This is a genomic window from Stenotrophomonas sp. Steno-C17 (genome assembly GCF_056393165.1).
Window position 1 is genome coordinate 57103 of record NZ_JBWJPD010000003.1, and the last position, 111154, is coordinate 168256.

The following is a 111154-nucleotide window of genomic DNA, read 5'->3' on the forward strand; positions in this document are numbered from 1 at the left end:
CCGTAATTTCCACGAGCTACTATCGAGATCAATCCAGACCACTGATTATTTTGATAAAAGCTGCCACATCAGAACACTTATCATCCAATGTGACACCAAATTCTTCTACTGAGAGTCGCGTCAGCTCCTCCCCACCACAGTTACCCGCAATCGCACTGATGAATTCTGCTCGACCGCCCACCAGAATTGTCTCGGGATCAAACCACAGCAGCATCGATCGATCAGCTGGTACCAAGTAGTACTCCGGAAAGAAACCCAAGCAGCCAAGAAGATCAACATATCGACCCCACCCATCGATATCGGCCTACGGAAACACATCCTCTCCCGACCTCATTGTTACCGCAGGTACAAACCACAGCGGCATCGCGCCTCCCGCTTCGAGCTGGGTTATCAAGGCATCAAAGATGCTTTTTGCCGCCCCCCCAAGCCCATGAAGATCACGATTGAATAACAACCCTCACCATGTTTAGCCTTTGAAAGGGAGAACTGGGAACTGCTGATCACTCAGCAGTTTCTCCACCTCATTGAGATCAACGCAATTCGATTCCTGATTCATTGACCTTTCTTATAGCGCGTGGCTTGAATAAATTCACTTTCTTCATCACGAATTCTAATGGTGGGCGCACCTTTGTGATCACTACCGAGCTCAATCAGTCCAGACGCTGGAAGTCGAATGTGACCTTCCTGGTGCAGCGGGATGGGACCGGCGGGAAACGCCACTTCGCCACTGCAACCAGAGCTGCGCGCTCATAAGCAGCATTGTCGACCCTCCCCCGGTCCAGCCCTTCAAACTGTGAGCGAGTGATGACGGGATTTGTCACCCGCCCATTCTCTTCAACGACGACGGTCGCCACGACAGAGCCTCGCACCTGCATCTCAGTCGCGGCGGGAACGACCGGCGCAATGGTCTCCACCGGACTGCTTGCCGCTTGGCAAGGCCCAAGGAACTCCTCACCGGCGCGACATGAAGCACTGGACAAGGCCAACGCAAGCATCAGAACGCGGTCCATTCAACACTCCCGATTGCTGGTGGGGGAGCAGACATTAACAGTGCCGTTCGTGTCGCTGTAGCTCTTCCGGGCAGGTTCCCCCAGCTCACGGGCGGCCCGGGCCTCCACCCCCGTTGCCCGCGCATCTTCCGAAGATACACCGACTCGGATCTGCATCACGCCGTTGCTCTCCGAGTTGGATTGTGGCGCAACAAGCGAAGCGTGGAAAGCGGACAACCCGACCCGATCATGCTGGGCAGCATGGCTCACCTCGTGACCGCCCCCCAGAGCAGGAGGCTGGATCTCCCCGGAGGATTTGATGCGAAGTCCAGAGGTCACGTCAATGCTGATCATTCTTTTGTTCTCGTCATATCCAAAATCACCATTGCGATTGAACTGTATGGTGCGGGGCTCATCGGATAGGAGAATCTGCTTCAGTTCAGAGCTGATGGTTTCTGACTTCATCCAATGGTTGAGCGAGGTAGCACCATCACGCAGCGTCGCATCGCCTTCAAATGCGTACTTGGCGATTCGTCCATCTGGATCAGTGAACTTGTACGGATTCCCGTTGGCATACCTGTTCCGATTGAACTGCCCCACTGGCTGCTCATACGCCGTCACCGGATCGACTGACAGGAACACCCCCAACTGCGGATCCATGTACCGCTGCTGCATGTAACTCAGCCCAGTGGCCGAGTCGCTTACATGCCCTGTGTATCCGGGCCCATCCGTGACCTGACCTCCCACCACGGCACCATAGGGCTCGTAGTCATAGCGCTTGATGCGTTGCCATTAGCATCGCTCTCGGCCACTACGGAACCAAGTGCGTCCGTGTGGATGTAGGTGACGGTCATCTGGGCAATTGCGGCTGGCGACACGCCAGCGCCGATCATCAGAACGCTGCACAGCTAGGCGCCTAACGCTCCCGACTTTCGAATTGGACGTTGAAATCCCCTGAAGGGGGAAAACACACCGCTTGCAGTTCCCGCAAACCTGTACATCCTTCCAATCCCTGAAAGAGCCTTGAAGCAAGGCAGCGCATTCATAGCACAGGAGTGCGAGGTCAGGAAAGTTGGTCGGAGCCGGTGACCCTGACACGACAGTCGGTGTCGCAAATTGCGCGATATGCAGAGCACTTGGGGGGGGGGACGGAGTTGCTGGCGAATGGCTCGGCCGGAGTTTCCCGAATTGCCAGCCGTGGGCTTGCACTACTGGAGAACCAGCATTCCGCTGGGCATGGCCCGGCGCTGGCGATTCCTGCGCAAACAAAAAGCCCCGACCTGAGCCGGGGCTTTTTTACAACTGGTGCCGGAAACAGGAGTCGAACCTACATTTCATCTCAGTCCCGGGTCTGTCGGTCCAGCGATATCTCCGGTTCCGACCATCCTGTCCAGACTCTCCTCATATACCTCACCATCTTCAATGTAGAGCTGGACTTCGTGGTCGGATGATAGCCGGATGTCCAGTACCCATACTTGCGGCGCGCCAGCAAGCGCATCGCACAGATCACCCGTCGACACCTCTAACGGCCTGTTCACCATCCGCTCTCGAAGATGACCCAAGGTCGCTTTTGACTCCGCTTCCGAAGGGACATCCAAATTCGATAGCAGCCAAATATCATTCGCGCTGAAGTTCTCTCTTAATGCCTCAACCACCCTGTCTCCCGTAATTGGGAAGCCCCAAGCGTTTACGGTCATGACTATCCGCCTCCGTTAAGCGGCCGCGCGGGTCCGCGTGAAGGAGTGCCCCCGGTAGCACTCGGCTCGTAAGGATGTTCGTGCGGGTTCGTATGACTGCCTGGCCAGCCGTGGTCAGTAAAATCAATAGTCTTTACCGGCCTCCCGTGACCGTCGAATTCTCTCGCCTGGTCGTACTTTCCATTTCTACCATCTCGCTGCCCCAGTTGCGTATGCGGGCCAGCCGCGTCCGGTTCTGGTGCAGGCTTACCATTAGGCTTCGCGGGCAGTGGTCAGTCGGGAAAACCATTAGGTATTGGCTGCCCGTCTCGCCACCGCCGAACTGTATCCCGACCTGCGGGACGTTCAGTGGGTCTCGAAGTTGGCCTTCAACTTGGCCCGCTCTCGCGATTCCCATCGGATATATCCTCACTGCGCTGGATGTTTCCACCGGGGTTGGGAACCGGGATGGGAAGGATGTAAGGGGCCGGCGTCGGGATCGCCTGCCGTCCATCCAGATCAGTGAACTTGTACGGATCCCGTTGGCATACCGGTACCGAGTGAACTACTCAACCGGTTTCTGATACGCCGTCACCGGATCAACAGACAGGGAATCCCCCAACTGCGGGTCAATGTGCCGCTGCCTTAGTTAACCAGCGGAGCGGAAATTACCCGTAACGATGCCGCTATCCGATTCAGGCCGCCAGCACGTCGACGACTGGAAACGCGAAGAATTTAAGATAGGGGGCTGGCTCAATACTGAAATCAGCCGACTTCACCCTCCAGTCGTTTGGACACCCCAAGAAAATCGCACCTCGGCGACCGTACAATTCATCGCGCAGCAGACGATCAAGGCCATCCATGTCTGCATCAGCGAGAAAGCGTTCGATCCTATGCTTTTCCTGCGCAATAATATTGATCACAAAGTAGACTCTATCCTGCAAGGGTTTGCTGAAGTCCGCCTCCACACAGATCGCGTAGAAGTATTGACCATCATCTTCCATGACTTGCTGCAACTCACCGTCGTACCATTCCACAATCAAGTCGATCTTCATTTGTAAACCTCATTGAACTTCTGAGCCACTTTCTCCGTTACTGGCTTAGGGAGTTCCACAGTATGGTGGTTCGGATTGTTCCCGGTTTGAGTTGTATTGAACGCGCTCTTTGCCTCCGCCTGATCGGCAACCCGGTGTTTGATTCTATCTGCCGCACTCACCCTCTCCTGCGCTTTGACCGAAACCCCATACGGGAACCCGGCCTTCTCCGCTTTGACGGCTTGAGCTGCAAGCGACTCAGCGCTTTCCGCGCCCTTTCCAAATCGGACAAAGAACCCTGCCGCCTTGACCCCGCTCTTTCCACCCGGGGCACGGGACATCACCGCGCCCACAATCATGCCCTTGAAATCGCCATTCAAGGCGTCTGCAATAGTCCCCAACGGGCTTCCGATCGTGTTCAGGACCCGACTTGGCTCGCCTTTCCAAGCCTGTTCAAACTCAGCCTCCGTCATGCACGCCCCCGTGCTTGTATAGCAGCGGCCGTCAGGGTCCTTGAACCTGTAAGGGTTGCTCGCAGCGTAACGATAGCGATTGAACATTCCGACAGGATTCTCGTGAACCGTCACCGGATCCACCGACAGGAACACACCCAACTGCGGATCCATGTACCGCTGCTGCATGTAGCTCAGGCCAGTGGCCGAGTCGCTCACATGCCCTGTGTACCCGGGCCCATCCGAGAGCTGACCACCCACCACGGCACCATAGGGCTCGTAGCCATATCGCTTGATCACGTTGCCATTGGCATCGCTCTCGGCGACAACCGAGCCCAAGGCGTCCGTGTGGATGTAGGTGACCGTCGTCTGTGCCATTGCGGCTGGCGACACACCAAGGCCAATGAGCAGCACGCAGCAAAGCCAAGTGCCAAATACCCCCGACTTGCGAATTCGATCTTCAAACCTCCTGAAGCGGGTCGACACACCGCCTGCAGTTTCCCCGAACGTGCGCATCCTTCCAATCCTTGAAAGTGCCTTGAAGCAAGGCTGTGTATTCATAGCACGGGAATGGCCGGCTGCGGTTTCCGGGTTACGTGCAGGGCGCGGCGCCAAGCGCCCGGGAAGCCGGAAGGGCTGGCGGGCTGCGAGATTCCGAAAATGGGGGCTGCCAGCCATGGGCTGGCACTACTGGTGGGCAAGCATTCCGCAGGGCATGGCCTGGCGCTACCAGGGCACAAAAAAAGCCCCGACCAAGGCCGGGGCTTTTAATCAAACATGGTGCCGGAAACAGGAGTCGAACCTGCGACCTACGCATTACGAATGCGAACGATTCTCATCTTAGTCATTTAAAAACAATGACTTATTGCACTCCAGGGAAAATATTGGGAAACTCCTTTCCTCTATCCAGGGAGTGAGCGAGTGGCCCGTCCCAAAAAAACCGCCCGCACAAAGGGCGTCTACGACCGCGGTTCGGCGTTCCAAGTGAAGATCAAGCGCAAGGATGCAGCGGGCAACCTGCACGCCATCAACCGCACTTTCCCTTACAGCGAAGCGACCCGAGCCAAGGCCCTCGCCCAGGCCGAGGCGTTCGCTTCTGCAGAGCGCGCCGCGCTCCACGAAGAGAAGCAACCCGCCTCCAACCTGATGAGCAGCCAGAGCTTGGGGGTCTGGATCGAGCGCTACATCGCCGAGGTGCTCTCACTCAAAGCCAAGGATGGCAAGAAGAAGTCGGGGGACAACGATGCGCGCCTCTTGCGCCTGCTCGCCAAGCGCTTCCCCGCCACCTTCAGCAAGCCGGTGGACAAGCTCACGCCCCAGGACTTCGCCCTCGCCAACGGCGGCATGGCCCGGTCGTTGGAAGATGACTACTACCTCGCCCCGGCCACCATCACTCGCCAACTCGCCGTTCTCTCCAGCGTCTTCACGGCAGCGATCAAGCGCTGGGGCTTCAAGATGGACAACCCCATCCACGCCACGCTCAAGCCCAAGGTGAGGAACGAGCGCGAGCGGGTGGTCACTGATAAGGAGTGGGCGGACATCCTGACTGCCCTTGCCCCCATGTCCGCGGCCACCCGAGGCGCCATTGCCTTCCTGCGCTGGACCGCGGCCCGCCGCAGCGAAGCCATCAAGCTGCGCTGGGAAGATTTGGACTACAGCAAGCAGCGCCCCGAGGCCACGTTCCGGGACACCAAGAACCCCAAGGGTGGCAAGCCCATCCATCGGACCATCTTCCTCACTCCTGAAGCGGTTGCGGTGCTGGACACCCTGACCAAGGAGCTCCACGCCGCCAAGCTGCGCAAGGATCGCATCCCGCCCTCTCCCCAGAACCCGCCCGCCGTGCGCCCCAGCTCCGGTTTTGTCTTCAGCTTGGACGAGGGCAAGACCTCGATTGCCTCGGACACGCTCACCCAGGCCTGGGGACGCGCCCGCGAACAAGCGGGGGTGACCGACGCCACCCTGCACGACCTGCGCCACACCCGCATCACCGAGCTGGCCAACTTGCTGCCCATGCACCAAGTCATGCAACTCTCGGGGCACAAGACCACTCAGATGCTGACCCGTTACTACAACCCCGACATGCAAGATTTGGGCGAGCTTTTTGAGGTCACGAAAGCAGCGGCTGCAAAAGCCCAGCGGGACTACTTGAAAAAGACGAGGAAGAAAAACGGCAGTTGACTTCACCCTTGTGTGTGCTATGGCTTGCAACGGGGCAGGGTTTCTTACTCCTTTTCCCTGCCCCACTAAGCCCCCGAGCTGCAGGTCTCCTCCCCCGGTCGTTCGGGGGCTTTTTGTTTTAGCCCGCTTGCGCTTTCCCGAAAATCTACTACCCCTGAAAGCATCTATTGATCTTTCTGGGAGGAAAGCATGCAGCCCCGCTTTACCATCGCCGCCGTTCTGGCCTGTCTGGCTTTGGCCGGTTGTTCGACCGTTCAACCCAAACCCAAGCCCAGCAGCCCCTGGGTTTTCCAAACCCCGAAGCCGCACGGCGCCATTTACCGATTCTTCCACCCGAAAAGCGAAAGGGCGTGGAAAGGGGTTTCCCCAGCGCTGCGGGAAAAGGTCGAAGCCGTCCAAGCCCAACTGGCCGCGGAAGGGTTTGATGTGCGGCCCGTGGAAGGCTACCGCTCCCCCGAGCGCCAAGCGGCCCTGCTTGCCTCCGGATCTGGCGTGACCAGCGTTGGGGCGTTCTCCAGCTGCCACAACTTCGGCCTGGCCTTGGATGCCGCCGTGTTCGTCAACGGGGAGCCCAGCTGGAACCTGGACGATGCCCATGTAATGGCCGGCTATCAACGCTTTGGAGAGCTAGCGGAGATCGTGGGGCTGAACTGGGGCGGCCGGTGGACCAGCCCGAGAGACTATCCCCACGTGGAGCTCAAGCAAGAGTGTGGCCAGGCCAAATGGGCCTACCGCCAGGGGCGCAAACCGGGCGCGTTTCCTTCGGTGACCGGGGAGCCCTCTTCGGAAGTGCTGGCCCGGGCGCTGGCGCCGGCTTGGTGCCCTGCGGGAATGGAAACGGCGTGCTTGGCTTGGGGCAATGAAAACCGGATGGCCTGGAACTGGACGCTCCCGGCGCGGGTTTGTTTTGCAACTTTCCCTAACACCTTGAAAAAGATCACCTGATCGACTTGCGGAAATGAAATCGCCTGCTATGGATGAAGTATCAATCCATACTCGGGAGGGTTTCCATGTCTTCGCTTCGCATTTCGATCTTAACGGCTTTGATGGGGGCCTCGTTGTTTGCCTCCCCATCGTTTGCTCAAACCGCCACGGGAACCGGGGCCACGGCTTCGGAACCCAACTCGACGGCGACCGGGGAATACGCCCAAGCCTCAGCCCCGAATGCCACTGCAACGGGGGCCTATGCCAATGCCTCCGGGAACGGGGCCATCGCCACGGGCGTTCAAGCCAACGCCTCCGCAGACAACGCCGTTGCGGTAGGCACGCTGAGCTACGCCGGGGGCGAAGCGGCCATGGCCTTGGGAGCGCAATCTGCGGCTACCGGTGTTAAATCGTTGGCTCAAGGGGTGCAGGCGCAAGCCAGTGGGGATCTTTCCATGTCCTTTGGCTATTTCAGCCGTTCGCGGGGCAATGCATCGATTGCTCAAGGCACCTTGGCAGAGGCAAACGCTGACCATGCCATCGCCATAGGCACCTCTGCCGTTGCCGATGCATTTCAGTCACTTGCGTTAGGCGTTGGGGCTGAAGCACGCGGGCAAGACTGCGTTGCCCTGGGCTCACATAGCCGCTGCTGGGCCAGTGACGAAGTCAGCGTGGGATCCACGTATGAGGACGGGGGCCAGAGCACCCGCCGAATCACGAACGTTCGAGCCGGCACCTCAGACACCGACGTCGCAAACCTCGGACAGGTCCGTCAGGCGGCCCAAGCGCTGGGCGGCGGTGCCACGTTCGTCAACGGCAACTTTGTCGCGCCCATCTATCAGTTCCGCAGCGGTGCCACGCATCAAACCGTGGGAGCCGCATTGGACGATCTGGACGGACGCGTGACTTCGCTTGAGCAAAACCCAGGCAGCGGCTCGGGCACGCCAGGCCCGCGCGGCGCGGATGGGTTGAGCGCTTACGAGGTGGCCTTGGCCAACGGCTTCCAAGGGAATGAACAAGATTGGCTGGCAAGCCTGAAAGGGGAGCCAGGGGTCCAAGGGCCTGCCGGCACCGATGGGGTGGATGGAACCGCCGGGACCGGCGCGGGCTCGACTGTAAAGGCGGGCAAGAACATCGAAGTCACCGAGAGCGCGGATGGCACCCAAACCGTGGCGGTCAGCGACAACGTTCAACTGTCTGACGCGGGCTCGGTCCAGGTCGGCCAGACCACGGTCAACGCCCACGGCGTGACGGTTCAGGGCGGCGCTTCGGTGACGACTGCGGGCGTCAACGCGGGCAACCAGCGCGTAACCAGCGTGGCTCCGGGGCGCATCGAGCGCGGCTCCACGGATGCCGTGAACGGTGGGCAGGTCTACGAAATGCAGCAGGTGTGGGATGACCGTTGGATAGATACGGACCGCCGCCTGCGGCATCAGGATCGCCGCATCAACGGCTTGGGCGCACAACTCGGCGCGATGAGCCAGATGGCCACCGCTGCGGCCCAGAACGGGGGCACGGCCGTTGGCCAAGTGAACCTGAATGTGGGCGTGGGATTCTCGGGGGGCAGTGCCGCAATGGCCGTGGGCTGGGGTGCTCGGGTGTCTGAAAAGGTCAGCGTCTCGGCGGGCCTGTCCTTCGGCTCTGGCAACAAGCCAGTGGCCGGGTTCGGGCTGAGCATCAACTTGGGGCGCTAAACGATTGCGTGGCGGGAAAAGGAGGTGGTCGTATCTCGGCAAGGGCCCTTTGGGGCCCTTGTTCGTGCCATGGCTTGACGAATCGGTTCTTTCTTTTATGAGTATGTAGGTATACCCATCGATGGAGGACCCTTGAACTGGAAACGCAATCAGAAATACCTGCCCCGCCCACGCCATCTCTACGGGTTGTTCTTTGACAACGGGTGCTGCTACGTGGGGCAGACCGTCGATTTAAAGCAACGCGAGCAGCAGCACCGCAGTGCTCGTGGGGGCTGGCAGGGGCGCCGATTTTCGTTCGTCCCGCTGCCGAGCATGACGGGCACCCAGGCCGATGCCGAGGCTCACGAATACGCGTGGCGCTACAAGGCCTTTCAGCATGGCTGGCGGATCTACAGCAAGCCACCGGGCATTCTTATCCGCGCCCCGCGTCGCCGCACCACGGGTTACATGGAGTCCTTGGCTGCGGGGTATGCGTGGCCCGAGGCGGTTCCGCGCCGCTCGGCGGGGGCTCCGTCGTCCCTGGCTTGGGGGTTCTTCAAATGGCTATTCCTCTACCCCTTCCTTTTCGGCGTGGCGGTGATAGTGCTGCAGGCCGTGGTCATGGCCACCCTGTAAAGCAAAGGCCCCGGCGGGAGCCGCGGGCCGCCCTGCCTGCTGCTCACAACGAGAAGCCCTGCCTGTGTGTCGGGGACTGCGCCGGCAGCTTGGGAGAGGCTTGGCGCGCCCGCCGCAACGGCTCCAGCACTTCCAGCAGCCAACGGGCCTTGCGTTCGCCCTCGCTCATGTGCGGTTTTGGGCGTTCCGCGTGCTCCTTCAGCAGCGCGTCGAGCTTGCCTTGGATGCGCGTTCGCTGAGCGGCTGGGCGTTGAGTGGTGGGGCGTGCAGCTGCCCCAGGGGGCTGGACAACCGGCCGTTGCGGATCGTCTTTCAGTCCCGCGTCGAGCACGGTCGCTTTCAGTCGCTCCAAGCCCAAGCGGGTGTTGAGCTGCTCGACGTCATCGTAAGTGCCGTAAAGCCTGTAGTGACCTTTCGTGAGGCGAGTAAAGGCCACCAGCGAACTGGCGTTGTCCATCATCCCCAGGTTCATAAGGTGGAACACTTCGCGCTTGCCCTGCCCTTGGCTCTTGTGGACGGTCACCGCGTAGTCGTGGACCACCGCCTTGTGCTCGTGCGTGTTCCACACCACCTTGCGCCCATTCTCCTTTGGGTTCTCCGAACGCAAGGTGCCGACGATATCGTAGCCGCCCGAGCGCGACGCTTTGATGGATTGGATGGTGGCCTGGGTGCCATTGACCACACCCAAGTCCTTGCTCTTGGCCGTGAACATCACCCGATCTCCCTCCACCAAGGCCAGATCGAACTTTCGTCCATTGACGCGCCCCTCCACCACCACCTCATCCGTGCCGATCTCGCCGCGTTCTTTTAGGCCTTTTCGAATCCCTGCGTTGAGAGCGCCGACCTCGGCCCGGCTGTGGGCCAGCACGAGCTTGTCGTCCAGCGCCGCTGGATTCTTGAAGTAGTCGTTCACCAGGCGCTCGATGCATTTTTCCTGCGAGTGGGCTTCCACGATGGAATCCATCAGGCGCTCCTTCTGCTCGTCGCCCAGCTCCAAGGTTTCGCGCCGGCTGCGGGTGCCCTTTTTCAGATCGACCACTTCACCGTTCTCGTTTTTGGCGTAGAACCCCATCGCCGTCTCGCGGTCCTCCTGCCGCGCCTGTCGGCGAATCTCGGTCAACTTCACATCGCCCACCGCTTGCTTGGTGAGCTGAAAACCTGACCCCGCACCGATGGGCTGCAGTTGCTCGGCGTCGCCTTGAAGGATGACCTTGGATTTCGCTTTCTCTGCGTAGGCCAACAAGGCTCGGGTGTCGCGGGTGTCCACCATGCCGGCTTCGTCAATGACCAGCACGTCGTTGGGCTGGAGTTCGCGCTTGCCTTCGGCCAGGTCGTGAAGCATCTGTGCCATGGAGGTTGAGGGCATCCCTGACTCGGCCTCCAGCTTCTGGGCGGCTTTGTTTGAAACGCACACCCCCAGCAGCACCATCCCCTCAGATTCCAGCGCTTCCTTGTAGAGCTCGGAAATCGTGGTCTTGCCCGTGCCGGCCAATCCGCTCAAGTTTGCCACCCCGCCACTGCCCCGGCAGATGTGGTTCACGGCCACCAACTGCTCTTGCGAGAGCTGGAAGCCCTTGGCTTTCTGGTAGTCCTCAATGACGCGATCCACCGTGGCCTGCGAAGCGTGGTGCTGGGTCTCATTGGATCGACGGTTGGCGATGTCCACCACCGCTTGCTCCGCTTGCAACATCCATGGCGCGCAGAACCGGTCTTCCGTGTGCTTGCGGGCCAGTGTCTGCCCCCGGTCTTCGTCTGCCAAGCGCTCGGCATTGACCAACACCAGCCTGTTGTCTTGCTTGAACTGTTCAATGCGGGCATGGAGTCCGGCAGCGTCCAGCTTGCCGGCGTATTCCATTCCCAGCACCCGCACCAGATCAATGTCGTTGAACACGGCTTCGTTCTCGTGGAGCAGCTCCAGCAGCTCGGCGTCGCTCTTGTGCTCCACCTTGTCCAGGTTCCCCCGCGCTGCTTTCAACGTCTCTGGCGTCAGCTCGAAGCCCTTCAATGCCTCCTGCCAGTGCTCGACAAGCTCCGTGTAAGTGGGTTCATCCTTGCGCTTCCGCGTGGCCTTGTTCGCCTGCTGATTCGTGACCCCATGCTGTTCTGCGTATTCGAGCAGGGCCTGCCGGCGCTTGCTGAAGTGGTCGATGACGTCCTGGTCGATGCCCGCAAGGCGTGCGTAGGATCGGTTGGTCTCTTTTCCGTCGTCGTCCAGTTCCCGGACGTGCTCGACCTGATAGCCCAAGCCCTGAAGGTTCTTGTAAAGCTCCAACTTGTAGATTTCATCCATGGCCCGGGCATGGCGATAGATTTCGACGGCATCGAACGTCGATTCCTTGCCATCGGCACCCAGCGCCACCCCATAAACCAAATGATGGGTGTGCAGATCCATATCGAGGTCACGCCCGGCGAAGTGCTGGTGGCTGGACCACACCAAGCCATCAACGCCGATCACGTCCTTGCCGCCCTTTCCCCGTCGAGTCTCAACCATCTGTTCCAGCCGGTTCATCGCTTCTGCAGAGGCGGCTTGGTGCGCCTTGAGCACGGCATCGCGCCGCTCCGGCGTTTCCATCGCAAAGAGAATCCCAACGTCTTTTGGCGCTGACACCGTAACGTCGTAGCCGACCCGGTGGCCACCGACCACCACAACCTCGGGCTTGCCCTGGCCATCCAAGACCGGATCCCCGTTCTTGTCCACCTTTGGCCGCACCTTGCCTTTCTGGCCTGCGTTCTGGCAAAGCGCCCTCCCTGTCTGGGGGTCGAATCCTTCGGCCAGCTTGCTCATGCTCTCCCGTGTTACCGCCGTGGACAAGAGATTGAGGTGCGCGGCCATCTTGCCGCCCCAGGCCATGGTGTCCTGCGCGTTCCCGTCTTTGTCGAGGTAATACTCGGTGAGCATCAGATACTCGACCACGGCCGCGCCGGACTTGCTGTCCGTGCCTTGAGCGGTCAATGCGGTGACGTTGAACATGGAGTCCTCCAGGAATGGGTATCCCTTCAGATCTACCAAAACCCAGCGACTCCACAACCCCACTACTTGCGGAAGATGGCTTCCAGCTCGTCGTCTGAAACGGCGCGGAGCTTCGGCGGCGTGGCACCGCGTTTTTGCAGCTCCGCGGCGGCCTGGTCTGCGGTCATTTTCAATACCCGCTGGACCTCTGCTGCGCTGTGCGCGTCGCTCGGGGGCATGGGTTTCCGCTCCACCGGGCGAGCGCCCTCCTCTGTCCAACTCGCCCGCTCCTGCCCATCTCGAACCTTGGGATAGCTCACGCCTGGCCAGTTGAGCAGAAGCGGATCCCCGGTGGTCTGGACGATGGCTCGGATGCCCCAGCCCTCGGAGCCATAGGCGCTGCCATTGCGTGGGCCCAAGTCGTCAGTGAGCCGCCCCGGCGGAACAACGGCTTTCGACTCCTCGTGGACGATCGCCTTGTCATCATGCGTGCGCCACGCCACGGTGCGCTTGCCCAGGTTCCGGGAGACTTTTTCCCGGGTCTCGCCGATTTGGAGATGGCAAATAATGTGTGTGCCGACCAACCCTGAAAAGGCTTGCGCGGTCTTGTCCCCATAGACCCTCTCGACCTGTGACCAATCCTGCACGGCCATGCAGGCCACCACGCCTTTTGAGCGTCCCAAGGCCAGCAACGGCTCGATGTTGAGCTTGCCGGCGGAGGTAAGCTCATCGAAGAAGAACCCCAGGAATCGCCCGGTTTCGTCATCTGGCAGCGAGGGGCCGATGATTTCCGGCACCGCGCAGTTGATCATGGCGGAGATGTAGGCCTTGGTTAGCACCTCATCAGGACCTGATTGAACAATGACCTGCTTGCATCCCGTGTAGTCGTCCTTGATCCAGTCCAGCATGGAGAACATCTGCCCAGGCGTGCGCTCGGGCCATGCCAAGGCTAGGCGCTCGATAACCGCGGTGCCGTTGGCGAGCACGGCGATACAGCTGCTGGTGGTGTTCGAATCGGGATTGGAAATGAGAGCGGCGGCTCGGGGGTAGTAGAGCGACAGTGCTTTAGCCATCGGTTCAGCGGGGCGGGCAACCAACGCGGCCAACTCTGCCCACCCCCAGTTCTTGCCCTTCGTGGCCTGGAGTTCGCGCACGCACCCTTCCAGCAAGGCTTGCGCCGCAGACGCCCAGAATGCGCCGCTGCCCTCCTCCGGGGGGATGATGGATTGAGAGAACGCGGCGGCTTGGGTTTGCGTCGCCACGTCACGGCCCACGTCCCAGATCCAGCTTCGCTTGTCGAACGGGCAGACGATGACAGGGGACTTAAAAATGGCCGTCATGTCCCCCTTAATGTCATAAACGAATGCCTTCTTTTCGAGCCGAATCACCTGTTCCAGCAGGTGCTTCAAGATGACTGACTTGCCCATTCCCACGGCTCCATAGATGAACATGTGACGGGCCAGCAGCTTCTTGCTGACGGTCCAGTCGGTGTGCAATGACAAGGCATGCAGCTCGCCCCGCTGCTCCTTCTTCGTCAGCGAGCGTCGGCGGGCCTCGGCCAGGGCTCGTTCCCCCTGCAGCAGTTCAGCGCCGGACACATGCCAGGTATTTGAGCGCGGGATTAACCCCCGACGCGTCACCCAAGCCGACGCCCACCCGGCCAAGCCCGCCGCGACGCCGACCCGTGCCAACGTGCCAAACGTGGCTTGCTCCTTGGCCACCTCCCAGAACGCCGCGGCAGGCTCTCGGAAGGAGATGGTGCCGGTGGCAAGGTTCCCCAGCGCTGCCAGGCTGCCAGTCAGTGCCTGGCTGTAGTTCATGAGGGTGTGACTGCTGGGCACCTGCCAGCCCAACCAGAGCGCGGCTGAATACGTTAGGGCAGCGATGACCGAACCGGAGAGCAACGCCTGGGGCCAATATCGAACTGGGCGGCTCGGCTCGATGCTCGACGGGACCGTCCAGCTCCAGCAGTCATAGACCGTGGACTTGCTCAAGTGCCTTCTCCCGGTGAGCGTCGCCCGGCTTGCGCCCCTCACGATCCAACTGCCCAGGATCCGCGCCTGCAGCCATGAGCTCCAGGCAGCACTGCGCGCGTTTGTGCTGGGCCGCCACATGTAGGGGAGTTTCCCCGCGGGGGTTCCCCAAGGCGGGGTCCGCGCCGGCCTCAATCAACCGACGAACGATGCCGGGGTGGCCGTGGCGCGCGGCGAGGTGTAGCGGCGTCTCGCCGTTGGCGTCGGGCACATTGGGCTCGGCCTGCATGCGCAAACAGGCCTCCACCCCCTTCAGGTTCCCGATCGTGGCGTTCTCGCAAAGCCACGTCTGCCAAGGGGCTCCGTATAGCCCCAAGTGCGGGGCATGCGCATGGGCTGCTGCCAGCACCTGGCTACCATGCATCGTGGTCAGCGCTCCTCCATAGGTTGCCTTGACGTGGTCCGCCGCCAACCGGGCTTGGGCATCGGGGACCTCAAACCGCCGGAGCAGTTGGGCGATGTCCAGAGGCGGCTGAGACGGCACCGGCAGTTCAGGCAGGGCTCGGAGGGCCTGGAGCTGCTTCGCTGCGGAACGGTTCGACTGGACCTGGTCGATGGATTCCCTCAGTTCTCTCAACAGCCCATCCCGCTGCTCGGCCTGGAGCAAGGCGTAAGCGGCGGCCAGGGGCTTGTGGCCCAGCACGCCTGCATGGATGGCTGCGTCGAGCGGGTGAGCGGACAGGTCCGGATCGACCTGAAGAAATGCGGCGTGGCCGCGCTGCCCCAGCTCCACGGAAATGCGGTTGGAGAAACGGCTGGGGGTCATCACCCAGTCAAAGCCCGCGTCGGTCTGGGTGTCCAACCCGAAAACCTGGGCCTCTCGGCAAAACCGCGTGGCCAGGTCCAACACTTCCCGCGCATCGGCGCCCGCGGCGGCCTCGTGATGCTTCCCGTAGAACTGGGCCAGCGTCAGGGGGTGGAGAATGGGATGAAGCAACGGCTCGTGGGGACGATTCAAGAAATCGCCCCCACCTGGGTTGCCTGCTGGGTTGTCATGTTGGGGTTCCATCCCCTTTGCATACCGTCTTTTTCGGTTTTGGCAATCAGCAAGCGATCTTGATGATGAAAGCCGCGCCAACCAAAACCCCGGTTTGTAAGAAAAGCGAGACGGTGTGCAGATCCATCTGCTCCAAATCCTCCCTCAACCAGGCCATCATGCCAGCAACCCTGCCACGTTGGCGGCCACGTAGCTCACCACCGAAAACGAAAGCAAGGTGATCAGCAGGTTCCCCACGTTGTCCACGGCGAACTCGTAAGCATCGGCAAAAATATACATAGGGGCCTCCCCCGGTTGTGTTTGACTGATTACAGTCAACCACATCCCATAAAACTGGCAACCCTAAAAATCTCGATTGATCGACACTTTTAATGTTTAGTCAAACATTTTTTCTCTCTTCCCCAGATGATCAACCCCCACTCCGCTTTTGACGTTTGCTTTTATGGGTAGATCGATCCACTCACAAACAAGGGAACGTGCCTAACAAAAAGGGCCCCGAAGGGCCTTGTGTGGTGTGTTTACTGGCGGAACACATTGGGTTGGCGCTCGCGATCTTGCTTCTGCCAATCGAACTCTTCCTCATAGAGGCGCATCTTCTTCTGCTCGGCCAAGGCCGTTGCGGCAAAGGTGGCTCCACCCCACTTGCCCGCGCCGTATTTCGGAAAGTCCACCTGCACGTCTTCGCTACGCTGGCGCTGCTTGCGCCACTCGTCCAGGCGCATCATGGGAATCTCCACCTGTCCCGCGCGTTGCTGCTCTTCCTTGGCGCGCTCAGAGGGCATCTGGCTCACTCCCTGGCGCTGCTCGATGGTCTTCACCAGCTCCTCTTGCTTGCTCGCCATCCGCTCTTGATGCTTCGCAATCTCCGCCGGATCCGACTTCCGAAGCCACGTTCGAATGTCTTTGCGGGTCTCTTTGAGACCAGCCTCCAGCTCCGCCATTTGCTTGTCATACGCCGCCCGCTGCTTGATCAGGAAGAGATTGGGTCGCCCTCTCACCTCCATTTCATGGCGCTGATTGGCCAAGTCCGCTGCTCGCTCCTCCAGCGCCACCAGCCGCTCCGGGTCCAAACGTCGCTCCATGGAGCGCTGCATGCGCTCCACTTCGGATTTTTGCTCTTGGGCCTTCCGGTCCAACTCCGTCCATTTTTCTGCGACGGGCTCCTTGCTCGATGCCATATGAGCGCGAAACTGTTGATCTTTCTCGTGATGATTGTTCATTGGATTGTTCATTGCTTGGTCTCCTGCTGTGGGGATTGAAGGTCTTTGGAGCGCGCCTCGCGCTCCTTCTTGATGGCCGCAACCACCTCCTCGACTTGGCTAAGTGGAAGGAAGGGGGTGTTGCACACGTCGGCGCGACGAACGCCAGCCCGGTTGAACCAAAGAATGGCTCGCCCCTGCTGGTTCAGCAGGCCGGTGAACTCGGCTTGCGAAAACAACGGTTGGGCCTCGCGGTGACCGGACGCCGGCACCTCAATGTCCTTCACGGCGTTAACCCCCGTGAGCTTCTGGCCGGTCCAACGCATCTTGGTGACGGGGTCGATATGGGTCGCCACCAAGCGCCCAGCACCCGCCCTGCGCAGTTGCTTCATGCCAGCCGCCATGGGGTGATTCGGGTCGAACAACGAGTTGTCCAGCGCCATCTCGATCCCACCGGAGTAGTCCAAGCCAACGGCCTTCTGCTTGAAGGAAGTCATTTCTTCAACGCCATAGCGGCTGGCCGCATAGTCGTAGCTCTTCGGGGTGGTGCGCTGAAGAACGAGGTTCTGGAAGCTGCCCAAGAACTGATCAGCCGCATCGCCAGGCAGCTTCACCCGAATGCCGTCCACGTTCTGAGTGGCATAGATGCAGCCCATCTTCGTTGAGCGGCAGATCGGCAGGATGATCTGGTCCTCGCGCCCAATGAGGTTCTGGCACTCGTCTTTGATCAAGATCACCGGCAGCTCGCCGCGCCCGCGCCATTCTTCTTCACTGACTTCGTTCCGCAGCTTGATGCCGTTGTTCAGACGCTGGCAGATGAGGTTCTGAACCAACACGCCGGCAGTGCCGTGGCGCGTGTCGGGCAGGTTCACGCCCATGGAGGTGCCCTTGAGCATCTGGCCCACGTCCACTTCGCCTCGCTCAATGCTGTGCCAGGGCACGCCGTTCTCGTCCACCAAATACTTGCCGCGCATCAGAGGATTGATCCGACGGTCCACGTTGGCCATGAAACTGCCGCGGGTTTCTGCCGGGTAGGTCGGCCACTTCTTGAGCACGAACTCAAACGACATCTGAAGCAATGAGCCGCCGACGAGAAGGTCCGGGTGAATGGTCTTTTGAGCCGTTTCCAGCCGAAGGTCCCAGTCCTTCTTGCGGGCCGCAAAGTCCTCATCGCTTCCCAGATGCATGGGTTGCACGCCGAGGAAGTTGGCCGCCGCCAACAAGCTTTCACCGGGCAAGCTGCTGGTCTGCGTGGTGCGAATGTCGTTGATGGCGATGAGAACCTTGTTCAGGCGCTCCAGCGTCCACTGTCACTCGCGCTCCTTGGAAAGCTCTTGCTGGCGAATGGCCATTTTTGCTTCCAGGTCGGCGATCACCAGATCGATATCAGCACCATCCCCGCCATTGGCCACCTCAGCATCTTGCTTCTGAAGCAATCCTTCGATCTCAAGCTCCAGGCCAAGTTTCTCTGCGGCATCCAACGCCCGCATCTTGTTCTCATGGTTGTGGAGCGCTTCCAGGATGACGGTCGCGTGGTCGATGATGTCCGCGGACATCCCCTTCCAAATATCCGTCTCGTCGTCTTCCATGCGAGTGTTGGTCAGCGCAGCCTTCACGCCTTGGGCATCCAGGCCTTCAATCATGCCCAAGTGAACGCCGGTCTCCACCACGTAATCCAACATGCCGCGAACCTCGCCAGCGAGCGCGCCCTTGCCGCAGAACACCGCGAATGCGCAGGGGTAGCCCGACTTCATGATTTCGGCCATCAGCCACCGAATGTAGGACGATTTCCCCATGCCGCTTTCGGCCAAAATCATGGCGTGCATGAACAGGTCATCGACGCTGATGCCTGCCGGGGAACCGGCGTCGTAGCAGAACTTCGCCCCTTTCTTCTTCAGGTGGCCCGTCGCCGTGCCCCAGGCAATGAATGGGGTTTTGTCAGCCAAGGCTTTCCGAACTTGGTTTTCCAAGGCTTCGGCCGTCGCCCGCTCCATCAACCCTTGCTTGCCAAGGTTGAACCGGGAGCTTTGGGACTGAAGCGCCAACGTGCGCTCTTTGTAGTCCCGCGAGTAGTAGACAAACCCGTATGCACCGGCCATCACGAACCAGGCGAAGCCGCCGATCACCGGAGGGAAGAGCGTCGAGATCAGCAGCGCAACCATGCCAACACTGCTCCAAACGACAAAGGCCTTCAGACGTGCCAGCCTTCCGCCCCACGCTTCCTGATCTTGCTCCACCGGAGCAATCAGGCAGTAGAGGAACCCGGCCACGAGATAAAGGGTCAGTGCCGTCATGGCACCGTTCAACACGGTGTCGCTGGTCCAAGCTGCCGTCCCCAGGCCTTTGATGAGCACCAACGGCAATGCAAAGGTCAGGAAGAACGCCCGCAGCGCATCCGCGGTCCCCTCGCTTCTCTGAATGGCCCTCACGTAGGGGACGACGACCGGAAGCAGCAACCACCCCAAGATACCGACGTAAGGGATGGCGGTGAGAGCTGAGATCAGCGCACCGAGGATGGGAAGCGCCGCATACATCAAGAAGAGCGCCGTGCTATCTCCCCCTTGGAACTTGTCCCTGGGCAGCACTCGGCTCTCGATCAGTCGACCGTCTTTTGTCAGCTCCGCGCGGCCCTCCTGATTCTGCAGATCCAATGGAGCCGAAGGCCAGAAGACAGAGAACTTCTCGTCCTTCTCGTCCATCGACTCCGGAACCACGTAGCAGCCGCTTACGGCGTCGTATTCTGCTCCCAAATCCGTGGCGTTTTTCTCACGACCTTTTGGAACCACCAGCCGGCGGCTAGAGACACGATTGTGCGCGTTGACCAGGCCTTGGACGTTCTTGTAGTTGGCCGAGGATTTTTGACGCATGGCATCAACGATCCCTTGAGGCGCTCCGCGCAGCAGGATCCGATGCTTGAGCTGGTTGGCAAGATCCAACAGGCTGTAAAGATTCAATCTCATTTCAGTTCCTCCTGGCCCAACTCATTCCAAATCGTGCGGCACCGCACAATCGCATTGTTGGAATAGTCGTTCCTTTTCCATTTGTCCTCGCACTCAGCGCGAAGCGCGGCAAGTTCCTCCGCAGTGGCCTCCTTCTTAGAAGGTAACGCAGCCTTTTGAGCAGGTGCCGTGCTCGCTTTTGGCTCGGCGGACGCCGCCGCCCTTTTGGGGCGGGTTTCTTGTCCACTCAAGCGATCCAGAGCGCCGGCAACCAACTGAACTGCCATCCCCACCGGCGATTCAGCCCAGTTGGAGAACGGCACCGCGATCAGGGCGCAACCAAAGCTGACGGCCACTACGGCCAAAAAGGTTGCCTTCGGGATTTCGGCCTTACTGGCCTGCCGGGCTTCCTCTGCGTGCTGCTGCCCAAGGGACCACGCTTTCAGATTGTGCTGCTGCAACTCAATCGGACGATCCTCGGCCAGATCGTAGTAACTGTCTTTGACGGCCTGCGGGACATTTTTTAAACCCAGATCATCAGGACGCCCCAAGAACGTCTCGCCATGCCACCGCATGAAGCGAGAGGTGAATGAAACCCCGGCGCCGCGATACGGCAAGAAGAACCAACCCAACATAAAACCTCCCTTGAATGTAACTACCATTTACTTGTAACCGACCATCTTGTTTGCGCAAGGGGGTTAGTTGATTCCAGCCTTCTTTGCCCAGGCGTCCATGTCGCTTTCTGCCTTTTCCTGCCACTTCGTTTCTTCCCGGGGCTTTTCAGCCGCTGGTTTATTAGCTGCGGGCGTTGCTCCTACGCCTGCCGAAGACGTCGTTTTGACAACCACTGCCCTCGGCCTCTTCACTTCCTCAGGAGCGCGTTTGTCGCCTTTCTTCACCGGTTGAGCCTCGGCCCGTGCTGCCGCCCTGGGCGCTTCTGCGAGAGCAGGCACGGCGCCCTTCTCAACCGGCAACGCGGGTGGCGCTTCGACTGCAACCGGCGCTTGCTCGGGTTCAGGAGCCGAAACAGGGGGCGCTTGCTTAACCTCAGGGACCGGCACTGCCGGCCTTGAAACAGGCGCAGCCACCGCAGACGCAGGAGCCGCAGTGGGAGCGGGTTCGTTTTTCCCGGTGTCGCGAGTGACCCACCAAGCAATCCCCCCACCCAGCACCAGGCAGGCGACGCCGGCCACAACGACGATTGACCAACCCTTCTTGCGGCTGATCGTTGTTGAGGTCGAGCCAGCAGGGGCGGCATGCGCTGGCGAGGGCTCCGGTTGAACCGCTGCCGCGTCCGCGACATGAGGCGCGGGCGTGGACGGGGGCAACGCCTCATCGTCTTCTGTTGCCTCCGAAGCAACGGAAAGGTCCGCCGGCTTCACTGCCTCCTCTTCCGCAAGCACGTCCGGCGTTTTCGGTTCTACGGCTTCTGGTTCGACAACGACCACCGGAACCAGCGGCTCGTAGGCCCGGCTGGGCCCGTCCGGTGCAACCGTTGTGGATTCCGAAACCGGCTCGGGGGCGAACACGTCCATCGGCTGCGCACGGGCGGATGGCTCCGCAGCTTCCTCCCGCTCGGCTTGTTCTTGCTCTTGCTGTTGCTGCGCCTGCTTGGCTGCCGCGGCTTCCTTGCGTGCCTTGGCTTCTTCTGCTCTACGTGCCAAGGCCTCTTGGGTTTCCTTGGTCTTCTCGACAGCCTTCTCCGTCAGCTTCTTGGTCTTGCGCCCGAGGGCACGGCCCCAATGCTTGGCAGCGTTCAACACCTCGCTACCGCCGCTTGGCGTTGTGGGCGGAGTGGTGGTGGCGGGCGAGGGCGCGGTGTCGTCATCAAAAAGCTCGGCCAACTCCTGGAGACGGCGAAGCTCTTCGGGGCTTTGTGGGGTGTTGCTCATCGGGTCCTCCAGGCGTTTAAAGAAAAGATTTGAGCCAGGGGGCTTTCGCCCCCCAGCTCTCGGTTGGCTTAGCGAACGTCAGGGATTGGCGTCACACGAATGAGGAAGGGCTCGTTATCCTCCCCGCATGCCACAACCGAGCGATGAGCAGTCAGCGCCCCACGGCGATACAGCTCCTCCACCGGGGTCGGGCACACCGCGAGGTCCCCGCCCTCAAAGCGGATCGTCAACTGGTTCTTCGAGGCCTTTAGCAACCCGGCGAGCTTGTCCAGAGTGGCAGCGGTCTTTTGGCTCACCGGTTGCATGTCCCGGGGGTTGTAGCGAATCGTCAAAGCGTCCAATGCCTCGACCTGGCCGTCCGCGCTCTGCACTTCCTTAGTGCTGATTTGCGCGTCCAAGCCTGCGGCTTTCGCAGCGTCAGCAACTTCTTTCGCTTCGTTGAGTTGGGCCCGAAATGACGCAACGCCTCCGACCACGCCCCCAGCCAGGCAAGCGGCAGCTGCCTGCTTCTTGTTACCGGTGATGAGGGCCAGGCCACCGCCGGCCAGGCAGCCAATGCCGCCGGCCTTGAAGATGCGCAGCTTGTCGGTCTTCTTCTGGGGTTCGGGCTGGGTGGCGTCCTGGGCAAACGAAAGCCCGGGGGCCAGCAATGCGGCAATGGAGAGAGTGAGGATGAAACGCTTCATGGGTATGCCTCCTTATGAGGTAGTGGGAAAAGGGTTAGGAGCGGTTGGCGTGACGCCGCCAATCCGCACTGGTGTCTGAAGGGGTGGGTTGGGTCGTGGAGCGGGCTGGTGCCTTCTTCGGCGCTGCCTTTCCCGGAACCTCGGCGTCGGGGTCTTGCTGGGCCAGGAACTGGGAAAACGCTTGAAGGGTTTTCACCACCAGCTCCTCGGTTGCCTGGAGCGCCGCGCTCTGCTCGGCTCGCAGGTCCGCCATCAGGCTTTCTAGGGCCATGGCATTCCGGGTTTCGGATTCGCGGACCGTGGCTCGGATGTCGCCCAACGCATCGGACGCCTCCAGCCCCTGAACCACGCCCCGGTTCTTTTCCAAGACCGCCAGGCGCAAATACTTGTTCAAGGAAACGCCTTGCTCTTTCGCGCAATACCGCGCGCTCTCCAACTCATCGGGAGCGATGCTGAAAGATTTGGTTAGAAGCGACGGACGACCCACTTAACCCCCTGCAAAGAAAAATCCATACCCATGGATTAGCAGGAGTTTTTGGAAGCGCAAGTGGGCTAAGCCGATTTTCTTCTGTTTTGCTGGGGTGCCGGCCATTTTTCAGCCGAACGGTTGGCCAAGTTGTTAGCCAAGACTGAAAACAAGGCGCAGCAAGGCCTGGGCGGGTGGAAACGCGCAGCGTTTCTAGCCAAGCCGGAACCCATCGGAGGTGCGACTTGTGTATGGCCTACTCCCTTCACCCTTCGGAAAACCTTGAACGGTGAATGGGCAGCCAACCTCTTTCCCCGCAGTCCCCCCCCAGTTTTCGCTCCACCGATCTTGCGCTTCCGCTTTTCCCCGGTAGAAGTTTAGGAAAGCCCCAATCCTCAACGAACCCGGAGACCCCTATGCCCCTCGCCCCCGCCACGCCCAGCCGCTCAAAAAAGTTTTTGCCAGCCCCCGCAGCCTCCCTCCCCACCCAGCCAGCTCCCCACGTCCCCACCGACTCCGCCCCCCCTGCCTCAAAAATCCGGGACCTCCGTTTTCCCCACTTCCGCACCCTGCCCCAGTTCGTTTTAGTCAAGCGGAGGCCAGCATGGGATCCCGTGAGTGGCTGGGTTCAGTCACGCTGCCGGGGTATTCGGAAAGCCCTGTCTCCATCCGTTTTAGTCAACTCTGCTTGGGGGTTTGGATGGCCGAGTGCGGGGGTTCTCGCGCTCGGTTCGCATACCCTGGAAACACTGACCCCATCCGTTTTAGTCAAGCGGTCTGACCTTGCTCTCGTTCGCTGTCCCCCGGCCTTCGATCAGCGGCTGGGGGTCCAGTGCTGGGCTGGGAATAGATCGGGCAAGCAGGTTATGGGTTTTGGATCGGCGGTAGCTGGGGAGGTTCGACAGGCTCGGCATAGCGTTTTAGTCAAATCTTTTTCAGGCTCCTGCAACGCCCCACTGCCCCCGTTCCGCGATCCGGTTGCTGGGCCTGCGTTGAACGACTGGGGGGTGTTCCGTGCTTGAGCTGACCCCCTTCTTGGATGCCATTGCCCGAGCCGATGCCCCGCTGGAAGGCAAGGCCAACGGCTGGCAACGCAAAGCTGTTTTGGCCGAGTTCGGCAACGCCTGCGCCTTCTGCTCCACTCCGCTGGACCTGGCCTCTCCCAAGTCCTGGACGGCTACGCCACTGGTGCCCGCTCAACTGGGCGGCCCCGCTGGCGTGGTGGAAAACTGGGTGCCTGCCTGCCGTCCCTGCGCTGCTGCCAAGGGCCTGCGCGATGTCGTGAGCTGGTCGGACTGGCAAGCGTCGGCGGACCCTGACCGGGTGGCCTTGCTGCTGGAGCGTCGGCGCTCTGCGTTGCTGTATGCAGAGAACCACTTCACCCCGTTGAGCCCTCACTCCAAGCGTGAGCGCGTGATGGCCCACCTAGGCTCTCGTTTCGACAAGCCCCGCTTCCGGGTCTATGCCTGGTCGGGTGAGGTGGATAGGGAACGGGTGTGCCTGGTGGGCTGGAGCACCCGACACGGGGATCCGTTCGCCGTTGGTGAGGCCCTGCTGGCGTTACGACTAAGGGACGGGGGCGAGGTGCTGTCAGAGGGCCAGACGACCCTTCTGCGGCTTCCGGTGGACGCGTTCCTGGGGGCCGTGTGGGCGCTCATTGAGGCCCATGGGATCGTCGTGCCGCTTGAGGTGCCGGGCGATGGCCAGGTGGACGATGACGACTGGCGGGAGTGCTGGCGCCACCGTGTGATGGACCCGGTGAGCAACCACAAGCGCGTCCCGATGACCGGCGGTCCGGCCCTGCCTCATGCCCCCCGCGTGCTGTCCACGAACCCGGATTCGGTTCGCCGGCTGGCCCAGCTGCAGGCCGCCAAGCGTGCTGACCGGGTGGAGGAAGCCGAGCTGATGTATCGGGAAGCGATGGCTAGGAAGAGCAAATACCTGGAGCGGGTGAAGCGCGGGTTGGAGGCTCCGATGCCGCTGGACGAATACCGGGCGTGGGGGGATGAGGTGAGGCAGTTAGGAGTGGACTGGGCGCGCCTGGAGAACGAGAGCTTGACGCGGGGCGCGTAACGCGCCACAAATAACTACCACCACAAGGCAAGGGATTGCAGATGCAGTTAGAAAAACTTATTCACCTCAGCAAGTTTGAGCTTTCTTTGATGTATGTCAGAGAGATGAGCGAGCACGTCGATGTCGCTCCACTGCTGGCGAAGCCAAACTGGGCTCGCGCCGTATCAGATCCCGCTTCCGTTGCTACGATGGAGTGGAAAGATTTCAACCGCCTACGCAACGGTGCCTACCGAGTCATCTCGAAGCATCTGAAAGAGGCTTCTGAAATCGGCGACAAGATCCGAGACCTAGTCTGCAATCGACTAAAAATCTGCAACAAACTGGGCTTACCTGTCATCGTCTTGGCCAGAGAGGTCGCAGATGCGCTCAAAGATGCCTTTGGAGAAGCAACCGCAAACATCATCACTGCCTTGCTTATTTCCCACGTATCCCTAAGCCTTTTCTGCAAATGTCATTCGAAAGGACACTCCTAGACTGTTATTTGCGCATGATCGTCAAGAACCACCCTGCATAGGGCGTGTTCTTCACCAAGCACCTGTTCCAATCCCCCTCCCCATCGGTCCACCACACCGGGCCACGTTCGCCCAAGCCCGTTTTCGCGCTGTCCACGGCGCGCCGGGCGGCGGCGAGTGCTTCCCCATCCTGATTGGCTTTTGCTGACTTCACGGCACGCCGGGCGTCCATCAGCTCGTGGACCAGTCGCTCCCTCTGCGGCTCGCTTAGGCCCGGGTTGGTGGTTCGCCAGAGGCGCCCGCGGACGATGAGGTAACGGCCGTCTGGTGTGATGAGGGGAGGCATGCTGGGAGGGTATGGGGTGAGCGGTGACGGGGGAGCAGACAAAAGAAAGGCGGCACCCTGGCCGCTCTTGCTTCTATGCCTCCCTAGCCCCCGCCCAACAAAAAGCCCCGGCTTACCGGGGCTCTTCTTAAGCTTCGTGGGCTTGGCTTCGTAGTGTGCCGTCAAAAGCGCACCGGCTGGCGGGCTGCGGAGCTGGCGGCAGGCAAAGCGATATCGAGGCCAATAGCGCGAGTCATTGGCTTGAACGATTCCACCGGATCTTCTTCTTCGTCCTCTGTCGCGAAGAGCACGTTGCCCTTCAGATTGTCACCGACCTCTTCACGCAGAGCAGCCAAGGTTTGGCCGAAGCGGGAGCGAGGTCCCTGATTCCTGGCGTCCACCCTCCAGCGCTCGATCACTTCGAAGCTCTTTTCGTGGCGATGGCCGTTCTTATTCAACTCTTCCATCACTTGATCGAATGAAGTCAAGTCAAAACGAATCGCAGAAAGCATAACAGGATGCCCATACTTCCCACCGCTGGAAGCAGCTTGGGTGATAGCGATAACTTGGCTTCCGTCGGTCGCAAGAGTGTGAATCTTCATAAATATCCTTGTTTGTTTTCAGGTTAGCGGTATTGCCTCCCTACAAATCCAGGTTACGACAGAGCATAAAAATGTAAACCCGAAAGCAACACATTTATTTGACTAAAGTGCAGAACTGACGGGCAACCGCAGAAAACACAAAAACCCTGAAACACCTCACATTTCCCGCCCAGCGCTGGGGCCGGCAGAAACCCCGCCCCCCGCCCTTCCCCCAATGCGCTTTTGCTTTGAGCCACTTTTGCCGTTGCCTTCTCTCTCCTAGATCTCAAAAGAACGCGGCCCGGGGCCGCGCCTGAAAAGCCCCCTCCGGGGAGGTTAGGACATGGGCCGGGGCTTCCGCCCCAGCCACCGCTCAACTCTCCCACATCCCAAAAACCCAGCCACCACCCAAAGGGGCGCCCCCCCCTTTTCTCCCAGCATCGCCAGACTGCAGGCATAAAAAAGGCGACCCTCAGGCCGCCGCTTCCCCTCCCCCGTTTGTTCCCCGCCTCACCTGCTCTGCTCCAGGCACCGGTCAACCAACTGCCGCATCGCCTCGCCCAGCGAGATCCTAGCAGCTCGTGCGTCTTGGATCAGGCTCTTGGCCACCTCTTCAGAAACTTTGGGATCGGGCAGCACCGCGCCGTAGCGCATCCCATCAGGCCCATGCTGGGCACGGACCCGGGGCCCGAACGGCTGGCGGATGTCGGCATGGGCGGCCGCCAGGGCAGCCAATGCACTGCTGGCCGTGAGCCCCTGCTGGCGAGCGAGAGCCCGGAATGCGGCCGCCTTGTCCGGGGCAATGCGAACCGTGGGCAGCCGGCGGGGAACCGGCTGCTTGGGGGCGATGGCGTATCCCTTAGCCATTGATGAGCTCATCCCGGACGTGGGAGCGATACCAGCGGCGGCAGACCTTCTCAAACCCTTCTTGATCTTCGCCCTCGTAGGAATGGGTGTAGCCATTGCTATCGCAGATCTGCTCACCGAGGGTGCCTGGTTGACCATTCAAATCAGCGTAGATGTAGGAACGGCCAGGGCGAGAGAAAGTGATGGTGCGGTTGAGTTTACGGCTATTGATGATGAGTTCCATGATGATTACCTTTTTGGCTTTTTCGGTCAGCGGTATTACCTTCCTATGAATCCAGGTTACGATAGACCCCAAAAATGTAAACCCTAAAACAACACATTTATTTGACTAAAGTATAGAACTGACGGGCAACCGCAAAAGAAACAAAAACCCTGAAACACCTCACATTCCCAGCCCAGCACTGGGCCCGGCGGAAGCCGAGGCCCCACCCGCCTTTCCTCCACAACGCTTTTCCCCATGCCGCTTTTGCCGTTGCTCTTTCCACCCGCCGCCAGCCATAAAAAAGGCGGCCGATGGCCGCCTGTCTTTCACTACCACCCCAGGGATGGCGTAGGACCTGCTCATAGCTCTGCCATGATTTCCTTGTGATCCAACGCCTCGGAAACCTCGGCCAGGGTGGCATACCCGCAAAGACTGTCTTGGTATTTCCCGTCCGAAAGCTCCCACCGCGGCATGGCTTCGCAGTTGTTGGCGGCTTCCATTTTGACGTGGAGCCCAGCTTCGGAGAGTCGCAGTCCCAAACGGGCGGCGCGGTTTTCGAGGGTTTGGCGGCGAGGGGTTTTCATGATGAATCCTTGTTTGGTTTTCAGGTCAGCGGTATTGCCTCCCTACAAATCCAGGCTACGACAGAGCGTAAAAATGTAAACCCGAAAACAACACATTTATTTGACTAAAGTGCAGAAGTGACGGGCAACCGCAAAAGACACGAAAACCCTGAAACGCCTCACACTTCCAGCCAAGCACCGGGCTCGGCGGAAGCCGAGGCCCCACCCGCCTTTTCCCCATGCCGCTTTTGCCGTTGCTCTTTCCACCCGCCGCCAGCCATAAAAAAGGCGGCCGATGGCCGCCTGTCGTTCACTACCAACCCAGGGCTACCGTTGTTTCCTCGCCCGCCCCACAATCGCCTTCCGGACCTGTTTCCGCACCGGATCCAGGTCGTCGGTCGCCGTCGCCACCACCAAGCGCCGCTTGCTCCTTTTTAGTTCCTGGCAGGCCCAGGACGCCAAGGCGATGATCGCAGTGGTGATCACCGGGCTCTCTTCTCCCGTCAAATCCTGGAGCTGATCGCGGAGCTTGGGCGGCACGGTCACCATCGTTCGCTCGGTCCTGACGCCGTTGACGTCCCGGTAATCGAACATCTGGCTACCGCGGCCCACTTCGAGATACACCTTCTTCCCCGACCGAGTAAACGGCTGCTCTTCGCTGTAGTCGAAGTAGGTCTTCCGCCCAGGCGCGTCCCCTGCAGCCACCATCAGCTCTGCCAGCTGCTCTTCGGAAAACTGGTCCAGATCAATGAGCGGCGCATACGTGCGTTGCGGCTTGGCGTGGACCACTTTCGCGGCCTTGGACAGGTCTTTGCGGGCTTTGGCAACGGCGTTCTTGGCGGGGGTCTTCTTGGCAGCCATGAGGTCCGGCAGGGGCAGCATTGGGATGTCCATCATGCATTCCCCCGGCCCGGGTTGGCCAATCTTTTTTGGATAGCCTGACCTACCCGCAATATATCTTCTCGGGCTTTAGCCACGCCCGCGCCGCGCATGGAAAAGACGGTCTCCCCCAGCTCATAGAAGCTTCCCAGCGCAGCGCGCTCGGGGATGACGATGGCCCCGGCCAGCTCCGGGTCTTCCAGCCGCCGGCGGTGTTCAGCCCGCTTGATGTTGACCCGGTTGGCCACCGGCAGGAAGGCCTTGCCCTGCTTCCGGAGGGTCTCGATGGTATGCAGGTAGACGACGTAACTCCCGCCGTCGAGCAGAGTGGGAACGATGTAGAGGTCGCCATCCGGAAGCTGATCTTTCACTGGGGCGCTGGGCGGCAGGTCTTGGATTTCCAAGTCGAACCCGGGGGAGGCCGAACGGCCCACGGTGAATGGGGTTTCGTCGGAAAGCGCGGCCCAGGCAACAGAACAGCAGTGCGGATCTCGGTCGTTCACCAAAACTCGGTGTCGGGAGGCGAAGAGCGCAGCAAGATTGAGCGAAAGCGTCGTTTTTCCAACGCCCCCTTTGAAACAACAGACGACGAGACGCATGATAGAGATCCTTTTATGGGTAGGTCATGCAACACACTAGGCTGCAAACCTAATCCCGCAAGGGCCTCTGCATCCAGAGGGTTTTCGCCGTGCAGACGTCCGGGATTCAGCGACCCAGGCCGCGGCGGGAGCCGTGGCCCTCCCCGCCCCTTCTCCCACGACGCCTTTCGGCGGCGAGTAGCCGCCGGCACGCGCTTCAAACCTCTTCAGCGACCGGTTGCTGAGTCTTGATGAACGCTGGGTGGTAGCGGTGAAGGTGGGTGTTCATCAAATCCGCGGTATGGCGTGCGAACCATGCCTGCATTGCCGGGCACAGAACGCCCCCGCAGGCCTCCGCCAGGCTTCGGCCGGCTGACACCTGGCGCCGCTCCAGCTTCCCAGTGTGCCCCGTCGCACCACGAACCGCTCCCCGATCTGAACCAGCGGATTGGCCCCGGCGTCCATAAGCGCCTCAATCATTGCCGCATAACGCGTCGCCAGGACCGGGTCCGACTGGATGGCCTTGGAATACATGAGGGAGGCGACGGCCAACGCGGTGATACCAGGATCGCCGGCCACGCCAGCGTCCAGGTCGGGCGTCCCCTTGAGTGTGCGCAGCCACCCATAAAACGCCAGCGGGTCGTTGGTTTGGATGGCCCTGATGAGGCTTTCAGTCCCGGCACTCATTGCCCACCTCCCAAAACCCCGATGAGCACCAGGGCCACCAGCACGTAGAACGGCACCAGCACGATGCTCCACCACGCCTTGGAAACCTGTTGCAGAACGCTTCCTTGGCGATGCTCCGCCGGCAGTTGATAGAAGCGCACCAGGGCGCGCCCAGCGGCGATGGGGTTGGCGACCAGGTCCTGGTAGAACACCGTGGTGCCCAGGAGACCGACAAACAGCAGGGCCATGTTCAAAAGGCTCATGCGAAGCGCTCCTCTTCCTTCTTCCAACGCCGCTCATGGCGGGCGCGGGTGGCCAAGCGCTGGATCCTGCGGTGCTTGTCGGCCAGCTGATTGAGGCCATTGGTGCGGTCCAGGAACCGCGCGGCGGTGTGGAGTTGGAAATGCGCCAGGTCGGTGCTGGCAGCAGGCTCGACGGGATGAATCTTCATGTCTTCACTCTCTTTTTGTGGGTAGGTCGGTTTACCCATTAAACCGCTTCTACCACGATCCAACCACATCGCCAACCTTTGTCAACCCATTGATTTGAAAGATTTTTGACTAAAATCAAGAACTGCCGTCAGGGCTTGTCAAAACGCGGTTGTGTCGCATGCTGAAATGCATGACACCGTATGCCCGCCCTCGCCGTTGTTTGCCCGCCCCCGGCTTTGGCCTGGTCGAGTTGCTGCTCGCATTGGGGATTGCCACCGCAATGGGGGCCGCCGCGTTCTGGGTCTACCCCCGCGTTACCACCCGGGTGAAGGTTGCGTCGGACGTCGAGAACGTTCGGGACCTGGCCAGCCGCGTTGATCGGTCCCATGGCGTCGTCGGCTCGTTCCGCGGCGTCAGCACGTTGAACGTGCTTGAAGATGGGCTGGCCCCCACCGACTTCCGCCAAGGCATCGCAGCGACCATGAGCAACGCCTGGGGCGGAGCCGTGACCGTGTCCCCGGCCACGGTGCGCTTGGCGGGGGATGCCTTCACCGTGGGGCTGTCCGGGCTTCCTGCGCGGGCCTGCGTGTCGTTCGTCTCCACCATCGCGGGCGACGCGAACGTGCGGGACGTGATCGTGGGCAACACCAGTGTTTTGTTGGGCAACGGCGGAACCCTGGACGTCCCCGGGCTGGGATTGGCGTGCGGGGCCGATGGGGCCGTGGTCGAGATCGTCTATTACTCGGGCATGGTGGCCGGCTCGTCGGTCGCCGTGGTGCCCACGCTTCCCCTGCCATCCGCGCCCGCCGTCCATGGCCCCTCAACGCCACCCCCGGCTGGACCCGTTTCTAGCGCGCCCAGCGTCAGCAATGCGGTGCCAGGCGTTGCTGGGAGCGTGCCGCCGGGCCCTGGCGTTGCGCCTTCCCCTGCAGTTCCACCGCTTCCGGCCGCGCCCAGCGCACCGGTGCCTCAGCCGCTCCCAACGCCAGTCCCCAGCCCAGCTCCGCCGGCCTTGGTGCCGTGTCGGCAATCGGAAAGCTCGGCGGCCCGGGCGAGCTGTCCGGCGGGCACGTGGGGCACAGAGACGGTGCGCACGCGCCAGGTCTGCGCTCCCGGCGACGTGGATCCAAACTCAGACGCCGCGTGGGAGCATCCCGAGGCGTGGGTTCAAGCCCAGACGGTGGCGGCCGTGACGACGAGGGATTGCCAGGCCTGCCCGGGGACCACCCGTGAGGAACGCGATCAATGGCTCCCCACGTCGCAAGCCTGCCCGTCGGGTCAAACCGGCACGCACACCTGGGAACGGCAGCAGGTGCGGTCGAGGGACGTGTTTACCCATTGCCCGTTTGGCACCACGACCCTGCCCGGCCCCACTTACGGCGGCTGGTCCCACTGGGTGGATACCGGGGCTCGTCGCAACGAGGTCAACACATGCAAGCCCACGGCCGCTCGCTGCAGCGATGGAAGCTTGCAGGTCGTGGCGTGGCACTCGGCCGATGGGCAGGACGTGCCGCCGCCCTCCGGTTCGAGTGGCATCTCCTACTGGTATCCCGACGCGGTGGTGCGCCTGACGCCAGCGGAGAAAGCAAAGCTGGACTGGGCCATCGCCAACGTGCCCATCCACCGGGTGGAGACGCCTGCACCGATGCCCGGCAACTGGCCCGCCAATGTGAGCGAGTCGGCCTTCTACGAAGAGCAATGCAACGCGCTTTCGGACGCGGGGAACATCCGTTATGCCTACTCCTACGATTTTGAGTGCGTCTCCAACATGGGCATGCACTACTGCGACTACAACTGGACCAGCGGCGGCACGTCCTTGGCCGTGTGCCGACAAGCGTGCGCATCGGAGCTAGTGGGCAAGAGCAACAATCCCTATCGCTGGGAGTGGCCCGAGTCGTCGGTGGTGGCTTCGACGCCCTACATCACCTGCACGGGCCAGCCCGGATGCACGCCCAACGGCGGGTTTGGCACCCAGCAAGGGCTGCCTGCGTGCAACGAGCACAACGTCGGCCAGACCGTCGTGTTCAACTGGTATCGGCAGTTCTACAACCCAGTGCGGGTGGACTACCAGGTGCTGACGCTGACATGCAGAGGGCCTAGCTGATGTGCCGGGGACCATCGTCCCCGCCCATAGGTCAGTCGCAGAGATCAAACCTCAACGGCTTGCCATCCCACCGACCATACAGCTCGCCACTCCCCCAATAGCTGACCCGGCCTTCGCTTTCGCGCCGAATCGCTCTGAACACGCCGTTTCCCGGTGTCTGGTCGACCAAGCTCCCATCAAGCACCGGGAGAACATATCCAACCAGGCCATCCGGCGGAGTTGCTTGAGAAGGGATTGGTAAAAGGAGAGCACCTGTCGGCGTTTCTCGAAGAACGATGCAGAAGCACGGGTAGCTGAAGCTCTTCCAGGAAAAGACCAGCGCAGGATGCGTGCCTCGGGAACGAATCTCGTCGAGCAGCGGGCCGAGCGAAGTCATTGCTAGCGCCCTGGCCTTCGCCTTCATGGCCTCTTGGCTTGCCTCCTCGCACCAAGATGCAACGTCCGATGAGTCGGCGAGGATCAGGTCCTTATTTCGGCTAGCAAAGCGCTTGGCGACGTTTCTGTAGCGAGACGTAGTAACAAACAACCCGCCCGCCTTCTCCCGCAGGCTATGCGCCTCAAGGGCTGCCACTGCATCAAGATCTATAGGACGATGCTTGGCGTAACGCTTCGCTTGCACCAGCGTGAGGGCATCACCCAAAGGGGATTGAATCCACATTCGGACATCCACGCCTTCATCGGCGCTGCCCGGTCCGATCTGAGTCCGCCAGCCTCTGGCCGTGAACACGCTGCTGATCAGCTCTTCGAACGCACGGGGACTCAGCCGATACAGGTCATCTGGGCGCTTCGAAAAATATTCGTAGATATCGCCGGAAACATCCGCCGTATCGGCCTCGATCAGCCGACAGGTCCACCTCCAGCGAGCCCATTCGTCGAACCTCTTCTGAAGGTCGGACTCCTGGTCAATGAGGTAGTAGCCGGCGGTGACGTGGTCATCTAGCTCAATGAATACACCGATGGACTCCAATGCCGCGTAGAGCTCCTCGGCCTCGTCCATCCCTTCATTCAAGCAGCGCCCCACCATACCTTCGGACCAGAGGGTCAAAATGGAAGAACCCTCACCCGGCTCAGTGTCGTAGTGATCAAGTGGATCCTTGTGCCCAGAATCACCCCACAGGTCGTGGCGCTCTGCCCATGACTCGGTGATCGCCTTGGCTTGGGCAACCACATCCTCCAGCTCTTGATCCGGCTTGGCCCTTGACTTTCGAGCACCCTTGATACTTTTAGATGAAGTTGCCACGACATATCTGCCGTCCGATAAAGTTGGAACGTATACTCCGCCCAACCGACATCTTTTTCCACATCCTCGGACGCACATGACAATCCTTTTCTTGATTGCGCTAGCCCTTGCGATCCCTACCAGCGGCCTATCTCTACTGGTCTACGGTGCAGTATTTGTAGGGAAAGCCATCCTTAAAGCTAAAGTAAGGATGCAGGAGGCCAACAAGAACATCGCCTTTAAAGCGATTGACAGCGAGGGCCCGAAGAACCTTCCCTCTTGGGTTAAAAACGAGGATCGGCGAGATGAGTTTGTCAGCGCGCTGCTGATGATGGCTCAGCGAAGAGGAGTTCCGGAGGCTTACTTGGGCGTGATGCTCAACACTCGGCAGTCTCTAGAAATCCTGTTGGGCTTCGCAGCAGAGATGGAGAAGAACGGCGCCTCTTTCGTGGAGCAGCAGTCCGGCAGCATCGATTTCGTCTGCCAGATGTGGGATCGCTTGGACGCAGCAAACAAAGCTAAGTTCGCAAGCATTGATCTGACAGAAGAACAGTATCGCAGCCTCCACACGCCAATCGAACGCCGACTCCCCATCAACGCTCCGAGGCGCAACGATGCCCGCACTACCCAAATGATCGAATGGGCAATCGAGACTCTTGGCAAAGAGCCAAGCGTAATCGGAACCGCCTACGACGAGATTTCCTACAGCGCAGTGGTCAGCTACGTTCATGAACGCAAATGCACGATCATTGCGCGAGTGGCAAAGCCCTATGGCGACTGGCTTGAGTTCCAAACGAACGTGCGTGGTCGGTCCTATCAAGTCACACTGGGAATGACACACGAAGGACACGGTTCGGTGCTCACCTCTCATCCCGCCTAAGATGTCAGTCCATGCGCTGGCTCATCGGGCGTCCGGCAGGGCCGTTCTATCCCACGCCCGCTTGACCCACCCGAACACTACGGCCAGCACGCCGATCAACAGCACGCCCCAGAGCCAAGCCAAGTAAAACGCTGCGGTAGCGATCTCCCCAAGCTGGGGATGCTCCGCATACTTGAACCCCAGAACGGCGGCCGCCACCACCGTCACCACGCCCAATCCGCCCCCGAGCAGCGCCCCTTTCAGGAAGCCGTGCTTCCGAAAATACGGCATCCGCCCCGTTCGGACGTGCCAGTCCCAGAGCCGCTGAGCCCGGAGATGGAGCGCCAGGCAAAATGCCAAAAACGCGAAGACGAGCGCACCGGGCACACAACAGACCACGCCGATGAAGAAGTCGCGCTTCATCACCTCCAGGCCGGCCGCCAGCCCAACCAGGCCCAACGGGCCCAAGATGACGCTAGGGAGGATCAGCGCGGATGGGCCCGGCGGCGCATACACAACTTGCTGCGGCGGATAGCGGTTCATATGGTCCTCCCCTGTTGGATGGCTGCACGCTTGATCGGGACCGGCGTGCAGTCAAGCGGCGGACTGCGGCCCGTTTAGCCCGCAGACGTCCCTTCGTCGGTCACTTCGACCACTTGCCAGCCCTCGCCCTGCGGGCGGAACAGTGCACGCAGCTTCGGCTTGAGGGTGCTTGGCTCGGGCTTGGTGGGCTGGCCACCGATGGACCCCTGCGCTTTTACCGACCCGCCCACCATGCATTCTTGATCCCCATTGGGCTTCTTCTCGCAGTCGAGATCCAAGCCGCCCGCGTCGGTCACTTCGAACCGCCAAGAGCGCTGGAGGGTTGCCTGCCTCCCCTGCTCGGTGAAAAAGCCTTCCACGACCTTCACCCCGTCCTCCTTCGTGGGGCCCTTGTCGCCAGAGCAGGCCGTCAGGGTCAAAAGTGCCGCTGCTGCGGCCACGATCATTGCGTGCTTCATGTCATGCGTCCTTGTCTTTGGAAGGAGTGATGCCGATGATCTGGGTCTTGTAGCCGATCTCCAGCCGGTCGATTTGGAGAACGATGTCGGGCAGGCCGTTGGGCTTCAACCTGCCCTCCACGACCTTGAAAAAGATTCGATCTCCCGTGGCGTCGCGCCCCACCCGTCGCAGCTCGGCCGCGTCTTCCGGCCTCAATCGCAGCGCGGCGTGGTAGCGCCCGCCATGCTCGACCCCGACCACCGCACTCCCCTTGCCCAACGGCGAAGCGCCGATAACAGCCGTCGGAAGAAAGTCAGGCGAACGGGGATACCAGTCGTGGTTCATGACCAGCACGTAGGCGTGGAGAATGTTGGTGCTGGGGTCGATCTCCACGTCGATGTAGGGCCGCAGGTAGAACGCGTCGGTGGAGGCGATCTGCCGCGCCTTGGCTTCAAACGCAGACGCCGGGTCGCCCTGCAGCCCTACGCGTTTGAACTGGTGCCCCCACGAGCCAATGCAGTGGGTTCGCGTGGCGGGCGTCATGGCCTTGCCAGCCTTGGCCTCGGCGAAGAGGTCTTCCTCGCACATCTTGGAGCCACCCGACGCGGTGGCCGCCAAGCCCCAACGGATACGGGTGTAGCCGTCGAGCACCGGAGGGTCGCCGTCGTCCCAGTAAGTCCCCGCTGGTTCCAAATAGGGGCTCCTTGCCCGTTCACTGACTGTCCTTGGCGTCCCCGAGATCGCCTGCCCGATCTGCCGCAGCAGTCCTTTTGCCTCTTGGGCTTGAGCCCCGGCCGACACCATCAACGCAACCGCGAAAATGCCCCCTGTCCAACGCTTCATGCCCTGCCCCTTGCCGTGGTTGCCTGCAACTTACGTGTCACGTAGAGTCTACCCGGGGCGTAGGTCATCCGTCATCCTGTCCGCATGCCTGCACTGCATCCGTTCAGCCCATGACAGCAGCCCCGTCCGCTCCCCGGGCGATCGTGGCGGCGCGCCTGCGCCAAGCCCGCGAGCTGAGGGGATTGAGCCAACGGGAGGTTGGAGTGCGTATGGGGTTGGACAAAGACACTGCATCCGCGCGCATCTCCCGCTACGAGTCGGGATCGATGTCGATCAGCCTGGAAGCCCTTTTCAAGCTGGCCGAAGCACTGGAAGTGCCACCGGCTTACTTGGTCGCAACGACGCCAAGCATGTCCGAAGCCATTCTCGCCCTGAGCATGGAGAGCGTGTCCCAGCAGTCCCGCCTGGCGGATATGTTGAACGCGCTCGTCAAGCTGCCGACTCAAGAGCGCGAAGCATTCGCCAAACTGCTTGAAGGCAAGTCCACAGCCGCGGCCGAGTAACGCGCGCTGTCGCCTAGTATCGAGCTTTCCTTAAAGCTGCAGATGTTCCACCCCATCACCAACCGCCGGAAAAAAGGCACCCCCAGAGTCGCTTAGGAAGTAGCTTCCGCCCTCACTTGGTAGCAAAGCGAACCGTGGCTTCGCGCGTCTTCCCGTTTCCGCCGTAGGTCACCACAAGTGGGTCGAACCCGCCAAACTTCACCGTCCAAGACTTGTTGCCTCGGCCCTCCGGCTTGGACGCAAACTCAAACTGATCAATAGTTGCAGGCGGATTTCCGCCGGGCCACTTTGAGATCGAATCGGCCAGTAGTCGAGATGGGACACTGCGAAGGTCATAGACCTTCACCTTAATACCGTTTTGCTCAATGGTTGCTGCCGCGCTCTGGCTTTCTGACGGCTCTTCCTCCCCGTCGCCCTCCTCGTCTGGGGTTGAGCGTGACTCAGCTCCGGATCTCACCGGTTCGGAGTTTTGCAAGAGTTCGGGGTTTTCCTTAAGAACCTTTTGGGCAATCTCTGCAACCGGATGCGTCTCTGCAACAATGCCAGCGGCAGAAAAGCGCAGCAAAGGAAGCCCGTTTGCTCCAAATAGGATCAATATCACACCGCCACCCAACAGCGCGGCACTCAACGTCGAGGGCTCGATCTCACGCACCTCAACCTTCAACGGCTTCAAGCTTCCGTCAAGCTCAACCGAGCTTTGCTTGGCGGGATGATAGAAAAGGCCTGCGGCACCCGCAACCATCGCCACACCCAGAATACAAAGCCCCCATCGGAGAAGGGGAGGCATCATTTTTACGGTGGAACTCGGTGCATCTGTCGACATTGCCCAACGTCCTTGATTCGGCCTCGAATCCCCGTTATCGGCCAGCCTTGCCGATCCTTGAGCCCCTCCTCCCTCGCACCTAGCACCAACACCGACTTGCCTCCAAATGTGACCCGCGTCAATATTGAGGAAGGGGGACGGAGCCTTCCTGGCTCTGGCCATTCACAGGGGAAGTGACCGATGGCGAACAAGAATGGGGCCGCTGCGCCCACGACGCTGGAAGAGTGGTTGAATGGCCGCCCAAGCTGGCTGCGCATGGCCGCCGATGGCTTGGTGCGAGACCGGCGCGCCCCGAACGCTCAGGAAATCGACGCCCTGACCGACCACTGCCTGCAAGAGGCGGCCAACACCCTTCCAGCCAAGCATCCCGCACTAGCACCTGGCGTTATTTTGGGAACCCCCACCGCTGGGGCATTGAGCATTGATTCCGTGTCCGAGATCCGCGGGGTGAACGCCATCGGACCGGACGCAGTGCTGGGGCTTTCGAAAAAGGGCATGACCGTTGTCTATGGCAGCAACGGTTCGGGAAAGTCCGGCTACGCGCGCCTGATGAAGCACATCTGTGGCGCTCGCGCCAAAGGGGTCATCCACCGCAACGTGTTCGACGGCGCGGCGCAAGCCGCTTCTGCTCAAGTCGCCATCACCACGTTCAGTGCACTCGACGGATCATCTGCCGCCAGCACCCTTGCTTGGACCGCAGCGTCAGGCCCCCACCCCAAGCTCAATGCGGTGCCAGTGTTCGACTCCGCAACCGCCATGGAGCTTGGCGACACCCCAAGCGAGGCCACCTACCTCCCCCGTTCGATGCGTTTCGTCAGCGCGTTAATCTCCATCGCTGACAAGGTTGGAGAACGTCTGGAAGCCCGAGCGGCCCAGCTCCAGACCCATCTCCCCCCAATCCCGATCGAGCACGGCCAGTCGACCGCGAGCGGCTTTCTCCAATCGCTGAAGCCAACGCTCGATCATGAGGCAATCGACAAGGCCTGCGCCTTTTCTGACCCATTGCTCAAAGAGCGATTGGCCTTGGAGACGGCGCTTGCCCAAGCCAACCCTGCCGTTGCCCACGCAAAAGCCGTTGCGGATCTGGATCGACTGTCCAAGTTTGCCGAGAACATGGGTGAGCTTGCAGAAGCCTTGAGCGACGAGAAAGCGCTTGGCCTGATCACGGCCCGTAGAACCGCTGCGGACAAGAGGCAAGCCGCGACTGCATACGCCACTGCATTCATTGAAGGCATGCCGTTGAAGGGCGTTGGAGATGCAGTCTGGGAGAAGCTCTGGGAGGCCGCCAAAGCTTACTCAATGGGGCACGCTTACCCTCAGCACGCCTATCCACACGTGGACGACGGGGCGCGTTGCGTGCTCTGCCAACAACCCTTGGACGCTGACGGAAAGGATCGACTCAAGAGTTTTGATCAGTATCTCAGTGCGACACTTCAGACCGAAGCCAAAGCGGCAGAGGCTGCCCTCGCAGCCTTGGCGCTGCCCGCGATGATCGACGCATCAAACCCCGCTTGGCTAGCGCAGTGCGCGGCCGTCGGCCTCGACAGCGAGCAAGCCGCAGCGTTGGCGCAGAACATCAACGCCAGAGTCAAAGCGATGGGCAATGCAAGCGACTTGTCGGCGGTTCCTGAAATGGACTGGGCCCCCTGGACCGGCGCGCTCGCCTCTTCCACTGCCACCATCACAGCTCAACGCGAAGCATTGGCCATCTTGTCGGACCCTGTCGGCCGCGCCCAGCAGGAAGCCAGATTGCGGGAGCTCAAGGCGCAGGAATGGTTGTCTGGTCAGGTTGAGCCGATAAAGGCAGAGGTAGAGCGACTCAAGAAGCTGGCGGTCGTGGCGAAAGCCCTTCCTCTGACGAAAACGACCCAACTGACGACCAAAAGCAACGAGATCGGGAAACTGGAACTAGCCCAAGGGTATTGCGATCGCTTCAACGCGGAGCTTGACGGCTTGGGCGGTGGCAGCCTCCCGGTGCGCATGAACCACAAGTCTTCGGGAAAAGGCGTCTACAGCTTTTTCATTGAGTTGAAGGACGCCGCGTTGTCGGTGAAGAACAGGGAGGTGCTCAGCGAGGGGGAACAGCGCATCGTGGCGTTGGCCGCGTTCCTCGCCGATGCCACGGGAGCCGATCGCGGCATCCCGGTCATCTTCGACGACCCGATTTCATCCTTGGACCAACTCTATGAGGAAGCTGTTGCTAGGCGTTTGGTTAGCTTGGCAGAGCAACGGCAGGTGATCGTGTTCACCCACCGGCTGTCCCTGATGGTCCTGCTGAGGAACGCGGCAAAGCAGCGCGCTGACCTGGCACTCCCCCCGGTAGAGGTCACCACAGTAGCCATCGGCCGCGACGGCGCGAGCACCGGCATGCCGACAACGATTGACGCCTTCTCACTCAAGCCCAAGACAGGGTTTGAACATATCAAGAGCAGCATCGTCGGAATCAAGAAGCAAGACCCCGACGTCCGAGCAATCCTTCTCAAAGCGTCTTGCAGCAACTTCCGCATCCTGGTGGAGCGATCCGTTGAGGATGACCTTTGCTCAGGCGTCATCAATCGCTTCAGGCGAGAAGTCAGAACGCTAAACGTGCTTCAGCGTTTGCATGCCATCACGGCAGATGATTGCGCGTTGATCAATAGCATGATGACCAAATACTCAGCATTCGAGCACTCCCAGTCCATGGAGACGCCGACGTGGCTTCCAGCGCCGGACGAGCTTCTGGCGGACGTGCAGACGATGCTGGACTGGATCAAGGACTTTAACGGACGAGCGGAAGCGGCGGCCAAACCCAACTCGTAGATCAGGTCCATTCACCGCCCCCGCTACTCAGAGGATCGCTGCCATCAGAAGCGCCGTTTGGCAGCGATTCCCACTGCGGGTGCCAGCGCTTGATGCAAGTCGTGCGCGCGAAGAAACGCGTGCAACCACTCTTCGGCGTCCTTGACGCCCGTCAGCTCCCGAACCACCACGCCTGCGACGCAATCCCCGGCGACGGCGAACAGGTCATTGTTCAGATCGCTGCTGGACAGAGGGGAATGGAAATCGGCCCCATCTTGAAACGCCTGAAGCAGGTGCTGCCTGGCAAGAAGATCCCGGCGCGCAGCCCAGGCGAGGCGCACGAGTTCAGAAGGTGGCCAACGAGGGCTCATCAAAACTCATAACCGTCTGGCACGCCAGAAGGGATGCCCTGCATGGGGCCCGAGTAGCCCACCTGCTGAACCAGGTTCTGGGCGGTTTTGGACATGCGTCCCAAGCGCTCCGGAACTTGGTCCAGGGCGAACAGAACCATGCCGAAAAGGGCGATGTTGAGCAGTTTGTTGAAAAGGTTTCGCACGAGCGGGGTCCTCCGTTGTTGTCAGGGATTCGAGTTTCAAAAAAGCTGGTGATGCTGGGCAATGCCAAACAGGCAAAGCGCCCAGGTGGCCGCAATCACTGCGGGAGCCAAGCAGAGCGGCACGCCGAGGGCAATGTCCGACAGCTTGGCCTTGGGGTCGGTCACCATCTCCCATCCCAGCTTGGCCGCTCCCATCCCTGACATGGCGTCGAACAGGGATCGCAGGAGCGCTGAGGTGGTGGCGATGGAGGACCGGGCGGGCGCTTGGGTTTGGCTGCGGGTATTCATCAGAGCGCATCCAGTCGGTCAGCAATGGCCAGTCCGGCGACTAATCCAGCCAAGAGGCAAAAAGCAAAGAACGTCAACATGGGGCTTCCTTTTTTAAAGAGCATCAGCGCTCCTCTCTGATCTCAAGGTAAAAGAAAACAAACTTTTCGCAATAGATTTACCCTACATTTTCCTGACTAAAACGAAAAACTGACGTAAAACCGCAGAAAATACAAAAACCCTGAAATAACTCACATTTCCAGCCAAGCACCGGGTCCGGCAGAAGCCGAGGCCCCTCCCGCCGCTTCTCCACGCCGTTTTTTGCCTTTGCTTTGAGCTGCTTTTGACGGCTTTTTCTCTTCAAGAGCTCAAAAGAACGCGGCAAAGCCGCGCCTGAAAAGCTCCCTCTGGCGAGGAAAGACCCTGGGCCGGGGCTCCCGCCCCAGCCTCCCCGTGGCTGTCCTTGGCCCCCCCCCAAAAGGGAGTCCGATTCGTCAAGCGCTGGCGTGGATGCATCGCCAAACCAACTGGCGAACGGCTTCCGTCTGACAAATGCCGATTCGGTTGGCGTCGATGAGCAAGGCCATAGCGACATCGGGAGCCACCTGCACACTGGGAAGCGCGGTTTTATAGCGCTCTCGCCCCTTTGCCTCTCCGGCCCACGGCGTCGGGCATCGAGGGGAAAACGGTTCTCGAATCTGGGCGTGTTGCTCGATGAGTTGAGCCAGTGCAGCGCGCATGCTCAGGCCTTGCGCGGCGGCCAGGGCTTGAAACGCGGCTTTGCTGGGCGCGTCAATCCACGTCTCGTGGATGGTTTCGACCAAGCGTTCTGGGGGGCGGAGAATGTAGCGTTTGGTCATGCAGGGCTCCCGTGCGGCTTGGCCATCCATCCTTGGGCGGCCGCTTCTTCAGCGGTCAGCAACGCGGAAGTGCCCAGGAAACGCGTGAGCTGGTAATGGCCGATGGTGTGGGGATACCGCTGGAGGTGGGCGTGCATGTCCTTGTCGAAGTAGCACGTGGACCCAGAGCGGCGTTGATAGGCGAAATAGCGGCGGCGACGCGTTGCTGGGGGTTTCATGCAGCCCCCCCGCAATCGTCGCAACGCTGCATTTCTGCCGGATACGTTGAGAAGGGGTAGGCCCCTTTCTGCCCCACTTCCCCGCAGCACCCGCACTGCATGAGCCCCCGGGCGGTTTGGCAAATCGCGACCTCCGGGCCTTGCCAAACCACGCCGACCACCACGGCTTCCCAGGAGCTGCCGCTCCGGGCAACCACAGTGAGCCTGTCGCCGTTCCGAACATTCGGGGCGGGCACCCGGGCGCCCCATTCGCCCGACTTGAGTTGGAGGGGCCTGGCGTGGTGGTGGGCCATTAGAAGACCCCCCGATAACCAAGGGCAACAAAGCCTGACCGGCCAATAGCGCAAGCAATCATTAGAAAACCTTTGAAGAGGGGGCATTCCCTCACTACCCACTCAAACTAAGCCCCCTCAAAAAAATCGCAATACTTTCACCCTACGTTTTATCGACTAAATATCAAAACCGCCATAAGGGCCGCAGATCGCCGGAAAACTTGAACCGCAGCACATTTCCCGCCCAGCACCGGGCCCGGTGGAAGCCGAGGCCCCACCCGCCCTTTTTCCAACGCACTTTAAAAGAACGCGGCCCGGGGCCGCGCCTGAAAAGCCCCCTCCGGGGAGGAACGGCCCAGGGCCGGGGCTCCCGCCCCATCCCCCGCTTCGCCCTGGTTCAACGCCCACAAAAAAAGCCCCGATTTCCCGGGGCTCTGTCTGCAACGCTCAATGGCAATCAGGCCTTGAACGGGTGCGCCGGCCATTCCTGGTCCGGGTGTTTCTTTTTCCACGCCTTACCTTCAGCAGTTTCGGCCCATGCAAGGAATGCCTTCGGCTGACGTCCAGTGCCAGCCCACGTGGTCCCATCCGGGATCTGGAACTTCGGGGCGCGACTGATGGCGCTTGCGGAAGCTGACTTGCGTGGCTCAAGCAGCGCCTTCAGATCGTTCTTCTGCTTCGTGGTGTAATGGTGCCCGAACTGCTGCAAAGTCTCGTAGACCCCTGCAAAGCTGGCCCCTGCTTCGGCCGCCAGCGCGTCGCCTTCGGCCTTTTCCATTTCGGCCACCAAGGCCTCCGCTTCGGCCTTTTTCTTGCGGATTTCTTCGAGCGTCAGTGCCACGGTTTTTCCTTGGGGTTGATCAAACCCCGATCCTGCCGTTTTGCGAGACCACTGTAAACCCTCAACGGCTCAACCCACGCTCTCCCTTGGAGACTGTTACGGGCTTCACCCTCAAGAGTCAGTGAGGGCATGCCTTCCGCCGGCCACTGAAGCAAGCCTCGGCGGTTGAGGGGACCGGCCGTGCCCACCTCCACGCTCCACCATGCAATGCCGCAATGTCCAGGGGCTATCGGGGCCCCGGCAAAGCCCTGGGCAGCAGTTCCGCGATCCGGGCGTTCAGCCGGTCAACCGAGTGCAAGGCGTGCTTGTGGAAGATGACGTGGATATTGCCGTTCTTAAACCGCTCGCCCAGGAACGGCTTCAGCAGTTCCCCACCTCGTGCGTCACCAAAAACCCTTCGGAGCCGCGTGTCTCAGCGGATGCAGACTGCTGGATGGCGCGATTGGCCTTCATGGCCATCGTCTCGGCCCAGACACGCAATCCGATGTCCTGCAAAAGGATTTCTTCCCTCTTTCTCGCGGTCGATTCGATGATCCAGTGGCGGCCATACGCGCCATGCATCAATGGCCCCTCTGGCCATCCCTTCCGGGCGACGGTCATGGCCAGTCCGGCGATCAACTGCACGTCAAAGCATCGCCCCGCCTCTCCCTCGGATAGCTCCAGGCGTGGAGCAAGGGGAGCCCCCACCATGGCAAGGCCGCTTCAGGGCAACCGCCAACAGCGGGGATTGAACGCTGTTGCCAGCGCGCCAGTGCCTCGCTATGCTCACAGCACGGTGGCGACCCAGAGTTGTGAGTGACTCAAACCCGCGTTCCTGTTTTGACCCTCTGCTCGTTCCCCGAATCGACCGCCGCCTGGCACCGGATTCGGCGTAAGCACTCACCCGGCCCGGTCACCAGAGAGCTGCCATGTCGATCTACTCCCGTCCTGTTTTCGTTGCACACAAGGCCCTTGCCGCCTCTGGCATTGCGGTCTCCAAAAGTCATCTCCGCGAACTTGTCGCCGCGTTTTGCGGCTTCAACACGTTGGCCGCGTTGCAGGCCAGTCCATACTTCCCAGAAGGTGCGCCCGTTGACGGATTGCTGGTCCTCGCCGATGTAGCGCGAGCCCAAGCCCGGTGCCAGGCTTTGATGGCAGATGTGACGCCACTGCCTGTCCTTAGAGCCCTGTATACGGCGTTGGATACCACCCCAGCTGTCGGCGCTGTTGTGCTGGCAGACCTGAATCGAGATTCCGAATCACTCAAGCGCCTGATCCACGCCGAGGTCATGTCTGCCCCCGAGATGGCGGGCACCGTGGACGACTACGAAGCGCGTGTCCAAGACATGATTCGCCCTAACGACAACCCCATGTCTATCAAGGTCCCTGAAGAACTGGCGCGCTCTTTCGCCAAAGACACCGGGCCTGTCCATGCGTTGGATGGCTCGGCTTACTTCGACAACGGCCGCTTGATCGCTTCGTTTGAAGGCCGATACACCGACGCCAGGGAAGAGTCGGGCCAGGTCTCCGTTACGCTCCAGTTCCAGCCCGTCTCCCCCTCGCTCTTCTTGCTGGAAGACCGGGAAGTGGGGTTCGAGTCCGAGGAGGACGATGACGCGGTGACTGCCGATGACCTGGACTACCAGTTCGCCTCTATCATGGATGACGACCGCTAAAGATTCCGCCCCTTCCCCACGCCCTTCCTGAATATGTGGAGAAGGGAGCGGTCGATCCATCAAACCGCTTACGTGGCCGCACCGTCTTGGAACGTGGACTAATCTATTTAGCCAGCAAGGGAATGGAATGGCATGGACAAAGGCAACGACAAACAACGGATCGCCGAATGGCGAGCGAAGCGACGCCAGCAGCGTTTTGAACAAGAGCGGGAACGGGACAGCAAGCGTCAGTTCGGCGGACACTACTTTCTCGAGGATAAAGAGGCGCAAGGCATTGATCCTGCTGACGCCGCTGCGGACGCAGAGGAGCTGGCCTTGGCCCAGCAAAAGTTGGTGCGCGCACAGGCCCCGCCTCGCCTGACGAGCAGCGAGCTCAGGCTGGCGTTGTGGTCATGGGTTTTGGACGCGTTGCGCCAGTTGTGGAGTGAGCGGGAGCAGAAGCTGACCTACCTGGAGGACGCCGCTCGGCTACTTGCCCACATTCGTCACCGATCTGGGATTGATCCTGTCCTTCGTGCTCCGGCGGAGATGATGAAGAACGACGCGGTCGAAGCACTTAGGGGGATACTGGAAGAGTCCGGCCGCCTGATTCCGAGCTTACCGCCCGCCTCACTCGCTCCGCTAGACGTCGAGGTGGACGGCAAGCGCGTCGAGCAGGTGCTGCGAGTCATCCGGGATGGGCAGGCTGACTTCAGGAAACGGTTGATTGAGCATTACGGGGCCGCGTGCATGGTCACGGGCACGGCCCACGCGGCCGTGATCGATGCCGCGCACATCACGCCCTATAATGGGACGTCCACCAATGCACTCAGCAACGGGCTGCTGCTCCGGAAGGACATCCACGCCCTGTTCGATGCAGGTTTGCTTGCGGTGTCCCCGAGCCTGGTCATCTCCGTCTCCAGCACCCTTTCTGATGCCTGCTACCGCGATCTGGATGGGCGGCCACTGAGACTTCTAGCCCCGTCCAAGATCTCTACGAACGCTCTGCGGTCTCGGATGCTCGGCAAGGCGGCGGACGAAATCAGCCTTTCAGGCGTTACCCTCGGGAACAAAGATGAATCTCGCACCTGATCCGCTGGAAGCCGTTCGCTGGGAGCACCACGAGGTGGCCGTTTACAGCGGCCTCGACCTTCCCTCCTTTGCTACTTTCCGGCGCGAAGTAGTGCTGGCCGCCGTCTCAGCGCTGGATACTAAGATCGACGCTCTTGAGAACAGCGAAGAGGAGGTCGAGCGGGTCTTCGCCGTAGATCACTACGCTGACATCCGGCAGTCCACCATCGAAGCGTTTTTGCTGGCTACGCAGTCCATGCATGAACGAGCCCTTCGAGGATTGATGGTTGGCATGGCAGGAAGGAAGACCTGGCCCGCCGGCAGAATCCAGCAGATTCAGCGCTGCTCTTTGGACGGCAAGGGCCCCAATCTGCTGCGCTTCTTTCAGGAACTGTTCGATGCACCCATGGAATGGTTCGGCGTCCACGCCGACTTGCAGTTCCTTCACCTGTTGGGCAATGCGCTTCGACACGGCAACGGCGACTCTGCAATCAAGATCCATCAGCTCGCGCCGTCGCTTTGGATAACTTGGCTTCCGCCGGGGTCCACCATTGGGGGCCTATACACCGTCCCGCTTGACGCACCGCGGCATCCGGCCTTCGACACGATCACCCTTCCTCGCGTCCTGCTCGATCAGATGATGATGGCCGTGAGAGCATTCTGGGAGGACATCGAGTTCGTCCGCTGCAACTCGTTCTCCAGAAAGTGCGAAGCGGTCGAGAAGCACATGAAAGAACTTCGGGAACAACGCGCGCGTCGATCAAATGAACGCGCTTGGACGCCGGGCTGATCAAGCGTTGGGTTGAGATCAGGCTCTGTTCTTCATTGCTCGGCGTCCACCGGCACCCGATGAAAGTTCACGTTCAAACGTCGGATGAGCGCCTTGGTGGTCTTTCGAGGGGCTCGAGGACAGATCAGGACGGCATCCCCGTTGGGCACCCGACGGGTCGCTAACTGCTCGGCCCGCAGGATCGCGCGATACTTCACGCATTGGTAGACGCCGCGCATGAGCTCGTCCTCCGAGCAGGTGCTGGTCTTCACCTCCACTGCCAAGCGCTGCTTTCCGTTGTCGAACAGCACGTCCAGCCGATCCCCGCTGCTCAACACTGCCTCGTTCCTCCCGAGCTGGAACTCGCCGAAGTCTGACAGCTCTTCAGGGTGCTCACGCACCCACTTCTTTAAAGCTTTGTGCTCGAGACTCTCTGGTGCACTGGCAGTTTGGACCTTGGGCAAGGGCAGCATGTCCCCCTTATCGGCCTCCAGCGCCCCGGACGCGGGTTCCAGGCGAGCCACGCCCAGCGCCGCTGCTATCTGATCCCACTTGTCGTAGTGGTAGACCGCGCTCATGGCGGCGTCGAGGTAAGCCTTCCGGTCGGCAGCCATGCCTGCACCGTTGTCCTCGAAGAAGTAGTGGGCAACCTCATCCGCGCCCGTGCTTGGGTAGCCGGTGCTCTTGCTCACCACGATGGTGTTGATCGGCGGGATACGCTCCCCTCGCCAACCCGGCAGCAGTCCCAACTGTTCAATGGCGAGCCCCACCGCGCCAACGGCAGGCCCGTAGACCGTCTTGCGCGCCTTGGGCTCGTGTCCAAACTCTTGCTCCAGCTGGTCGGCCAGCTCCCCGTAGAAGATAGGCCTTCCTTCCTTGGCCCGTCGAATCAGGATCGGGAGGATGTCGGCCACGACCTGGATGCGCCAGGGGGTGTTGGCGAGGGGAAGCTGTGTCCAGTCAAATGCCACGGGTTCGTCCTTTGCGGGCTGACTGCAATGGTATCGATCAACGCTGGCAGTGTGGGTCTTGAGACCAAATCGCGGAACCCCCATTCCAATCGGACTACCGCGAACAGGGGGGAACAACCATGCAACACGACCTTTGGCCTGAGCTTCGAGCTGCGGCATCTCAAACCTCGGGGCTCAACGTCCATGAATACGCGTCCAAGCTCCTCCTGCAGCTCAACCGCGATTTGATGACCTTGCCCAACCCGGACATCTTTGAGCCTCGGGTGCCCGTCACTGATACGCGTTTCTTAGATCTGGCATCCAGCGCATTGAAAGTGGCCGATGGCTTGCGCACCCGCGCCAGACGGGCCGGCACTGAATCATCCGCCTTTCACCAAGAGTTGAACTCTGTCCTTCAGCAGATCAGTAGCCTGTTCAGCAGACTGGACATAGGCGATCCTCGAGATGCTTTGGACCGCTACCGCTTTAACGAAGCTGCGCTGGACTGGATGGACACCCTCGGCATTCACCCAGCTAGTCCCGGCGCTGCCCTTCACTGGACCAGACCGCGCAAGCTGATGCCACTTGAGGAGATCCACAAGACCATCCTTCGCAATGACTCAATGCTTAAAGCCATGCTCTCGCCGCCTGCGCCAAAGACGACGGAGGAGTGGGTTCGTGAAGCCCGTCACTGGCAAACCCTTCGCCGTCATTGGGCGCCAGTGCTTGAGGAGTTTTGCACTCAATCGGCGACCATCAGCGGAGAGCTGGAGCCTGTGTAGCAACTACTTGCATACGAGTTGACGCACCTGGTCCACGCCCGGCAGCGGCGACGGCAACACGGCTTTGCACCCCCCTGCCACGTCAACGGTCATCCCTGTTTCGGGGTGCTCCAGGTAAAGGGCCCCGTCGTAACCGACCATGGCTTGTTCGTTCGGCGTGGAGGCCATGGTGCCCGGCGCGATGCTGGCCCCGGTCAGGGTGAAGGCCCGAGCGTTCCGGGTCAGCACCGGGAACGTCACCCGCACGCCGCCTTGCCGGGGGGCCACGGCTTGTTTCTCCGTCTTCCCGATCTCCACGCCCACGGGCAGGTCTTTGTCTTTGAGGCTCACCGTGGTGGGCAGCAAGGAGGGAACGTCGGTCACCAAGACGCGGCCTTGCTTGTTGGTCTGGCCGACCGGTGCGCCGTTGACCCGCACCAGCAAGCCCGCCTGGCCCGGCACGTCCACGACCGCGAAGCTGGCGTAGGCCGGACGCCCGAAAGCCACGCCGCGGTGGTCCAAGAACACGGAGCCGGAGAAGTTGGCCGCCACCTGGGTCTGCCCGTCGTAGCGGTCCAGCATGATCCGGGCGTCGCCATAACGGGTCATGGCATCCGCCGTGGCCCGCGTGCTGCCCATATCGCCCTCGGTGTGCTCTGCAGCCAAGCGAAGGCCGCCCTCGGAGCGGTAGGTGGTCCGGGTGGTCAGGGAGTCCTGGCCTGGGGCCCGACGCGCACGCACGCCCACGCTGGCCTTGCTGCCGAAGCGGTAGGTGTAGCTGGCGGCCACTTGAAGATCGTCGCCTCGGAGGTCTCGGAGCACGTTGGCAGACATCTGGCCCGCGGCGCCCAGGTTTGCGCTCACGCCCAGGGAGGCGAAGGCCAGACTGGTGCGCCCCGTGTCGATGGCGCTGTAGGTGCCGCGCAAGGTGAAGCGGCGATCCGGGCGGTAGGAAATGCTGGCTTGGGTGCGCGAGGCGATGGGCAGCGCCGTCTCGCTCTGCAGTCGCCAGAACCCGTCGTTTTCCTCGTGTTCCAATCGCACGCCAAACGTGGGCCCTTTGTAGTCGTAGGCAAGAGCCCAGCGCGTCCGGCCGTCGCTTGAGCGCCCCACCTCGCCGTCGAGCACGCCCCAGGTGCCCGGGGCCCAGGTGCTCCCCAGGGTCAGGTTGCCGTTGCCGTTCTCGTCCACTTGGCCACCGGCTCGGATGGTCCAGCGGTCGTTGACGCCCTTGGCCCACGACGCGCTGACGCCGGCCGTGCCGTAGCGGTTTTCGTCTTCGCGGACCTGGCCGGCGGCGATTTCCCACGCGGAGAGCCCGGGGCGCAGCAGGGTTGGGGCGACGTAGAGGCGTGCAGTGGAAACGGCGGTTTCCCGGCCGTAGGCGTCGCGCACGACCACGGCCGTTTGGCTGGCTCCCAGGGCCACGTTTCGACCGTCCACGGTGAAGGGGCCGGCCTTGACGTCCTGGCGCGTGATTTCGGCTTGGTTGGACAGGACCTTGACCTGCCCCGGATCCAGCGCGATGCCGCCCAAGGTTGGGACGGGCCACGTCGGCGTGAGCGGATCCAGTGCTGCCGGGTCCTTCGCGAGGCGAATGCCGCCCAGCGCCACGGGGCCGATGCGGGGCGTGGCGTAGACATCGCCGGCTTGCCAGGTCCGTTGGCGCTGAAGGTCGTCTTTCTGCCAGGCCGTCATGCCGCGGCGCATGCCAAACCCGTTGGGGGATTGGTTGAGCTGCCCGGTGGTGGAGACCACGCCCCAACGCCCTCCGGTGCGCGCGTCCAGTGCCAAGGACGTGGCTTGTTGGCCGCCTGCGATCTGGGTGGCGAGGTTGTAGTTGACCAACACGCCCCCGATGGCCGGCGAGACCTGGGAAACCGGGGTGCCTCGTCGGGTGAGCTGCTGGGCTGGCTTGCGGTCGGCGGGGATGGTGAGTTGGACCGTGGCGTTCTCGGGGTTGTAAGCCACCGTGACGCCCAAGGCTTGGTCAGTCAGGTCCTGCCCCTCTTCGCCCGGGCGAAGGGTCACGCCGAGCTGCTGCCACGTCGTGGTTTCCGCGACCCAAGCCCCGTTCTGCTGCCAGAGCACCACGGGGTCCTTGGCGGGCTGGCCGTTGGCCAGGATGGGCGCTGCAAGCACGGGTTCCACCCCGTCTGGGATGGCCGCGTGCGCGCTGCCGATGGACAGGGCCAGCGCAAGGCCCAGGACGCTTCCCCGCCGCATGCGTTGCCCTTAGTCTGCGGGGACGGTAGCGGGGGACCCCTTGGCCGTGATTGAGAGCGTGGACGCTTTCAAGCCGGGCTTGAGCTCAACCAGCTTGCTCTGACCAGGGAGCACCCACCCCAGCGCCCCTTCGCGCCACGCCGGCATGCCTTGAGGACCGACGGCGGTCACGCGTGCGGCGGTGGGCCCGGAGTTGGTCAGCAGAAGGCCGTCGGCGGTGAAGCGCGCCCTGAGCACCGGAGGACCGGCCTTGGCGTCTTCAAACCCCACCGGCAGGTTCTGGTGGATCAACAACTGCACCTGGCCCGCCGTGGAGGGCTGGGGCAACTGGCGCAGCAGCACGCGGTAGTAGCCCGGCGTGCCGACGCCTTGAGTGCGCACCAACCGCACGGCCCGGCGGGCCCCAGGCGGGATTTCGACAATGGACGGTGCCGCGAGCACCGCGGTGGCGGGGCTGGTCACGTCCTGCCCACTGGGGTCTTGGGACCAGTCCAGCACTGTCACTTGGAAACGCTCGGGGGTGTTCCCATGGTTTTCCAAGGTCAACGCCCCCGATTTTTGCCCAGCCGGCGCCACGATGTTCGTGGGAAACAACGACACATTGCCCGCCCACGCAGGCACGGCGAACAACGAGCACAACGAAATGGCCAACAAACGCTTCAACATCAGTCCTCCAAAACAAATCACATCCTTTGATCCAACCAAAACATTTAAAGTTGTCAACCCACCCTCAAAAGAAAACCCCCGGGGATTTCCGGGGGCTTCAAGGAAAACGGCTGAAGATCAGTAAGTCAGGGTCACGGCGATGGTGTCGGAGAACGTGCCGCCGGGCACCTTGCTCAAATCGTAGAACGCGTAGCCGATGCCGATCATCTGCTGCTCACCGGTTCCCACGCCCTCCCAAGCGTCGGCACCACGTCCCCAGATCTGGCTTGCACCCGGATCCTTGTAAAGGTCGTAGGCGACGAAGTTCCCGGTCCCATCCGACACGGCGCGGTGATTGGGACGGCCAATAGCGGCGCCATAGTTCAATCCATCGCCGGGCACGATGCTGAAAGCGGTGCCTTGGTTGCAACGGACCAGCAGCGCCCCATTGGAATAGCCTTGCGCCCCAGAGGCCAAGCCGTTGTATTCACCGCCACCCAACTGCGTGACAAACAGGCTGCACTCGTTGTTCAAGGTAGCGGCAATCACCAGATCTTCGGTGACGTCAGCGGCGGACGCCGAAGCTGCAGAGAAAGCGGCCACCAAGGCCAGAGAAAAAGAAAGGGTCTTGCGCATTAAAAATCCTCCTCGGATATTGGGGAAAAAGGAAAGGGCCCGACTTGGGCTTACTTCACCAATACTCGATAAATCCATTTACGCAAGAGGATCTGCTGACAAGATTTTCGGGTGCCAATCCAACCACTTGCTCCGAGTGCGCGAGTGAGCTAAAAAGCAATGGCCGGTCGCAGAAGCGTCGGTGTTGTGCCCGCATGCCAGTAGGCTCCGGGTGCCCGAGGTCCACCCGATGGGGGCGCGGGAATCTTTTTTTCGATTCCGAAGCCAGCCATGACGACCAAGCGCCTCAAATCCATCCGTAGATCCGCCTTCCATGCTCAGTCTGGCCGCTGCTTCTATTGCGGCCTGCCGATGTGGCTCGAAGCTCCATCAGAGCTGGGACTGAAGTCCCGCAAGGCTCAAGCCTTTCAGTGCACCGCCGAACATCTGCTGGCCCAGCAAGACGGGGGCCGAGACGTGTCCGGGAACGTGGTGGCCGCACACGCCCGGTGCAACCAGTGCAGGCACAAGCGGAAGGGGCCAGCCCCTTCCCCTGAAGCGTTCCGGGCGCTGGTTCAAAAGCGCTTGGCAGTGGGAAGATGGTGGTCCAGACTGCCGCCAGGGATTGCACGTGCTCCTGTATGACCTCATCAAGCTCTACGAACCCTCGTTTGAGCCGGCTCGCACCAAGGTTCACTTGGCCCGAAACAATAAGATCGAGGATCCGATCGATGTTTGGCTGGACGGCCGGTTTGACGACTGGCAGTGCTGGCAGCGGCAGCGGAACTTCGACCGGGACATGGTGTTGTCCCTCGTCCAAATCCCCAATACCTACCGTTGGATGTTCGCCGGCCTCTTCCGATCCGTGGGAAGCAGGCCCGATGTGGATGCCAACGGAACGCCCCACGTTGACTACACCTTGGAACGCATCGACAGCACACTGGCGTTAGAAGGACGCCTCTTCGTGACGGGGAAATACGTCAGCCGCACCTCCTATCTGAGAGGCGAGACCCTCTCAGGAGACATGGTGGTGCACGAACTTCTAGCAGAAAAGCTGGGAGACGGAGAGTTCCCTGGGTTCGGTCAAGTGGACATCGACAAAGATACCCTGGACCGCGTCGTTGCCAGCGGCAACAACTCTTGGCGTGCGGCTCTTTCCAGTGTCAAAGGCATCTATCTCTTAACGGACAGCAAGACCGGCCTGCTCTACGTCGGAAAAGCAGACGGCGACGCCGGCATCTGGGGACGCTGGTGCCAGTATTCGAGCACCGGGCACGGCTGGAACAAGGCCTTGGTCCAAGAGTTCGGCATCAAGGCCACAGATCGCCAGCGCGATCTCCGCTTCTCGATCCTCGAAGTCATGGATCGGCGCTCCCAAGAGAGCCAAATCGACAAGAGGGAGTCGCATTGGAAGCGAATCTTGATGTCCCGCAATGGCTACAACCGCAACTAGCAATGTTCAACTAAGCCGCAGAGAACCGTCATCTTGTGATCGTTAGCGGCATGCCCGAGGCATGCCGTTCTCGGCACACGAATGCTCTTTCAGACAGGCAGGCGCTCAGCGATCCAATCCATCCATTCGGATTGTGCAGCCGTCGCATTGGCACTCAAGGGTCCACGCCCGGGGATGAGCTCAAGGGCGTCGGCCTCGGCGCGGAACTGAGGGAAGAACGGGCCATTGACGCCCATCACGAAGAAGTCGCCTTGTAATGCGCAACAGGCTTGGCAATGGTTGACCCAGTAAGTGGCATCGGCGGTTTCCGAGCGCCCTGGCCTCAGCCAAGGTGCCGCCTCGCGCACGTGCGCGGCGACGTGATCGTCCAAATCATGGATCCCGTGCAACGTGGCCGCATCGCCTGCTTCCGGCTCGTCTTCTGGCTCCTCTACGTCTGCGAAGTCCACGAAGGACGGCACCCACACCGACGTTACCGGCGCTGCCTCGCCGCACTTCCAACACTCCACGCTGGCCTGCAGGAGTGCATAGCTCGGAGCGGACAAGGTTCGTTTCATTCGCCCTGCCCCACGGCCGCGGCTCGCACCTCTTGAAGACGCAAGGATAGCTTGCTGGCAGAAACCCGCCCGCCGCGACTCCCACGCGCCTCGCGGACAACCCCCAGGGCCATGACCACGGCTTGGAGGAGATCCGATTTCGTCCGCCCCTGCTCGCTCCACTCGCCCGGAAGGGCGGTCAATGCAGCGACCGCGTCCTTCCCTGACAAGTATTGGACGCACGTCAAGGCGGACCAATGAAGCCCAAACTGGTTGCGCAGTCGTGTTCCCGCCTCCTCTTGCAAGAGCGTTCCCTCCGCCATGTCGAGCAACACGTATGCAGCGGCCAACGCCTTGGAACGGGCATTCGCGGGGCCTTTGTCCACGGGATTAAGCAGCCGGCTTCGCCTTGGCCTTCTTGGCAGGTTTCCGAATCGGCTTTGCCTTCTTGGCGACCTTGCCCACCTTCGCAGCGCCCTTGGCCGCAGCCTTCTTCACTTTGCCTGAGGCAGGCGGGAACTTGGCCCCAGGGTTGGCCTGGGTCCACGCCTTGCCTTCGGCTGACTTGGCCCATGCAGTGAAAGCCTTGGGCGCCAGCCCTCGGCCTGCCCAGGTCTCTCCCGTCGGGAGTCGATACTTGGGAGCTACTTTGCCGAGCTTTCGGCCTTTCAGAGGCCTAGCAGAAGATTTCGGGGAACGCGCCGGCTTGACGTCAATGGCCTCGCCAATGAGCTTGGCAACCTGGCGACGCTGGCCGGGGCTGAGAACCTTCGCATACTTCTGAAGCACCGCAATGGCCTTGGGCACCTCACCGTCGCGTTTCTCCACCAACCGCTTTTGGGCTTCGAGCTGCTTGATTTCCGCGTTGATCGACTGGAGGGTGGTCAAGGCCAAGGGGAATACTCCGTTGAGGGCAAGCAAGGGTTATAGCCCATTGGCGGGACAAGGGCCAATGCAGGACCGACCCGTCGACCCGCTTACTCACAATAGCGCCACCCTCCCAGCGACTAATCACGCGTTGCCGGGCCCTTTCATATTGGGATCGTAGGGCTGAGATATGATGCCGGCATGCCCGTTCGCCCTGACCTCGCCTACGATCTGCTCAAGACCTTCAGCAAACTGGAGTTCCAGCTTCGACGGCATGGAGATTTCTTCCGGAAGGATAGGCAAGGCGATCCGATTCCCGATGTGGCTTGGCGCAAAGTGGAAGACCGCGCCCGCTCGCTTGGCGACGCCTTTTTGGAAGAAGTCCCCGAGTGGGCACGCAGGCGCCTTCTTGGTCAGCGCGACGAACGCCCCATGAAACAGAGGATCGTGGAGGAGGACGGGCGCCTAGTGGCCCGCTTCATGCCCAGCCCCTTGGATGCAGACTCAGATGCGGTGGCCCTTGTCCAAGCCATGCAGCAAGTCCGCAACAACCTCTTCCACGGCGGGAAGGAAGATGCGGAAGAGGATCCATACGCCGAAGACGACGACTGGGTGTATGCCGCGACTCAGGTTGCCCTCGCCCTCCAACGCGCGTTGGTGAACGGATGGCTCGACAGCAGCGTGCAGTAGTAACTCAACGGCCAGCCCCGTGCCATCAACGGCTCGGCTAGTCAGGGTGAGTGAGGAGTTGGCGGCTGCGTCTTGAAGGTCGGACACCCGTCCTGCCGCATTGCTTTGGCATAGAAGGATGGAAGTTCCAAAGCGGCCCCCCCCTCTTCCACGGACAGACGAAGCGGGATGCCCTCCCAGAAGCTCACAATGGCATTTGAGAATGCATCCAAATGCTCCTCGGTCATGCACATGTGGGTGTAGTCCACGTAGCGCCAAGCCCCCTCATCTGACTCCAACTGGGGAACGAATCGAGGGAAACGCTGTTTCAAGGCTGCGAAGGCCGGGCCTTCGCCATGCTTGAAGACGTTGACGACCAGCCGCAAGGCCTCGAGGTCTTGGTAGTGCGGAACTGACGGCACATCCCACCCGAAAGCGACCAACAGCGCCTCCAGCTGAGTCCATTCGCACCGCCAGATCTGATCCCGGGTCTTCTCTCCTATGACCCACCCGGCTTGGCGCAGCTCGCGAGCAACCCGGACACGGAAGCTCTTTTCAAAGTGGTGATACATGCCAGCGGCGATGCCTAACAGTGTGCGCTCTCGCATTTCATGGAGCAGGTCGTAATGTTCGAGGCTCCGATGGAACGCCGCCTCGTAAACCATGGACATGTCCCATTGCTCGGGGTCGAAGCACTCTGGCGGATTCTCCAAGCAGTCCTGCTCTATGGCTTCCGCCTCTGCTTCAATCGCAGCAAACGGCGCCAGGAGACGGGCTTTGGCTTGAGCCAAATAAAAGCGCTGCTCTTTGACTCGCAAATCGATCTCTTCTGCCATGAAGCAGAAGACGCCGCTGCGCCTGCGCGTGACCAGGACTTGCACTGTCGGCTCCGTTTTCCCTTGAAGGCTTATGGGGTAGAACGTGAGGCATAAGGCCGGTCTTCCATGACTGCTTGCTTACTTCTTTTCCCGAATGGCAGCCTGAAGTTGCTCGGTCACGCTGTTGCCCTTCTCGTCCCTTAGCTGAGCCATGAGGTAGATCCCCCTGCCCTTGCTCTTGCTGGCCCACAGCTCACCGATCATGCGTTTCTCCTTCTCGGAGTCCGCCGTGTAACGGTCACCGCCCTTGTATTCGACGACCAGCAGGCGACCGTCCTTGAGCTTCGCTACAAAGTCTGGGTAGGTCCGCTGCTTGGACGTCGGCATCCAGAACTGGCTCTTGTCCACCAAGTTTCGGACCCAAAACTCCACCTCATCCAGCTGATCGATGGCCTGGGCGCAGAGGAACTCTTCTCCCAGTTTGCCACCAGCCGTTTTCCACTTCAGATCGCCCACCCAGGTGTAATAGTGCTTGCGGAAGCGATAGGTCCCGCCTTGCTGTTCGTAATAGGAATGCCCCGGATACTGCCTGAAGTCCGCTGGGTAGGTGAACATGGCATCGGGCTCGTCGCTGACCACGATCTCTGCGTCGGCACCAAACAGGGCCTGTTGGAAGCCATCCTTAAGGGCCTCTGCCTTGGCGATCTGGAGTTGCTCGCCGAGCTTCCGTCGGAGCACGAACTGGCCATTGAGCAGTTGGGATAGTGAGAAGCCGCGATCTTCGGACAGCCCGCTGATGGACCGACGCAACCACTCCCGCAGCACGGGCTGCTTGATCCCCGGATCACGGATCTTTTGGTCCAGCCAGCCCACCAAGTCCGCTTGAGTGCGGTCCTTAGAGAAACCCGGCAAGTAGGTGTTCACGTCGTCGTCAATCGGCGTGTAGATCACCTTCTCGTCCACCAAATCGACTTCAAAGGTTTTGCTGTCTGCGTTGAACTTGAGGCTGGTCAAGTCCGGGGGATAAGCCAACAGATCCCAGGTAAAGCCTGGGGGCGTGGCACCGCTCTCCAAGAACTCCAGCTCCCCCTGCTCCATGACCCCCAACCGCGGCACGCTGAACACCGAGCCATTCTGGCTGGGTGCCTTGACGGCCTTGGCGGCGATCTGGTGCCGCTGGATCGTAGCCGTCGCTTCCTCGCGCTCCTTGGTTGGCACAGCCTTGGTGATGGCTTCCACCGTGGAATCGTCCACCTCGCCCGTGATCTCTACCAAGCCCCCCTTACCTTCTTCGTTCGGAGTGAATACAACGCTGGCCTGGTCCCGAGCAGGGATACCAGTAAGGTCCGGCTGTTTGCTCACAGCAATGGTGGCCTTTGGCGTCACGGGAACCGGATAGACCTTGCCGCCTTGCAAGTCCAAGCCGGGGCCAGGTGTGGGATCCGGCAACACCGCACCCACGGCCTCAAGAGGGTTGAACCCGATGTCGATGAGCGACTTGGTGAGCTCTGCGGCAGCCAGGTTAAAAGCCGCAGTGGTGACGTGCGCGTAGGCCTTGTTCATGGCCTCCTGCTTGCGGCGGGTGGCATACGGCATGCGCAGCACGCGGCCCAGCAGCTGCTGGATGTCCTTGTCGCTCTTGACCTGGGCCACCGAGCAGAAGACGTAGGCAAAGCTGCAATCCCACCCTTCCTTGAGCGCTTGCTTGGTGATGATGACCTCGATGGGGCAGTCCTTGGCGAACAGGTCCACCCCGTCGATCTCGCGCTGATCGCCCGTGGCGATGGCAATCGCCTTCTCGGGCACCTTCTCGTTGTCGATGAGGTGCTTCTTGACCTCCTCAACCGTGGCGATGCCCTTGGCGTTCTCAGCCTGAATCAGCAGGATGGGACGGATGTAGTCCGGCTCGCCCAGCGCGGTCTTGCCCAACTCGTTACGGCGGGCCACAGCGCTGCCCACTGCAACTTCCCATTGCCCGACGTGCTCCTTGAGCACGACTGGGAACTTGATCATGTCCGCGCCCTTGAGCTCAAAGGCACTGACGCTGACCAGCACGTTGCTCTTACTGGCTTCTGGCGTGGCCGTGAGCTCCACCACCACCTTGGCACCCACGCGCTCGTAGACCTGGTAGGACAAGGGCGTATTGGCATTGTGGGCTTCGTCGGTGATGACCAACGGACCGTGAAGTTTCAGCAGATTGGCAAAGGACGCGATGGCCTTTCCCGCCTTGTTCTGCTCCAAGTAGGGCAAATCGGACACGCTGCCGGCGAAATGGGGCTCTAGGTCCTCGTGGTGCTCATAGACCTTGCGCCCCTCCTGATTCTCCACGCGCAGCGCGGCCATCGTCGATATGACCACGCAGACCTTGGTTCCCAAGTCAGCGGGGCGGATGTGGGTGAAGTCTTCCACGTCGAACACCGCAACCTTGCCGCCAAACGCTTCATCCAGCTCTTGGCGGTAGGGATGGCGGGGGTTCTTGAAGGCTTCCAGCGTCTGGGTCTTGATCTGGGTGGTGGGCACCATCCACATGACCAGCGGGAACTCGCGCTCCAGATAAGCGTCGCCCGCCGCTTGGATGATGTGCGCGCCCATGACCGTTTTGCCGCCGCCCGTGGGAATGCGTAGGCACACGTAGGGCGAGGCCTCCAGATGAGGCATGGGTTTGTATTGCGTGACCAGACCGGCATCCACGTTCTTCTCAAACGCGGATGCGGGGCCGGTCAGCCGGGCGTCTTCGAGGAACTGGGCCAGGCTGGACAAGGCCCGCTGTTGATACACCTTGAGAGAAAGAGCCATGCTTAGCGTGCCTTGATGTCGTAGGGGGTCTGCTTAAAGGTGATCTGGAGCTCCTCCAGCCGCTCTTTAGGCAAATCGCAGGATTCGCCGTAGATCACCTTGGGCCCCTCGAACGGCTGCAGGCCTTTCAACACACGCTTGGTCAGCACGTTGCCTCCGGTCTTGCTCTCGTCGCCCAAGATGCCGTTGAACAGAAGGTAATAGCCAATCCCATGGTGCTCGCCTAGGAACGGCTGCTTGGGAGCACGGGTGGAGCGTGCCGTCCCGGTTTCGGCGAACCAGACATGCGCGGCTAAGTGCTCGAACTTGATGCCGTCGCGAATGTGGCCCTCGTCATCAAAGACTGGCACGCCCAGCTTGTAGAAGCGGAACCCGCCGCCGCCTTTCCAGTTCACCACCTCCGAAACGCCGCCCTGCTCTCCATCGACCACTTTCGCAAGACGCGGCTGGCACATCGTCCGTGCATGGTCGCCTGCTTCAACCCCAATCCAGCGGCGGCCCATCTTGTGCGCCACTGCGGCGGTAGTGCCCGACCCCAAGAAGCTGTCGAGGACGATGTCGCCCTCTTCCGTCGCGATGCGGATGACGCGCTCCAAAAGCGCTTCGGGCTTGGGGGTGTCGAACGCGACGTCCCCCGGGAACAGCTTGCGAAGCTCATTCTTCGAGGTTCGATTGCTGCCCACGTCCTCTTTTCGCCAAAGCGTGCGCGGCACCAGGTCTCCGACTTCCGACAAGAACTTCTTGATGCTCGGGCGCGCGTCTTTCTTGGGCCCCCACCAGATACGGCCATCCTCATCCAGTTCCCGCAGCTTCTCTTCAGATATGCGCCAGAAGCGACCTGGCGGAGGCGAGAACATACGGCCTGTTGGACCAGTCAGCGTATAAGTGCCCTTCGAGTAGGGCTTGTTCGCATATGGATCGCCGGGTAGCCATGGGCCGCGAGGGTCTTTGTCGGGGTTGGTGTAAATGGCGTTAGACTTTTCGTCACGTGGCAGCTTGCGAGGACGCCATTCTTCATTTTTAGAATAGACGAAGATGAAGTCGTGATCGCTGGAGAACTGACGAGCAGAGTTGCGGGGGGAGTCCGCTTTTTCCCAAATCAGTGTCGAGACAAAGTTCTTTCTGAGGAATATCTCGTCCATGATGACCTTCAGATAATGGGCCTCCGCATCGTCCAACGTGATCCAAATAGATCCGTCCTCACTCAAGAGCTCTTTGAGGAGCTCAAGACGCGGATACATCATCGACAACCACTTGGCGTGCTCAAGGTTGTCGTCGTAATGATCAAAGGCGCTGCGCGTGTTGTAGGGTGGATCGATGAAAATGCACTTCACTTGGCCCGCGTAGTAAGGCAACAATGCCTTCAACGCATCCAAGTTGTCGCCTTCGATCAGCATGTTCGGAGAGTCGACCTCCCCATAGGACAAGCTGGCCACCGGCTCCAAGAGTCGGTAGGGCGTCAGGGCGGAGCGGGTCAGGTCCTCATCACGGTCGGACCAGTTGAGCAGTGGCATCTATTACATCCCCTCGAACAGGCTCCAAGTATCGTTCAGCGGGTGCATTTCGGCCAATACTCGCGAATCAAGCCACTCGCAAGCCATTGATAAAAATGGCTTTTGGGGGATAAACGAAAGAACAGGCAGAAGCTCTACCGTTGCCGCGCTCCTTTGCGCCACTCCCATGGCGTCGTGAACTCGCCGGCCCAAACGCCGGCACGCCCGGCTTGCGCCACTTCCTCTGCAGCCACGTAGTCCGTCGAATACTGGCGGTAGGCCAGTGCCCAGCCATTTAGCACCAACCAAGCCTGGACGTCTTCCGTGCCGGCAAAACAACGCGCCAACGTGCGCTGATAGCGGTCCGTTCCAGTGGGGTTACACGAAACAGTGCGGGAACCCAGCCAATCGCTCAACGCGAAGGCAGCCTTTTGGCCACATGGCCACTCCTCGCCTGCCGGACCACACTTCTGCTTGGATTCCGGGGCATCCACTCCGGCCAATCGTATACGCACGCCGTGGATCTCGATTGTGTCTCCATCGATGACAGAGCTTCGCCCTACAATCAGATTGGGCACCTGGCCGCCGGGCTTAGGCGAACGCACTTCTTCATGCACTTGAGCTACCTGGTCATTGCCCTTCCACCAGACTGACGCCTTCTTCAAGCCGGTGAGGGCAGCAGCCAGAAGAACCGCAGTGCAGATAACCTGGATGAATCGCTTTCCATTGGAGTGGATCGTGACCTTCTGGCTCATCATTCAACGGGAGAATAGAACAAAGAAGATGATTGCGATGACCACCATGCCAACCAACATCAGCTTGTTGCTTCCCTTGGTGACCGTAACCTTTGTCTCTCCGCTGGCAGTTCTGTGGGTGCTCGTGAGGGTGAAGTCCTCCTTCCCCTTCCCCAACTCCCGTGCAGTGTCAATGTCCCTCGCAATGCCCACGTTTGCAGCTGCATGACGACGGCGCATGTCTTCATCGCTGCTCTCACGCTCAATGAGCGTCTCAAGAGCCTTTCCTGCGTATTTCTGCCGCTGCTCGGACGTCATCTGGCTGACCAGCTCACGGCTCAAGCTGGAGCCGCCTCCCGTCCCGTCAAGTTGAATACCGTTGTCGCGCTTAGACAGTTCATTACTCATAGATCACCCCAGCCATCTCTTTAGTTTTGCCCATGCCGAGACCTTCGGCCTGACGATGTGAACTCGGATCGTCCCCTGCGGGAGCTCAATAGTGTGCTCAACCGATGTGTGGTGGTCCCCCAACTGACCCAGCAGCTCCTCGATTCGTTGAAACTCGCTCTTCAGGTAGGAAAGCCGACCAATCGACTCGTCCTTGATCGCTGCAGACAGCATCTTCTCCGCCGCTTCCGTGTCGCCATCCGCCAGCCAAGACAAACGCTGTTTCATATCTTCGGAAAGGTTCGCCGTCTCTCCATGCTTGACCACCTCCTCAATCACGGGCAGGAGAGCATCGATCCATTGCTCTGGGGAAGTCGCCACATACCGGCTCATCTTCCTAAAACTTGCCTGCCGCAACTTCTTGACCAGCTCAAACCTAACGTCGTATGGCAGTAAGGGCGGCAACAGGTTCAAAAGCCGCTCTGCCACCTCGCCACTCATTCGAACACTGCCGCTCTTCCATTTGGGATAGGTCTTGCGAGCATAGTTCCCAGCAGACGCGCCGAACTCCTCCGCGTAGAACTCAAACAGATCATCAAGTTCATCGCGGTCCAGCGACAAGAAGAGGCGCTCCACATCTCGGTCAATACCACCGAAGGTCGAGCTCAGCTTTTGCCGCTTCGAAACAACGTAGCCCGCATAACTCCGCCGATACTTGGATCTATACCGTCCCACGCGTCCTTTCCCTCTGTTTCGCTGCAAGCACGCCTTGCCGCCATTTCCGATGCTACCTGACATTGGCGCAAACAGTCTCCCGCCCCAAGGCAACTTCCGATTTAACGGGCATGCGCTGCCCCGTCGGCTTTGTTGCCCTGAGGATTGCCCCCCTAGGTTTGCTGAGCGCTCCTCTCGTCATTGCATGCTGATGTTCCCCGGACCGGCGGGCGCGGGCAGGGGACCGCAAATACGTGAGAACCAAGACCCGGTAGCGCACTCAGAGACATCCTGCGCCCCAAAGCACCGTAAGCAACTGATTATACAAACATTTACGACGAATCGAAGGCTCGGACAAGGGAATCGCTCGTCCTCTTACTTTGTGTCGAAGCCGGTCACGCGGCAAAAGCGGTATACAGCCGAACTGCTCACCCCAAGCTCCCGCGCCAACTGAGCCCGGCTGACCACCTTCAAGCGATCCCGAACTTGGTCCAGGCCCAGCCCTCGCAAGCTGCGCTGCTCCGGCCCTTTCAGGACACGCCCCAATCGAAGCGCTTGGCGGTCCAGGCCGATGGTGGCCGGCGACACGCCCAAGCGCTGGGCCACCTCGGCCGAGGTCAGCCCGGCTTGAACCAGCTGCTGCACCTGCTGGCGGCGCTCGATGAGCTCGCGGGCTTGTCGGTCCCGAAAGGCCTGCCGTCCGGAACCGGCCAGGCCATGCCGCCGAACGAAGCGGTTCACGGCCTGGTGGGTGACGCCCAGGCGTTGGGCCAAGGCGCGCTGAGTCACCCCTTCGTCCAGCAAGGATTGAACCTGGGCCGGGGAGCGGCCGCCGAGGAAGCCTTTGCGTGGAATCATGATGGAGTGGCCTGACGACGTCGCCCATCGCGCGGCGCTTTGAGACCTGCTCTTTTCATGTAAACAGATATAGACGACGCGCTGACCCCAAGATGCAGAGCCACAGCGTTGGCCGTCTGGAATCGGGCGAGCAGGATCTCGACCTCTGCTCGACTCAAGCCCGAGAGGGTCATTTTCTCCGCCGGTTTACGCATGCCCGGAAGCTTCAGCGGTTTGCGGTCGGTCGATGGTGTAGTGGCCTGGCGGCATCGCCCGTCCCGTGGCGCTTTGAGGCCGGCTCTCTTCATGTAACAGGACACCTGCGCCCCACTGGTTCCGAGATGCAACGCCACTGCCTTGATGGTCTGGAATCGAGCAAGAAGGGCCTCGATCTCTGCTCGACTCAAGCCCAAGAGGGTCATTTTCTCTGCCGGCAGACGCACACGCGGCAGCTTCAGCGCTTGGCGGTCGGCCGTTATGCATGCGTATGGCACGGCCAACTGTTGCGCCATTTCAGACACCGATAGGCCGGCCTCGCTCAACCGGCGCACCTCTTCGCGCCGAGCCAGAACAACCGCCTTCTTTCCGTTTTGCGGCATGTCCAGTTCGTATTTCTTGCAAAACAGGCTAACCGCTTGCTGCGTGACGCCGATCCGAGCCGCCACACGGGTGCGGGTGCCCAGTTCGTGGAGCAGGCTCAGCACTTCCTCAACCGAGTGCCCTGCAATGCTCCTCGGTTGTCGTTGGCAGACCGGCAACCGCAGTCCAAGGGCTTGAGCATCTTTCTGCAAGGTGTAAATAGCCACCCCGAGGAACCGTGAGATGTCCTTTCGTGCCATGCCGGCCTGAATGCAGGCGCGGACCGCATAGCGGCGTTGGCTCACATAAGCCCGGTAGCGCTCCGAGGGCATGGCATCCGCAGGATCCACACGCTGGGCGCGCTCGATTTGCTCCGGTTCGCCGTGTGCGTTGCGGTGCGCGGCCAGGGCGTCGTCCACGTCCTTGCTGAAAGGCGTATTGCGTTGGGCTGCGTCGTAGAGGGCCTGGATGTCCGCGGGCATGGGCAGGAGTTCGATGCCGTCCGGCCCGGGAAGAACGCCTGGGGCAAACAAGGTGGAAGGCTCGCGTGTCATCGGCCCACCCAGTAGCCCAGCCCCGCGCTAAGCAAGGTGGCCGCGTATAGAGCGGCGTCCTCAGCGCTGGAAATGTTGAGGGCCATGATTACCGCCCCGAATGCGAGCGTGAGGACGCAACCCGCGAAGATCCCGCCAAAAATCGCTAAATCCAGGTAGAGCCAAGCGCCGCGCTCCCCAACCCAGAAAAGGGCCAGCGATTGCTTTACAGCCGGGTAAGTCAACGCGGCCATAGAAGAGAGAAACGCCGCCGAGCAAAGAAACACGGCAAGGACCAGCACGGAAAGGACCAGCATCGTCAACGCACTCATTCGCGCGACCTTCCCTTGCGGCAAACAAGCGCCAGCAGGCAGAGCACCACGACCGTGCCGAGGACAAACAGGCCTCCCCCGGTGGCGACCTGGTGCCAGATGCTGAAGGTGGCTTGGGCCAAGAACGCGCTGATAACCACCATCCCAACCCCAAACAGTCCGCCATGGATCACGAAGCGGCCGTGCGTGCGAGCGTCTCGCTCACCGCCCCTCACCCGTTGCCATGCTGCCTTGGCGTCGCCAAAGCGCTTGAACGTCCAGAGCGGGACCAGGACCATGAGGCCAAGCAGGGTCAGCAGAAGGATCGCGCTCACCATGGGCGGCCTCCCGCTTCGCTCTTCAGCGGGCGTGCCTGGAAGGTGAGAGGTTGGCCCCACTGGCTGGGCTTGAGACTCCATGCCATTGGCAGGCGGTGCGGCTCGTGAGGTTGCACAGGGGAGCAGTCCATGCCATCTAGGATGAGGTGACCGTAATGGTGGGCAATGCTTTTGAATGTGGCTCCCATTAGCGCCGCCCTTTGCCGGTCGTTGCCGCGTTGGTAGAGCGCACGCCCCAGCCGTTGGCTTGGCGCAACCGTTCGATCTGGGCTGCTGCTTCGTGAGAAAGGCCCAGGTATCCGCTCTCGTCCATCAAAACGTGGCCTGGAGATTGCTTGAAGTCCTCGATGCTCAGCGCGGCATCGGGGCGCTTGCGGAAAAATGCGGGCCATTTCATCAGCGCTTCCCCTCAATCGGCACAACGCGGGTCTTGCTGCCCCTACCCGTCAAGAACACCTTGTCCCCGGCGCGGATCGGCAAGTCATCGGCCTGCACAATGGCAATGACTTTTCCGCTCTCCAGATCGCGGACATACACTTCTACCCCGCGGCGCCTGCTCACCCCGTTTTGGATGGCCGTGCCTGCGACGCCCCCAATCACCCCACCCGCCACCCTGGCGGCGCTGCGGTAGTCGCCCTTAACCTCGCGAGCGGCCCCATAACCCACGGCGGCGCCGATGGCGGAACCGGCGTTGAGGCGCTTGTCGGATTTGATGTCCACGCTGCGAACCATGAGCACCTCGCCCAGGCGGGCGTTCTGAACGGACAGGGTTTCGCTGGCGCCGTATCGACGGGCGGAACTGTTGTCAGCAGCGGAGGCCGTCAAGGGGAGCAGGCCGGCAAGGGCCAGAGAAAGAACCAAAACGCGCATGAGGCCTCCTTTTATGAATGGGTTGCACTACCCATAACAAAAGGTTTGAAATGCGCAAGGGGATCGGGAAAAGAAAAAGGCGGCTTTCGCCGCCTTTGTCGCTACTTGCAGGGATGCGCTTCCGAAATATCTGACGCGACGGCATTCCACCCAACACCGCGAACACAAACGGCCGGCGATGAAAGCCGTGGCTGGTCGCCAGCCCGCACGATCAACCGGGTGGTTCGGCCGAGAACGTCAACGGTCACGGCCAACGAACGGCCGTCGCTCCAAGGACGGTCGAAGGAGCCTTCGAGCTGAACCTTTCTTTCTTGAACCTTCTCCCAAGGGATGCCTCCGGCATTGAGAAGACTGGGGAAATCGTCCAGGGTTGCGCCCTTGGGCAGGTCTACCTCGCCCAACAGAATCACCGCAGTGGGCGCAGCTTCTCTTTCAAGTGCAGCGGCGCTGGGTTGACTGGAACACCCCGCAGAGAGCAGCAACGCACCGGCGATGGCCGACAGACAAAGATTGCGCATAGATCCTCCTTTTTTGTGTAGGTAGAAATACCCATAACAAAGAAAGGGAGATGCGCAAGGGGATCGGGAAAAGAAAAAGGCGGCTTTCGCCGCCCTTTTCCTTGGCCTTAGAAGCGCGCTCGCAAGCGAGGGGCTTCCTGGGTTTGGCCGTCCTGCCCATGGGCCTTCATTGCCGCACCGACCTGGCGTTGGGCGTCGGCCCCAAACCCGCCTTCCGGTGGCTTCCAAGCGTTGGCAGCGGGAAGAAGCTCGTCCAAGAGCTTGGATTGGTTGTGGGCTCGCAGCTCGTTCTCAGCGTTGTTCAAGAACGCCTTGGTCTCTCGGTTGCTCGCAAAATCGATGGGCTTCATACGAGGCTCGTTTCGAAAGCCGTTGACATGGTTGTCAAAGCCTTGCTCGCCGACGAGCTTACACCCCTTGTCCCAGTCCGCCCCTGCGAACACCAGTTCTCGGCAGAGTTCCGTTTTCCCCTGCTTCGCCGCTTCATGGAGGACGCTGTAGCCGGCATAGTTGTTGTAGGCCCAGCCCTCGTCTCCGTCGATGTTGAACGTTCGGTTCCGACTGACCAGTTCTTCGTTGGGATCCACCTGCTCCAGCAGACGTTTGGCGTCGCCGGCCTCAACGAGGGCCACAATGTTGAGCACGCGGTCTTGCTCCTCCTTCGTCTCCTCCGCCTTTTCCGCGGCCTGCTCTTCCGCTTCGGCATCCCAATACCGATCCTCGTGGTAGTAATCCCGGGTCGCATAAGGGGTTTCCCCCCTGTCGTTCTCTACGTGGTGCTGGGGAACGCCTCGCCCCACCCCATCGACCAACTCTTTCATGGCGCGCTCGTCCGCGGTGTGAGCAGGAATGTTTCCCTCCATGTCTTTTGCGTCAACCTGGGCGCCGGCCAACACCAACGCCTGCACCATCTCCCCCGTTTTGACGTAATGAAGCGGGGTTCGGCCCAGCGCATCGGTGTCCCTCACACTGCCGCCCTGCCCCAACGCAGCGACAAGCTCGCTGGGCGTTTCGGCCAGGAAAATCGGGTCGGTCGCCGCATCGACGCGCTCACGCGGCGAAAAATCGTCTCGGTGGTTCCGAGCGTTTTCTCGATAAAGCACCGGATCATGTTTGAGCGCTGGCTCGCCACTGGAGTTCAGCAGGGAGGGATCGGCCTTGGCATCCAGCAAGCGCAGCACAACGCCTAGATCGCTGGCCAGGTGGAGCGGGGTGTCTCCCCCGTCCGTCCGCAGATTCACGTCGGCGCCGGCATCGACAAGCATGTGGATATCGCCTTCAAGCCCTCGCTTCGCAGCGACATGCAGAGCGCATTGCCCTTGGCTCAGGGCATTGACATCCGCTCCGGCCTTCGCCAACAGCGCCAAACCTTCCGCAGTAGGTTTTTCGGACCAAGCGGGCTCCCTTTGGTATGTGCTCAACAGGCGATCAAAAGGCGAACGCCCTTGTTTGTCCAACGCGTGAACATCCGCCCCAGCCGAGATAAGCAGCTCCATCTGCCACGGCTCCTGACATTTATGCAAGGCGGAATCGCCGCGCGCGTCGCGATACCCTTTCACATCGGCGCCGTCTTCGATGGCCTGCCTCACCTCGTCCTCGAAGCGACCCTTCGTCTTCAGACCAGCGAAGGCCAAAGTGCTCCCCAACCGATCCGTTGCCTCATCGTTGAAGGGCACACTTTGAGGGCCCTCAACGGGCGAAAGGGTTGCCGGCTCCGCTGAAGCCACTGGCCGCTGGCTTGAATCCTCCAAGCGCTCCCGGACCGGGGGTTCAGGCGGCTCAGAAGGAGCCACGCCTGGAAGTTCCGTGTCCTTTTGACGGATGAAGGGTCGAAGTAGATTTGAAAAGACGTTGCCAGCCATGGTTCCTCCGCTTGATGAGTGATACTCATGTCTTAACAAAGAAAGGGGGATGCGCAAGGGGCTGCAAAGAGAAAAGGGGTGGCTTTCGCCCCCCCCTCTCAATCCAGCGTAAGAAGCTCAAGAAACAACATGGCGCTTAGTTAAACGACCTAGACAATCACTAACTAAGTTCTTTCCACCCGGCGACAGCAACCACCGGAAACCACCAAAACAGCAAGGATAACCACCCAACCACCCAACCACCCCCTAACCGCTCACCCTCAGAAAGTTATCAGTTAGAAGCAGAGGAATCGGACCTCAGCCGGGACTTCCCCCGACACATTCATTTCTAACTCGAAACCTCAAAAGGTCAACCCCCTACCTGCGTTAAGCAACCTGGCGTTCCTTGCGTCGCGATGGGGTCCTTCGACCGGCTTCCGTCTTTCGCCCCTGCTCCATGTCCTGCTCCTTCTTGACCTGCGGCAGCGGCTCGCGTTCAAACGCCGGGATGTCCAAAAAGGTCATGACCTTCTCCGCTTGGCTGGCTGCACGGAACAGGGTCCTGGGGTCATCGGCCAGGGCTTTCATCCAGGACTGCAGGTAGGCGGCGTGCTGCTCTTCGTGCTCCTTACCCAGGGCAATACCCAGGCGCTCGGAAATGAAAAGGCTGGACAACTCCGCCACCAGTTCCTCTTTTGCGTAGTCTTGGCTGCCGAACCGACCGGCCTGGTCGCGGTCGAGCCGGTGTTTGGCGCCGGTCCAGTGGGCCAACTCGTGGAGCAACGTGGCCTGATAGCTGACGTCATCTCTGAAAGTGTGGTGCTTCGGCAGGTGAATCGAATCCGCGGCGATGGAGTAGAACGCTCGGTTGCCACCGTCGTGATGAAGTTTTGGCTGGTGCTTGTCCAACAACTCCCGCACACGCAAGTGGCGGATCGACTCGGGCATGACGAAGGGCGGCGGGGGCTCGGGCATGCCGTCCATTTGGCTGGCATTGAACACCGTGGCGACGAACACCGATGGCCCTTGGTATCCGTTCTTCTCTTCGCCCTCGGTCAACGGCTCGGCCCCGTCTTTGGCCTTGCCCGTCTTGCTGAAATCCCAGTAGGCGATCCGCTGCCCCTTCTCGCCGCGCTTGACCTGGGTGCCAATGCTTTCGGCCTGGCGATAGGTCAGCCAGCGGTCGTCTTGGTAGCCATGGGTGAGTTGGGCACCGCGCAGGATGAGTGTGTTGCTGCCGCGATAAGCCTTGCCCGTGGTCGGGTTCCAAGGCCCGTTGATCGAGCCGTTCTGCGGGGCGTCGGGATCATTCCATGGGCGGCGCCAGGGGATGGTGCCCTGCTTCATCAAGTCGAGCATGCGCCGGGTTTCGGTTTGAATGAGATCGGAATACTTGGACATGGGGTGGTTGCCTCAAATCTTTTTTAACCTCCTGCGCCTCTCAACAGGTGGTTGTGGGTGGATATGGTCAGAACTCGATATGAAGGGTCAGACTCTTGCGGTGATACAACGCTCGCCGCACCAGCTCGGCGATTTCGTCCTCGCTGCGCAATCCCTGGTCGCCGTCTTTGCCAAGACGGACATGGAGACCAAACCCGCTCTGCACGAGCAAGTATTGCGGGTCCGCTTCCGGCGTCTCTGGACTCTCCAGATCGGCCGGGCCGATGGCCGATTCGGGGAACGCGTCGTCGGGGATGTGGTTGGGCGATGGCATGGGGGCTCCGTTTTGGTTTGGATACCCCTTTGCAATAGCGCAACGTCGCCGGTTGTAAAGGCCTACGCGGCTTCAGCCATCGGTGCGCCCGACAGGAGGTCGATGGCTTCCATGGCCTCTTTGCTCAGAGGGTCACCCAACGGAACCTCCTCGTCCGGGATGGACTGGGGAGCCCCGCCCTCCAGGCGCGGCTTCAATCCCCCCACGCGCAGGTTGACCCAGCGCTCGGCCTTCGATCCCTTCGTCGCCTTCTTCTGCTTCTGCTGGAGCCCCGGCATCCGTTCGCGCACCCGCTTCCAAAGCTCTTCAGCACCCACCGGCTTGCGGCCCAGCTCATCCAGAACGTAGTTTCGGTAGTCTGCATAGATGTCGTTCTTGTCGGTCCACGTGCCTTCTTCTTCGATGACCATGCGCTCGGCGAAATAAGATGCCGTCGTGTCCGTCTCGTGCCGGGTCTGCTCGGCCAGCGCTTTGACGGCCTCGGGCATTTCCTCGGGCAGGCCGCCACGCTCAATGAGGCGCATGGCCCCCTCCAGCAGCCAGTCGATGATCACGGCCATTTCCGCCGGGTCCTCGGTCAGCTTCTTGTGGAAGTCCGGATCGCGGTCCTTGTCGTTCTCGGCCAGGCGCACATTGAACGGGATCATGCAAATCTTTCGCCAGAAGCCGTGTTCGTGACTCGTCACCGAGAACATGGCGTTCAGTGCCAGGAAGAGCGTGCCGCGCGGCACCGTGGTGTAGGCATCTTTGCCCTTGTTCTCCGCTGACATGGGATCGCGCGAGATAAGCGCCTTCAAGACCTGCTGGATGGGATCGGAGAGGACCTTGGGCGCCTCTGTCGCCAGATAAAGAGTCTTGGAAGCGAGAGGTGCCATGGCGAACTGCCCATCCAGCTTGTCGATGCGGACCGCAGTGTTCTTGGGGTGGATGGCTCGCAGGACGTGAAGCAAGGTGCTCTTGCCGTTGCTGCCGCTTCCCAGCAACAGGAAGGCTTTTTCCAGGCACATCGGCATGACCGACGACGCCATGGCTTCTTGAAGCAACCCTCGCACGGCCATGTCAGGCATGAAGCGATCCAGATATTTGGCCCACCTCGACTTGGGGTCCAACGGCTTGGGGGTGTAACGACCCGACTTCACCTGGTCCAGGTTGAGCTTCGCTGGAACAAGAGATGTGATCCCGTGTTTGGGGTCGGCCGGCAGGTATTCGATGTAGGCCTTCTTGTTAGCGTCCTTGAGGATCTCCAGGTAACCGCCCTTCAGCGGCACGATGGCCCGATGCTGGCTTTCAGGCAACTTCATGCCAGGCAAGCGGATCATTTCGAGCATGGCCGTCTTGACGCAGCTGGTTGCGCTGCTCTGCTTGGCGTCCTCCGGGGCGTGCTTGCGCATCCAGTCCAACGCGTGGGCTTCTACTTCCCGGGTGGCTTGCAGGGCCCAGATGCCTTCGGACTCATCCCACTGATACAGGGAAACGTCGATCTCGCCGTTGTCCATCTTGCCGCCGATGCGAAACTGGTTGCCGCGGCGCATATCGTCGGCATAGGCCAGCTCAAACGAGAGGTCTTCCCCGATCACACCCAGGTCATCCGTGGCGTCGTTGGGATTGGCTTCGGCCCCAAAGGCCTTGCCCTTTTTCTTCGGAGCCTGATCAACGGCGTCGCCATTGGCCTCCCCGCCCTTGACAGGGCCAGTCTTCGACTTACTCTTCATTTTGTAATCCCTAGTTGTAAACGCCCCGGTTCGCACCCGGGGTTTTTTATGCCGCTTGACTGGGGCGATGCACCCACTCTTGAAGCGCCTGACGCATGGCCTCGGAAGGGGTTTGCCCACGGGCCACCGCCGTCTCCTCCACCAACGCCTTAAAACTTTTGCTGACCCGGGCCTTCAACAACTCATCCCGTGCGGTCTTTTCGCGTTTCGTCTTCACTGCCTGCTCCGTTTCTTGATTTGTGGTCCTGTTGTGGCCACAAATCCATCTAAGCAGGCTTTACGGAACTGGCAAGGGCTCGCGCCAACGGATGTTCGTTTCTGCTTTTGATGCCCCAGAAACACTTGAAAGTGTGAAATACCTCAAGCATCAGCCTTGGAGGTAACAAGTGCTTGTTACCCACTTGTTACCCTTCAAACCCTTATGTTTACTGGGGGTAACAGGTGGTAACAAGGTAACAAGTGGTTTAAGAGATCCACGCAAGAAAAATCCACTCACCGCTCACAACATCCATGCATACATCCATCGGGAGCTCGCGATCCACCCGTTACCCTGTTACCCCTTGCTACCTCCTTATGGGACAAGGCTTTCACGGGTAACAAGGGGGTAACAGGTGCTTGTTACCTGTTAGGAAAAACAAGAGCAAAAGCGGCTTGAAGCAAGAGCCGGCGGCTGCTCGCCGCCGAGTCGTGAAGAGGGAAAGGCGGGCCTCCGGCCTCTACTCGTAGAGGTGGAAGTGAGACCAAAACCCGGGGCGCCTGGGACCGATCAGTTCGTTCCCCACCGTGACTTTGACCGCCCCAAGCGGCAAGAAATGAAACGTTTGATTCGCGTGGATCTGCAAAGCCGTCATCGCTGCGCACAACGGATCGATGTCCCCCGCCAGCACCAGGATTTTTTCGCTTGGAAGGTGTTTCAGTTGACTCCTGATCGCGGCAAGGGCAAGCGAACCCGCGCCGCAACAGCTGTCGTAGACCTTGGCTCCGCTCCCACCAGGCCGATGCCTGGTGGCAAGGGCTTGAACCAGATCGAGAAGATCGCCGGGAGTGAAAGACTGACCCAGCCCTTCTCCACCCTTCCTGGCCAGCAGCTCGGCATGGACCCGTCCCAGGACATCGTCAAACGGCCTGCTTGCGAAGACCGCTTTGATGTAAGCGTTGATGGCTGCTACCACTTCAGGCGCTTCTTCGACATTTTTTTTCAAGGGTCCAAAAGCAAGGACTTTGGTGTCGAGGTGACCCTTGGTGTCTGCGTGGATATGTGCCATCGACATCAGTGCGTGCTGAACGAACGTTTCGAATGCAACCCGCGGATTCCACGGCTTGCCAGGAGTGGAAGGAATGGCGCGGATGGCCTTCACAAGCGCAGTGACCTCATTCATTGTTGGCCGCCCCCATGTCAGCGCCCGTCATCCGGTTGGCCTTCTCGAGCCGGATCTCCTCATCCATGGCGATGAACCGATCTCGCGTGAGAGACCAAAACACCACCCGCATTTCCATGTATTCGGTGATGATGTCTTTGCACTCGATTACCACGCGCCCGATGGGCATCCGCCAGATCAACTGGTTTGACAGCAACTGAAGTGCGGTCATCGCAGCGCACAACGGATCGCGGTCGTTCGCTTTCACGGTAAGCCCCCGAAGGGCCTTCGAATCCTTCCCGGCCAGTTCGTGAAGCTTCACAAGCAACAGCGTGCCGGCTCCGCAGGTGGGGTCACCCATGGGCCACTCGTCTTTTTGAGGCGCTTGAGCAAAGGCGTTCAAAGCCATCGCCAAGCCCCAGGGGGTGAAATGTTGAGCGTCGTTCTTTTTCCCTGACCACACCAACTCATTAAACAGCCGGCCCAGGATGCATTCGAACGGCTCGAAGGTTTCCACTGCGCCGCCGTAGGCCTGGCCCGCTTCGAGGCACCAATCCTCGGACCCATCCACATCGGTCCCAAGCAGCGTCAAGTCACACCAGGCGACCAAGGGCCCATATCCCCAGGTGAACAACTCCTCGGCCTGCTTGAGAACGCAAACCTTCAGCGCAAGCGCGGTGAACTTGCGCATCTTTTCCCGGGGCGAATCCCCGGGGATGGTTTGGACGGCCTTCAGCAACCGCTGGTAAGCCGCATCGCGGGGTGAGGTCGGCTTTGCCTTCTTCGAAGTGCGCTTACTCATCGTTGGCCGCCCCCACGTCAGCGCCCGCCACCCGGCCCACGCGGGCCATGTCAAAGTAGCTTCCGCGAATCAGGCCAGACTCCACTCCCCGCTTGAGCCTGCGCGCGGCTTCAGCACCGTAGCCGATGAACACCGATCCCGCCGGGCAACTCGTGCCCAGGGTCCCATCCGGGCGGCAGAACGACAGACGCCCCTTCGTGAACACCACCGCTGAAACGCTGGGGTGGTTGAGCACCGACTCCTGCATCCAGCTCGTTTCCATCCGCGCCAGCACAAGGGCAATCCCGTTGCCATGCTCTGCGGCCTTCTCCATCCAGCGGTGCTGCGAGGTCGGGCTGTTCTTGTGCCCACCGTAAGGCGGATTCATCCACACGAATGCCGATTTCGGCCAGGGCGTCTTGAGCCCGTCGTCGCTGGGCTTCAGCATCCGGGTGGCCGTGCGCCAGGGCATGCCCTGCTGCGGGGTGCAGGGATCCAGGTCAAACGGACCCAGGCTGCGGACGATCTTCGGCGGGGTGAGCCAAGTCTCGGTCGTGATTCCTTCCGGCGCCCGGTCGTAGCCCACGTTGTTGGCAACGGCGAGTGAAAGCGCGGTCTGCTTGGGCTTCTTTGAAGGCTTCTTCGGCTTGGTCGAAACAGGGAGGGGGCGAGCAACATCGTTCATGGAAAATCTCCAGGGTTGAGGGGTTTTTGGGCAAAGCTCCGCCAGCACGGCTGGTCGGCCGCGTTTCGCGAAAGGGTTTGAGGGGATTGGGCCAGACCCGGCCCGGGTTACTGCTGCGCTGCTGGCTTAGCCGTTAGCGTCGTCTTGGACGTCCAAGAAGCTGTCCAGCGTTGCCAGCTGCAGGGTGAGCACCTGGGCGGGGTGGAGGCCGCGCATGTCGCGGTTGGGCACGATGACCGACGTGCTGGTGTCAGCGGCGAGCTGGGCCAGGGCCTGAGGCAAGGCGTCGGCCAGGGCGTCGATGAGGACCTGCGGGGTCAGGGTGGAGAAGTGGGTCGAGAGCGAGGGGTCGAGCGAGAGGATGAGCGGCTGCATGGCGGTGTCTGCGTCGATTGGTGTGGCGCCAGCCTATCGATCAGGACATGGGAATCGGGCCCGAAAGGGGCGCTTGCCCCTTTCCCGTGCGGCCACAAAAAAAGCCCCAAGGGCGACCTGGGGCTTGAGCTGGTGAACAAGGCTGCGGCGGAAGCCGCGGCCTCCCTGCCTTTTCTCCCAAGACCGAGCCGACGGGTAGCCGGCGAGAAATGCTCCAGCCTCCGGTCAGAACGGGCACGGCTTGCGAGCCTGACCTGTGGCAGCCGGCAGGGTCAAATCGAACAATGCCTCGCGAACCTCGGACTGAAGCATCTGCACGTCGCGCTCCTCTTCCCCCCACATGTCCAGCATTGCCGCCTGGACGGCTTGGGCGGTTGGGCTTTCCTCTTGAGCAACCGCCTCACGGGCTTTTCGGATGTCTTGCTCCACCCGGGCTAGGAGCTGGGCCAGCTCGCCCTGGGCGCTTTCCAGCAGCTCCTTGTAGCGTCCCGCGCAATCCTTTTTCAGCGCCTCGTCCGCCCAGGGCAGCGTGAACGCTTCGGGCAGCGTGGCTTGCTTTTGCATGAACATCACCACGCCCCGCTCGTCCTGCTGGAGCGCCCCACGCGCGCCACGCAGCAGCGCTGCAAGTGCAGCCCTCTCCTCTTCACTGAGGTCAGAAAGGTCCAGCGTTGACACCTTGCCTTCCACCAGCCCCAGGCGGATCTGGGTTTTTTTGACCACTTGGAACGTCGCCGCTGGCCTTTTGACGGTTGCTCCAAGCAAGTCCTCATCGCGCCGAGACTCACGCCAGCGGCGAACCTTGGGGGCGCCCCTCACCCCTTCTGCCCATTCCAGGAGTCGGGGCAGGCCAATGGCCGCATGCTTGCCATCGTCTGCAAGCAACGGACCTGTTTCGCTGTCCATCGTTGCGAGAACCCGGAAAACCTTTTGGTTGATTCCCAGAAGTCCAGCGGCCTGCGCCGATGTCCACGGCGGGCTCAACTCCACCTTCGTTTTCGCCTTGGCCGCTTTCGCCTCTTGGTCAATGTCGTTCTTCAGGCGCTTCCAGGAGACGCCCTCGCCGGCCAGGAACGCCGGGTGCTTTTGGCCCCAGGTTTTTCTGTAGCGTTTTAACAGCTGTGTTTCCGCTTCCTGCTTGGAATCAAGGGACATGGGTTTGCCGCATGGGTGGAATGACGATGGTGGCCGGTCAGAACCGGAACGGCTTTCGGGGGGTGCTGGGACCCACCGCGGGCGGCAGGCCGTCGTCCAAGCCTTGCGCACGAGCTTGGTTCCGGACCGCCCTCCACGCCGCCTGGAACGCGGATTGTGCCGCCTCCATTGCGTCATCGAATGGCTCGCGCGCCGCGACGCTGGTCCAAGGCTCCAGCAGCGCCTCGGCCAGGGGGGCCTCCCAGAGTTCGCCCTCGGCCAGGGCCTTGTCGCGCTCCTCGATGGGCAGCAGTTGCACATGGCCCACCAAACGCCCGTTCTGCCGCACCCAGGGCTGAAGCTCGGCGAAGCAGTCGGCGGGCGTTGCGGTCAGCGCAGGGCGCGGCAAGGGCTGCCCCAGCACGGCCAGCACCTCGCCCCAAAACGCCGATGCGTCGAAGGTGGCCAACGCAAAGGCCAAAGACGTCATGTCGGCCAGTGCCATGTGCTTGGCCCGGTCAGGGACCCGCCCCCCCTTGCGCGGAACGATGGGGTTGGCACGGGTAACCGTGTGCCGGGCCGGGGGAGCCTTGGGGGTGGCCTGCCCGGCCGCGTCGGTGTCTGTGAGCCCGTCGAGCGCCTCGGCGAGCGCGGTCACCGGGACCAGCCAACTGCCGCCCAGCTTGCGCAGGCCCGGAACGATGACGCCGGCCGCCAGTTGCTCGCGGGTCTGCTCGTAGCCGCCGGCCCCCGTTCGGTTGAGCACCCGCGCCACGTCCTCGACCGACAAGAGCGGCTTGTCGGGGAACATGGCGCGCAGGATGGGCAGCATTCCGGTCATGGGCTGGGGAAAAAGTGGGGAAAAACGATCCCTGGAAATCCCTGTTTTTCCCGGGATGGACCGGGGGTGGCAAGAAAAAGGGGCTGGACGGATACCCGGCCAACCCCTTGATTTTACTGCTTTTTGCAACCTTGAAACTGGTGCCGGAAATAGGAATCGAACCTACGACCTACGCATTACGAATGCGCCGCTCTACCAACTGAGCTATTCCGGCTGAGCAGGCGATTTTACGGGCAGCCCAGCCCTGCGGTCAATCCGCCCGCACCTGGTTGGCACAGTCCCGCCCGGCGGCGAAATCGGCCAGGTTGCCCATCGTGATCGCCGAGATCTCCTGCAGCGCCTCTACGGTGAAGAAGCCCTGGTGGCCGGTCACCAGCACGTTGGGGAAGGTCATCAGGCGCTGGAAGGCTTCGTCGTCGATGATCTCACCGGACAGGTCCTGGAAGAACAGCGCGCTTTCCTGTTCGTACACGTCGATGGCCAGCTGCCCCAGCCGCCGCGACTTCAGCGCGCGGATCACCGCGTGGGTGTCCACCAGGGCGCCGCGCGAGGTGTTCACCAGCATCGCGCCGGGCTTCATGCGCGCCAGCGAGGCGTCGTTGATCAGGTGATGGGTGTCCGGCGTCAGCGGGCAATGCAGCGACACGATATCGGCGCGCGCCAGCAGTTCATCCAGCGCGACGCTCTCCCCCACCGCCGCGAACGCTGCGGACGGATACGGGTCGTGCCCCAGCACCGTGCAGCCCATGCCGCGGAAAATGCGGGCGGTGGCCAGGCCGATCTTGCCGGTGCCGACGATGCCCACCGTGCGGCCATGCAGGGTGCGGCCCAGCAGGCCGTCCAGCATGAAGTTGCCTTCGCGCACGCGGTTGTAGGCGCGGTGGGTATGCCGGTTCAGGGTCATGACCAGCGCCAGCGCGTGCTCGGCCACCGCTTCGGGCGAATAGGCCGGCACCCGCGCCACGGACAGGCCCAGCCGCTGCGCCTCGGCCACGTCCACGTTGTTGAAGCCGGCGCAGCGCAGCAGTACCGCGCGCACGCCAGCGGCGTGCAGGGCCTGCAGCACCGGCGCATCCAGCAGGTCGTTCACGAACACGCAGACCGCCGTGCAGCCCTGCGCCAGGGGCGCGGTGTGAAGGTCCAACGCAGCATCGAAGTAGACCAGTTCATGGCCCTGCCCCGCGCCGTGCTGCGCGTTGGCTTCGGCCAGGAAGCGGCGATCGTAGGGGCGGGCGCTGAATACGGCGATCTGCATGGGCGGGCCTGAAGGGAATCCTGCCCTGACCATAGCGCGCCTGCGCCGCGGCCGCAGCGCCGTTCACCGCAGCATGACCGCCGGCACTTCAACCGCCCCGCGCGCTCAGGCAGAATCCGCACTGTGCCCGTGCGTTGCGCGGGCTACGCAAGGAGCTGGGCCGCAATCCTCTCCACCACCATGGAGACTGCGAATGATTCGCAACGAGAACAAGGAAGGAACGTTGGTACAGCAACAGCCGCCACGCGCCGCACCGCGCGACAGCGCTCAGGCAGCGGGCCACCCCGCTCGGCGCCGCTGGCTGCCGATGGCGGTGGCCGCCGGCATCGGCCTGGCCGCAACGGCAGGCTGGCTGCTGTACATGGACGGCAATCCGTCCACCCGTGTGTACGCCAACGCCACCCATGCCGTGCAGCGGCAGATTCTGGCCGATGGCAGCGTGGCCACGCTCGATGCCGGCAGCGCGCTCAGCGCCCGCTTCGGTTGGCGCACGCGTGAACTGCGGCTGGACCAGGGCCGCGTGCAGCTGGAAGTGGCACCGTCGTCGCGGGCCCTGCGCCTGCAGGCCGGCAACAGCAGCATCCGCGATATCGGCACCACCTTCCAGGTGGAACGCCTGAACGATGGCCGGGTGGAAGTGGCGCTGCTGGAAGGCGCGGTGGAAGTGACCAGCGGCAGTGCCCAGCACACGCTGGCGCCGGGCCAGCAGTTGCAGGTGCTGGCCTCTGGCCGCATCCAGCCGGGCCCGCAGTTGTCCACCACCGCCGCCGCCGAAGGCTGGCCGCAGGGCGATCTGGTGTTCGATGCCACGCCGCTGTCGGTGGTGGTGGAGCGCATGAACCGTTACGGCACCACGCCGCTGGTGATTGCCGACCCGGACATTGCCGATCTGGCTGTCAGCGGCAGCTTCCGCGCAGGGGATGCGCATGAACTGCTGTCCGCCCTGCAGCTGGGGTGGTCCATCGCTGGCCAGCCGCGCAAGGATGGCGCGCTGGAACTGCGCCGCGTGTACTGAGGCCGCGCCGCATGCCGGCCGCGCAGGCGCTGCGCGCGGGGCTGCTGCTGGCCCTGCTGTGCCTGGCCGTGGTGCCGGGCCAGGCAGGCATGGCGCACGCCGGCGAACCGGCCGCCAGCAGCGAGTACCGCATTGGCGCCGGCCCGCTGGTGCCGGCACTGCAGGCCTGGGCACGGCACAGCGGCGTATCGCTGATCTTCGATGCCCGTGAACTGGCTGACCTGCGCACTACCGGCGTGCAGGGCCGGCAGAGCCCTGCCGCGGCGCTGAAGCAGCTGGTGGCCGGCATGCCGGTGAACATCCTGCAGACCCCGGCCGGCGGCTACGTGCTGCGCCGGCATGCCGTGGCACCGCCTCCCCCCGTGGTGAAAGCGCCCTCGCCTGCGCCGGCCCCGCCGCCCCCGGCAGCGCCGCAGGTGGAACTGGCACCGGTGCAGGTGACCGGCAGCCGCCTGCCGCGCACCTCGGTGCAGACCACGTTGCCGGTGACCGTTGTCGACCGCGACGACATTCTGCGCAGCGGCTACGGCACGCTGTTCGACCTGCTGCGCCACCTGCCCGGCATGAACGGCCACACCCCGCTGAGCACCGCACGCGGCGGCGATTCGCTGTACCTGCCGGTGGGCGCGGCGGCCACCACCAGCCTGGACGGCATGGGCCCGCGCGCCACCCTGTTCCTGGTCAATGGCCGGCGCCTGCCGCGCTATCCGATGGTGTCGCTGGCCGACGGCGCGCTGACCGATCTGGGCGGCCTGCCACTGAGCTTCATCGAACGCATCGAACTGGTGCGCGGGGGGGCGTCGGCCATCTACGGCGCCGATGCCATGTCCGGCGTGGTCAACATCATCCTGCGCGACCAGGCCGAGGGCAGCGAGGCCATGCTGCAGACCGGCGCCAGTGGCCACGGCGACGGCCAGCAGTACCGCGTGCAGGGCGCCACCGGCGGCGTGCGCAGCAATGGCGACCGCTGGTTCGCCGGCCTCGATCTGCACCGCATGCAGCACGTGGCCGGCGATCGCCGCGACTGGCATGCCGATACGTCGCTGTATCCGATCGGCCTGCTGATGGCCAATGGCGATTACTACCCGGCCAGCGAATGCCACCCGCCCCTGCGCGAAGACGACCAGGGCTGCTGGTTCGACAGCGTGCGCCCGCGCTCGCTGCAGCCGGCGTCGGACACCGTGGCCGGCTATCTGCGCTACCGCCACGAACGCGGCGAAGGGCGCTACGCGTATGTTGAAGCGCGCGGCAGCTACAACCGCCAGCGTTTTGAATTGGGCCCCACCGCCGTGGCACTGAACTTCAACCGCACGGCCATCCTCAACGTGGTGCTGCAGGACGGCGGCAGCGTGCGGCCGCGCGTGCACGCCAGCGAAGGCGATGTGACCGTGGGCATGGGCCGCCAGCAGGCGGGCCGCAGCTGGGAAGCCGGCGTGAGCGCGCAGCGCAGCGAAGTCAGCCTGATTACCGATGGCGTGGTGCGCAGCGAAAAGCTGCTGGAAGCCGCGCGCGATTTCGATTTCCTGCCGGGCTTTTCCACGCTGCCGCCCGGTCTGGCCGACGAATTGTTTCCGACCATCCACAGCCGTGGCCGCACCGAACAGTGGCAGGGCTGGTGGGGCCTGCAGCGCAACCTGATGACGCTGCCCGGCGGCGCGGCGCAGTTGGCCACCGGCATCGACCTGCGCCAGGAACGCTGGACCTCGCAGCCGGACCCGCTGCTGGGCAAGGGCGAGCTGGCGCTGGGGCTGCCGATGGAACAGCGCCGACTGTCGCGCAACAGCAGTGCTGCCTATGCCGAACTGGGACTGCCGCTGGCGCACAGCCTGCGCGTGGACCTGGCCGCGCGCGTGGACCGCGATGCCGGGCAGACCGCGTTTTCACCGCGCGCCGGGCTGCGCTGGAGCCCCAGCGAGCATTGGTCGTTCCTGCTGGCCAGTGGCCGCGGCTTCCGTGCGCCCAGCCTGTTCGAGCGGCGCCGGCCACCGGGCTATTTCGGCCTGGTCGCCCTGCCCGCTTCGGACACCCTGCCCCCCTGCGCTCGCACGCTGCGCGGCGGCGGCTGCGCGGTGCAGGTGGACGTGGTGGAGAACGATGCGCTGAAGGCCGAGACCTCGCGCAGCCATTCGCTGGCCGCCAGCTGGACGCCCAGCGATGCGTTCGCCCTGACCCTGACCCACAACATCGTGGAGCTGCACAACGAGATCCTGGCGCTGCAGCCGGGTGATGCGCTGTGGAACCGCGATACCTGGGTACTGGACGAACAAGGCCGGCTGCGTGATCTGCGCCTGTCTTTCGACAACATCGGCCGCACCACCTCGCGCAACTGGGTGCTGCGCGCTGAATACCGCATCGACAGTGGTGCCAACGGGCAATGGCAGTTCGCGCTGGATGCACTGAAGCAACAGGAACTGAAGCGCGAACGCAGCCATGAAGCTGCGGTGGATCTACGCGGCCATGCCACGCCGGAACGGGCGGCGATCCTGACCGTGCAATGGCAGAACCCGAACTGGGATATCGCCCTGCGCGGCAACCGCGTAGGCCGCATGCGCGCCTGGCTGGCCGGCGAAACCTGCCCGGACGAACAGCGTGGTGAGGGGCATTGCACGAACCCGGCGCAGCTGCGCTGGAACCTGCACGTAGCGCGCCGCCTGAGCCCGCGCCTGGTGGCCGCGCTGGATGTGCACAACGTGCTGGACACCGAACCGGTGAACTATTTGCCGGGCAGTGGGGGGCAAGTGGCCGGGCTGGATGATCCGCTGGGCCGGTATTTCCTGTTCACCCTGCAGTTCCGCTGACCCGCCTTGCGTAGCGTCGAGCTTGCTCGACCGGCTTTTGTAGAGTCGAGCCATGCTCGACTGCTTCTGCCAACAGCAGTCGAGCAAGCTCGACTCTACGAAATGCGAAGTCGAGCAAGCTCGACTCTACGAAAGGCGCAGTCGAGCATGGCTCGACTCTACGGGCTGGCGTTCGCGATTGTCGTTGCCTCGCCATCAACGCTCCCAGTACTTTGCGCCTTGAGCCTCGCAAAGCCGCGAGAGAAACTCCGCAAGTGAACTGGCCACTACTGGCCAGTCGCCTCTACCATCGAGCGGCTGGCAAACCAGTACCGTTCCGCAAGCGTCCATCACAAGTAGATCAGAGTCACCCAGGAAGCGGCCAAACACGACATCACCACCCCGGGAATCCGAAGGACGTGAAAGGGCCAGTTCGTCCGTCCGCTCAGATGAATCCCTAGCGCTGAGCAACTCGACGCCCCATTGGCCGAACTGCTCATCCTTGAACAGATGGGCCGATACATACGCATCCCAGAACGCACGCAGTTGCGCGGGACAGCGCGGAAATCGCGGATGCTCCGATACCTCGGCAGTGCGTTGCACGAAGGAAGAGCAAAGCAGGAACGGGCTCGCGCCGCCCGGATGCATGGCAACCCGAGGGTGGGACCAGCCCGATCGAATTGCATCGATGACGGCAGCGAGTGCGTCGTTTTCAGTATCCATCCGAAGATGGTAGCCACAGCGGACCCATCACGCGCGGGCCACCGAACGGGCGATGGCGTACTGCGCGCCGTAATACGTGCCCAGCACCAGCAGGCCGGCTACCGGCAGGCCGCCGCCAAAGCGATCCCATGCCAACAGCGAATCGCTGGCCACGAACAGCACACCGCCTACCGCGGCCCAACGCGCGCTTCCTGCCTGCTTCAGCGGCCGCTGCCAGTATCGCGCCAGCGCCAACACGGCCATCGAAGCCAGCACCGCCACGTAGGCCAACACCGGAATGCGCAGCGGCACCGGCAGGTGCGGCCACAACGCCAGCACATTACCCATGGCGAACGCACCCAGCAGCAGTGCGGCCGCCAGCAATCCACGCCCTGCGTGCACGCCGTCGCGGAACGCGGCGATGTAGCACAGGTGCGCCAGCAGGAAGGCGACCAGGCCCGGCACGAACGCATCCACCGGCAGCATCAGCGCGATATCACCCAGGCACGACAATCCCATGCCGGCCAGCACTGCACGGCGATAGAACGGTGATGCCGCCGGGCGCGCCTGCCAGGCAATGCCGGCGATCAGCAGCGTGGTAGCCGGCTTGGCAAACCAGTGCAGCCACCGCCCCTCGCCCTGCAGGAACGCGCCGATGATGGCCAGTACGGCCACCACCAGGATCAGGCCATCGCGGCGGCCGAAGCTCATCGCGCCTTCCACAGATCCGCAAGGCGATCAGGCGCGCCGGCAATGCGCTCCAGCACCGGGTACTGCAGGCCGCCGTGGTAATCGATGGTCATGCTGTCGATGCGGTCGAACTGCTTCACCAGCAGCATGATCGGCGCCTTGTCCTTGGCCGCGGCGGCTACCGCGTCCTTCAGGCGTTCGCTGCTGTACTCGCGCCCGCCCACGGCAATCACCCGCATGCCCGGTGCCAGCCCTGCATTGAACGCCGGGCTGTCCCAGATCACATCGCCCACCACGCCGGTGTCCATCACGGTGGCGCCCAGCGAATAGGTCAGCAACGCGGCCTTGGCGCGCTTCTCCTGCGCCTTGTACGCCTCATTGGGCGTATCGCGGTAGACCAGTTTCCAACCGGCCAGCGCCAGGCCGCCGGTGAGCGAACCCTGGCCATCCAGGCGCTGCCGCAGGAAGCTGGCCCAGTCGTACGGCGCAATGCCGTTCAGGGTCGCCACCACGTCATCGAAGGTGTACGGGTTGACGTTCCAGTCGCCGTTGCCGACGCCGAAGAACGCACGCGCGAAATCGTCCAGGCTGCGGCGGTTGCCGCTGAGCGTGCGCAGCTTGCCGTCCACTTCCAGCCACAGCATCTGCCCGCCGGAGTAGTAGTCCTCGCTCATCTGGTAGTTGCGGTACGGCAACGTGCGGCGCTGGGCGATGGTCGGATCGTTGGTGGTGTCCTGCAGCGGGCGCCAGGCCAGGCCGGGACGGCCGCGATCATAGGTGGCGGCCACGTTGGCCAGCATGTCGCGGGCCTGCTCGACCGACCACAGCCCCGAGCGCGCGGCCAGCACCTGGCCCCAGAACTGGGTCTGGCCTTCGTACACCCACAACAGGCTGTCGCCCATCGGCGTGTTGAAGTTGGCGGTGGCCAGGTCTGCGCCGCGGCGGTACTTGCCATTCCAGGAATGGGTGTACTCGTGCGGCAGCAGGTCGCGCATCCACGCGTTGTTGTCCCATTCGGTGAAGTAACCGGGGGCCGCACTGTTCTCGCTGGAACGGTGGTGTTCCAGACCAATGCCGCCCAGACGGTCGGTCAGCGCCAGCAGGAACTCGTAGTGATCGTAGTGGCGCGCGCCGTAGAGCTTGTCGGCCTGTTGCACCAGCGCGCGGTGCAGCTTGATCTGCGCCTCGGTGGGCTTGAGTGATTTGGCATCGTCGGCGAAGACATTCAGGTGCACCGACACCTTGGCGCCCGGGTCCAGGTCGATGCGCTGGTGGTGCTCGCCGGCGAACAGCGGCGAATCGACCAGGTGATCGTAGGCAATCGGCTTGAACACCACGGTGTCGCCGTCGCGGCGCGCGGTTTCCAGTGCGGTGGCGTAACCCCAGCCCTTGGGCAGGGTCACGCTGGCCTGCGCCTGCAGGTTGCGCGCATCCACGCCGGCCGGGTACAGCGAATTGGCATTCCATTGCAGGTTCAGCATTTCCGGGGTCATCACCACCCGACCCTGGCTGCCGCCCTGCGAGGACAGGAAATCGAAGTGGGCGACGATTTCGCTCACGCCTTCGGGCACGTCCACCTTGAACGCATAGACGTTGTACTGGTCGCGCTGCCACGCCAGCGGCTTGCCGTTGGCGGTCACCCGCAGGCCAGCCAGCTTGTCGATGGGGCCGGTGGGCGAATGGTTGCCGGGAATCCACTGCGGATACAGCAGGGTCATCGGGCCCGGCTTGGCCGGCACGGTGGCGGTCACCTTGAAGATGCGGCGGGCCAGGTCGCGCGCGTCCACATCGATGCGCAGCAGGCCGGGGGCGGCGGCATCGCCCGGCGGCGAGGTCTGCGCCAGCGCAGGCGCAGCGCCCAGCGCGAACAGCACGGACATCACCAGGGCACGGGTCTTCATCAGGCAGGTTCCAGCAACGGTAGAGGTACCGATGCTAGGCCTGTAGGGCGTGCGGCCCCATGGCCGAAGGTCATGGTCGCGGTAAGGGTTGCGGCGGGTCCAGCAGGAAGCTTCCTGCTCGATGGGGCTTATTCCGAGCCGCCGTCCTTGTCCGCTGCTTCAAGAGCCGCCTTCAACCGCGCCGGATCTTCGATCCTGACACCGGTCAAGCACTGGGAGCCGGTTGCATCGAAAAACACGGTCGATGCGGAGCCGCCCTGGAAGTGGGCATACCCCAACACCGGCGCGGGGGAATCGGCCAACGGCGCCCACACAATCTTTCCGAGCAGCAGTCTGGCCTTGGCAACATCCCGCTCGATGCATCCGCCCGATGCCTTCACGACGATCGTTACCTGGCCGGATCGCTGTTCAAGCTCGGTAACGAGCGCGATACCACCGAAATTCCGGGCAATGCCGGAAGCCGAAGCGGCGGCCTGCGGCCCGGCACTGCGAGCCCGCTCCAGCCGTTCGATGTAGTCCAGCGCCGCCAGCTGCGAGGCGTTGGGCACCGGCCTCCATGCGTGAGGAGACGGCGACGCCGCAGCGGCTGCGAGAGGAAGGACGGCAGACAGAATCAGGAATGATTTCACCGGTGCCCTCATTGCATCACCCAGGATTGCTGGCTGGATGGGGCGGCTGGCAGGAGCGTGCGAACCAAGGTTCGCACCCACCAGATCAGTTTCGGTTCGCACCCACCATTCGGGCGGTTCGCACCCACCGCCGGGGTTGCAGGTCAGTCGACCAACCGCAGCCGCAGTTCCTTCGGCAGTGCGAACACCATCGATTCGGGTTCGCCGTCCAGTTCGCCCACGCCGGTGGCGCCCAGTTCGGCCAGGCGCGCCAGCACGCCATCCACCAGCACCTGCGGTGCCGATGCGCCGGCGGTCACGCCGATGTGCTGCTTGCCCTGCACCCACTGCGGGTCGATCTCGTGCGCGCCGTCGATCAGGTACGACTCCACGCCTTCGCGGCGCGCCAGTTCGCTCAGGCGATTGGAATTGGAGCTGTTCGGCGAACCCACCACCAGCACCAGGTCGCAGCGCTTGGCCAGGTCGCGCACGGCGTCCTGGCGGTTCTGCGTGGCGTAGCAGATGTCGTCGTTCTTCGGGCCCTGCATGGCCGGGAAGCGTTCGCGCAGCGCGTCGATGATACCGCGCGTGTCATCCACCGACAGCGTGGTCTGGGTGGTGTAAGCGAAGTTTTCCGGCTGGTTGATGTGCAGCGTGGCGACCTGCTCCACGTCTTCCACCAGGTAGATCTGGCCGGTACCGGCTTCGCGGTTCCACTGGCCCATCGTGCCTTCCACTTCCGGGTGGCCGGCGTGGCCGATCAGCACCACGTCACGGCCGGCGCGGCAGTGGCGGGCCACTTCGAAATGCACCTTGGTCACCAGCGGGCAGGTGGCGTCGAACACCTTCAGGCCACGGCGCTCGGCTTCCTGGCGCACAGCCTGGGACACGCCGTGTGCGCTGAAGATGACCGTGTTGTTGTCCGGCACTTCGTCCAGTTCCTCGACGAAGATCGCGCCGCGCTGCTTCAGGTCGTCCACCACGAAGCGGTTGTGCACCACTTCATGGCGCACGTAGATGGGTGCGCCGAGCGTTTCGATCGCGCGCTTGACGATCTCGATCGCACGATCGACACCGGCACAGAAACCACGCGGGTTGGCGAGCAGCACATCCATCAGTTCAGTCTCCCGGCAGCGGCCGGCTTACGGTTTCGGGGTGGCATTATCCGCCTTTTTGGCGGACTTGCCGTCGAACAGGCCAAACAGGGCAATGCCGATGGCACCCACCACGATGGCCGAATCGGCGATGTTGAAGGCCGGCCAGGTATGGCTGCCCACGTACCACTGGATGAAATCGACCACGTGGCCATGCACCTGGCGGTCGATCACATTGCCGATGGCGCCGCCGATGATCAGTGCATACGGCACGGCGGCCTTCCAGTTGCCGCGGGCGGTGCCGCGCAGCCACCAGGCCATCAGGGCGCTGATTGCAATGGCCAGCACGGTGAAGAAGTGCTTCTGCCAACCGCCGGCGTCACTCAGGAAGCTGAAGGCCGCACCGGTGTTGTAGGTGCGGTACCAGTTCCAGAAGCCGTCGATGACCACCACCGGCTGGAACTCGGGCAGGCTGGACAGCACCCAGGCCTTGGACCACTGGTCCAGGCCGATGATGGCCGCCGACAGCAGCAGCCAGACCAGGGCGTTGGGGTGCGGGCGCGCGGCGGCCATCAGAACCAGCTCCGCACTTCACCGGCACCGGTGATGTTGCTCACGCAGCGGCCGCACAGTTCCGGGTGGTCGGCGTTGCTGCCGACGTCGGCGCGGTAGTGCCAGCAACGCACGCACTTGGCCTTTTCGGTGGGCTGGGCGCTGACGAACACTTCGTCGGTGGTCGCCGGGCGCACCTGCACGTCGCCGCTGATGAACAGGAAGCGCAGTTCATCGGCCAGCGGCTGCCACTTGGCCGCCTGTTCTTCGTTGGCGGCAATGGTGATTTCCGCTTCCAGCGCGGCACCGATCGCGCCGTTGGCACGCATCGGCTCCAGCACCTTGGCCACCTGCTCGCGCACGGCCAGCAGCTGGTCGAAATCGGCGGCGTTGAGCTGCGCATCGGCCGGCAGCGGGGCCAGGCCCTCGTACCAGGTGGTGAACAGCACGTGGCCGGCACGGTCGCCCGGCAGGTAGCCCCACAGCTCGTCGGCGGTGAAGGTGAGGATGGGCGCGATCCAGCGGGTGAACGCTTCGGCGATGTGGTACATGGCGCTCTGCGCCGAACGACGACCGTGCGAATCGGTCGGCATGGTGTACAGCCGGTCCTTGGTCACGTCCAGGTACAGCGAACCCAGATCGACGCTGCAGAAGTTCAGCAGCAGCTGCACGATCTCGGCCATGTTGTAGTTGTCGAACGCGGCCTTGATCTTTTCCTGCAGTTCCCAGGCGCGGTGCACGATCCAGCGGTCCAGCGCCACCATCTCGTTCAGCGGGCGCAGGTGCTGGGCCGGATCGAAGCCGTCCAGGTTGCCCAGCAGGAAGCGCGCGGTGTTGCGCAGGCGGCGGTAGGCATCGGCGTTGCGCTTGAGGATTTCCTGCGACAGCGACATTTCGTTGCTGTAGTCGGCCGAGGCGATCCACAGGCGCAGGATGTCCGCGCCCAGCTTGTTCATGATGTCCTGCGGCTCGATGCCGTTGCCCAGCGACTTGGACATCTTGCGGCCGTGCTCGTCCACGGTGAAACCGTGGGTGAGGCACTGCTTGTACGGGGCGCGCTGGTCGATGGCCACGCCGGTCAGCAGCGAGGACTGGAACCAGCCGCGGTGCTGGTCGGAACCTTCCAGGTACAGGTCGGCCGGCTTGCCGAAGCCACGCGCGGCCAGCACGCCTTCATGGGTGACGCCCGAATCGAACCAGACATCGAGGATGTCGGTGACCTTCTCGTAGTCGGCCGCTTCGGCGCCCAGCAGTTCGGCCGCATCCAGCGAATACCACACGTCGATGCCTTCGGCTTCCACGCGGTCGGCCACCTGCTGCATCAGTTCCACCGTGCGCGGGTGGATCTCGCCGGTCTGGCGGTGGGTGAACAGCGCGATGGGCACGCCCCAGGTACGCTGGCGCGAGATGGTCCAGTCCGGACGACCATCGACCATGCTCTGGATGCGCGCCTTGCCCCAACTGGGGAACCAGCCGACGGTGTCGATGGCGGCCAGCGCATCGTTGCGCAGGTTGGCCTTGTCCATCGAGATGAACCACTGCGGGGTGGCGCGGAACACCACCGGCGTCTTGTGGCGCCAGCAGTGCGGGTAGCTGTGGCGGATCGGGTGGAAGGCCAGCAGCGCGCCGTTGTCGCGCAGCACGCCGACGATGGCCTCCTGCGCCTTCCACAGATGCTGGCCGGCCAGCACCACGTCACCGGCCGGCGGGGTCGATTCCAGGTACACGCCACGGCCATCGACCGGGGTGATCTGGCCGGCGTTGTACTTGTCCAGCAGGCCGTACTTCTGGCTGACCACGTAGTCTTCCTGGCCGTGGCCGGGGGCGGTGTGCACCGCACCGGTACCGTCCTCGTCGGACACGTGTTCGCCGTTCAGCACCAGGATCTCGCGCTGCGGGTAGAACGGGTGCACCAGCAGCTGGTTTTCCAGCGCCGCACCGGTGGTTTCACCGTGCAGCACCACGTTTTCCACGCCGTAGCGCTGCAGGGCGCGCTCGGCCAGCGCGGCGGCCAGCACCAGCCAACGGCGCTTGCCGTTGTGGGCCGGGCCTTCAGCCAGCACGTAGTTGATCTCCGCACCCAGCGAAACGGCCAGCGAAGCCGGCAGCGTCCACGGGGTGGTGGTCCAGATCGGCACCGCCACTTCCACGTCGGCCGGCACGCTCACGCCGAAGGCCTGGGCCACGGCCTGCGCATCGCGCGCGGCGTAGGCCACGTCGATCGCCGGCGATTCCTTTTCCTGGTATTCGATTTCCGCTTCGGCCAGCGCCGAACCGCAGTCGAAGCACCAGTAGACCGGCTTGGCGCCGCGCACCAGGTGGCCGTTGGCCACGACCTTGGCCAGCGCACGGATCTCGTTGGCTTCGAAATCGAAGCTGAGGGTCTTGTACGGGTTGTCCCAGTCGCCGGTCACGCCCAGGCGCTTGAAATCGGCGCGCTGGATGTTGATCTGCTCTTCGGCGAATTCACGGCACTTCTGCCGGAATGCAACGGCGTCGAGCTTGGTGCCGACCTTGCCCCACTTCTTTTCCACCGCGATTTCGATCGGCAGGCCGTGGCAATCCCAGCCCGGCACGTAGGGCGCATCGAAGCCGGCCAGGTAGCGCGACTTGACGATGATGTCCTTCAGGATCTTGTTGACCGCGTGGCCCAGGTGGATGCGGCCGTTGGCGTACGGCGGGCCGTCATGCAGCACGAACAGCGGGCGGCCGGCGGCGTTGTCGCGCAGCTGCTGGTAGAGCCCCTGCTCTTCCCACCGCGCCAGAATGCCCGGCTCGCGCTTGGGCAGGTCGCCGCGCATCGGGAATTCGGTGGCTGGCAGGTTCAGGGTGGTCTTGTAGTCCTGGCTCACGCAGTGGCTCGCAATCTATGTTCGGAAAGAAGGGCGCGCGCCTGCTCGGCGTCGCGGTGCATCTGGTCGGTCAGCGCCGCCAGATCGTTGAATTTCTCTTCGTCGCGCAGCTTGGCGACGAATTCGACTTCGATATGACGACCGTACAGGTCGCCCTGGAAATCGAACAGGTGGGCTTCCAGCAGCGGCTCCACGCCTTCCACGGTGGGCCGGGTGCCGAAGCTGGACACCGACGGCCACGGCTGGTCGAACACCCCGTGCACCCAGGTAGCGTAGATGCCCGACAGCGCCGGCGTCTTGGGGAAGCGCAGGTTGGCGGTGGGGAAGCCCAGGGTGCGGCCGAGCTGGCGCCCGCGCACCACCCGCCCGCTGATCGAATACGGACGGCCCAGCAGATCGCCGGCGCGGGTGAAGTCGCCGGCCTGCAGCAACTGGCGGATGCGGGTGCTGGAAATGCGTTCGCCGTGCAGGTCCACCGCTTCGATCTCGCCGGCACTGAAGCCCAGCTCGCGGCCCATGGCCTGCAGCAGCGCCAGGTCGCCGCGGCGGCGGTTGCCGAAGCAGAACTCCGGACCGATCCACACTTCGCGCGCGCCCAGGCGATGGGCCAGCAGCTGGCGCACGAAGGTTTCGGCCGGCATGGCGGCCATGGCCGCGTCGAAGCGCAGCAGGCCGACGGCATCCACGCCCAGTTCCTGCAGCATCTCGACCTTGCTGCGGGCCAGGGTCAGCCGCGGCGGCGGCGTGCCCTGTGCGAAGAATTCACGCGGCAGCGGCTCGAAGGCCACGGCCACGGCGGGTACGCCCACGGCGCGCGCGCGGGCGACCGCGTGGCGGACCAGCGCACGATGGCCCAGATGGAGGCCGTCGAATGCGCCGATACAGACCACGCTTCCGTTGGGGAACAACTCCCCGCCCTCGACGCTTCTGAACAGCCTGCTCATCAACTCTCGTTCCGGCCCACCCGGGGCCGTCGCTTCAATGGTGTAACCCTGAAGTATAGCCGCCATGGGCGGCGATCAATGGCCGCGCAGGTCGCGCGGGCGGAAGCCCATCGCCACCATGGCCACCGCGTAGGTGGCGCCACCGCCGCCGACCAGCAGGCCCAGCGCGCCGATCCGCTGCCAGACGCCCATGCTGCTGAAGGCCGGCAGCCAGTACAGCAGGGCCAGCAGCACGCCCACCATGGCCACACAGGCCAGCAGCAGGCGCAGCAGATAGCCGCCCCAGCCCGGCCGGCGCTGGTAGACATCGGTCTTGCCCAGCCAGTACCAGAGCAGGCCCAGGTTCAGGTAGCTGGACAGCGCACTGGCAATGCCCAGCGCCAGGTGCAGACCCGGCTGCTTGCCGATGGCCGCCATCACCCCCTGCGCCTTCAGTTCGTCGGGCACCATCACCTGGTACAGCACCGCCAGGAGGGCGAAGTTGAACACCATGTTGGCCACCAGCGCGGCCACGCCGGCACGCACCGGGGTGCGGGTGTCCTGGCGGGCATAGAACGCCGGCAGCACTACCTTCAGCAGGGCGAACGCCGGCAGGCCGAAGCTCAGGCCGTACACCGACAGCGCGGTCATGCGGGTGTCGAAGGCGCTGAACTGGCCGTGCTGGAAGATGGTGGCGATCAGCGGTTCGGCCAGGAACAGCAGGCCCAGCATGGCCGGCACCGAGATCAGCAGGGTCATGCGCAGGCCCCAGTCCAGCGAGCGCGAGAAGCCCTCGCGGTCGGTGCTGACGTGGTGGCGGGCCAGCGCCGGCAGGATGACCGTGCCCAAGGCCACGCCGAACACGCCCAGCGGCAGTTCCAGGAAGCGATCGGCCAGCGACAGCCAGGACTGCGAGCCATCGGTCAGCTTGGCGGCGATCACCGTGTCCAGCAGCAGGTTGATCTGCGCCACCGACGAACCGAACAGGGTCGGCACCATCAGCGTCATCACCTTGCGCACGCCCGGGTGGCTCCAGCCCCAGCGCGGCAGGGTCAGCAGGTTGATGCCCTTCAGCGAAGGCAGCTGGAACAGCAGCTGCAGGATGCCCGCGGCCAGCACCGCCCAGCCCAGCGCCAGGATCTGCTTTTCCGGGGTGCCGCCCAGCCGCGGCGCCAGCCACAGCGCGCCGGCGATCATGCACAGGTTGAGGATGACCGGGGTCAGCGCCGGCATGGCGAAGCGCTGGAAGCTGTTCAGCGCACCGCCCGCCAGCGCGGTGAGCGAGACGAACAGCAGGAACGGGAAGGTCAGGCGGAACAGGTCCACCAGCAGGCCCTGCTTGACCGGGTCGGTGTCCACGCCGCTGGAGAACACCGAGGCCAGCTGCGGCGCGAAGATCAGCGCCAGCGCGGTCACCAGCATCAGCACTCCGCCCAGGGTGCCGGCGGTGCGGGCCATCAGTTCACGCAGCTCGGCATGGCTGCGGGTTTCCTTCACTTCCGTGAACACCGGCACGAAAGCGGTCGCAAAGGAGCCTTCGGCGAACAGCCGGCGCAGGAAATTGGGTATCCTGAAGGCGACCCAGAAAGCATCAGTGATGGCGTTGGTGCCGAACGTGGTGGTCACCACGAAGTCCCGGACAAGTCCGAGAACGCGCGAGACCATGGTCATGCTGCTGAACGACAGCAGGCCCCGCAACAACTTGGGTGAACTCACTCAGCGTCCCTCTTGACAATCGACTTGACGTGCATTTCTTACGCCATCATACTAGCTAGCTTGCTGTTCCCATAACACCGATTTTTTCAGGAAACCACCACCGTGGCCAATATCAAGTCCGCCAAGAAGCGCGCCAAGCAGACCGTCGTGCGCAACGCGCGCAACGTGGCTCAGCGCTCGATGCTGCGCACCGCTGTCAAGAAAGTGATCAAGGCGCTGGACGCCAACGATGCCGCCGGCGCCGAAGCCGCCTTCGCCGTTGCCCAGCCGATCCTGGATCGCTTCAGCGCGCGTGGCCTGATCCACAAGAACAAGGCTGCTCGCCATAAGAGCCGCCTGAACGACCGCATCAAGGCCCTCAAGGCCGCCTGATCCGGCGTTGCCGCCCTGCCCTTCGGGGTCGGGCAGCAGACAAAAGCCCGGCCCCGGCCGGGTTTTTTGTTGCCTGCGATTCTGGGATGACGTCCGGGGTCAGATCCCTTTTCCTGCGGAAAAGGGATCTGACCCCAGCGTCCGGCAGCCCACAAAAAACCCGGCCGTAGCCGGGTTTTTCGCGCGCAACCACACCGGCAACGTTACGCGTTGCGAGCCGCTTCCAGCTCGTCTTCCTTCTGCCGATCGAAGAACGCCATGATGCGGCTCATGATCGGGAAGGTGCCTTCGCGGCCCAGCGCGGAGACCAGGAACCACGGCTCCTTCCAGCCCAGCTCGGCCACGATCTGCTCGGCCGCGGCCTGCGCTTCGTCCTCGAACATCAGGTCGGCCTTGTTCAGCACCAGCCAGCGCGGCTTCTGCAGCAGCTCCGGGTCGTGCTTTTCCAGTTCGCGCTCGATGGCACGCACCTGCTCGACCGGGGAAATGCCTTCCACGCCGCCTTCCATCGGGGAAATGTCCACCAGGTGCAGCAGCAGGCGGGTGCGCTGCAGGTGGCGCAGGAACTGCGCGCCCAGGCCGGCACCGTCGGCCGCGCCCTCGATCAGGCCGGGAATGTCGGCGATCACGAAGCTGCGGTAGTTTTCCACCTTCACCACACCCAGGTTCGGGTACAACGTGGTGAACGGGTAATCGGCCACCTTCGGCGTCGCTGCCGAGACGGCGCGGATCAGGGTGCTCTTTCCGGCGTTGGGGAAGCCCAGCAGGCCCACGTCGGCCAGCAGCTTCAGCTCCAGCTTCAGGGTGCGCTCTTCGCCCGGCTCGCCCGGCAGCGCCTGGCGCGGCGAGCGGTTGGTCGAGCTCTTGAAGTGCATGTTGCCCAGGCCGCCGCGGCCACCCTGGGCCACCAGCAGGCGGTCGCCGTGCTGGGTCAGGTCGCCGATGATCTCATCGGTGGCCACGTTGATGATCACGGTGCCGACCGGCACGGTGATGGTCAGGTCTTCGCCACCCTTGCCATAGGCCTGGCGGCCCATGCCATTCTCGCCGCGCTGCGCCTTGAAGATGCGGTCATGGCGGAAGTCGACCAGGGTGTTCAGGTTTTCGTCGGCGCGGATGTACACGCTGCCGCCGGCACCACCGTCGCCGCCGTCCGGGCCGCCGAGCGGAATGAACTTCTCGCGACGGAAGCCAATGCAGCCGTTGCCGCCGTTGCCGGCGAACACTTCGATTTCTGCTTCGTCTACCAGTTTCATTGTTTCGATGCCTGCGATGGGCGCGGCCTGCGTGCCGCCGCCTTGAATGTCGTGCCAGGTACCACCCGGCAATCGGGCCATGCCCGTTTTACCACTGATTCCAACGAAAAGCCCCGCCGAAGCGGGGCTCTTCATGCAGCGTGCTCTTCATCCAGCACGGCCACGCCAAAGCATGGCCGGCGGATACAGCCTGATCAGGCTTCGACCGAGACGACGCTGACGGTGCGACGCTTCTTCGGGCCCTTCACCGAGAACTCCACCTTGCCGTCCGTCAGGGCGAACAGGGTGTGGTCACGGCCCAGGCCAACGCCGGTACCCGGGTGGAACTGGGTGCCGCGCTGACGCACGATGATGTTGCCGGCTTCGATGGCCTGGCCGCCAAAGATCTTGACGCCGAGGTACTTCGGGTTGGAGTCGCGACCGTTGCGCGAGGAGCCTACGCCCTTTTTATGTGCCATGACTGCTTCTCCTGATGCTTAGCCGGCGATGCCGGTGATCTCGATTTCGGTGTAGTACTGACGGTGACCCTGGCGCTTCATGTGGTGCTTGCGGCGACGGAACTTGATGATCCGGACCTTGTCAGCACGACCCTGGGACACGACCTTGGCGGTGACCGAAGCGCCGCTCAGGGCGTCGCCGATCTTGATACCGTCGCTGTCGCCCAGCAGCAGGATGTTGTCAAACTTGATCTCGCTGCCGACTTCGACTTCGAGCTTTTCGACGCGGAGCTTTTCGCCCTGCGCCACGCGGTATTGCTTACCGCCGGTGACCAGTACTGCGTACATGACCAGACTTCCTCTGTAGTTATTGTGGTCTATGGACTGCCGCCATCGAGGGCGGACAGGAGCGGGATTGTACGCAGATCAATGGGCCCCGGTCAAGTCAACCCCCGGAGGACGGGGTCAGATCCCTTTTCACGGCGTGAAAAGGGATCTGACCCCTGCCTGTCAGGCGGTCTCACGGGGTGAGACGCAGGGGTGGCATTGTCGGCCATTGCCCCCATCTGGTCACCTCGGTAGGCTGATTGATTGCCGCCGCATTCGACCTGCCCCCACAACCGGATCCCCCATGGCGATGGATTTCATCCGCATCCGCGGTGCGCGGACGCACAACCTGAAGAACCTCGACCTCGACCTGCCCCGCGACAAGCTGATCGTGATCACCGGCCTGTCCGGCTCGGGCAAGTCCTCGCTGGCGTTCGACACGATCTATGCCGAAGGCCAGCGCCGCTACGTGGAATCGCTGTCGGCCTACGCCCGGCAGTTCCTGAGCGTGATGGAAAAGCCGGACCTGGACCACATCGAAGGTCTGTCCCCGGCCATTTCCATCGAGCAGAAGTCGACCTCGCACAACCCGCGATCCACGGTCGGCACGATCACCGAAATCTACGACTACCTGCGCCTGCTGTACGCGCGGGTGGGCACCCCGCGCTGCCCCGACCACGGCTATCCGCTGGAAGCGCAGACGGTCAGCCAGATGGTGGACCAGGTGCTGACCCTGGACCCGGAACAGCGCTACATGCTGCTGGCCCCGGTCATCCGCGACCGCAAGGGTGAACATGCGCAGGTGTTCGACCAGCTGCGCGCGCAGGGCTTCGTGCGCGTGCGGGTGGACGGCGAACTGTATGAAATCGACGCGGTGCCGCCGCTGGCACTGCGCCAGAAGCACACCATCGAGGCGGTGATCGACCGCTTCCGCCCGCGCGAGGACATCAAGCAGCGCCTGGCCGAAAGCTTCGAGACCGCGCTGAAGCTGGGCGACGGCATGGCCTCGGTGCAGTCGCTGGACGCCGCCGACGCCACCCCCACCCTGTTCTCGTCCAAGTATTCCTGCCCGGTCTGCGATTACTCGCTGCCCGAGTTGGAACCGCGCCTGTTCTCGTTCAACGCACCGATGGGCGCCTGCCCCGGCTGCGATGGCCTGGGCATGGCCGAATTCTTCGACCCGGCGCGCGTGGTGGTGCACCCGGAACTGTCGCTGGCCGCCGGCGCCGTGCGTGGCTGGGACCGCCGCAATGCGTACTACTTCCAGCTGATCGCCTCGCTGGCCAAGCACTACAAGTTCGACGTGGATGCGGCCTGGAACTCGCTGTCGGCCAAGGTGCAGCAGGCCGTGCTGTTCGGCAGTGGCGATGAGGCCATCACCTTCACCTACTTCACCGAAGCTGGTGGCCGCACCCAGCGCAAGCACCGCTTCGAAGGCATCATTCCCAACCTGGAACGCCGCTACAAGGAAACCGAATCGGCGGCGGTGCAGGAAGAGCTGGGCAAGTACATCAGCGAACACGCCTGCCCCGAATGCAACGGTGCGCGCCTGAACAAGGCCGCGCGCAACGTGTTCGTGGCCGACCGTCCGCTGCCGGAACTGGTGGTGCTGCCGATCGATGAAGCCCTGAAGTTCTTCAGCGAACTGAGCCTGCCGGGCTGGCGCGGCGAGATCGCGGCCAAGATCGTCAAGGAGATCGGCGAGCGGCTGGGCTTCCTGGTCGATGTGGGCCTGGATTACCTGACCCTGGAACGCAAGGCCGACACTCTGTCCGGCGGCGAAGCCCAGCGCATCCGCCTGGCCAGCCAGATCGGCGCCGGGCTGGTGGGCGTGATGTACGTGCTGGACGAACCGTCCATCGGTCTGCACCAGCGCGACAACGAGCGCCTGCTGGGCACCCTCACCCGCCTGCGCGACCTGGGCAATACGGTGATCGTTGTCGAGCACGACGAAGATGCCATCCGCCTGGCCGATTACGTGCTGGATATCGGCCCCGGCGCGGGCGTGCATGGCGGCGAGATCGTCGGCCAGGGCACCCTGCAGGACATACTGGACGCACCGCGTTCGCTGACCGGCCAGTACCTGTCGGGCAAGCGCGCGATCGAGATCCCGACACGCCGCCACGCGCCCAACCCGAAGACCACCCTGCACCTGCGCGGGGCCAGCGGCAACAACCTGAAGGGCGTGGACCTGGCCATTCCCGCTGGCCTGCTGACCTGCGTAACCGGTGTGTCCGGCTCGGGCAAGTCGACCCTGATCAACGACACCCTGTTCTCGCTGGCGGCCAACGAGATCAACGGCGCCTCGCATGCAGTGGCGCCGTACAAGGAAATCGAAGGCCTGGACCTGTTCGACAAGGTGGTGGACATCGACCAGTCGCCGATCGGCCGCACCCCGCGTTCGAACCCGGCCACCTACACCGGTCTGTTCACCCCCCTGCGCGAACTGTTCGCCCAGGTGCCCGAAGCACGCGCGCGCGGCTATTCGCCGGGCCGCTTCAGCTTCAACGTGCGCGGCGGCCGCTGCGAGGCCTGCCAGGGCGATGGCCTGATCAAGGTGGAAATGCACTTCCTGCCGGACGTGTACGTGCCCTGTGACGTCTGCCACGGCAAGCGCTACAACCGCGAAACGCTGGAGATCGTCTACAAGGGCTACAACATCAACGACGTGCTGGAAATGACCGTCGAAGATGCCTTGAAGCTGTTCGAACCGGTGCCGTCGATCGCGCGCAAGCTGGAAACGCTGGTGGACGTGGGCCTGAGCTACATCAAGCTGGGCCAGAGCGCGACCACGCTGTCCGGCGGTGAAGCGCAGCGCGTGAAGCTGTCCAAGGAACTGTCGCGCCGCGATACCGGGCGCACGTTGTACATCCTGGACGAGCCGACCACCGGCCTCCACTTCCACGATATCGAAGCGCTGCTGGGCGTGCTGCACAAGCTGCGCGACGAGGGCAACACGGTGGTGGTGATCGAACACAACCTGGACGTGATCAAGACCGCCGACTGGATCGTCGATCTGGGTCCGGAAGGCGGTCACCGTGGCGGCACCATCCTGGTGACCGGCACGCCTGAAGACGTCGCGGCCTGCCCGCAGTCCTACACCGGCCACTTCCTGGAACGCATGCTGCCGTCCACCCGCGCACGGCCGCAGCAGCCGGCCGCCGTGGCCAACAAGCCCGATGCGCGCCCGCCGCGCAAGGTCAAGCCCGACCCGCCGGCGAAGAAGGCCGCCGCCGCCAAGAGCAGCGGCAAGGCCAGCAAGACCGCCACTGCCAGCAAGAAGAAGAAGGACGCCTGATGAGCAGCGAACACAAGATCCTGGCCCGTATTCCGATCAGCGTGCGCTGGCGTGACATGGACAGCATGGGCCATGTGAACAACGCAAAGTACATTTCCTACCTGGAAGAAGCGCGCGTGCGCTGGATGCTGGGCGTGGACGGCGTGTCGATGACCGACCGCATCGCACCGGTGGTGGCCGCCACCAACGTGAACTACCGCCTGCCGATCGTGTGGCCCAACGACATCCTGGTGGAACTGTTCGTCGAGCGCCTGGGTAACAGCAGCGTGACCATCGGCCACCGCATCGTGGACCAGCAGGACGAATCGAAGCTGTATTCGGATGGCAACGTGGTGGTGGTGTGGATGGACACCCAGACCGGCAAGAGCGCCCCGCTGCCGGAGGCGATCCGCGGCGCATCGAGCTGACGGCGGGTTGGCGGGTCGCCGGGCATGCGGCACGTGACGCCGCGCACGGCCCGGCGCCGCCGGATGCTGCACAATGCCGGGCTCATTCGGCGCGGCACATTGCCTGCCGCGCCCGGACGTTGCCCTTCGTAGAGTCGAGCTTGCTCGACTGTTGCCCTTCGTAGAGTCGAGCTTGCTCGACTGAGCTTGCCTGGAGCAGTCGAACAAGCTCGACTCTACGGTCACGGAAGTCGAGCAAGCTCGACTCTACACCCCGTTCTTACCCCCTCCCAAAGGACTGACATGATCCACCACACGGAACTGAGCGACCTGCTGCCCGGCATGGTCCCCTTCCCCACCGACGTGTTCCCCGCCGACCAGGCCTGGCTCGCCCAGCACCTGCTGCCGCTGCTGAACATCGACCTGGGCGTGCTGCGCCCGGAACTGACCGGCCAGGTGGCCACGATGCTGTGCCCGATCGAGCCGTATGACGGCTGCATCGGCGAGACCACCGAAGAACACCACAACGCGTTCACCGGCACCAACTGGACCGCCTTTGAACTGACAGCCGACAACCAGATGCGCTTCCTCGGCAACGAAGGCTATTTCATCGGTGAGCCGGGACAGGACAAGGCTGCGCAGGAACACATCGCGCAGATGCGCGAGAGCTATGCCAAGGCCCGCGACTACCACGCCCAGAACGGCCGCCTCGCCTGCTATTCGCGCTTTGGCAAAGGCGAAGCCAGCGAGCGCGATTACCTGGATTCGCTGGGCGGCCCGATCGGTTTCGGCAACTGGACCGAGACCGCGGAAATCCCCGACGGCTTCGCGCTGGAGTTCACCGAAGCGGCCGATGATCCCGAGGCTGAGGACGACGCAGAAACGGTGATCATCACCCGCGATGGCCACAAGTTCCTGGCCGTGGCCGAGGTGGCCGGCTACAACTGGTGTGCCACCGGCGCCGATGCCATCGTGATGCTGTACGAACCGGTGAGCCGCACGGTGCTGTTCTCGTACGACTGGTCGTAAGCCGACCACGCAACGCGCGCCGGGCATGACCCGGCGCTACCGCATGCGTCGACCGTGCTCGACTGCTGCCCTTCGTAGAGTCGAGCTTGCTCGACTGTTGCCCTTCGTAGAGTCGAGCTTGCTCGACTGTTGCCTTTCGTAGAGTCGAGCTTGCTCGACTGTTGCCTTTCGTAGAGTCGAGCTTGCTCGACTGCTTCAAGCAAGAGCAGTCGAGCAAGCTCGACGCTACGGTTCATGGCAGTCGAGCAAGCTCGACTCTACGGTTCATGGCAGTCGAGCAAGCTCGACTCTACGCGCCGCGCCACAACCCAGGGCCTGACATGACCCACCACACCGACCTGCACGAGCTGCTGCCCGGCATGGTGCCGTTCCCCGCCGACGTGTTCGCCCGCGAACAACCGTGGCTGGCCGAACACCTGCTGCCGTTGCTGCAGATCGACCTGGGCGTGCTGCGCCCTGAACTGGCCGGCCAGGCCGCCACCCTGCTGTGCCCGATCGAGCCGTATGAAGGCTGCATCGGCGACGACACCACCGCGCACCACAACGCGTTCACGGGCATCAATTGGATCGCCTTCGAGCTGACCACCGACAACCGCATGCGCTTCCTCGGCGCGCCCGGCTATTTCCTGGGCGAGGCGGTGGAGGCGGAAGAAGCACGCGCGCATAGCGTTGAAATGCGCGAGAGCCATGCCAAGGCGCATGCGCACTTCCTGCAGCACGGCCGCCTGGCCAGCTGCTCGCGCTACGGCAATGGCGAGCTGGACGAACAGGCCTGGCTGCAGCAACTGGGTGGCCCGATCTGGTTCGGCAACTGGTCGGACTACGCGCCGCTGCCGGCCGCGTTCCAGCTGCAGGATCTGGCCGGCTACCGGCAGCGCGGCAGCCTGCGCTTCCGCAACGACAGCAGCCACCTGGCCGACGATGGCCTGCGACTGAGCCGCGACGGGAATCCGTTCTTCCATGTGGCCAGCGTACCGGCCAGCCACTGGTGCGCCGCCGGTGCCGATGCGATCGTGATGTTCTACGAACCGGAAAGCCGCACGGTGTTGTTCACGTTCGATTGGTCGTAGGCCACGCGCTCGCCGGGCATGGCCCGGCGCCACCACCTGCTCCCACTGTGCCGCGCGCCACGGGATACCGCATTTCGTAGAGTCGAGCTTGCTCGACTGCTTTTCGCAGATGCAGTCGAGCGAGCTCGACTCTACGGTTCATGGCAGTCGAGCAAGCTCGACTCTACGACCGGGCGCACGCGTTCCAGCCACGTGGAATCAATACCGGCCATCTGCAGTCCGGCGGCGCGGCATCAGCGCCAGGCCGTTACCCGCCAGTTTTGCGCACGGTCAGCGTGGCGCTGGCTTCGCCGCCCGCTTCCAGCTGCAACTGCAGCGGCACCACCTGCCCTTCCTTCAGCGCCCCCTTGCCCTGCATCAGCATCAGGTGCAGCCCACCGGGCTTGAGTTCGGCGCGCGCACCAGGGGCCAACGGCAGGCGCTCGATCGCGCGCATGCGGCTGACGCCATCGACGATGGTGGTTTCGTGCAGCGACACATCGGCGAACATCCCGCTGCCAGCACCGGTAATCACTACCGGCACGGCACAGCCGTTGTGGATCACCCCATAACCGGCGGTCATCGCCATGGACGGGGTGGGTGGCAACCGCGCCCAGCCCTGTTCGACCGTCACGCAGCCGGCCGCCGATGCTGCGCCCGCACACAGCCACAACAATACGCCAACGAATGGTTTGGTTATCATCGCCTCAGATTCCTGTCCGCAACGAGACCGCAGCATGACGACGCTCATCGAGGTGATCAACCATGGCCCCATCCGCGAACTGCGCCTGGCGCGGCCGCCGGTCAATGCGCTGGACACCGACCTGTGCCGGCAGTTGATCCATGCCATCGAGCAGGCCATGGCCGACGACGCGCACGGCATCGTGCTGTCGGGCAGCGAACGCATCTTCACCGGCGGCATGGACGTGCCGCACCTGCTGTCCCATGGCGATGACAAACACAAGCTGCTGGACAGCTGGAATGCCTTCTTCGGCGCGGTGCGCACGCTGGCCGAAAGCCGCATTCCGGTGGTGGCGGCCATTACCGGCCACGCCCCGGCCGGTGGCTGTGTGCTGGCGCTGTGCTGCGATTACCGGGTGATGGCACGCAGCGCCGATCCGGCGCGCCCCTACGCCATCGGCCTGAACGAGGTGCAGGTAGGCCTGGTGGCGCCGGAAGGCATCCAGCGTCTGCTGCGGCGCGCCGTGGGCCTGCACCGTTCGGCCATGCTGCTGAGCACCGGTGCGCTGGTGCCGGCCGAACAGGCGCTGCAGATCGGCCTGGTGGACGAGCTGGCCGACGGCGATCTGGTGGTGGCCCGCGCCATTGCCTGGTTGCAGAACCTGCTGAAGCAGCCGCGCCAGCCGATGCTGCTGACCCGCGCCATCGCCCGCGCCGAACTGCACGAGGCGCTGCACCCGGATCTGATCCAGCTGGACCGTTTCGTGGAGGCCTGGTTCGCCGCCGATGCGCAGAACGCCCTGCAGGCGCTGGTGGCCCGGCTGGGCAAGTAGGGTCGAGCTTGCTCGACTGCGTGCACGTGGGGGTCAGAGCCCTTTCGCGAGGCGAAAGGGATCTGACCCCTGCTCGACCGCCTGCCCCGGGGTCAGAGCCCTTTCGCGGGGCGAAAGGGATCTGACCCCTGACCGGTATAATCAGCCCCTTCTTCACTGCTGTGGCCGCCCCCTTGAACGACACGCCCGAACCCGTCGTCTCCGAGCTGATCGACCTGCTCACCCTGGAGCGGCTGGAGGACAACCTGTTCCGCGGCCAGAGCCGCGACATCGGCACCAAGTACGTGTTTGGCGGGCAGGTGCTGGGCCAGGCGCTGGCCGCGGCCCAGGCCACGGTGGACAACGGCCGCCACGTGCACTCGCTGCACGCCTACTTCCTGCGCGCCGGCAACATCGACCACCCCATCGTCTACGACGTGGACCGAACCCGCGACGGCGGCAGCTTCTCGGTGCGCCGGGTCACCGCCATCCAGCATGGCAAGGTGATCTTCTTCTGCGCGGCCTCGTTCCAGCAGGCCGAACAGGGTGCCGAGCACCAGCACAAGATGCCCGAGGTGCCGCAGCCGGAAGACATCGAGCCGAACCGCCCGCTGCCGCCGGAAGTGTTGGCGCGGCTGCCGATCAAGGTGCAGCGCTGGCTCTCGCGGGGCGGTCCGTTCGAGTTCCGCCACGTGTATCCGCGCGATGAACTGAACCCGCCCAAGCGTCCGCCCTACCACCAGGTGTGGCTGCGCCTGAGCGAACCGGTGGGCGATGCGCCGGAACTGCACCAGGCCCTGCTGGCCTATGCGTCCGACTTCCACCTGCTGGGCACGGCCACCTTCCCGCACGGCATCAGCTACTACCACCCGCACGTGCAGATGGCTTCGCTGGACCATGCCATCTGGTTCCACCGCCCGTTCCGCGCCGATGAGTGGCTGCTGTATTCGCTGGACAGCCCCAGCGCGCAGGATTCGCGCGGCCTGGCGCGTGGCCAGTTCTTCACCCGTGATGGCGTGCTGGTGGCCAGCACCGCACAGGAAGGCCTGATCCGCGTGGTGCCCGACCAGGCTGCCGTTGCTGCCGTGCCGGCCAAGGAGTAAGACAATGCGTCAGATTTTCAGCAGCCAGCGCGTGGAAACCGTCGAAGGCGTGGCCGAGCTGCTGCGCAGCCACGGCATTGAAGTGAAGGTGACCAACGGCCGTTCGTACAAGACGCGCCGCCGTGGCCAGTTCAGCTATACCGACCTGGGCAATGCCCAGGCCTACCCGGCGGTGTGGATCGTGCGCGCCGACGATCAGCCGCGTGCGCGCGACATCCTGCGCGACGCGCGATTGCTCGATACCACCCGGCGCGACCATCCCACCGCCGAATTCGCCTTCCGCGACGCGCCGCAGGAAGGCAGCGGCGGCCGCGGCTGGGCCTGGCGCATCCGCATCGGCCTGCTGGTGGTGATTGCCGCCGTGGCCCTGGTGATCGGCCTGCGCCACCGTGGCGCCCCCGCCCCGGCAACCCCGGCACCGGCCCCGCAGACGCAGCCGCAACCGGCGCCGCAGACGCCGCCGGAAGAGGAAGAAGTGCGGGTCCGCATCCAGCCGTCGACGTAACCTGCAGGCAGCGCCGGGCCATGCCCGGCGAGCGCGGCGGCCTGACAGAAAACCCGCCGGGCATGGCCCGGCGCTATCGGGCCGCGCCCGGTCACACTTCGCGCGCGGCGGCGTCTTGGGACACAATCCCTGCAGGAGCCGCCGCCATGACGACGTTCGCCGCATCGATCGACCAGACCCTGGAACGCGAGCTGCCCGCCGCTGCCGGCGGCTGCCAGCACGCCTATGGCCGTATCGTACTGGCCTGCCAGAACACCATCACCGCCATCGCCCTGGCCATCACCCGCGACCGCCAGGCCAGCGAGGACATCGCCCAGGAAGCGTTCGTGAAGGGCTGGCAGCAGTTGCACCAGCTGCGCAGCAGCACCAGTTTCCTGCCCTGGCTGCGGCAGATCACCCGCAACCTGGCGCGTGACTGGCTGCGCTCGCAGCGCGGGCGGCCGCTGACCGGCGAAGCCGCCGAAGTGGCGCTGGGCATGGCCGCCGACCCGACCCCGGGCGTGCCCGACCGGCTGCAGCGGCTGGAAGAAGAGATCGCCGCCGAAGACATCATTTCCGCCCTGCCCAGCGACAGCCGTGAAGTGCTGCTGCTGTACTACCGCGAAGGGCAGCGCTCGCAGCAGGTGGCCGACCTGCTGGGGCTGAGCGATGCGGCCGTGCGCAAGCGCCTGTCGCGCGCACGCGGCCAGGTGCGCGACGGCCTGCTGCAGCGCTTCGGCGAATTCGCCCGCAGCAGCGCGCCCAGTGCGGCCTTTGCCACCGCCGTGGTGTCGATGGTGCTGGTGGCCGCCCCCGGTACCGCCAGCGCGGCGATCCTGTTCGGCACCGGTGTTGGTATCGGCGGCAGCAAGCTGGGCCTCGGTGGCGCCAGTGCCGCCGGCGGTACCGCCATGGGCACGCTGACCGCTACGCTGGGCCAGCTGCACGTACTCCCGGCCGAAAGCTGGGGCGCGATCGCCGGGGGCGTGATCGGCGGAGCCATCGGCAGCTACCTCGGTGCGCGCTTCCTGATGTCGTACACCGAGACCCAGGACGAACGCATGCAGGTGCGACGCTTTGTACGGATCAACACCGGCACCGGCCTGGCCTGGTGCCTGGTCATGCTGCTGGTGTCGCTGCTGCAGGTGCCGATGTGGAGCCAGTTGCTGCTGTTGGCGGCGGGTCTGGCCGTGGTCAACTACCAGTGCCTGGTACCGCTGCAGCGCCTGATGGCACCGATGATCGCACGCGATTCAGCGAAACGCGGCCGCAGTGGAATCAACTGGAAGTTCGAATCCATGTATGGCCGTACCGGCATCATCGGCGCGAACCTGTTCGTGATCGCTCTGGTGGCGTATTCGCTGATGCAGAGCGGCCGCCTGTAATGCACGACGCCGGCAGTGCGCCGGCGTCGTGATCGATCAGAACGCGGTGACTCAGCGCTGCGGCTTCGGCGGCATGCCGTCACGCGGGCCACCCGGGCGCGGGCCGCCGTGCATCGGGCCCTTGGCCGCATCGAACTCGGCCTTGCTCAGCTGGCCATCCTTGTTGGTATCGGCCGCGGCGAACCAGGCGTCACGATGCTGCTTCATGCGCAGCTCGCGGTCGGCCTTGTCCAGGTAGCCATCCTTGTTCACGTCCATCTGGTCAAAGCGGGCGGCCAGGCGCGGATCGGCCTTGGCTTCCTCGCGGCTGATGCGTCCATCCTTGTTCACGTCCAGCTTGGCCATCCAGGCACCGGGGCCGCCGTGGCCACCGCGGCGACCGTGCTTCCAGCGCGGCAGTTCGTCGCGCGACAGTTTGCCGTCCTTGTTCTTGTCCAGCTCGTCGAACTTCGCCGCCAGGCGCGGGTTGGCCGCCGCTTCACTGCGGTCGATCACGCCGTCGCCGTTGGTGTCCAGCTTCACCGGGCGCGGGGCCGGGGGCGCCGGGGTGTCGGCGGCCAGCGCGATACCGGTAGCGGAGGTGCCCAGCAGCAGGGCCAGCAACAGGGGGGTACGGATCATCGGGTCACTCCTGGTAGGGGTTGCGTCGGGGTGATCAGTTCACCCTCGGGGGACAACAACGCCTGTGCGCGGCATCGGTTGACGCGGCGGCCGGCTCCGTTCATCCGGCGGACAGTCGCGGCCGATGCGACACACTGGGGCTATGCTGTGCCCATGGCGATACACGGCGACAGAGACGACGAACTGCGGCTGTTCCAGACCGGTGAGCACCCGTGCGGGTACTGGCCGGACCGGGTGGCGCGCGATCTGGTGCTCGATCCTCAGGACCGCCGCCTGGGTGGGCTGTACCCGCTGGCGCTGAGCTGGGGCTTCCGCCGCAGCGGCGATCTGGTCTACCGCCCGCATTGCGCCCAGTGCCATGCCTGCGTGGCCGTGCGCATTCCCGTGGCGCGCTTCGCCGCCGACCGCAGCCAACGGCGCTGCGCTGCGCGCAATGCCGACCTGGAAGTACGCATCACCGCCGCCATGCCGCGCGAGGACCTGTTCGAGCTGTACCACCGCTACCTGGTGCACCGGCATGCCAATGGCGGCATGGACGACCACGGTCCGCACGAGTTCGAGCAGTTCCTGATCGGCACCTGGTCGCATACCCGCTTCATGGAAATGCGCCTGCCCGGCCACGACGGCCAGCCCAGCCAATTGCTGGGCGTGGCGGTGACCGATGTGACCGAACACGGCCTGTCGGCGGTCTACACCTTCTTCGACCCGGCCCACGCCGCGCGCGGACTGGGCACCTTCGCGATCCTGCAGCAGATTGAATGGGCCCGCCGCGAGGGCCTGCCGCACGTGTACCTGGGCTACTGGATCCGCGAGCACCAGAAGATGGACTACAAGCGCCGGTTCCGCCCGCTGGAGGCCTACGACGGCCGCCGCTGGCACGATTTCGACAAGGATCTGGACGGCCGCTGACAAACCGCTGACACCGGGCCGGGTGCACAATACGGCCCATGAACATGACCCGCCGCCATCCCCTGATCCTCGCCCTGGCCCTGCTCTGCGGCGCCAGCGCCCCCGCCTTCGCCAAGCCCCCCGCGATGACCGAAACGCCGTCTGCAACGCTGCGCCTGGCCACCTACAACACCTCGCTGTATTCGGACGATGCCGGCGGCCTGATCAAGGAACTGGAAGGCGACAGCGAACACGCCCGCAAGATCGCCGCCGTGCTGCAGCAGGTGCGGCCGGACCTGGTGCTGCTGAACGAATTCGACTTCGACGACGCGCACCGCGCCGCCGATCTGTTCCAGAAGCGCTACCTGGAAGTGGCCCAGCCGGGCGGCGGCAAGCCGCTGCACTTCGCCTACCGCTACCTGGCCCCGGTCAACACCGGCGTGCCCAGCGGCCTGGACCTGGACGGCAACGGCGTGGCCGGCGGCGAAGGCCGCAGTCGCGGCAACGATGCCTGGGGCTACGGCCTGCACCCGGGCCAGTACGGCATGCTGGTACTGTCGCGCTACCCGATCGACGAGGCCAAGGTGCGCAGCTTCCAGCTGCTGAAGTGGAGCACGATGCCCGGCGCGATCCGCCCGGTTGACCCGCGCACGGGCAAGAGCTTCTACAGCGATGCGGTGTGGTCGCAGCTGCGCCTGTCGTCGAAGTCGCATTGGGACGTGCCGGTGCAGACCCCGGCCGGCGTGGTTCACGCGCTGGTTTCGCACCCGACCCCGCCGGTGTTCGACGGCCCGGAAAAGCGCAACGCCGCGCGCAACCACGACGAACTGCGACTGTGGCAGGAGTACCTGTCGGCCGGCGACAAGCCCTGGCTGTGCGATGACCAGGGCCAGTGCGGCGGCCTGGCCCAGGACGCGCGCTTTGTGATCTTCGGCGATCTGAACAACGACCCGGCCGACGGCGATGGCCGCCACGATGCCATCGTCAACCTGATCGAGAACCCGCGCGTACTGCGCTACCCCACCCCGCGCAGCGTGGGTGCCGAGCAGACCAGCCTGGCCTATGCGGCCAAGGGCATCGTGCGCAAGGGCGCACCGTTCCACGCCACCGGCGATTTCGGCCCGAAGTCGGGCACCATGCGCCTGGACTACGTGCTGCCGTCGACCGGTTTCGAGTACGTGGGCAGCGGCGTGTTCTGGCCGGCCAACGAAAGCGCCGAAGCGAAGATTGCCGACGGCAGCGACCACCACCTGGTGTGGGTGGACGTGAAGTAACCCCGGTAGCGCCGGGCCATGCCCGGCGGCCTTTTTCGGTTCGCATCGCGCCGCATGGAAAGCCGCCGGGCATGGCCCGGCGCTACCGGCTGCGGGAGCCCTTTGCTAGAGTCGCAATGGGCCCTGGCAAGGAATGCTGATGCTGAAGAGAAACGTGGTGATCATTCTTGCCGTCTTCAGCACGGTTGCCCTGGCGTGTTACGTGCAGCCGAGGCTGGCGCAGTTTGCGCCCCTGGTACTGATCGGCCTTCTTCCTGCAGGTGTGGCGTGCTGGAAGGGCTACGCCGACCGCTTTGGCACCTGGTGGATGTATGGCTCGGTGCTGGGCATCGTGGCCATCATCCATGTGACCCTGCTGCCGTGGCGTAGACGCTGACGGCAGCACGCTGGACGCCGCCGGGCATGGCCCGGCGCTACCGCATTACGGGCGCAGTTCGACGCCGATGGCCTCGGCGGCATCCCGCGCGATGGCGCGTGCTTCGTCGATGGATTCCGCACGCGCCAGGGTCACGCCCACGCGGCGGTGACCATGCACGCTGGGCTTGCCGAACAGGCGCACGGCGGTATCGGGCACCTGCAGCGCGGCGGCCACGTTGTTGAAGTACGGCACGCCTTCGCCATGGGCCAGCAGCGCGCACGAGGCCGACGGACCGCTCTGGCGGATGACCGGAATCGGCAGGCCCAGGATCGCGCGCGCATGCAGGGCGAACTCACTCAGTTCCTGCGAGACCAGAGTGACCAGACCGGTGTCGTGCGGGCGCGGCGACACTTCGCTGAACCACACCTCGTCGCCCTTCACGAACAGCTCCACGCCGAACAGGCCCCAACCACCCAGGTCGTCGGTGATCGCGCGCGAGATCTCTTCGGCACGCGCCAGGGCCTTGTCCGTCATCGGCTGCGGCTGCCAGCTTTCGCGGTAATCACCGTCCTTCTGCAGGTGGCCAATCGGCGCGCAGAACGACGTACCGCCGGCATGGCGCACGGTCAGCAGGGTGATCTCGTAATCGAAGTCGATGAAGCCTTCTACGATGCAGCGGCCGGCACCGGCACGGCCGCCGGTCTGCGCGTAGTCCCAGGCCGGGGCGATGTCGGCCTCGCTGCGCAGGGTGCTCTGGCCCTTGCCCGAGGAGGACATGACCGGCTTGACCACGCACGGCAGGCCGATGGCGGCCACCGCGGCGCGGTATTCGGCTTCGGTATCCACGAAGCGGTACGGCGAGGTCGGCAGGCCCAGCGTTTCGGCGGCCAGGCGGCGGATGCCCTCGCGGTCCATGGTCAGGCGCGCGGCGCGCGCAGTCGGAATCACCCGCAGGCCCTGCTCCTGTTCCAGCTGCACCAGGGTCTCGGTGTGGATTGCCTCGATTTCCGGCACCACAAGGTGCGGCTGTTCCTGCGCGATCAGGGCGCGCAGGGCCATGGCATCGAGCATGTCGATCACGTGCGAACGATGCGCCACCTGCATGGCCGGCGCATCGGCATAGCGGTCGGCGGCGATCACTTCCACGCCCAGCCGCTGCAGCTCGATGGCCACTTCCTTGCCGAGTTCACCCGAGCCCAGCAGCAGCACGCGGGTGGCGGAGGGGGACAGCGGGGTTCCAAGCTTGGCCATGGGGGGTTCCAGCAGCGATGTGAAGACGGGTGGGCATTCTAGCCGGTCCGGCCGGGTCGGCCGACGAACGGCACTTGCGATCTGATATCAATTTGATATCTTTCAATCGAACCCTCAAGGACGTACTGCCATGAAAGAGAAGTCACTCGCCTCCCTCAACGGTCTGGGCACCCTGGCCGTCTGCCTGCTGGCCGCGCTGGCCGGTGGCGCGCTGTTCGTGCTGGGCGTGGCGGCCAACGCCACCGCTGGCGAACCGAGCGTGCCGATGATGCTGGGCGGCCTGGCATTGATCATCGCCACCGTGCTGGTCCTGGCCGGCCTGTACACCGTGCAGCCCAACCAGGCCGCCGTGCTGAGCCTGTTCGGCAAGTACGTGGGTACGGTGAAGGACAACGGCCTGCGCTGGAACAACCCCTTCTATTCCAAGCGCCGGGTCAGCCAGCGCGTGCGCAACTTCGAAAGCGGCAAGCTGAAGGTGAACGAGCTCGATGGCAGCCCGATCGAGATTGCCGCGGTGATCGTCTGGCAGGTGGTCGATGCCTCCGAGGCGGTCTACAACGTGGATGACTACGAAAGCTTCGTGCACATTCAGTCCGAATCGGCACTGCGCGCGATGGCCACCAGCTACCCCTACGACCAGCACGAAGAAGGCCAGCTGGCCCTGCGCAGCCACGCCAGCGAGATTTCCCAGCACCTGAAGAACGAGCTGGCCGAACGCCTGGCCGATGCCGGTGTGCAGGTGATCGACGCACGCATCAGCCACCTGGCCTACGCCGCCGAAATCGCCCAGGCCATGCTGCAGCGCCAGCAGGCCAATGCGGTGATCGCTGCGCGCACGCGCATCGTGGCCGGTGCGGTGGGTATGGTGGAAATGGCCCTGGCCGAACTGCAGAAGAACGGCGTGGTGCAGCTGGACGAGGAACGCAAGGCGCACATGGTCAGCAACCTGCTGACGGTGCTGTGCTCGGACCGCGGCACCCAGCCGATCGTCAACGCCGGTTCGCTGTACTGAGCCACCCTCGCAACGG

Annotated in this window: 115 protein-coding genes and 1 tRNA gene; 31 read left to right on the forward strand and 85 right to left on the reverse strand. The window is 62.8% G+C overall.

From position 1 onward, the window contains the following. Window positions 1–28: 28 nt before the first annotated feature. From AC06FA_RS03525 to AC06FA_RS03550, 6 genes are all read right to left on the reverse strand, one after another. Window positions 29–214: a hypothetical protein gene (locus AC06FA_RS03525; RefSeq protein ID WP_478067153.1), complete on the reverse strand. Its 186-nt coding sequence runs from the start codon at window positions 212–214 to the stop codon at window positions 29–31. Window positions 215–650: 436 nt separating this feature from the next. Then, window positions 651–1010 (reverse strand): energy transducer TonB, encoded by a 360-nt coding sequence (locus AC06FA_RS03530; protein ID WP_478067154.1) that lies wholly within the window; start codon window positions 1008–1010, stop codon window positions 651–653. After that, a complete protein-coding gene (locus tag AC06FA_RS03535; protein WP_478067155.1) occupies window positions 1011–1739 on the reverse strand; it encodes an RHS repeat-associated core domain-containing protein in 729 nt (242 codons plus the stop codon). Window positions 1740–2323: 584 nt separating this feature from the next. After that, on the reverse strand, window positions 2324–2686 hold the full coding sequence (locus AC06FA_RS03540) for a hypothetical protein (RefSeq protein ID WP_478067156.1): 363 nt from the start codon (window positions 2684–2686) through the stop codon (window positions 2324–2326). A gap of 674 nt (window positions 2687–3360) precedes the next feature. Next, complete coding sequence (locus tag AC06FA_RS03545) at window positions 3361–3720, reverse strand: hypothetical protein (protein WP_478067157.1); 360 nt, start codon at window positions 3718–3720, stop codon at window positions 3361–3363. Next, window positions 3717–4667 (reverse strand): RHS repeat domain-containing protein, encoded by a 951-nt coding sequence (locus AC06FA_RS03550; protein ID WP_478067158.1) that lies wholly within the window; start codon window positions 4665–4667, stop codon window positions 3717–3719. Before AC06FA_RS03550 ends, AC06FA_RS03545 begins: the two co-directional genes overlap by 4 nt. A gap of 405 nt (window positions 4668–5072) precedes the next feature. Here AC06FA_RS03550 and AC06FA_RS03555 point away from each other — a divergent pair, with 405 nt between their 5' ends. The 4 genes from AC06FA_RS03555 (at window position 5073) to AC06FA_RS03570 (ending at window position 9562) form a co-directional block, all read left to right on the forward strand. Further along, window positions 5073–6329, forward strand: coding sequence for a tyrosine-type recombinase/integrase (locus AC06FA_RS03555; RefSeq protein ID WP_478067159.1), 1257 nt, complete (start codon window positions 5073–5075; stop codon window positions 6327–6329). A gap of 189 nt (window positions 6330–6518) precedes the next feature. Next, window positions 6519–7274 (forward strand): M15 family metallopeptidase, encoded by a 756-nt coding sequence (locus AC06FA_RS03560; RefSeq protein WP_197581686.1) that lies wholly within the window; start codon window positions 6519–6521, stop codon window positions 7272–7274. A gap of 65 nt (window positions 7275–7339) precedes the next feature. After that, entirely contained in the window at window positions 7340–8947 is a 1608-nt protein-coding gene (locus AC06FA_RS03565; RefSeq protein WP_197581684.1) for a YadA-like family protein, read from the forward strand. 132 nt (window positions 8948–9079) lie between these two features. Next, window positions 9080–9562: a GIY-YIG nuclease family protein gene (locus AC06FA_RS03570; protein WP_478067160.1), complete on the forward strand. Its 483-nt coding sequence runs from the start codon at window positions 9080–9082 to the stop codon at window positions 9560–9562. 43 nt (window positions 9563–9605) lie between these two features. On the opposite strand, the gene mobF is transcribed toward AC06FA_RS03570, so the two are convergent. The 11 genes from mobF to AC06FA_RS03625 form a co-directional block, all read right to left on the reverse strand. Then, window positions 9606–12533 carry a MobF family relaxase gene (mobF, locus tag AC06FA_RS03575; RefSeq protein ID WP_478067161.1) on the reverse strand — a complete coding sequence of 976 codons (2928 nt, stop codon included), beginning with the start codon at window positions 12531–12533 and terminating at the stop codon, window positions 9606–9608. Between the two features lie 62 nt (window positions 12534–12595). Continuing rightward, the gene (locus AC06FA_RS03580) at window positions 12596–14506 is read right to left on the reverse strand and encodes a helicase HerA-like domain-containing protein (RefSeq protein ID WP_478067162.1); all 1911 of its coding nucleotides are present in this window, start codon (window positions 14504–14506) and stop codon (window positions 12596–12598) included. Continuing rightward, a complete protein-coding gene (locus tag AC06FA_RS03585; RefSeq protein ID WP_478067163.1) occupies window positions 14484–15503 on the reverse strand; it encodes an ankyrin repeat domain-containing protein in 1020 nt (339 codons plus the stop codon). Before AC06FA_RS03585 ends, AC06FA_RS03580 begins: the two co-directional genes overlap by 23 nt. Window positions 15504–15698: 195 nt before the next feature. Further along, the gene (locus AC06FA_RS03590) at window positions 15699–15821 is read right to left on the reverse strand and encodes a hypothetical protein (protein ID WP_255313069.1); all 123 of its coding nucleotides are present in this window, start codon (window positions 15819–15821) and stop codon (window positions 15699–15701) included. 239 nt (window positions 15822–16060) lie between these two features. After that, entirely contained in the window at window positions 16061–16774 is a 714-nt protein-coding gene (locus AC06FA_RS03595; protein WP_478067164.1) for a hypothetical protein, read from the reverse strand. After that, the gene (locus AC06FA_RS03600; protein ID WP_478067165.1) at window positions 16771–17961 is read right to left on the reverse strand and encodes a hypothetical protein; all 1191 of its coding nucleotides are present in this window, start codon (window positions 17959–17961) and stop codon (window positions 16771–16773) included. Before AC06FA_RS03600 ends, AC06FA_RS03595 begins: the two co-directional genes overlap by 4 nt. Before the next feature lie 90 nt (window positions 17962–18051). After that, the gene (locus tag AC06FA_RS03605; RefSeq protein WP_478067166.1) at window positions 18052–19701 is read right to left on the reverse strand and encodes a hypothetical protein; all 1650 of its coding nucleotides are present in this window, start codon (window positions 19699–19701) and stop codon (window positions 18052–18054) included. Continuing rightward, the gene (locus AC06FA_RS03610) at window positions 19698–20315 is read right to left on the reverse strand and encodes a hypothetical protein (protein ID WP_478067167.1); all 618 of its coding nucleotides are present in this window, start codon (window positions 20313–20315) and stop codon (window positions 19698–19700) included. Before AC06FA_RS03610 ends, AC06FA_RS03605 begins: the two co-directional genes overlap by 4 nt. Before the next feature lie 63 nt (window positions 20316–20378). After that, complete coding sequence (locus tag AC06FA_RS03615; RefSeq protein WP_478067168.1) at window positions 20379–21572, reverse strand: hypothetical protein; 1194 nt, start codon at window positions 21570–21572, stop codon at window positions 20379–20381. A gap of 68 nt (window positions 21573–21640) precedes the next feature. Then, a complete protein-coding gene (locus tag AC06FA_RS03620) occupies window positions 21641–22258 on the reverse strand; it encodes a hypothetical protein (RefSeq protein ID WP_478067169.1) in 618 nt (205 codons plus the stop codon). A gap of 34 nt (window positions 22259–22292) precedes the next feature. Next, window positions 22293–22652: a hypothetical protein gene (locus tag AC06FA_RS03625; RefSeq protein ID WP_478067170.1), complete on the reverse strand. Its 360-nt coding sequence runs from the start codon at window positions 22650–22652 to the stop codon at window positions 22293–22295. Window positions 22653–23738: 1086 nt separating this feature from the next. Between AC06FA_RS03625 and AC06FA_RS03630 the strand changes: the two genes are divergently transcribed. Both AC06FA_RS03630 and AC06FA_RS03635 read left to right on the forward strand, forming a co-directional pair. Then, complete coding sequence (locus tag AC06FA_RS03630; RefSeq protein ID WP_414606808.1) at window positions 23739–24797, forward strand: hypothetical protein; 1059 nt, start codon at window positions 23739–23741, stop codon at window positions 24795–24797. A gap of 41 nt (window positions 24798–24838) precedes the next feature. Next, window positions 24839–25270, forward strand: coding sequence for a hypothetical protein (locus AC06FA_RS03635; protein ID WP_180862704.1), 432 nt, complete (start codon window positions 24839–24841; stop codon window positions 25268–25270). A gap of 4 nt (window positions 25271–25274) precedes the next feature. On the opposite strand, the gene AC06FA_RS03640 is transcribed toward AC06FA_RS03635, so the two are convergent. The 10 genes from AC06FA_RS03640 to AC06FA_RS03685 all read right to left on the reverse strand — a co-directional run bounded on the left by AC06FA_RS03640 (window position 25275) and on the right by AC06FA_RS03685 (window position 30400). Next, window positions 25275–25595: a hypothetical protein gene (locus tag AC06FA_RS03640; RefSeq protein ID WP_180862703.1), complete on the reverse strand. Its 321-nt coding sequence runs from the start codon at window positions 25593–25595 to the stop codon at window positions 25275–25277. 161 nt (window positions 25596–25756) lie between these two features. Beyond that, on the reverse strand, window positions 25757–26176 hold the full coding sequence (locus tag AC06FA_RS03645) for a hypothetical protein (RefSeq protein ID WP_049452734.1): 420 nt from the start codon (window positions 26174–26176) through the stop codon (window positions 25757–25759). 489 nt (window positions 26177–26665) lie between these two features. Continuing rightward, window positions 26666–27022, reverse strand: a complete 357-nt coding sequence (locus AC06FA_RS03650; RefSeq protein ID WP_046433437.1) for a hypothetical protein — start codon at window positions 27020–27022, stop codon at window positions 26666–26668. Further along, window positions 27015–27245: a hypothetical protein gene (locus AC06FA_RS03655; protein WP_478067171.1), complete on the reverse strand. Its 231-nt coding sequence runs from the start codon at window positions 27243–27245 to the stop codon at window positions 27015–27017. Before AC06FA_RS03655 ends, AC06FA_RS03650 begins: the two co-directional genes overlap by 8 nt. A 338-nt stretch (window positions 27246–27583) precedes the next feature. Further along, complete coding sequence (locus AC06FA_RS03660) at window positions 27584–27808, reverse strand: hypothetical protein (protein ID WP_046433416.1); 225 nt, start codon at window positions 27806–27808, stop codon at window positions 27584–27586. A gap of 306 nt (window positions 27809–28114) precedes the next feature. Then, entirely contained in the window at window positions 28115–28684 is a 570-nt protein-coding gene (locus AC06FA_RS03665; protein WP_478067172.1) for a hypothetical protein, read from the reverse strand. Further along, entirely contained in the window at window positions 28681–29265 is a 585-nt protein-coding gene (locus AC06FA_RS03670) for a ParA family protein (protein ID WP_478067173.1), read from the reverse strand. Before AC06FA_RS03670 ends, AC06FA_RS03665 begins: the two co-directional genes overlap by 4 nt. A gap of 267 nt (window positions 29266–29532) precedes the next feature. Beyond that, window positions 29533–29931 (reverse strand): hypothetical protein, encoded by a 399-nt coding sequence (locus tag AC06FA_RS03675; RefSeq protein ID WP_478067174.1) that lies wholly within the window; start codon window positions 29929–29931, stop codon window positions 29533–29535. After that, window positions 29928–30173, reverse strand: coding sequence for a hypothetical protein (locus tag AC06FA_RS03680; RefSeq protein ID WP_180862699.1), 246 nt, complete (start codon window positions 30171–30173; stop codon window positions 29928–29930). Before AC06FA_RS03680 ends, AC06FA_RS03675 begins: the two co-directional genes overlap by 4 nt. After that, window positions 30170–30400 (reverse strand): hypothetical protein, encoded by a 231-nt coding sequence (locus AC06FA_RS03685; protein WP_180862698.1) that lies wholly within the window; start codon window positions 30398–30400, stop codon window positions 30170–30172. Before AC06FA_RS03685 ends, AC06FA_RS03680 begins: the two co-directional genes overlap by 4 nt. A 131-nt stretch (window positions 30401–30531) precedes the next feature. On the opposite strand from AC06FA_RS03685, the gene AC06FA_RS03690 reads away from it, so the two are divergent. Next, window positions 30532–32445, forward strand: a complete 1914-nt coding sequence (locus tag AC06FA_RS03690) for a type 4 pilus major pilin (RefSeq protein ID WP_478067175.1) — start codon at window positions 30532–30534, stop codon at window positions 32443–32445. 31 nt (window positions 32446–32476) lie between these two features. On the opposite strand, the gene AC06FA_RS03695 is transcribed toward AC06FA_RS03690, so the two are convergent. Then, a complete protein-coding gene (locus tag AC06FA_RS03695) occupies window positions 32477–33685 on the reverse strand; it encodes a restriction endonuclease (RefSeq protein WP_157635959.1) in 1209 nt (402 codons plus the stop codon). Between the two features lie 76 nt (window positions 33686–33761). On the opposite strand from AC06FA_RS03695, the gene AC06FA_RS03700 reads away from it, so the two are divergent. After that, window positions 33762–34544 (forward strand): hypothetical protein, encoded by a 783-nt coding sequence (locus tag AC06FA_RS03700; protein WP_478067176.1) that lies wholly within the window; start codon window positions 33762–33764, stop codon window positions 34542–34544. Window positions 34545–34565: 21 nt separating this feature from the next. Here the strand turns inward: AC06FA_RS03700 and AC06FA_RS03705 are convergent, their stop codons facing one another. From AC06FA_RS03705 to AC06FA_RS03715, 3 genes are all read right to left on the reverse strand, one after another. After that, window positions 34566–35066: a hypothetical protein gene (locus AC06FA_RS03705; RefSeq protein WP_232281411.1), complete on the reverse strand. Its 501-nt coding sequence runs from the start codon at window positions 35064–35066 to the stop codon at window positions 34566–34568. 74 nt (window positions 35067–35140) lie between these two features. Then, window positions 35141–35524, reverse strand: a complete 384-nt coding sequence (locus tag AC06FA_RS03710) for a hypothetical protein (RefSeq protein WP_049441146.1) — start codon at window positions 35522–35524, stop codon at window positions 35141–35143. 1 nt (window position 35525) lies between these two features. Further along, window positions 35526–36347, reverse strand: a complete 822-nt coding sequence (locus tag AC06FA_RS03715) for a hypothetical protein (protein ID WP_478067177.1) — start codon at window positions 36345–36347, stop codon at window positions 35526–35528. Window positions 36348–36457: 110 nt separating this feature from the next. Here AC06FA_RS03715 and AC06FA_RS03720 point away from each other — a divergent pair, with 110 nt between their 5' ends. Continuing rightward, window positions 36458–36850 (forward strand): helix-turn-helix domain-containing protein, encoded by a 393-nt coding sequence (locus tag AC06FA_RS03720; protein ID WP_145513027.1) that lies wholly within the window; start codon window positions 36458–36460, stop codon window positions 36848–36850. A gap of 112 nt (window positions 36851–36962) precedes the next feature. On the opposite strand, the gene AC06FA_RS03725 is transcribed toward AC06FA_RS03720, so the two are convergent. Next, entirely contained in the window at window positions 36963–37673 is a 711-nt protein-coding gene (locus AC06FA_RS03725) for a hypothetical protein (protein ID WP_478067179.1), read from the reverse strand. A gap of 180 nt (window positions 37674–37853) precedes the next feature. Between AC06FA_RS03725 and AC06FA_RS03730 the strand changes: the two genes are divergently transcribed. After that, a complete protein-coding gene (locus tag AC06FA_RS03730) occupies window positions 37854–40472 on the forward strand; it encodes an AAA family ATPase (RefSeq protein ID WP_478067180.1) in 2619 nt (872 codons plus the stop codon). Between the two features lie 44 nt (window positions 40473–40516). Here the strand turns inward: AC06FA_RS03730 and AC06FA_RS03735 are convergent, their stop codons facing one another. From AC06FA_RS03735 to AC06FA_RS03760, 6 genes are all read right to left on the reverse strand, one after another. Further along, complete coding sequence (locus AC06FA_RS03735) at window positions 40517–40822, reverse strand: hypothetical protein (protein WP_478067181.1); 306 nt, start codon at window positions 40820–40822, stop codon at window positions 40517–40519. Then, window positions 40822–41007, reverse strand: a complete 186-nt coding sequence (locus AC06FA_RS03740; RefSeq protein WP_478067182.1) for a hypothetical protein — start codon at window positions 41005–41007, stop codon at window positions 40822–40824. Before AC06FA_RS03740 ends, AC06FA_RS03735 begins: the two co-directional genes overlap by 1 nt. A gap of 36 nt (window positions 41008–41043) precedes the next feature. Next, window positions 41044–41295, reverse strand: coding sequence for a hypothetical protein (locus AC06FA_RS03745; RefSeq protein ID WP_478067183.1), 252 nt, complete (start codon window positions 41293–41295; stop codon window positions 41044–41046). Window positions 41296–41768: 473 nt separating this feature from the next. Further along, a complete protein-coding gene (locus AC06FA_RS03750; RefSeq protein WP_478067184.1) occupies window positions 41769–42134 on the reverse strand; it encodes a hypothetical protein in 366 nt (121 codons plus the stop codon). Window positions 42135–43081: 947 nt separating this feature from the next. Further along, window positions 43082–43465: an H-NS family nucleoid-associated regulatory protein gene (locus AC06FA_RS03755; RefSeq protein ID WP_032960302.1), complete on the reverse strand. Its 384-nt coding sequence runs from the start codon at window positions 43463–43465 to the stop codon at window positions 43082–43084. 360 nt (window positions 43466–43825) lie between these two features. Further along, window positions 43826–44089 carry a hypothetical protein gene (locus AC06FA_RS03760; RefSeq protein WP_180886793.1) on the reverse strand — a complete coding sequence of 88 codons (264 nt, stop codon included), beginning with the start codon at window positions 44087–44089 and terminating at the stop codon, window positions 43826–43828. Window positions 44090–44373: 284 nt separating this feature from the next. Between AC06FA_RS03760 and AC06FA_RS03765 the strand changes: the two genes are divergently transcribed. The 3 genes from AC06FA_RS03765 to AC06FA_RS03775 all read left to right on the forward strand — a co-directional run bounded on the left by AC06FA_RS03765 (window position 44374) and on the right by AC06FA_RS03775 (window position 46960). Then, window positions 44374–45120: a hypothetical protein gene (locus AC06FA_RS03765; RefSeq protein ID WP_478067185.1), complete on the forward strand. Its 747-nt coding sequence runs from the start codon at window positions 44374–44376 to the stop codon at window positions 45118–45120. A 132-nt stretch (window positions 45121–45252) separates the two neighbouring features. Continuing rightward, window positions 45253–46191, forward strand: a complete 939-nt coding sequence (locus AC06FA_RS03770) for an HNH endonuclease (protein WP_478067186.1) — start codon at window positions 45253–45255, stop codon at window positions 46189–46191. Beyond that, the gene (locus AC06FA_RS03775) at window positions 46175–46960 is read left to right on the forward strand and encodes a hypothetical protein (protein WP_420791969.1); all 786 of its coding nucleotides are present in this window, start codon (window positions 46175–46177) and stop codon (window positions 46958–46960) included. The genes AC06FA_RS03770 and AC06FA_RS03775 overlap by 17 nt, the downstream gene beginning before the upstream one ends. 32 nt (window positions 46961–46992) lie before the next feature. On the opposite strand, the gene AC06FA_RS03780 is transcribed toward AC06FA_RS03775, so the two are convergent. After that, complete coding sequence (locus tag AC06FA_RS03780) at window positions 46993–47910, reverse strand: hypothetical protein (RefSeq protein WP_478067187.1); 918 nt, start codon at window positions 47908–47910, stop codon at window positions 46993–46995. Between the two features lie 119 nt (window positions 47911–48029). On the opposite strand from AC06FA_RS03780, the gene AC06FA_RS03785 reads away from it, so the two are divergent. Beyond that, entirely contained in the window at window positions 48030–48671 is a 642-nt protein-coding gene (locus AC06FA_RS03785; RefSeq protein WP_032960317.1) for a hypothetical protein, read from the forward strand. 3 nt (window positions 48672–48674) lie between these two features. Here the strand turns inward: AC06FA_RS03785 and AC06FA_RS03790 are convergent, their stop codons facing one another. The 3 genes from AC06FA_RS03790 to AC06FA_RS03800 form a co-directional block, all read right to left on the reverse strand. Continuing rightward, on the reverse strand, window positions 48675–50792 hold the full coding sequence (locus AC06FA_RS03790) for a fimbria/pilus outer membrane usher protein (protein ID WP_478067188.1): 2118 nt from the start codon (window positions 50790–50792) through the stop codon (window positions 48675–48677). 93 nt (window positions 50793–50885) lie between these two features. Then, on the reverse strand, window positions 50886–51542 hold the full coding sequence (locus AC06FA_RS03795) for a fimbrial biogenesis chaperone (RefSeq protein WP_478067189.1): 657 nt from the start codon (window positions 51540–51542) through the stop codon (window positions 50886–50888). Window positions 51543–51659: 117 nt separating this feature from the next. Continuing rightward, entirely contained in the window at window positions 51660–52157 is a 498-nt protein-coding gene (locus tag AC06FA_RS03800) for a spore coat protein U domain-containing protein (protein ID WP_197581624.1), read from the reverse strand. Between the two features lie 610 nt (window positions 52158–52767). Here AC06FA_RS03800 and AC06FA_RS03805 point away from each other — a divergent pair. Then, window positions 52768–53589: a GIY-YIG nuclease family protein gene (locus AC06FA_RS03805; protein WP_478067190.1), complete on the forward strand. Its 822-nt coding sequence runs from the start codon at window positions 52768–52770 to the stop codon at window positions 53587–53589. 89 nt (window positions 53590–53678) lie between these two features. On the opposite strand, the gene AC06FA_RS03810 is transcribed toward AC06FA_RS03805, so the two are convergent. Both AC06FA_RS03810 and AC06FA_RS03815 read right to left on the reverse strand, forming a co-directional pair. Continuing rightward, window positions 53679–54134 (reverse strand): hypothetical protein, encoded by a 456-nt coding sequence (locus AC06FA_RS03810; protein ID WP_478067191.1) that lies wholly within the window; start codon window positions 54132–54134, stop codon window positions 53679–53681. A gap of 381 nt (window positions 54135–54515) precedes the next feature. Further along, the gene (locus AC06FA_RS03815) at window positions 54516–55019 is read right to left on the reverse strand and encodes an H-NS family nucleoid-associated regulatory protein (RefSeq protein ID WP_478067192.1); all 504 of its coding nucleotides are present in this window, start codon (window positions 55017–55019) and stop codon (window positions 54516–54518) included. Window positions 55020–55193: 174 nt separating this feature from the next. On the opposite strand from AC06FA_RS03815, the gene AC06FA_RS03820 reads away from it, so the two are divergent. After that, the gene (locus AC06FA_RS03820; RefSeq protein WP_478067193.1) at window positions 55194–55682 is read left to right on the forward strand and encodes a hypothetical protein; all 489 of its coding nucleotides are present in this window, start codon (window positions 55194–55196) and stop codon (window positions 55680–55682) included. A gap of 41 nt (window positions 55683–55723) precedes the next feature. On the opposite strand, the gene AC06FA_RS03825 is transcribed toward AC06FA_RS03820, so the two are convergent. The 26 genes from AC06FA_RS03825 to AC06FA_RS03950 all read right to left on the reverse strand — a co-directional run bounded on the left by AC06FA_RS03825 (window position 55724) and on the right by AC06FA_RS03950 (window position 78285). Then, window positions 55724–56542 carry a hypothetical protein gene (locus tag AC06FA_RS03825; protein WP_478067194.1) on the reverse strand — a complete coding sequence of 273 codons (819 nt, stop codon included), beginning with the start codon at window positions 56540–56542 and terminating at the stop codon, window positions 55724–55726. A gap of 75 nt (window positions 56543–56617) precedes the next feature. Then, a complete protein-coding gene (locus AC06FA_RS03830; protein ID WP_478067195.1) occupies window positions 56618–59275 on the reverse strand; it encodes a DEAD/DEAH box helicase in 2658 nt (885 codons plus the stop codon). A gap of 2 nt (window positions 59276–59277) precedes the next feature. Next, entirely contained in the window at window positions 59278–60789 is a 1512-nt protein-coding gene (locus tag AC06FA_RS03835) for a site-specific DNA-methyltransferase (RefSeq protein ID WP_478067196.1), read from the reverse strand. A 134-nt stretch (window positions 60790–60923) separates the two neighbouring features. Then, window positions 60924–61523, reverse strand: coding sequence for a thermonuclease family protein (locus AC06FA_RS03840; protein ID WP_478067197.1), 600 nt, complete (start codon window positions 61521–61523; stop codon window positions 60924–60926). 3 nt (window positions 61524–61526) lie between these two features. Next, complete coding sequence (locus AC06FA_RS03845; protein WP_478067198.1) at window positions 61527–61910, reverse strand: hypothetical protein; 384 nt, start codon at window positions 61908–61910, stop codon at window positions 61527–61529. A 3-nt stretch (window positions 61911–61913) separates the two neighbouring features. After that, on the reverse strand, window positions 61914–62510 hold the full coding sequence (locus tag AC06FA_RS03850) for a hypothetical protein (protein ID WP_478067199.1): 597 nt from the start codon (window positions 62508–62510) through the stop codon (window positions 61914–61916). Window positions 62511–62978: 468 nt separating this feature from the next. Continuing rightward, complete coding sequence (locus tag AC06FA_RS03855) at window positions 62979–63461, reverse strand: hypothetical protein (RefSeq protein ID WP_478067200.1); 483 nt, start codon at window positions 63459–63461, stop codon at window positions 62979–62981. Beyond that, window positions 63458–64573: a hypothetical protein gene (locus AC06FA_RS03860; RefSeq protein ID WP_478067201.1), complete on the reverse strand. Its 1116-nt coding sequence runs from the start codon at window positions 64571–64573 to the stop codon at window positions 63458–63460. The genes AC06FA_RS03855 and AC06FA_RS03860 overlap by 4 nt, the downstream gene beginning before the upstream one ends. Next, window positions 64570–64884 (reverse strand): hypothetical protein, encoded by a 315-nt coding sequence (locus tag AC06FA_RS03865; RefSeq protein ID WP_197581608.1) that lies wholly within the window; start codon window positions 64882–64884, stop codon window positions 64570–64572. The genes AC06FA_RS03860 and AC06FA_RS03865 overlap by 4 nt, the downstream gene beginning before the upstream one ends. Continuing rightward, on the reverse strand, window positions 64881–65201 hold the full coding sequence (locus tag AC06FA_RS03870; RefSeq protein WP_040234039.1) for a hypothetical protein: 321 nt from the start codon (window positions 65199–65201) through the stop codon (window positions 64881–64883). The genes AC06FA_RS03865 and AC06FA_RS03870 overlap by 4 nt, the downstream gene beginning before the upstream one ends. Window positions 65202–65388: 187 nt before the next feature. Beyond that, on the reverse strand, window positions 65389–65598 hold the full coding sequence (locus AC06FA_RS03875; protein WP_197581606.1) for a hypothetical protein: 210 nt from the start codon (window positions 65596–65598) through the stop codon (window positions 65389–65391). After that, complete coding sequence (locus tag AC06FA_RS03880) at window positions 65598–66071, reverse strand: hypothetical protein (protein WP_197581604.1); 474 nt, start codon at window positions 66069–66071, stop codon at window positions 65598–65600. Before AC06FA_RS03880 ends, AC06FA_RS03875 begins: the two co-directional genes overlap by 1 nt. Window positions 66072–66172: 101 nt before the next feature. Then, entirely contained in the window at window positions 66173–66589 is a 417-nt protein-coding gene (locus AC06FA_RS03885; protein WP_197581602.1) for a hypothetical protein, read from the reverse strand. Window positions 66590–66696: 107 nt separating this feature from the next. Further along, on the reverse strand, window positions 66697–68451 hold the full coding sequence (locus AC06FA_RS03890; protein WP_478067202.1) for an ankyrin repeat domain-containing protein: 1755 nt from the start codon (window positions 68449–68451) through the stop codon (window positions 66697–66699). A gap of 366 nt (window positions 68452–68817) precedes the next feature. Next, window positions 68818–69831 (reverse strand): zincin-like metallopeptidase domain-containing protein, encoded by a 1014-nt coding sequence (locus tag AC06FA_RS03895; protein ID WP_197581598.1) that lies wholly within the window; start codon window positions 69829–69831, stop codon window positions 68818–68820. A 67-nt stretch (window positions 69832–69898) separates the two neighbouring features. Further along, complete coding sequence (locus tag AC06FA_RS03900; RefSeq protein ID WP_099595987.1) at window positions 69899–70144, reverse strand: hypothetical protein; 246 nt, start codon at window positions 70142–70144, stop codon at window positions 69899–69901. A 62-nt stretch (window positions 70145–70206) separates the two neighbouring features. Further along, entirely contained in the window at window positions 70207–71856 is a 1650-nt protein-coding gene (locus AC06FA_RS03905) for a DNA primase family protein (RefSeq protein ID WP_197581596.1), read from the reverse strand. Between the two features lie 46 nt (window positions 71857–71902). Continuing rightward, window positions 71903–72073 carry a ribbon-helix-helix protein, CopG family gene (locus AC06FA_RS03910; RefSeq protein WP_140222693.1) on the reverse strand — a complete coding sequence of 57 codons (171 nt, stop codon included), beginning with the start codon at window positions 72071–72073 and terminating at the stop codon, window positions 71903–71905. A 499-nt stretch (window positions 72074–72572) separates the two neighbouring features. Then, window positions 72573–73235, reverse strand: a complete 663-nt coding sequence (locus tag AC06FA_RS03915) for an N-6 DNA methylase (RefSeq protein ID WP_031421652.1) — start codon at window positions 73233–73235, stop codon at window positions 72573–72575. Next, window positions 73228–74016: a DNA methyltransferase family protein gene (locus AC06FA_RS03920; RefSeq protein ID WP_197581593.1), complete on the reverse strand. Its 789-nt coding sequence runs from the start codon at window positions 74014–74016 to the stop codon at window positions 73228–73230. Before AC06FA_RS03920 ends, AC06FA_RS03915 begins: the two co-directional genes overlap by 8 nt. Continuing rightward, the gene (locus AC06FA_RS03925) at window positions 74009–74680 is read right to left on the reverse strand and encodes a DNA N-6-adenine-methyltransferase (RefSeq protein ID WP_478067203.1); all 672 of its coding nucleotides are present in this window, start codon (window positions 74678–74680) and stop codon (window positions 74009–74011) included. Before AC06FA_RS03925 ends, AC06FA_RS03920 begins: the two co-directional genes overlap by 8 nt. A 126-nt stretch (window positions 74681–74806) precedes the next feature. Continuing rightward, window positions 74807–75055, reverse strand: a complete 249-nt coding sequence (locus tag AC06FA_RS03930; RefSeq protein WP_434988717.1) for a hypothetical protein — start codon at window positions 75053–75055, stop codon at window positions 74807–74809. A 225-nt stretch (window positions 75056–75280) separates the two neighbouring features. After that, window positions 75281–76210 (reverse strand): hypothetical protein, encoded by a 930-nt coding sequence (locus AC06FA_RS03935; RefSeq protein WP_197581585.1) that lies wholly within the window; start codon window positions 76208–76210, stop codon window positions 75281–75283. A gap of 37 nt (window positions 76211–76247) precedes the next feature. After that, window positions 76248–77021, reverse strand: coding sequence for a hypothetical protein (locus tag AC06FA_RS03940; RefSeq protein ID WP_197581583.1), 774 nt, complete (start codon window positions 77019–77021; stop codon window positions 76248–76250). Between the two features lie 147 nt (window positions 77022–77168). Further along, window positions 77169–77244: transfer RNA gene (locus tag AC06FA_RS03945), tRNA-Thr, on the reverse strand. 36 nt (window positions 77245–77280) lie between these two features. After that, window positions 77281–78285, reverse strand: coding sequence for a 2-hydroxyacid dehydrogenase (locus AC06FA_RS03950; RefSeq protein ID WP_478067204.1), 1005 nt, complete (start codon window positions 78283–78285; stop codon window positions 77281–77283). A gap of 193 nt (window positions 78286–78478) precedes the next feature. Here AC06FA_RS03950 and AC06FA_RS03955 point away from each other — a divergent pair, with 193 nt between their 5' ends. Next, window positions 78479–79300 (forward strand): FecR family protein, encoded by an 822-nt coding sequence (locus AC06FA_RS03955; protein WP_478067205.1) that lies wholly within the window; start codon window positions 78479–78481, stop codon window positions 79298–79300. 11 nt (window positions 79301–79311) lie between these two features. After that, entirely contained in the window at window positions 79312–82098 is a 2787-nt protein-coding gene (locus tag AC06FA_RS03960) for a TonB-dependent receptor domain-containing protein (RefSeq protein WP_478067206.1), read from the forward strand. Between the two features lie 195 nt (window positions 82099–82293). Here AC06FA_RS03960 and AC06FA_RS03965 read toward each other — a convergent pair whose 3' ends face one another. From AC06FA_RS03965 to murJ, 9 genes are all read right to left on the reverse strand, one after another. Then, window positions 82294–82800: a hypothetical protein gene (locus tag AC06FA_RS03965; RefSeq protein WP_478067207.1), complete on the reverse strand. Its 507-nt coding sequence runs from the start codon at window positions 82798–82800 to the stop codon at window positions 82294–82296. Between the two features lie 27 nt (window positions 82801–82827). Further along, window positions 82828–83490, reverse strand: a complete 663-nt coding sequence (locus AC06FA_RS03970; RefSeq protein ID WP_478067208.1) for a lysoplasmalogenase — start codon at window positions 83488–83490, stop codon at window positions 82828–82830. Next, window positions 83487–85370: a M61 family metallopeptidase gene (locus AC06FA_RS03975; protein ID WP_478067209.1), complete on the reverse strand. Its 1884-nt coding sequence runs from the start codon at window positions 85368–85370 to the stop codon at window positions 83487–83489. Before AC06FA_RS03975 ends, AC06FA_RS03970 begins: the two co-directional genes overlap by 4 nt. A gap of 128 nt (window positions 85371–85498) precedes the next feature. Beyond that, window positions 85499–85918, reverse strand: coding sequence for a hypothetical protein (locus AC06FA_RS03980; protein ID WP_478067210.1), 420 nt, complete (start codon window positions 85916–85918; stop codon window positions 85499–85501). Between the two features lie 224 nt (window positions 85919–86142). Beyond that, window positions 86143–87093: a 4-hydroxy-3-methylbut-2-enyl diphosphate reductase gene (ispH, locus tag AC06FA_RS03985; protein ID WP_101765120.1), complete on the reverse strand. Its 951-nt coding sequence runs from the start codon at window positions 87091–87093 to the stop codon at window positions 86143–86145. A gap of 27 nt (window positions 87094–87120) precedes the next feature. After that, window positions 87121–87645 carry a signal peptidase II gene (gene lspA / locus AC06FA_RS03990; RefSeq protein WP_478067211.1) on the reverse strand — a complete coding sequence of 175 codons (525 nt, stop codon included), beginning with the start codon at window positions 87643–87645 and terminating at the stop codon, window positions 87121–87123. Next, window positions 87645–90476, reverse strand: a complete 2832-nt coding sequence (ileS, locus tag AC06FA_RS03995; RefSeq protein ID WP_478067212.1) for an isoleucine--tRNA ligase — start codon at window positions 90474–90476, stop codon at window positions 87645–87647. Before ileS ends, lspA begins: the two co-directional genes overlap by 1 nt. Then, complete coding sequence (locus AC06FA_RS04000; RefSeq protein WP_478067213.1) at window positions 90473–91420, reverse strand: bifunctional riboflavin kinase/FAD synthetase; 948 nt, start codon at window positions 91418–91420, stop codon at window positions 90473–90475. Before AC06FA_RS04000 ends, ileS begins: the two co-directional genes overlap by 4 nt. Before the next feature lie 75 nt (window positions 91421–91495). Beyond that, window positions 91496–93100: a murein biosynthesis integral membrane protein MurJ gene (gene murJ, locus AC06FA_RS04005; protein WP_478067331.1), complete on the reverse strand. Its 1605-nt coding sequence runs from the start codon at window positions 93098–93100 to the stop codon at window positions 91496–91498. A 117-nt stretch (window positions 93101–93217) separates the two neighbouring features. Here murJ and rpsT point away from each other — a divergent pair, with 117 nt between their 5' ends. Beyond that, entirely contained in the window at window positions 93218–93487 is a 270-nt protein-coding gene (gene rpsT / locus AC06FA_RS04010; protein ID WP_005408560.1) for a 30S ribosomal protein S20, read from the forward strand. A 203-nt stretch (window positions 93488–93690) separates the two neighbouring features. Here rpsT and cgtA read toward each other — a convergent pair whose 3' ends face one another. The 3 genes from cgtA to rplU form a co-directional block, all read right to left on the reverse strand. Next, entirely contained in the window at window positions 93691–94743 is a 1053-nt protein-coding gene (cgtA, locus tag AC06FA_RS04015; RefSeq protein ID WP_478067214.1) for an Obg family GTPase CgtA, read from the reverse strand. 194 nt (window positions 94744–94937) lie between these two features. Next, the gene (gene rpmA, locus AC06FA_RS04020) at window positions 94938–95201 is read right to left on the reverse strand and encodes a 50S ribosomal protein L27 (RefSeq protein WP_049467623.1); all 264 of its coding nucleotides are present in this window, start codon (window positions 95199–95201) and stop codon (window positions 94938–94940) included. Between the two features lie 18 nt (window positions 95202–95219). Further along, window positions 95220–95528 (reverse strand): 50S ribosomal protein L21, encoded by a 309-nt coding sequence (gene rplU, locus AC06FA_RS04025; RefSeq protein WP_108748943.1) that lies wholly within the window; start codon window positions 95526–95528, stop codon window positions 95220–95222. A 283-nt stretch (window positions 95529–95811) separates the two neighbouring features. Between rplU and uvrA the strand changes: the two genes are divergently transcribed. From uvrA to AC06FA_RS04045, 4 genes are all read left to right on the forward strand, one after another. Continuing rightward, window positions 95812–98805 carry an excinuclease ABC subunit UvrA gene (gene uvrA / locus AC06FA_RS04030; RefSeq protein WP_478067215.1) on the forward strand — a complete coding sequence of 998 codons (2994 nt, stop codon included), beginning with the start codon at window positions 95812–95814 and terminating at the stop codon, window positions 98803–98805. Next, the gene (locus AC06FA_RS04035; protein ID WP_478067216.1) at window positions 98805–99212 is read left to right on the forward strand and encodes an acyl-CoA thioesterase; all 408 of its coding nucleotides are present in this window, start codon (window positions 98805–98807) and stop codon (window positions 99210–99212) included. The genes uvrA and AC06FA_RS04035 overlap by 1 nt, the downstream gene beginning before the upstream one ends. A gap of 282 nt (window positions 99213–99494) precedes the next feature. Next, window positions 99495–100220, forward strand: a complete 726-nt coding sequence (locus AC06FA_RS04040; protein ID WP_478067217.1) for an enolase — start codon at window positions 99495–99497, stop codon at window positions 100218–100220. 320 nt (window positions 100221–100540) lie between these two features. Beyond that, the gene (locus AC06FA_RS04045; protein WP_478067218.1) at window positions 100541–101290 is read left to right on the forward strand and encodes an enolase; all 750 of its coding nucleotides are present in this window, start codon (window positions 100541–100543) and stop codon (window positions 101288–101290) included. Between the two features lie 247 nt (window positions 101291–101537). Here the strand turns inward: AC06FA_RS04045 and AC06FA_RS04050 are convergent, their stop codons facing one another. Continuing rightward, entirely contained in the window at window positions 101538–101972 is a 435-nt protein-coding gene (locus AC06FA_RS04050; protein ID WP_478067219.1) for a copper chaperone PCu(A)C, read from the reverse strand. A 34-nt stretch (window positions 101973–102006) separates the two neighbouring features. Here AC06FA_RS04050 and AC06FA_RS04055 point away from each other — a divergent pair, with 34 nt between their 5' ends. From AC06FA_RS04055 to AC06FA_RS04070, 4 genes are all read left to right on the forward strand, one after another. Then, complete coding sequence (locus tag AC06FA_RS04055; RefSeq protein WP_478067220.1) at window positions 102007–102783, forward strand: enoyl-CoA hydratase/isomerase family protein; 777 nt, start codon at window positions 102007–102009, stop codon at window positions 102781–102783. A gap of 161 nt (window positions 102784–102944) precedes the next feature. Continuing rightward, a complete protein-coding gene (gene tesB / locus AC06FA_RS04060; protein ID WP_478067221.1) occupies window positions 102945–103865 on the forward strand; it encodes an acyl-CoA thioesterase II in 921 nt (306 codons plus the stop codon). A 4-nt stretch (window positions 103866–103869) separates the two neighbouring features. After that, the gene (locus AC06FA_RS04065; RefSeq protein ID WP_478067222.1) at window positions 103870–104370 is read left to right on the forward strand and encodes a pathogenicity-like protein; all 501 of its coding nucleotides are present in this window, start codon (window positions 103870–103872) and stop codon (window positions 104368–104370) included. 146 nt (window positions 104371–104516) lie between these two features. Then, on the forward strand, window positions 104517–105734 hold the full coding sequence (locus AC06FA_RS04070; RefSeq protein WP_478067223.1) for an RNA polymerase sigma factor: 1218 nt from the start codon (window positions 104517–104519) through the stop codon (window positions 105732–105734). Between the two features lie 51 nt (window positions 105735–105785). On the opposite strand, the gene AC06FA_RS04075 is transcribed toward AC06FA_RS04070, so the two are convergent. Continuing rightward, window positions 105786–106355, reverse strand: coding sequence for an EF-hand domain-containing protein (locus AC06FA_RS04075; protein WP_478067224.1), 570 nt, complete (start codon window positions 106353–106355; stop codon window positions 105786–105788). A 153-nt stretch (window positions 106356–106508) separates the two neighbouring features. On the opposite strand from AC06FA_RS04075, the gene AC06FA_RS04080 reads away from it, so the two are divergent. From AC06FA_RS04080 to AC06FA_RS04090, 3 genes are all read left to right on the forward strand, one after another. Continuing rightward, the gene (locus AC06FA_RS04080; protein ID WP_478067225.1) at window positions 106509–107264 is read left to right on the forward strand and encodes an arginyltransferase; all 756 of its coding nucleotides are present in this window, start codon (window positions 106509–106511) and stop codon (window positions 107262–107264) included. Window positions 107265–107302: 38 nt separating this feature from the next. Continuing rightward, on the forward strand, window positions 107303–108517 hold the full coding sequence (locus AC06FA_RS04085) for an endonuclease/exonuclease/phosphatase family protein (protein ID WP_478067226.1): 1215 nt from the start codon (window positions 107303–107305) through the stop codon (window positions 108515–108517). A gap of 139 nt (window positions 108518–108656) precedes the next feature. After that, window positions 108657–108893, forward strand: a complete 237-nt coding sequence (locus tag AC06FA_RS04090; protein WP_478067227.1) for a hypothetical protein — start codon at window positions 108657–108659, stop codon at window positions 108891–108893. Between the two features lie 45 nt (window positions 108894–108938). On the opposite strand, the gene purT is transcribed toward AC06FA_RS04090, so the two are convergent. Continuing rightward, window positions 108939–110126 (reverse strand): formate-dependent phosphoribosylglycinamide formyltransferase, encoded by a 1188-nt coding sequence (gene purT / locus AC06FA_RS04095; RefSeq protein ID WP_108755679.1) that lies wholly within the window; start codon window positions 110124–110126, stop codon window positions 108939–108941. 130 nt (window positions 110127–110256) lie between these two features. Between purT and AC06FA_RS04100 the strand changes: the two genes are divergently transcribed. After that, window positions 110257–111138, forward strand: coding sequence for an SPFH domain-containing protein (locus tag AC06FA_RS04100; RefSeq protein WP_478067228.1), 882 nt, complete (start codon window positions 110257–110259; stop codon window positions 111136–111138). Window positions 111139–111154: the final 16 nt, after the last annotated feature.

Bases quoted from the DNA above. Each gene is read 5' to 3' on its own strand.
- AC06FA_RS03525 (WP_478067153.1), bottom strand. From the start codon at position 214: ATGCTGCTGTGGTTTGATCCCGAGACAATTCTGGTGGGCGGTCGAGCA.
- AC06FA_RS03530 (WP_478067154.1), bottom strand. From the start codon at position 1,010: ATGGACCGCGTTCTGATGCTTGCGTTGGCCTTGTCCAGTGCTTCATGT.
- AC06FA_RS03540 (WP_478067156.1), bottom strand. From the start codon at position 2,686: ATGACCGTAAACGCTTGGGGCTTCCCAATTACGGGAGACAGGGTGGTT.
- AC06FA_RS03545 (WP_478067157.1), bottom strand. From the start codon at position 3,720: ATGAAGATCGACTTGATTGTGGAATGGTACGACGGTGAGTTGCAGCAA.
- AC06FA_RS03550 (WP_478067158.1), bottom strand. From the start codon at position 4,667: ATGCGCACGTTCGGGGAAACTGCAGGCGGTGTGTCGACCCGCTTCAGG.
- AC06FA_RS03560 (WP_197581686.1), top strand. From the start codon at position 6,519: ATGCAGCCCCGCTTTACCATCGCCGCCGTTCTGGCCTGTCTGGCTTTG.
- AC06FA_RS03565 (WP_197581684.1), top strand. From the start codon at position 7,340: ATGTCTTCGCTTCGCATTTCGATCTTAACGGCTTTGATGGGGGCCTCG.
- mobF (WP_478067161.1), bottom strand. From the start codon at position 12,533: ATGTTCAACGTCACCGCATTGACCGCTCAAGGCACGGACAGCAAGTCC.
- AC06FA_RS03590 (WP_255313069.1), bottom strand. From the start codon at position 15,821: ATGTATATTTTTGCCGATGCTTACGAGTTCGCCGTGGACAACGTGGGG.
- AC06FA_RS03595 (WP_478067164.1), bottom strand. From the start codon at position 16,774: ATGAACAATCCAATGAACAATCATCACGAGAAAGATCAACAGTTTCGC.
- AC06FA_RS03605 (WP_478067166.1), bottom strand. From the start codon at position 19,701: ATGAGATTGAATCTTTACAGCCTGTTGGATCTTGCCAACCAGCTCAAG.
- AC06FA_RS03610 (WP_478067167.1), bottom strand. From the start codon at position 20,315: ATGTTGGGTTGGTTCTTCTTGCCGTATCGCGGCGCCGGGGTTTCATTC.
- AC06FA_RS03615 (WP_478067168.1), bottom strand. From the start codon at position 21,572: ATGAGCAACACCCCACAAAGCCCCGAAGAGCTTCGCCGTCTCCAGGAG.
- AC06FA_RS03620 (WP_478067169.1), bottom strand. From the start codon at position 22,258: ATGAAGCGTTTCATCCTCACTCTCTCCATTGCCGCATTGCTGGCCCCC.
- AC06FA_RS03635 (WP_180862704.1), top strand. From the start codon at position 24,839: ATGCAGTTAGAAAAACTTATTCACCTCAGCAAGTTTGAGCTTTCTTTG.
- AC06FA_RS03640 (WP_180862703.1), bottom strand. From the start codon at position 25,595: ATGCCTCCCCTCATCACACCAGACGGCCGTTACCTCATCGTCCGCGGG.
- AC06FA_RS03645 (WP_049452734.1), bottom strand. From the start codon at position 26,176: ATGAAGATTCACACTCTTGCGACCGACGGAAGCCAAGTTATCGCTATC.
- AC06FA_RS03650 (WP_046433437.1), bottom strand. From the start codon at position 27,022: ATGGCTAAGGGATACGCCATCGCCCCCAAGCAGCCGGTTCCCCGCCGG.
- AC06FA_RS03655 (WP_478067171.1), bottom strand. From the start codon at position 27,245: ATGGAACTCATCATCAATAGCCGTAAACTCAACCGCACCATCACTTTC.
- AC06FA_RS03660 (WP_046433416.1), bottom strand. From the start codon at position 27,808: ATGAAAACCCCTCGCCGCCAAACCCTCGAAAACCGCGCCGCCCGTTTG.
- AC06FA_RS03665 (WP_478067172.1), bottom strand. From the start codon at position 28,684: ATGATGGACATCCCAATGCTGCCCCTGCCGGACCTCATGGCTGCCAAG.
- AC06FA_RS03670 (WP_478067173.1), bottom strand. From the start codon at position 29,265: ATGCGTCTCGTCGTCTGTTGTTTCAAAGGGGGCGTTGGAAAAACGACG.
- AC06FA_RS03675 (WP_478067174.1), bottom strand. From the start codon at position 29,931: ATGAGTGCCGGGACTGAAAGCCTCATCAGGGCCATCCAAACCAACGAC.
- AC06FA_RS03680 (WP_180862699.1), bottom strand. From the start codon at position 30,173: ATGAGCCTTTTGAACATGGCCCTGCTGTTTGTCGGTCTCCTGGGCACC.
- AC06FA_RS03685 (WP_180862698.1), bottom strand. From the start codon at position 30,400: ATGGGTAAACCGACCTACCCACAAAAAGAGAGTGAAGACATGAAGATT.
- AC06FA_RS03690 (WP_478067175.1), top strand. From the start codon at position 30,532: ATGACACCGTATGCCCGCCCTCGCCGTTGTTTGCCCGCCCCCGGCTTT.
- AC06FA_RS03700 (WP_478067176.1), top strand. From the start codon at position 33,762: ATGACAATCCTTTTCTTGATTGCGCTAGCCCTTGCGATCCCTACCAGC.
- AC06FA_RS03705 (WP_232281411.1), bottom strand. From the start codon at position 35,066: ATGAACCGCTATCCGCCGCAGCAAGTTGTGTATGCGCCGCCGGGCCCA.
- AC06FA_RS03710 (WP_049441146.1), bottom strand. From the start codon at position 35,524: ATGAAGCACGCAATGATCGTGGCCGCAGCAGCGGCACTTTTGACCCTG.
- AC06FA_RS03715 (WP_478067177.1), bottom strand. From the start codon at position 36,347: ATGAAGCGTTGGACAGGGGGCATTTTCGCGGTTGCGTTGATGGTGTCG.
- AC06FA_RS03720 (WP_145513027.1), top strand. From the start codon at position 36,458: ATGACAGCAGCCCCGTCCGCTCCCCGGGCGATCGTGGCGGCGCGCCTG.
- AC06FA_RS03725 (WP_478067179.1), bottom strand. From the start codon at position 37,673: ATGTCGACAGATGCACCGAGTTCCACCGTAAAAATGATGCCTCCCCTT.
- AC06FA_RS03730 (WP_478067180.1), top strand. From the start codon at position 37,854: ATGGCGAACAAGAATGGGGCCGCTGCGCCCACGACGCTGGAAGAGTGG.
- AC06FA_RS03735 (WP_478067181.1), bottom strand. From the start codon at position 40,822: ATGAGCCCTCGTTGGCCACCTTCTGAACTCGTGCGCCTCGCCTGGGCT.
- AC06FA_RS03745 (WP_478067183.1), bottom strand. From the start codon at position 41,295: ATGAATACCCGCAGCCAAACCCAAGCGCCCGCCCGGTCCTCCATCGCC.
- AC06FA_RS03750 (WP_478067184.1), bottom strand. From the start codon at position 42,134: ATGACCAAACGCTACATTCTCCGCCCCCCAGAACGCTTGGTCGAAACC.
- AC06FA_RS03765 (WP_478067185.1), top strand. From the start codon at position 44,374: ATGTCGATCTACTCCCGTCCTGTTTTCGTTGCACACAAGGCCCTTGCC.
- AC06FA_RS03770 (WP_478067186.1), top strand. From the start codon at position 45,253: ATGGACAAAGGCAACGACAAACAACGGATCGCCGAATGGCGAGCGAAG.
- AC06FA_RS03775 (WP_420791969.1), top strand. From the start codon at position 46,175: ATGAATCTCGCACCTGATCCGCTGGAAGCCGTTCGCTGGGAGCACCAC.
- AC06FA_RS03785 (WP_032960317.1), top strand. From the start codon at position 48,030: ATGCAACACGACCTTTGGCCTGAGCTTCGAGCTGCGGCATCTCAAACC.
- AC06FA_RS03795 (WP_478067189.1), bottom strand. From the start codon at position 51,542: ATGTTGAAGCGTTTGTTGGCCATTTCGTTGTGCTCGTTGTTCGCCGTG.
- AC06FA_RS03800 (WP_197581624.1), bottom strand. From the start codon at position 52,157: ATGCGCAAGACCCTTTCTTTTTCTCTGGCCTTGGTGGCCGCTTTCTCT.
- AC06FA_RS03820 (WP_478067193.1), top strand. From the start codon at position 55,194: ATGCCCGTTCGCCCTGACCTCGCCTACGATCTGCTCAAGACCTTCAGC.
- AC06FA_RS03830 (WP_478067195.1), bottom strand. From the start codon at position 59,275: ATGGCTCTTTCTCTCAAGGTGTATCAACAGCGGGCCTTGTCCAGCCTG.
- AC06FA_RS03835 (WP_478067196.1), bottom strand. From the start codon at position 60,789: ATGCCACTGCTCAACTGGTCCGACCGTGATGAGGACCTGACCCGCTCC.
- AC06FA_RS03840 (WP_478067197.1), bottom strand. From the start codon at position 61,523: ATGAGCCAGAAGGTCACGATCCACTCCAATGGAAAGCGATTCATCCAG.
- AC06FA_RS03845 (WP_478067198.1), bottom strand. From the start codon at position 61,910: ATGAGTAATGAACTGTCTAAGCGCGACAACGGTATTCAACTTGACGGG.
- AC06FA_RS03855 (WP_478067200.1), bottom strand. From the start codon at position 63,461: ATGATTCCACGCAAAGGCTTCCTCGGCGGCCGCTCCCCGGCCCAGGTT.
- AC06FA_RS03860 (WP_478067201.1), bottom strand. From the start codon at position 64,573: ATGACACGCGAGCCTTCCACCTTGTTTGCCCCAGGCGTTCTTCCCGGG.
- AC06FA_RS03865 (WP_197581608.1), bottom strand. From the start codon at position 64,884: ATGAGTGCGTTGACGATGCTGGTCCTTTCCGTGCTGGTCCTTGCCGTG.
- AC06FA_RS03870 (WP_040234039.1), bottom strand. From the start codon at position 65,201: ATGGTGAGCGCGATCCTTCTGCTGACCCTGCTTGGCCTCATGGTCCTG.
- AC06FA_RS03875 (WP_197581606.1), bottom strand. From the start codon at position 65,598: ATGAAATGGCCCGCATTTTTCCGCAAGCGCCCCGATGCCGCGCTGAGC.
- AC06FA_RS03880 (WP_197581604.1), bottom strand. From the start codon at position 66,071: ATGCGCGTTTTGGTTCTTTCTCTGGCCCTTGCCGGCCTGCTCCCCTTG.
- AC06FA_RS03885 (WP_197581602.1), bottom strand. From the start codon at position 66,589: ATGCGCAATCTTTGTCTGTCGGCCATCGCCGGTGCGTTGCTGCTCTCT.
- AC06FA_RS03890 (WP_478067202.1), bottom strand. From the start codon at position 68,451: ATGGCTGGCAACGTCTTTTCAAATCTACTTCGACCCTTCATCCGTCAA.
- AC06FA_RS03895 (WP_197581598.1), bottom strand. From the start codon at position 69,831: ATGTCCAAGTATTCCGATCTCATTCAAACCGAAACCCGGCGCATGCTC.
- AC06FA_RS03900 (WP_099595987.1), bottom strand. From the start codon at position 70,144: ATGCCATCGCCCAACCACATCCCCGACGACGCGTTCCCCGAATCGGCC.
- AC06FA_RS03905 (WP_197581596.1), bottom strand. From the start codon at position 71,856: ATGAAGAGTAAGTCGAAGACTGGCCCTGTCAAGGGCGGGGAGGCCAAT.
- AC06FA_RS03915 (WP_031421652.1), bottom strand. From the start codon at position 73,235: ATGAATGAGGTCACTGCGCTTGTGAAGGCCATCCGCGCCATTCCTTCC.
- AC06FA_RS03920 (WP_197581593.1), bottom strand. From the start codon at position 74,016: ATGAGTAAGCGCACTTCGAAGAAGGCAAAGCCGACCTCACCCCGCGAT.
- AC06FA_RS03925 (WP_478067203.1), bottom strand. From the start codon at position 74,680: ATGAACGATGTTGCTCGCCCCCTCCCTGTTTCGACCAAGCCGAAGAAG.
- AC06FA_RS03930 (WP_434988717.1), bottom strand. From the start codon at position 75,055: ATGCAGCCGCTCATCCTCTCGCTCGACCCCTCGCTCTCGACCCACTTC.
- AC06FA_RS03935 (WP_197581585.1), bottom strand. From the start codon at position 76,210: ATGTCCCTTGATTCCAAGCAGGAAGCGGAAACACAGCTGTTAAAACGC.
- AC06FA_RS03940 (WP_197581583.1), bottom strand. From the start codon at position 77,021: ATGCTGCCCATCCTGCGCGCCATGTTCCCCGACAAGCCGCTCTTGTCG.
- AC06FA_RS03950 (WP_478067204.1), bottom strand. From the start codon at position 78,285: ATGCAGATCGCCGTATTCAGCGCCCGCCCCTACGATCGCCGCTTCCTG.
- AC06FA_RS03955 (WP_478067205.1), top strand. From the start codon at position 78,479: ATGATTCGCAACGAGAACAAGGAAGGAACGTTGGTACAGCAACAGCCG.
- AC06FA_RS03960 (WP_478067206.1), top strand. From the start codon at position 79,312: ATGCCGGCCGCGCAGGCGCTGCGCGCGGGGCTGCTGCTGGCCCTGCTG.
- AC06FA_RS03965 (WP_478067207.1), bottom strand. From the start codon at position 82,800: ATGGATACTGAAAACGACGCACTCGCTGCCGTCATCGATGCAATTCGA.
- AC06FA_RS03970 (WP_478067208.1), bottom strand. From the start codon at position 83,490: ATGAGCTTCGGCCGCCGCGATGGCCTGATCCTGGTGGTGGCCGTACTG.
- AC06FA_RS03975 (WP_478067209.1), bottom strand. From the start codon at position 85,370: ATGAAGACCCGTGCCCTGGTGATGTCCGTGCTGTTCGCGCTGGGCGCT.
- ispH (WP_101765120.1), bottom strand. From the start codon at position 87,093: ATGGATGTGCTGCTCGCCAACCCGCGTGGTTTCTGTGCCGGTGTCGAT.
- lspA (WP_478067211.1), bottom strand. From the start codon at position 87,645: ATGGCCGCCGCGCGCCCGCACCCCAACGCCCTGGTCTGGCTGCTGCTG.
- AC06FA_RS04000 (WP_478067213.1), bottom strand. From the start codon at position 91,420: ATGAGCAGGCTGTTCAGAAGCGTCGAGGGCGGGGAGTTGTTCCCCAAC.
- cgtA (WP_478067214.1), bottom strand. From the start codon at position 94,743: ATGAAACTGGTAGACGAAGCAGAAATCGAAGTGTTCGCCGGCAACGGC.
- rpmA (WP_049467623.1), bottom strand. From the start codon at position 95,201: ATGGCACATAAAAAGGGCGTAGGCTCCTCGCGCAACGGTCGCGACTCC.
- rplU (WP_108748943.1), bottom strand. From the start codon at position 95,528: ATGTACGCAGTACTGGTCACCGGCGGTAAGCAATACCGCGTGGCGCAG.
- uvrA (WP_478067215.1), top strand. From the start codon at position 95,812: ATGGCGATGGATTTCATCCGCATCCGCGGTGCGCGGACGCACAACCTG.
- AC06FA_RS04035 (WP_478067216.1), top strand. From the start codon at position 98,805: ATGAGCAGCGAACACAAGATCCTGGCCCGTATTCCGATCAGCGTGCGC.
- AC06FA_RS04040 (WP_478067217.1), top strand. From the start codon at position 99,495: ATGATCCACCACACGGAACTGAGCGACCTGCTGCCCGGCATGGTCCCC.
- AC06FA_RS04045 (WP_478067218.1), top strand. From the start codon at position 100,541: ATGACCCACCACACCGACCTGCACGAGCTGCTGCCCGGCATGGTGCCG.
- AC06FA_RS04050 (WP_478067219.1), bottom strand. From the start codon at position 101,972: ATGATAACCAAACCATTCGTTGGCGTATTGTTGTGGCTGTGTGCGGGC.
- AC06FA_RS04055 (WP_478067220.1), top strand. From the start codon at position 102,007: ATGACGACGCTCATCGAGGTGATCAACCATGGCCCCATCCGCGAACTG.
- AC06FA_RS04065 (WP_478067222.1), top strand. From the start codon at position 103,870: ATGCGTCAGATTTTCAGCAGCCAGCGCGTGGAAACCGTCGAAGGCGTG.
- AC06FA_RS04070 (WP_478067223.1), top strand. From the start codon at position 104,517: ATGACGACGTTCGCCGCATCGATCGACCAGACCCTGGAACGCGAGCTG.
- AC06FA_RS04075 (WP_478067224.1), bottom strand. From the start codon at position 106,355: ATGATCCGTACCCCCCTGTTGCTGGCCCTGCTGCTGGGCACCTCCGCT.
- AC06FA_RS04080 (WP_478067225.1), top strand. From the start codon at position 106,509: ATGGCGATACACGGCGACAGAGACGACGAACTGCGGCTGTTCCAGACC.
- AC06FA_RS04085 (WP_478067226.1), top strand. From the start codon at position 107,303: ATGAACATGACCCGCCGCCATCCCCTGATCCTCGCCCTGGCCCTGCTC.
- AC06FA_RS04090 (WP_478067227.1), top strand. From the start codon at position 108,657: ATGCTGAAGAGAAACGTGGTGATCATTCTTGCCGTCTTCAGCACGGTT.
- purT (WP_108755679.1), bottom strand. From the start codon at position 110,126: ATGGCCAAGCTTGGAACCCCGCTGTCCCCCTCCGCCACCCGCGTGCTG.
- AC06FA_RS04100 (WP_478067228.1), top strand. From the start codon at position 110,257: ATGAAAGAGAAGTCACTCGCCTCCCTCAACGGTCTGGGCACCCTGGCC.